The sequence below is a fragment of the Streptomyces sp. NBC_01244 genome (assembly GCF_035987325.1).
Classification (GTDB): Bacteria; Actinomycetota; Actinomycetes; order Streptomycetales; family Streptomycetaceae; genus Streptomyces.
The window spans coordinates 3,141,488-3,253,466 of the sequence record NZ_CP108488.1 but is presented as its reverse complement, the minus strand read 5'-3'; the positions used below and the strand labels follow the sequence as shown (position 1 = coordinate 3,253,466).

The window sequence follows — 111,979 nt, the reverse complement described above, 5'->3', positions numbered from 1 at the left end:
TCGCTCGGAACAGCGGGCGGGTCTTCAGCACGATCGCGCCGACCGACAGGCCGAGGATCGGGACCACCGCGAGCAGCACCCCCGAGAGCTTCACGTCCAGCGAGAGCGCCATGAAGATGCCGCCGACGCACATGATCGGCGCGGAGACCATCAGCGTGAAGGTCATCAGCACGAGCATCTGGATCTGCTGCACGTCGTTCGTCGTACGGGTGATCAGCGACGGGGCGCCGAAGTGGCCGAGCTCGCGCGCGGAGAAGCTCTGCACGCGGTCGAAGACGCCGGCCCGGACGTCGCGGCCGAACGCCGCGGCGGTGCGGGCGCCGTAGTAGACGGCCCCGACGTTGCAGACGAGCTGGACCAGTGAGACGCCGAGCATCAGCGCGCCGAAGCGCAGGATGTAGCCGGTGTCGCCGTTGACGACACCGTTGTCAATGATGTCGGCGTTCAGCGTGGGCAGGTAGAGGCTCGCGCTGGTCTGCAGCAGCTGCAGCAGGACCAGCACGGCGATCGGTTTCCGGTACGGCCCCAGATGGGTCCGCAGAAGTCGTATGAGCACGCGCAGGCTCCGGTCGGCATGATCGAGGGGGTTCACACCATCTTCTGCCAACGGGAGGCCGGAACCCACCGCTTTTCGCAAAGGCCGGTCAAAAGGAGTAGGCACCCTCCACCGCGAGTCCTGGGCTCCGGGCCCCACCGGCCGCGCCGACCGCGGGCGCCGGGAGGAGCATGGGAGACGGGGGACTCTCGGGACGGAACGGCCGTGGAGGAACCATGACGGGAACCACACGGGAGCAGACGCCCATCGCCTTCGAGGGCAATGGTGCCGAGCTGCGCCTGCAGGAGATCGGCGGGGGCTTCACCGTCGCGTTCGGACGCTTCGACAAGGGTGTGGACATGACCCCGGCGTTCAAGGGGCTGCCGGACGACCTGTGCACGTGCCCGCACTACGCCTACGTGCTCAAGGGCCGGATCCTGATGCACACGAAGGACGGCGACAAGGTCTACTCGGCCGGGGAGGCTTGCTACTGGGCGCCCGGACACGCTCCGGTGGCCCTCGAGGACACCGAGTACCTCGACTTCTCGCCGACGGAGGAGTTCCGACACGTGGTCGACCACGTGAAGGCGCAGCTGGGCTGATCCACCGAGGCACCCCGGTGGACCATCCCGGCCACGGCGCTAGAACGCGCCGGGGTGGATCTGGTCCCGGGTCGCGATGTACTGCTGGCGCGCCCCCTGCCAGGCCGGGTACTCCTCGTCCGGCTCGAACAGCTGCGCCGCGGGCGCCGGCCACACGGGCGGGGTGTTCGGGGCCGCGCTGCCCTGCGCCACGCCCAGCGCCCACGCTGCCTGCCGGGCCGCGCCCAGGGCCGCGTAGTCCGCCGGCGCCGGTACGAGGACCTGCGTGCCGAACAGCCCCGGCGCGAAGGCCTGTACGGCCGGCAGCTCGGCGGCGGCGCCGAGCAGGAACACCCGGCGGATCTCCACGCCGCGGCTGCGCAGCACGTCGAGCGCGTCCACCAGCCCGCACAGCATGCCCTCGAAGGCGGCCCGCGCGAGGTGCTCCGGCTTCATGGAGTCCCGCCGCAGCCCCGACAGGGTGCCGGCGGTGTGCGGCAGGTTCGGCGTCCGCTCACCCTCCAGGTACGGCAGGAGTACGAGTCCGTGCGCGCCCGGCGTCGACTTCAGCGCGAGCTCGCTCAGCCCCTCCAGATCGGTGCCCAGTAGTTCGGCGGTGCCGCGCAGGGCCCGTACGGCGTTCAGGGTGTTCACCACCGGCAGGTGGAGCCCGGTGGCGTCGGCGAGGGAGGTGATCAGCCCGCCCGGCTCCGACAGCGCCTCGTGGTGCACCGCCATCACCGATCCGGACGCGCCCAGCGAGACCACGGCGTCGCCGGGGCCCATGCCCAGCCCGAGCGCGGCCGCCATCGTCTCGCCGGTGCCGGCGGAGATCAGCAGCCCCTCGGGCGTGGTCCCGGCGGCTTCGGCGGGGCCGAGCACCTCGGGCAGCAGCGCCCGGTGCCCCAGCGCGAGCTCGACCAGGTCGGGGCGGTAGGAACCGGCGGCCGCCGACCAGTAGCCGGTCCCGGAGGCGCCGCCGCGGTCGGTGGTGCGCCGGGCCGGGCGGCCCAGCAGCTGCCACACCAGCCAGTCGTGCGGGGACATCAGCACGGCCACCCGACGGGCCGCCTCGGGCTCGGTACGGGCCAGCCAGGCGAGCTTCGCCACCGGCTGCGCCGAATGGGGGACCGAGCCGACGGCCTGGGCCCAGGCCTGCCGGCCGCCGAAGGACTCGATCAGCTCCGCGGCGGCGGCCTGGCCGCGCTTGTCGTTGCCGATCAGGGCGGGACGGACGAGGCCGCCCTGCGCGTCCAGCGGCAGCAGCCCGTGCTGCTGCGCGGAGACCCCGATGGCCTGCACCCCTTCGAGGAGCCCGCCGCCGGCGGCCTCGCCGAGCGAGAGCAGCCAGGCCTGTGGATCGGTTTCGTGCACCGCCGCCTCGCCGGTGGGCTGCGGATGAGGGGCGTACCCCTGGCGCAGCACGGCGCCCGTCTCGGTGTCACAGACGACGATGCGTGTGAACGCGGAAGAGCTGTCCAGCCCGGCGACTATCCCCATGCGGAGAATTCTGCCGCACGCGGGGGCGGTCTCGACCGCCCCGGCGTGCCCGGGACCGGGCCCGTCCCTTATGTGGGACCGGGCGGGACCCCGCGCACGCGACCGGACGGGGCCCCGGAGCGGGTCCCGCGCGGCGGGACCCGCGCTCCGGACCGGGCCGGTCAGGTGTTGCTGGTGCCCCAGTCGTCCTCGCCCGCGCCACCGCCACCGACCCGTGCCCGCAAGCCCCGTACGCGTCCGGCCAAGGCGTCCGGCATCGCGTCGCCCACCTTGTCGCTCACCGCGGCGTAGGCCTTGCCGGCGAACTCCCGGCCGCTCTGACCAGCGCTCTCCGCGGCGTTGCGGACCGCGGGGTTCTGCGCGAACTCGCGCGCGGACTTCTTCAACTGTTCATACCGCTCGCGTCCGGCCCGGGTCCCGAGCACGTACCCGAGGGCCAGCCCGACCGCGAACGTGACCTTGTACCGCATGCCTGCCACCCTTCGTCGTGTGGTGCCCGGCCCGCTGGCGATACCGATTGGCGGAGCACCCCCCTGCTTGCGCTAATCTATGACTCGCAACGGGCGCTCGCCCCCTGGCCAAGGCCAGAGGTGGGCTGTTCGGTGCAACGCAGCAATCCCCTGTAGCTCAATTGGCAGAGCAGCCGACTGTTAATCGGCAGGTTACTGGTTCGAGTCCAGTCGGGGGAGCGCGGTCCCCTGTAGCTCAATTGGCAGAGCAGCCGACTGTTAATCGGCAGGTTACTGGTTCGAGTCCAGTCGGGGGAGCAAGAAGGAACGAGGACCCCAGGTGGGTCCTTTTTCTTTTTTTCTGCCCGCCTCGCGCAACCGGGCACGGCCCGATGCGGTCTCTCTGGGCAGGCGAAGCCGATCATGCGAGGCATCCGAGGCAGGAGATCGTATGAGCGGCTATGCTGCGGCAGACGGCGCGCACACATGTACGCGCCACGCCGTGAAGGGGCGGTAGCTCAGCCGGTTAGAGCAGCGGACTCATAATCCGTCGGCCGTGGGTTCGAGTCCCACCCGCCCCACTCGCGCAGGTCAGAAGAAACCTTCTGACCTGCGGAAACGTAGTTTTTGCGGCGGTGGGATCCCCGTTTCGGTGCGGCGACCGTGAGGCGATGCCCGTCCCCCGCAAGCCCGTAGAGGTCTGTGACCTGGGGTTTCGTTCGATTCGTCGGTGGGATGCGTGGTGATGGGTCCCACGGCCGTCGTCCGGGCGGGGGTTACATCCCCGGCCGTTCCTGTTCCTCGTGAGCGTCCGACTCCATGGGCATCGGGCGAACCTCTTGAGGCGGGCCCGCTCCGGCCGGCGGGGTCTGCGATTCCGGCTTCTCCGCCCCCGGCGTCCTCTTCTGCTTTCGCCTCACGCACGCCGGACCGGAGTGCTGACGAAGCCGTTTCTGTGCCCGTCCACGGCGGCGAGCGCTACGGCGCCTACTTGCTGGACCACATCAGATGCCAGGCGGAAACCCGCCTCGATCCCTCCGACTTGATCGGCCGCACCCTGCACAGGACATGAGTGCGATGGCGTCGACCTGCTCTGTGGAGGTACCCCTCCAGCAGCTGCTTCCCGGCGCCCGGGTGCGGTCGTTGTCGGCCCGTGAAGTCTGCGAAGTAGGCTGCCGCGTCGAACAGAGGAGCACTACACATGACCTTCCGCTTGAGAGCGATCAGCCGTGACGAGCATCTGGCCTTCATCAAGAGCCGGCCCTCCGCGAGTCACATGCAGGTGCCCTCGTGGGGGGATGTGAAGCCGGACTGGCGGGCGGAGAGCCTCGGATGGATCGACGAGACCGACCGGATCGTCGGGGCGGCGCTCGTGCTGTTCCGGCCGCTGCCGAAGCTCAAGCGATACCTCGCCTACCTTCCCGAAGGCCCGGTCATCGACTGGTACGCCCCGGACCTTGAGCGGTGGCTCGAGCCGATGCTGGCGCACCTCAAGACCCGCGGCGCGTTCTCGGCGAAAATGGGTCCGCCCGTGATCGTCCGACGCTGGGATGCAGAAACGGTCAAGGACGCCATTGCGGACCCGCGGGCAGGCCGGCTGCGAGATGTTGAGGCCAGTTCGTGCGAGCCCCGGGCCTTCGATGTCGCCGACCGGCTGCGCCGCATGGGATGGCAGCAGGGCGAAACTGGTGGTGAGGACGGGTTCAGCGCGGGGCAGCCGCGCTACGTGTTCCAGGTCCCGCTCGCCGGACGGTCCTTGGACGAGGTCCAGCGCGGTTTCAATCAGCAGTGGCGCCGCAACGTCAAGAAGGCCGAGAAGGCCGGGGTCGAGGTAGTCCAAGGCGGCTACGAGGACCTGCCCGCCTTCTACGAGATCTACAAGGAGACCGCGGAACGCGACCGGTTCATCCCCCGCCCGCTGGCCTACTTTCAGCGCATGTGGACCGCGCTCCGGGCGGAGGACGCCGACCGGATGCGACTGTATCTCGCCCGTCACGAGGGCGAAGTGCTGGCCGCGGCCACGATGCTGACCGTTGGTGAGCACGTCTGGTATTCCTACGGTGCCTCCACCAGCCGCAAGCGTGAAGTGCAGCCGAACAACGCCATCCAGTGGCGGATGATGTGCGGCGCCCACGAACTGGGCGCGAGCGTCTACGACCTGCGCGGCATTACCGACACCCTGGAGGAGTCCAACCACCTGCTCGGCCTGCTCCGGTTCAAGGTCGGCACCGGCGGCCAAGCCGCCGAATACCTCGGCGAGTGGGACTTTCCGCTCAACAGACTGCTCCACAAGGCTCTCGACCTTTACATGTCTCGCCGCTGAACCGAGGGGCGCCCACGTTCTGATCGTGGACACGGATCCGGTCTCGATGGAACGGTGGCTGAGGGGCGGCCGGCTGGCGTGTCCGTCCTGCTCAGCCCCACTCGTGCCCTGGGGGCACAGCCGGCCTGGCATCATCCGGGGATTGCTCGTGAGGCTTGCAGAGGGCCTCGCCGACGGGGGATGCGGCGAGGCCCTGCCCAGACGGTACAGCCCGCGGTCGGTCTGCGGACCGCAGAATCGGCGAATTGCATAAGTTTGCAATTTCATAGATGCTGTGGGTGCTGTGTCCGTAGGTAGCCACGGGCACAGCACCAGCCGTCTGCCCCGGCGTGCGGGGTGATGAGAAGGGTGCGAGACCGTGCCGGTTCCGCTGTATCAGGCCAAGGCCGAGTTCTTTCGGATGCTCGGGCACCCGGTGCGGATACGGGTTCTGGAGCTGTTGCAGGACGGGCCGATGCCGGTAAGGGATCTGCTGGCCGCGATCGAGGTCGAACCGTCTGCGCTCTCGCAGCAGCTCGCGGTGCTGCGCAGGTCGGGGATCGTGACCTCCGTGCGTGACGGCTCGACCGTGGTCTACGAGCTGGCGGGCGGGGACGTCGCGCAGCTGATGCGGGCGGCTCGGCGGATCTTGACCGAGGTGCTGGCTGGGCAGCGCGAGCTGTTGGAGGAGCTGCGGGAGTCCGAGGTCCCGGCCTCGTGACCGTGAACGCCTTCCTGGCTTCCGTGCTCGGGCGGGTCCGTTCGGTGCTGCCGGAAAGGGCTGACTTCGCGGTCATGGGTCGTAGTCCCCGCCGGGATCTCCTGGCCGGGCTGACCGTGGCGATCGTCGCTTTGCCGCTCGCGCTCGGCTTTGGCGTCTCTTCCGGGCTGGGTGCCGAGGCGGGGCTCGCCACGGCCGTGGTCGCGGGCGCGCTTGCCGCCCTGTTCGGCGGCTCCAACCTCCAGGTGTCGGGGCCGACCGGTGCGATGACCGTGGTGCTGGTGCCGATCGTCGCCCAGTACGGGCCCGGTGGCGTGCTGACGGTCGGACTGATGGCCGGTGTCCTGCTGATTGGCCTCGCGCTGCTGCGGGCCGGGCAGTACATGAGGTATGTGCCGGCGCCGGTGGTGGAGGGGTTCACCCTTGGTATCGCGTGTGTGATCGGCCTTCAGCAGATACCCAATGCGCTCGGTGTGGCCAAGCCGGAGGGGGAGAAGGTCCTGCTCGTGGCCTGGCGGGCGCTCGTGGAGTTCGTGGCGTTCCCGAACTGGACCGCGATCGGTCTCTCGGCCGGTGTCGCGGCGGTGATGCTGGCAGGGGCCCGCTGGAAGCCGACGATCCCGTTCTCGATCGTCGCGGTGATCGCCGCGACCGTGCTCGCGCAGGTCTTCCCCCTGGACGCGGCGGCCCCGATCGGTGACCTGCCCTCCGGCCTGCCCGCCCCTTCCCTCGCTTTCCTGGACCTGTCCGCCCTCGGCTCGCTGCTCGCCCCCGCTGTGGCTGTCGCGGCGCTCGCCGCGTTGGAGTCCCTGCTGTCGGCGACGGTCGCGGACGGGATGACGGTGGGGCAGCAGCACGACCCGGACAAGGAACTCTTCGGTCAGGGCATTGCCAACCTGGCGGCCCCGCTGTTCGGCGGCGTCCCCGCGACGGCCGCGATCGCGCGGACCGCGGTCAACGTCCGTACCGGCGCCTCCTCCCGCCTGGCCGCACTCACCCACGCCGCAGTGCTCGCGGTGATCGTGTTCGCTGCGGCCCCGCTCGTCTCGAAGATCCCGCTGGCCGCGCTCGCCGGCGTGCTCCTGGCGACGGCGATCCGCATGGTGGAGGTCGGCTCGCTGCGGGCGATGGCGAAGGCGACGCGCTCGGACGCCGTCGTACTGGTCCTGACCGCCGCCGCGACCCTGGTCCTCGACCTCGTCTACGCGGTGATCATCGGGCTGGTCGTCGCAGGTGCCCTCGCGCTGAAGGCGGTGGCGAGCCAGGCACGGATGGAGCAGGTGGACTTCCGCCCGGATCTGCCCGGCGAGCACAGCGACGAGGAGCACGCCCTGCTGGCGGAGCACATCGTCGCCTACCGCATCGACGGCCCCCTCTTCTTCGCCGGCGCCCACCGCTTCCTCCTGGAACTCTCCGAGGTCGCCGACGTGAAGGTGGTGATCCTGCGGATGTCCCGCATCACGACGTTGGATGCCACAGGCGCCCTGGTGCTGAAGGACGCGGTGGAGAAGCTCAACCGGCGCGGCATCGCCGTCATGACCTCCGGCATCCGGCCCGGCCAGCGCCAGGCCCTGGACGCCGTCGGCGCACTCGACCTGCTGCGCTTGGAGGGACGTGAGTACGCCACCACCCCGGAAGCCATCGCCGGGGCCCGCAAACACCTGGAGCAGGCGGGACTGCTGCCCCGTACGCATCACCGACCGCACCGCATCCGGAAGGCCGCACGATGACCGTCCCCGCCGACCGCCGCATGATCGAGGTCTCCGGCACCGAGGCCCTGTGGCTCCTCGAAGGCTCCAGCCAAGGCCGACTCGTCTACGTCCAGCGGGAGCTGGCCGTGGTCCGCCCGGCCGTGCACGTGATGGAGTACGGGCGCATCGTCGTCCGCTCGCCCGTCCAGGCGGCCACCATCCCCGGGCGTGCACTGCTGACCTACCAGGTCGATGAGATCCGCACCCCGGCCGGAACCGGCTGGACGGTGACCGCTCACGGGCCGGCGGACGTCATCGCCGATGCGGACGAGGCCGCCCACTACCGGCGCACCCTGCCCGGCTGGGCCCATGGCCCGCACGACACACTGCTGCGTCTGCACCCGCAGCAGGTGTCCGGGTTCCGCCTGGCCCGCACGGTTTCGGGGGCGGGCCGGTGAGTGTCCGGGTCGAGACGATGCCCTACCGGCACGTGCTGGACGTGCCGGCCACCGGCCCGGCCGTCCGCATTGCCCGCGAGACCACCGAACGGGTCCTGGTGGAGTGCGGCGTGGGCCTTTGCCATCCCAGCGTCGGCCCGGCCCTGCTGATCCTGGCCGAGCTGGTCACCAACGCCGTCCGCCATGCCGCCCTGACCTCTCCGACGATCACGGTCACCTACGCGCACGGGCCGGGGGCGTTCGCGTTCGCCGTCCACGACCGCCACCCCTACCAGCCCGCCCTGTTCGGGGCGCTCGCCACCGCCCCGGGCAGCGGTCTGGCCATGGTGGTCGCAATGACGATGGAGCTGGGCGGCACGGCCCTTGTAAGGCCGGACGCGGACGGGCGCGGCAAGGCCATCTGGATCACCCTCCCCCTGTGAAGCCGAGGAACTGACGATGACGATCGAATGGCGGTACACGACCCGCGAGGACCTGGGCGTGCTGTCCCTGGCGGGCTACCTCGGCGCGGAAGCCGTGGACCGGTTCACGGGCGCCATCGGGTGGGCTCTCGCCCGGGGCACCGGACCGGTCATCCTCGACCTGACCGGACTCATGGGCTGGTCGGCCGGAGGGCAGATCGCCGTCGCCCAGGCCGCACGCCACCTCGCCGAGAACGGCCGCCGCCTGGAGCTCGCGGCGATACCTGCGGACGGCTCTCTCGTACCCGACGCCACGTGCCCGCCCGTCGCCGTCCACTGCGACCTCTCCGCGGCCTTGGCCGCCCACGGGGCCCAGGACGCGGTCAAGCAGTGGCGCACCGATGACTGGCCGGACCCGAATCATCCGGCCGCACCCGCCTGACCGGCGAAGGACCCGCTCTGCGAGGGGCGAACGTCACGAAAGCCGCCCACCGGGTCCCAGGAGTTGCAGGGATCTGCAATTGTGGAGGTCACAAGGTGTGAAGAGGGGCGAGCGAACGCCCCGCTGAAGGAACGGTTCCGGGTGGATGAGATGGGCAGTCACGGCAGGGGTACCCAGGTGAGCACACCGCTGTACCAGCTCAAGGCGGAGTTCTTCAAAACGCTGGGGCACCCGGTCCGCATCCGCGTCCTGGAACTCCTGGCCGTACGTGAGCACGCGGTCGCCGAGATGCTGCCGGAGGTCGGGGTGGAGGCGGCGAGCCTCTCCCAGCAGCTGGCCGTCCTGCGCAAGGCCAACCTGGTGGTCACCCGCCGCGAAGGCTCCAACGTCTACTACAAGCTCACCCACCCCCAGATCGCCGAACTGCTGCGGGTCGCCCGCGGCATCCTCTCCGGCGTCCTGGAGGGCCAGGCCGAACTCCTGGCCGACCTGCGTGCCACCAGCCACATCTAGGCGGCACACCCGGCGCAGGCCCCGTCAGGGCCGCGCCCCACATGCGGCGGCCGTCTTCCGTTAGTGCGGGTCAACGCGCTTCTGACACCGGAAGACGGCCGCTCCTCACTTCTGGGCGTGCTGGCCGAGGTAGAAGAGCAGCCACACGAACCCGGCGAACAGGTGCGTGCCGAAGATGTAGAAGAAGGCACGCAGTGCGACGCCCTTGGCCAGCCACCGTTCCTGTTTGGCCGCCTCGCTCTCCACGGGCTTGTCGTCCGTCATGACGGCTGCCCTCCTATCCGGGTGTCGGTTTCATCCTGGGCTGGGATGTGCGGGCGGACAAGGATCTTCATGCCGTGCTCGCCGGCATGCTCGATGGCGGCTGCCACCTCGCTTGCCTCGACCGTGCGGCTATCGACGACGGCGCCGGTGCCGAGGTAGGTGATCTCGTAGAGCTGGACAGCCCGGGGCTCAATACTGTTCATGGGGTTCCCTCGGTCAGGATGAAGCGGACGATGACCGCCTTGCCGCGCCCGCCAGAAGCGGGCTCGATACGGACGTCGCCACCGAAGGTGCGTGCCAGGTCTGCCACCGTGCGTAGCCCCTGCCCTGAGGCCCGGTCGGCGTCGGCCAGCGTGATGGGACGCGGGTCCAGATCTGCGACGGAGGCCACGAGCATGTGGTCCGTCACGTGGAGGGTGACCTCGGCCTCCGGGGACTGCGGGGCGTGGCGGACCGCATTGGTGACGAGCTCGCTGACCACGAGCAGTACGGCCCCGAACAGGGAGGAGGCGCCCTGCAGGCCGAACAGAACCAGGGATCGTTCCGTACGCTCGCGGGCGGCCCGTACCGAGCCCGGTACCAGCGGCACCGTCCACGTGTGCCTGCGCGTCTGCGGCAGCGTCGGCTGCCCGCTGGGGTGCCGGGCCATTACCGCGGCCTCGGACGAGACCGTGACGCCATCCGATTCACTGGCTGTCCCCGCCGGTGGCCACGCCGTGATCGTGGGCCACGCGCAGCGCGTCCTCCAGCTCATCCGCGGCCTGCGCTTCCTCGAAGGCATCGTCAGTCTCCCGCGCAGCCCGGAGACGAGCCCGCGCCACCCGGACCCGTTCCAGCGCCGCTTCCTCGAACCCGGCCACACCGCAACCCCCGTCCATGGAATCCAGAACTAGTAAATTGCATAACTCTGCAAGTCTAGCGGGTGTGGTTCCGCCGGACGCTTCACTGTGGGCGGGGGTCAGTGGATCCGGTGAACCCGCTGGCTGGTCAGTTCGTACCGGGCTCCGATCACGGCCAGCCTGCCCGCCGTGATCCTGGGCGTGAGGTCGGGCTCGGCGACCAGGCGGGAGCGCACCAGCCGCACGTTCGCCGTGATGGCGGCATCCACGCGCTCCGCGCCTGTAAGCGTGCGGTCGATGGCCGGACGGATCTGGTCGACCAGGTACTGCATATGGCCGGGCAACAGCTCCCCGCCCTGGGCTGCGTGGACGGCGGCGGTCACGGCACCGCACGACTGGTGCCCGAGAACGACGACGAGCGGGATTCCCAACTCCAGTACTCCGTAGGTGATGCTGGCGAGGACCGCCTCATCGAGGATCGAGCCTGCCGAGCGCACGGTCAGCAGGTCACCCAGGCCCTGGTCGAAGACCAGCTCCGGCGGGACTCGGGAATCGACGCAGCCCAGGACCACGGCGAAGGGATGCTGGCCGGTGACCAGCGTTTGCCGTACGGCCCGCGTCCGGTCTGGATTCCGCTCGTGGAACGTACGCCAGCGGACATTGCCCGCCGCCAGTTCCCGTAGCGCGGCCTCGGGATTCCTGGGCCGCTGGCCCTTCCGCTCGGGCCGGGTGACGGTCGAGGTCGCGGCGGTATCGGACACCAGCCCGGCGACCACCGCCACCGCCCCGGTCAGCGCCGCCCGGACAAGTTGGCGCCGCCCCGGCAGCGCATCCCGTTCAGCATCATCTGTCATGCAGGCACAAAGTATGCGCATCCCGGTCGGCGCGCGGGCTGCCGCTGCAGGCTTGGTCCGGCCTTGAGGAAGTCTTGGACAAAGGTCCTGGTCAAGTTGAGATGTGCCGGGCTGCGCGATGCGCGCGACGAGCCCGCGATCGCACAGCCAGGCCAGGCCAGGCCAGGCCAGGCGTTCGGCGGAGAAGTGCGCCTTGTCCGCGCGGAGTTTGACGGTCGGCGCCGCCGTGGTCCCCCGGCGGGACCGGACGGCGGGTACGCCGCGGATGAGCGGCTTGAGGGCGAGGCTGTCGTGTACAGCACCCACGACCGGCATCATGCCGCACGAATATCACGTCACGTGAGACAACCTCTAAGCCTTGATGGGTACGGCCGACCTGGCGGCCTGCTCGATCTTCGCGCGGTAGGCCGCACGGGCTTCCTCGTCGATCTGCTTCTCGTGTTCGGGGCGCATCCCGGTCCGGCCGTCGAGGCCCTCGCGCAGGATGTCGGCGTGCCCGGCATGCCGGTTGGACTCGCCGAGGACATGGACCATGACGGCGAACAGGTTCGTGTCGGCATAAGGCTCCGGCCACCACGGCACGTGGCCGGGGGCATCGAGGGGAAGCATGTTGATCGTCGCGTCCGAGTGTTCCCACGTGCGCCGGTAGAACCCGATGATCTGATCGCGGGTCTCGTCCTCGGTCGCCCACTGATCGCTGCCGTCGGAGTCCTGCCACCGGGACAGCGGTTCCGGGGAAGGGCGGTCGAAGACCTCGCCGAAGTACCTGGCCTCGACGGTGGCCACGTGCTTGACCAGGCCGAGGAGGTTGGTCCCGGTCGCCGTGAAAGGCCGGCGGGCGTCGTATTCGGACAAGCCGTCGAGTTTCCAGAGCAGCGCCTCGCGGTCCCGCCGCAGTCGCCCGTGCAGGTTGTCCTTCGCGAATTCATCGATCATGCGGCATGAGCCTGCCATGGGCTGCTCGTGGTCTCAAGATCCCGTACGTGGTCCGCAACGGCCGGCAGAGCCGAAGCTTGGGACTCCTTATGCAATGAGCTACCGGGAATGACTGTCTGTCAGGGAGGCGCGGGGGTGGGGGTGGGGGGCGTGACGGCTCGCGGCCGACCCGACCTGCGACGGTTACCGCGCAGGAGAACTACACGCACGCTGTTCGGTGCCGTTCTCTGATCCCGTTGCGTAGTTCGGGACGGGGACCGGGGAGGTGGGCGGGTGCCAGGTGAGAATCCAGCCGACGGTGAGCACCGCCGCGCCGCCCGCCAGGGCGATGGCGCCGCCTGCTCCGATGCCGGCGGCCACCGAGCCGAAGCAGGCCGGCCCGACGCCCTGCAGCGTCATGCCGCCGGAGCCGAGCAGACCGAAGGCCCGACCCTGGCCGTCCTGCGGCAGGGCGTCCAGGAACGGCCGTTGCAGGCCGAGACCGTATGCGAATCCGAAGCCGCAGAGCAGCAGCAGACCGGACGAGGCGCCCGCTCCGGGCTCGGCGGCGAAGCCGACCAGCGGCAGTCCCATCAGCGCAATCAACGGGACTACCAGTCGCTCCCGGGTGGGTGGCCGTAGCAGTCGCCCCACCAGCAGGTCACCGACCAGCATGCCGACCGGCAGACAGCCCATCAGCACCGCGTACCAGCCGGGCGCGAAGTGGTGTCCTCCCGCGTAGGCGACGATCAGGCCTTCCGCGCCCGCTACGAACGCGGGCGGTAGCCACTGGGCCAGCATCAGTCGTCGCACCGTGTGTCCGCGCAGCAGCAGGCCGGCACCGTGCAGGCTTGCCCGGACGGCCCCGCCCTCGCCCCGGGCGCTGCCGGGTGTGCCGCCGAAGTCTCCCGGCTGCAGCCGGGGCAGCCGGAGGCGGACAGCGAGCGCGCAGCCGAGGTAGAGGGCGGCGCTCACCGCGAGCGCCCGGTGCGGGCCGAGTACCGCGACGACCGCACCTCCCAGCGCCAGACCGAACAATTGCGCGCCGGAGGCAGCGACGTTGTTCAGTGAACGGCCCAGTACATAGGCATCGCCCTCCAGCCACTGCCCGACCAGCCGACTCGACGCGCCGCCGAACACCGGTGTGGCGAGGGCGACCAGCGCCACGACACCGAGGCTTGCCGCGATCGGCATCCGCACCAGGGCGAGCAGCAGGGCGGCGGCGCCTTCCAACGCGTAGCCGCCGGCGATGAGCGCGCGGGGCGGCAGTCGGTCGGCCAGTGAGCCCAGCAGCAGCGAGCCGAACAACTGCGGGAGAAAGCCGATGCCGAAGGCCAGTGCGCTCAACAGTGCGGAGCCGGTGGCCGCGAAGACCAGAACCGAGAACGTGGTGATCCGCAGTGAGTCCGCGGTGATCGCGACGGTGCGGGTCGAGAAGAGCAGCCGGAATCGCGGCTCGGCCAGCACCTGCCGGTAGGTGGCACGGTGGGTGACCTGCGCGGGTCCGGCGGTCGGGGTCATGGCGCCCAGCCTCGCCGTGCGCCCACGCCACTCACCAATGATTCGTCGCTGGACGAATCAGAACAGACGTCCCGGGGTAGCCTCGCAGGGTGCTGCGCTTCGAAGTCTCCGTCGAGGACCTGCTGCGCAGCCGCTTCGCACTGTCGCCCGCACTGGACCTCTGCCTGCTGCTGCGCTCGCTCGCCGGCCAAGGCCAGCCGCTGCCGCGAGCCTGGGCCGCCCGGCTCATGCCGGCCTTTGAACGGCTTCGCCGCGAGACCGAACTGAACGCCGCCCTCGCGCTGCAGACCCCGCAAGGCGGACCGAACTTCGTCGCCCCGCCCCCGCGCGGCCTGAACCAGACCTGGGCTGACGACCTGGCCGCGATCCGGGCCACACCGCTGGAAGGGGCTCGCCACGAGTTCGCCGCCACCGCGACCGGCCCGTCCGCCCGTGATCCCCGCGTACGCGCAGTGCTGGACTCGGCGGACGCCGTCTCCAGGATCGCCGAGGCGATGGACCAGGCGTGGCACGAGCTGCTCGCCGCGGACTGGCCGCAACTGCGCGCGATCTGTGAGCGCGATGTCGTGCACCAGGTGGGTGTGATCGGCGAACACGGATGGGCCGCGACCATCGAGAGCCTGCACCCCTGCGTCGCCTGGCGCGCCGGCGGTATCGAGATCGGCTTCTTCCGAGGCGGAACAGTCCGCCTCGCCGGCGACGGGCTCCTGCTGATCCCTTCGGTCTTCGTCGGGCATATCGCCGCCCACCTGGAAGACCCCTGGCCCAGGACCTTGGTCTATCCAGCCCGCGGCACCGCCGCCCTGTGGGGCGAACCGGAGACCGTCCCCCAACCGGACGCGCTGACCGCTCTGGTCGGCCGGGCTCGGGCCCGGCTGCTGTTGGCGCTGGACGCCCCGGCCAGTACCAGCCACCTCGCCCGAAGCCTCGCCATGGCACCCGGCGCGGTGGGAGACCACCTCGCCATCCTGCGAGGCGCGGGGCTGCTCGTCCGCGCCCGGTCCGGACGGTCGGTGCTCTACCGGCGCACCCCGCTCGGCGAGGCACTGGCCGCCGGTTCGGGCTGAGGGCTCGGATCAGCACTGCTTTTTGAGGCGCCGCCAGCAGGTGATCGCGCAGCCGAGGGTGACGAATGCCTGGTGGATGTCGGCGCGGATTTCCCAGCGGATACGCAGTCGGCGGAACCAGCGCAGAAGTGCGAAGGCCGCTTCGCGACCCAGCGGTTCTTGCCCAGGCCGCTTCCGTGTCCGGTGCCGCGCCGGGCCATGAGCGGGCGGATACCCAGCTCACGGACCTGGCCGCGGTAGACGTTGTGGTCGTAGCCGCGGTCGGCGTAGAGGACGTCGGGGCGCTGACGGAGTCGTCCGCGCTTGCCGCGGATGGGCGGTACGGCGTGTATCAGGGGCAGGCGTTGGGTGACGTCGTTGCGGTTGCCACCGGTCACGGTGGCGGTCAGGGGCATGCCGTGGACGTCGACAATGACGTGGTACTTGCTGCCCGTCTTGCCCCGGTCCACTGACGAGGGCCCGGTGGCGTCTCCGCCCTTCAGGACCCGCAGGTGGGAGCCGTCGACGGAGGCGCGGGACAGGTCCAAGGCGTCGCCGGCTCGGAGTTCGGCAAACCGGAGACGGAAGTACTGTCCGCTGGACGCCTCAGGACTATCAGACCGAGCACGCCGCAATCGCGACCTCTTGGCCCGAGCCATGGTCGGCGCCGGCTTCATCAACTACCCCACCCAGTGGTGGCACTGGTCCTACGGCGACCGGTACTGGGCATTGATCGCCAAGGCCGACAGCGCCATCTACGGACCAGCCCGACCACCTCGAACCAGCGGGACCTCAGTACGCAGTCGCCGACATCCCTTGAAATCGATCATCTAGTGCCGCATCAGGCAACGTTCGCCCTGTTGGTGGGGTGTCGCGACCGTTTCGTGGGGGCGATGCCATCCAGCATCGGCGGTGTGGGACGCTGATCCAATGCCCATATCTCTTCGCCGCTTGGACGCCCGGTTCTTCCCTGCCTGGCTCGAACGCTGTCGCGACGAGTACGCCAATGACCTTGTCACCATGGGACAGACGCCCGAGGATGCCTACCGGCATGCGGCCGAAAGTATGGCGCGCTCCTTTCCCTCCGGTGCACCGGACCCAGGGCACGTGGTCTTCGACGTGGTCGATGACGCCGGGGTAGCCGTCGGCTACCTCTGGATCGGACCGGACAGGAGCGAAGACGCGGGCGCCTGGTGGATCTGGGACATCCTGATCGACGCTGACAAGCGTGGTCGGGGCTTCGGGCGAAGGGCCATGGTCCTCGGCGAGGAATACGCCCGGGCGCAGGGCGCTCATACTCTCGGCCTCAGTGCCTTCGGGTTCAGCACGGGTGCCCGCGGCCTTTACGAGTCGCTCGGATACGAGACGACCTCGGTCAAAATGCGCAAGAGACTCGACTGAGGTTCAGGCAACGTTCGCTCTTCCGGCGAGGGCTTTCGCCTCCGAAGGAGTGTGACGATGGCGGAAGGCGCCAACGCAGGCTTCTGGTTCAGTTGCCCTTCTTCCGTACCGGGCGGCACCTGGTTGCCGGGCGCGGAGGTAGCCGGTGCGGGTTCCAGTCTCCGATGGTGCAGCCGACGCAGGATGTTGGTGAGGCGATCGCCTCACCAAGTCCAATTCGGCAAGGCCGAGGAGGATCGAGCAGGATCGAAACGGGCGGTAATGTCCGACTCTCTGGGAAAACCCCAGGTGAGACGGGTCACGCAAATAGGTTCGAGTCCCACCCGCCCCACTCGCGCAGGTCAGAAGAAACCTTCTGACCTGCGGAAACGTAGTTCTCGCGGCGGTGGGATCCCCGTGTCGGTGAAGCGACCGTGAGGCGATTCCTGTCCGCTGCGGCCCCCGAAGGCCTGCGACCGGGGGTTTGTTCGGTTCGCCCGTGGGATGCGTGGTGACTGGTCCCACGGCCGTTGTCCGGACGGCGTCACATCCCCGGTCTCTCCCGTTCCTCGTCGAATGCCCGAACCCGTGGGCGTCGGGCGAACCTCTTGAGGTGGGCCCGCCCCGGCGGGTGTCAGGGCAGGCTGCGGTGACGACGGCCGGCCTCAGAGCATGGCCGTGGGTGCGTGGTCGGGTGGGGCGAGGGGCTCGGCCAGGACGGCAGCCCGTGGCCGTGCCGGTCGCCGGCTCATCTGTGTGACCATCGACCACTGGATCACCGCCTCGTTGGTCGCGGGAGGTGTCTCGTAACCCCGGGCCGGACGGCGGGAGTTCATCAGCCACGCGAAGGTGCGCTCTACCACCCACCGCCTCGGCAGCACCACGAATCCCTCCATGTCGTCGGTGCGTTTGACGATCTCCAAGGTCAGGGCGAGTTTCTGACGGCACCGGTCGACGATGGGGCCGGTGTAACCGCCGCCGGACCAGACAAGGGTGATGTCGCGGTGCAGGCGACGCAGCCGCGAAAGCAGGCCCACGGCAGCGTCCCGGTCGCCGATGTCGCGGCCGTGACCGCGACGGCCAGGAGCAGACCGAGCGTGTCGGTCACGATGCGCCCTTGCGGCCCGGCACCTTCTTCCCGCCGTCGTAGCCGCGCGACCCGGACGGCACCGAGGCCGCAGCCCGCACCGACTGCGCGTCGATGATGCCTGCCGAAGGCTCCGCCTGGTGGCCCTCGCGCTCCCTCACCCGCCCGCGCAGCCGGTCGTGGAACTCGGCGATCAGCCCGTGCTCGCGCCGGCGGCGGAAGAAGGCATAGACCCGGCCCCGGGCAGGGAAGTCCGCGGGCATCGCCCGCCAGGAGATCCCTCCCGCGACCAGGTAGCGGATCGCAACAGACCCCTGCCGCCGCCCCCGCCGCACCCAGCCCGGTCGCTGACAGCAAGGCCTTCCCGCCCTCCGCCCCCGGGCGGGGCCTGGCCAAGGGCCTGAACCTGCCGCTGGAAACCTATATGCAGGACTACGCCGACACGGTCACCATCGGGAACGGCAAGCGGTTGCTCGCCCAGGACTGCATGAAGACCTACGGACTTGACGTACATCTCCCGGCGTCGGGTCTGAACCCCTCACCGACCGAGAACGACGCCAACATGGAGCGCCGTTACGGGCTCACCGACCGGGAGAACGCTGCCACGTACGGCTACGGCCTGCCCGGGGACGTAAAGCCCCGCACCAAGCAGCAGCTCCCCAAGCTCGACGCGGTCCAGACCGAAGTCCTCACCGGCCGCACGGGCCTCACCGGGCAGGGCGAGAAGGCGGCGCCGAACACGCCCATGGAAGCGCGTGAGAAGGCCCGCGAGAGCTACAACGGCAAGAAGATCCACGAACGAGGCTGCGGCGGATGGGCCGATCAGGAGATCAACGCCCCCACCGCCGACGAGCTGACCCGCGTCTCCGAGCTGAACGGCAACAGCTTCACCGAGTCGATGAAGACTCCCGCCGTCGTCGCCGCGCTCAAGGACTGGTCGGCCTGCATGACCGGCAAGGGCCATCCCGGCTTCAAGGACCCGTTCGAAGCTGCCCGCTCCGTCACCCGCCCCGAAGGCGCGTCCGCCGGCCCGCAGGAGATCGCCCTGGCCCTGGCGGAGATCGACTGCAAGGCTGAGACCGGCTTGGTCGGAACCTGGTTCTCCGAGGAGTCGAAGATCCAAACGGCGGTCATCACAGAGCAGCGGCCCGTCCTCGACTCCATCAAGAACAAGAGCGAGGCTGCCGTCAGCGAGGCCGGCAAGAGAATGGGAGGCTGATCGTGGCCCGTTACAAAGGCGTGGGAGCGGTTCTGCTCATCGGCGGCCTGATCGCCGGCGGCACGGTGTGGGGCGGGGTGACGTTCGCCAGAAGCATGGAAGCGGAACTCGGCGACCCCGCAACGGTTGCCACCGCGGCGCCCGCCGAGCGGCCCGTCGGCGACATCCTCACTGCTTTGCAACGCGCTGACCTGGGGCCTGGCGTCGCCACCGGCCGCGAAGGCGGGGAGACGGTCGCCACCGCCCACGAGGCGGTATGGGAGGACCAGGGCATGCGCCTGGCGAAGATCCCTGTCGTGCTCACCAACCCCGGCGATGCGCAGCGGCGTGTCGAGATGCGCCTGAGCGTGTACTCCTCGCGCGGCGAGGGGGCCAAGCCGCTGTGGGAGGGAACCGTGGACTCCGGCGGTGAGATAGCCCCCGGCAAGTCGGTGGTGACCTACGTGAGCGTGCAGTCCGTACGCGACCCGGTGGCGTTGAGGATCGAGCTGCGGGGGGTGCCCGGCGAAGGCTGACAGTCGACGTCAGGGGCTTCGAGCCATGGGCCGGGTCTGTCAGTGTCCTGCTCACGGCATGGGGGTGGGCTCCTTCGGGTCGCCCGACAGGCGGACCGTGCTCAGGATCCGCATGATCAGGTCGTCGCTGACGGTGCCGGGGACGCCCGTGCGGCCGTAGAAGTCCCAGGCGACGAAGCCGCCCTTGGAGTTCTGGAAGCCGAAGACGATCGCCTTGCCGTCGCCGGCGCAGCGGTGGGGCTGTTTCGCACCCTTGGAGTGGGCCTTGACGTAGGTTCCCTTGATTCCGGACTTCGTGGTGTACTCCACCGGCTTGTCCCACTGCACGATGCTCTTGTCCGGCTGGGTGTAAGCGGCGTAGACCCATACCGGTGCGTTCTTCTCGGCCACCTCGGCGGTGTCTTTGGCGCCGTCGGCTCCCTTGGTGCCGGTGGTGCCGAGCCTGGTGTCCGTGACCACGCCGTCGCCGTCGCCGTCCATGCTGCACCACTTGGACTTGTAGAACGCGGGTGCCGTGTGACCGATGAGGACCTTGTCCGGGTCCTTGTGGTCCGCATAGCCGCTGAATACCTCGGGCGCGAGGACCTCCCAGTCCGGCGGGACGTCGAACGCGGTGCCGTGCTGGGGGTTGACCACGGTCTTCCAGCCTACGGTCGAGGCGGCGGCGGCACGGTCCTCGGCCTTGTCGACGACCACCAGGGTGCCGACGACGGCAGCGGTGACCGCCACCGCTGTCAGGGCGTAGATCCCGATCACTCTTCTCCACCGCTCGGCGTCCTGCATGGTGCCCCTCACTGGTTTCGTACGTGGGTTATTTGCCGAAGGAGAGGATCGCGCGGCTCGCCTTCCGGGGCTCCGGGCTGTAGACCCTGCCGTTGAGCAGGAACAGCCGTCCGCCCGTCCAGGCGATGCGGAGAGCGGAGGTGTAGAAGACGTCCTCGGCGCCGGCGGCCGCGGCCGGGCTCTGAAGGAGCGGCTGCGAGGCGCCGTCGCCAGGGGCGAGGGACACGACCGAGCCCCCCTCGTCGATGCCGGGCGATATGTACACGACGACCCTGCCGTCCTCGACCGCGAGCGGCCACATGGTGCGCCGCTTGGGCTGCTCGGCTGTGCGCCACTTCTCCTTGCCCGTGTTCAGGTCGACGGCCACGACTTGGTTGGTGTCGTCGATGCCGAGATCCTTACCGACTTTGCCCGCCCCGATGTAGAGCGTGTCTGCGTCGGCCACGGCGGCGTGGCACTCCTGGAGGCCGTTCGCGTTGCCCCATCCGTTGCAGCGGCCGCTGACCCCGAACGCCGCCTCGCTCTGCGAACGGACCTTGCCGTCCGCGGTGAACGCCGTGATGTTCCAGGCCTTCCTGTCCTTGTGGTAGGCCGCGACCACGAGCGGGTCCACGGACAGGATCCGGCCGAGGTTCCAGCCCTTGTCGTACATGTGGCTCCACTTGGGGCTGCCCGTCGCCGGGTCCACTTCCTGGAGCATCACCTGTTCGGAACAGTTGCGTACGCCGATCAGGCGCGAGCCCCCGGCGAACTCGGTCGGGTAGCAGCCGTTCTCGTTCGACGTGCCGAAGAGCTTCCTGCCGTCCGCGACCGAGAAGCCGCTCATGTGGGCCGTCCGGGCGACGGCGACGGTGTCACCGGTGATCGCCAAGTGGAACTCCCGCGTGGTGTCGAAGCCGTTCTCCCGGGGAACCGGTGTCTTCCACCCCGCCTTGCCCGTGGTGAGGTCGATCTGCTGGAGATCCGTGCACTGGGACGTCAACGAGTCGCTCTCATGGACACCGAGGACCAGCTTGCCGTTCGCGGAGGGGGCCGGCGGAGCCCCGCACAGCGGTGTCTGCAGCGAGACCTTCCACTTCTCCTTGCCGTCGGCCACCGCGTAGGCGGTGACCTCCTTGAACATCGCCTTGACCACTACGTCGCCCACCCGCCAGGGGCCGAACTGCGAGGTTCCCCCACCCACGACCTGGGTCTGGTTGTCGCGAAGCCAGACGCGAGCCTGACCTGGCTGGATGTCGGCGTTGGGATCGTAGACGTCGCGGCCGACACCAGGCCCTTTGCCGTCGCCCTGATCGATCGAGGGTGAACCGGACGGTGCGGCCGGTTCCTTGTCGTCCTGCGCTACGGGCTTCGCGGGCGTGCCCGCCATGAGGTACACGCCGCCGCCGATCATGAGCAGGACGGCGACCATCGCCGCGACGACGACCACGGCCACCCGGCCCGTGAAGAGACCTCCGGCATCGGCGTCGGGACCCGGTGCGACCGTCCACGGCTGCGGCGGCGGCCCGAAAGTGCCGTAGCCGCCGGGTTCGGGTGGGGTCCCGAAGCCGACGGGTGTCGAGGGCCACTGCTCATCGGGGTTCGGCTGTTCGCCGGGTGTGCGACCGCTCATGCGGAGAGTGTGGCTGGTGAGGCAGTCTCTCCAGAATAGATTTTTAGGCTACTTTCCTGCCGATTCGATCACCGAGCTGAAGGCGGGGAGGGCCACGGCGCACACGATCGCCCTCCAGGGCGAGGTCTCGCCCTCACTCTCTTACGGCACCGACCAGAGCCGAAGCAGACCGTCCTCGCAAACGAGCACGGAGCGTCCGTCCGGGGACGGGGCCATGTCCGTCACCAGCGCGGTCGCGGGAAAGACATGGGTGGTCTTGCCAGTGGCCGCGTCAAGGATCACCAGTCCGCCTGTGTCCACGCGTTTGCGCAGGATGCCCCGGTAGACACCGGAGAACATCACGACCACGGAGTGGCTGCTTCCGGCGTAGCAGATCCTGGGACGGCCCGGCCCGCTCGTCACGGTGGCCCGCCACAGCGGGCTGCCATCCCGGGTGCTCAGAACCTCCACGCGGTCGGTCTCCCGCAGAACGGCAAGCGCCGTACCGTCAGGGCTGAGGGCCGATTCCCGGTACGGGGCCGGTACGGTCCAGTCGGCGAACGGCATGTTCTCCGGAACCCAGGCGCCGTCGCGTTCGGAACCGTGCCAAAACTGAACGCCCTTGCCGATGCCGAACGTTGCCAATACCGAGCCGTCGGCCGAGAAGCCGAACTCGGAGCCGGCGCGGTACTGGGGCAGGGTGGCCACCTTGTCGAAGCCGCCTGCGGCGTAGAACGACAGCCCGCCCGCGCGGCCGCTCGCGACGAGGGTCCCGTTCGGATGGAAGCCGGCAGATCGCACGTCCGACGCCAGCAGGAGCTCTGTTCCGCTTCCGCGATGGTCCGCCAGGTCCCTCACGTACAGCCGGCCCAGGCAGTCCAGGCCGAGGAGCTGGTCACGCGAACTGACCTCGCCATGGTCGAAGCTGTGGTGGATGCGGTGGAACGCGTCATGGAGCGGCCGCCCGGTCATGGCCTCGACGACCTGGATCGAGAACGAGTCCTTCGGGGTTCCGAAGTGTGTTCGCGGCCCGGCGTAGTACCGGCCGTCCGCACTGCACGTCACGGCCTTCCAGATCATGAAGTTGTCCGTCTGCGGCACCAGCACGTTGGTTCCCGGCGGTGGCGGAGCGGCCTCCTTCGCCACCGGCGACGGGACGGGTTCCGGCTCGCGTTGGGTTTCGGGCCCGGCTCTGCCCGCTTGGTCCGCCGGCGGAGCCGGCTTGATCGTCGGAGCCGCGGGGTTGGGGAAGAGCGGCACCGCCGCGAGGTCGCCGTAGGCCTGATTCGGTACGTGTACCTCGGGCCGCGGGACGCCTTCCTGGCCGAGCCCGTCCAGGGCGGCGCCGGCCAGCTCGGCGACATGGTGAAGTGTCATCGGGCCGGGTGTCAGCGGATCGCCGTTGCGCAGGGCCTCGAACAGCGCCCAGTTGAAGAGCGTGTGGGTGTCCCGGCCGGCCAGCCGCGCCGGGTCCCGGGCGCTCGCCGCGCAGAACAGCGCCACGCCGCGGTCGAGGGGCGAGACTTCCAGGATCTCGTCGGTCTTGGCCCCGACGACCTGCTCGATGGCGCCCTGCATGATGCGGGCGGCCTCGGCCGCGAAGCAGCAGTCGAGGAACAGCATCCGCGCGCTGAGAGGGGCTCGTAGCCGCAGCAACCGGTCCAGTGAGCCGACCCTCAGGCTGGTGTCGGCCTCCAGGGGGCCCCGGGTGTCCGCGAGCAGCAGGCAGTAGTCGCGCGCGGTGCCGAAGAAGGCACCGTGACCGACGTAGAAGAACAAGATGAGCAGGTTCTCCCCGTGCGGCGCCCCCAGGGCCTGCATGCGGCCGTCGAGGAACGCGATGATCTGCTCGTACTGCTGCGGGGAGTTGGATTTCCCGAAGAGATCCAGCACGTTCTCCTCGGGAACACCCAGTCCACGGGCGCCGACGTAGTCACTGATGCTCGCAGCCGCGTTGGTGAAGGCGGGTGCCGCATCGAAGGATTCCAGCAGGGGCCACTCACTCGCCCCGGTCGTGATCGCGAGGGTACGACCAGGTGCGAGCACGCCGTCCCCCGTCCCCTACTTCTTCAGGAACTCGGTCACGATCTTCTCGATCCGCTCGTCCGGGCGCCCCCGTACCGTCACGTCGACGGTGGCGCCGTGACGGTCCCGCTTTTTGAGCACCATGCTGACGGTATTGCGCCGCCTCAGCCAGGCCGCCAGCCCGCCGGCCAGAACGGTGACCGAGCTCGACCCGAGCACGATCGCAAGGACCGCTCCCAGGTCCTGGGTCAACGGGTCCGCCTTGATCCGCCGTACGTTCAGCGCCGGTGTCCTCTCCGCCAGGAGTTCCACCAGTTCGGCCGCCCAGTCGTTCTCCTCGGCGCCGTCCTCCCCTACGAGACCGATCGCCAGGTCCGCCTCGGCCAGTGCCGTGTCGAGCACCTCGCCCCAAGCCTCCACTTCCGACAACTCCCCACCCCTTCCGGCTCGTCATGCCGTCAAGGCACTGCCTACCCGGCAGCGCCCGGGCATGAAGCCTGATCCTTGTCACAGTGTCGCGACACCGGCCGGTACCTGTCCCTCCTGGCCGACCGCTCCCGTGGCACAGCGCCCAGGCGGTTTCGTTGGTACCCCATCCGTGGAACTACAGATGGGGTACTTCGGTAGAGGCGTCGAGGGGGAGTGGTTCCGATGGCTGTCGGCTATGCGTCAACCGCGGTGCTGGCCGCGCTGATCACGGTGTTCTGCCTGGTGCGCATCCGCGGGCCGAAGCCGCTCTTCTTCGTCAGCTACCGGCTCGGTCTGGTCTTCAACGAGATACCGCACGTCGTCCTCTACGCGCTGACGGCCTCGACGACGCTGGCCCTCGTGGAGGGCGACATCGCCACGGTTGCCGACTGGGCGGCCGTGGCTCTGGCCGCTGTTGCGGCCGCCGGGCTCGTGGTGGTCGCCCGCCGTGGGATACGGACGGCGGCGGTGGTCAGGCGCGCCCTGGACGAGGCGCTCGGCGCCGGAACCGCCACGCGTCGCAGGCCGCCCCTGGCGCGCATTCTGCTCAGGCCCGTGTTCCGCCGCCGCCGCGACGTCAAGCGGGTGGGCAACCTCGGTTACGGGGACGCGGGCCGCCGCAACCTCCTCGACGTCTACCATCACCGCTCGCGCCCCGAGGGCGGCCCCGTACTGATCCACTTCCATGGCGGCCACTACGACCAAGGCCGTAAGAACACCCAGTCACTGCCCCTGCTCTACCGGCTCGCGAGCCAGGGCTGGGTCTGTATCAGCGCCAACTACCGTCTGCGGCCCGCTTTTTCCCACCCGGACCATCTGATCGACTCGAAGAAGGTCATCGCCTGGGCGCGCGAGCACGCCAAGGCGTACGGCGCGGATCCCGCGGCGGGCGTGTTCGTGTCGGGAAGTTCCGCGGGCGGGCACATGGCGGCGCTCGCCGCCCTCACCCCCAACGAACCCGCCTATCAGCCCGGGTTCGAAGAGGCGGACACCTCGGTGACCGCCGCCATCGCCCTCAACGGCTATCTCGGGACGTACTTCGACGGGGATCCGGCGACCTCGCCGGTGAACCTCGCCCGGGCGGACGCGCCACCGTTCCTCATCGCGCACGGCGACCTGGACGAGCTGGTGGAGACCGAGAACCCCAAGGCCCTCGTCACGGCCCTGCGCTCCGCCTCCACCTCGCCGGTCGTGTACGTCGAACTCCCGGGCGGGCACCACGCCTTCGACCTCTTCCACTCCTTCCGTTTCGAGGCGCTCATCGACGGCATCGAGGAGTTCGCCGCGTGGGTACGGGTGGGGAAGAGAGCGGCCTAGATCGAGGCGCCGGCCCCTGTCGGCAGCCTGCACTCCCGTCTCGTTCGTGGGTCAGGCGAACGGGACGGGAGTGACGCTGCCGCCGGTGTCCTGTGCCCCGGCCCGCCTCACCGAGAAGCGGGCGACCGCCGCGGCACCGCCGCAGGGTTCACGCGATGCACGGTCCCGAGCGGGCGCCGCGCGACGGGGGCAGGACCATCGCCGCGGCGCCGGGCATCGTGGTGTCGGCGTAGGCCGGGACGTACCCGGCCGGAGCCGGCAGGTCGATGCCGTGGGCGAAGAGGGCGGCGCGGACCCGGTTGTCGACGCCGATCTTGAAGTAGATGTTGCTGACGTACGCCTTCACCGTCGAGGTGGTGAGCCCCAGGCGGCCGCTGATCTCCACGTTCGTCAGCCCGCCGCCGATCAGGGCGAGAATCTCGCGCTCACGCAGTGTCAGCAGCGAGGACGGCGTCTTGTCTTCGTGCCCCAGCTTCGGGCTCCGCATGAACGAGCACCACAGCATCGCCAGCGGGAGCACGGCCGCGCCGGCGGCCATGGTGTGCACGGCGTGTGCCAGAGCCCGGGGTTCCACGTCCTCGGGAAAGAACCCGGAGACGCCGGGCGGCAGAGGCTGGGGCCGCTGCGCCATGGTGTCCGGGTCCCCGATCAGCGCGACCGGCACCTGCCGGAGTTCCCGCCCGCCCATGGCGGTGAGGAGCCGATCCAGTCCCGGCAGCCCGTCGGCGGCGAGAACGCTGGTCCGCGGCCGATCGCGCACGGCGGCGATTCCCGCTTCTGCGGAGGAGCATACGGTGACCGCGAACTCGGTTTCGGTCAGGGCCTGTTCGAGACCCCTGCGAATCCATGGATGGTGGTGAATGACGGTGACGTGGTCCAAGGTGAATCCCCCTGAGTACTGCATAAGCCGTGGTCGGGAGGAAACCTACCCCAGACAATCAGCCACGCCCCAGAGGCATTTCAGTGCGGATTCAGGCCTGAACGGGTGCGCTCCGGCCGCTCCGGTCGCTCTGACCGCGCGGGATTGCAGTGGACGGACAGGTATTGGCCGAATTATCCCGCACACCAACCAAAGGAGGCGCGCGATCGGCAGTGTCCACGGACGGGCCGAGCGCCGAGGATCAAGGCATCCCGGCGGTGCTGCCGCCGGGCGAGTGCCCGCCCCGCTCGAATCGGGGCGGGCACCTGCTCGATCGTATCGATCCCATCGAAAGGAACGACAGGTGCTCACCGCCCTGCGCGAGACGCCGCTGCGTCTTGCCACCCAGGCCCAGATCCTCGCCACCAACGCCCCCGACGCCCTGGCCCAGCACGCCTCCATGGCGCTGGCCAAGGCCAAGGGCACCGAGGACGAGCCGCGCTTCCTCGCGCACCGCATTTGGCAGATCGTGCTGATCATCGCCATCGCCGTCGTCCTGGTCGCCGGCATCGTCTCCTACGCTCTGGTCGCCTACCAGTGCGTCAGCCGTGGCTACGACCGCGTCAAGTGGAGCGGCCCGAACGGCTGGCGCGTCTGGGAATTCAAGATCATCTGCGAGAAGTTCTGAGCCGGATGCCCGGCTCGCCCCCGCGTCCCTGACGCGGGGGCGAGCCTCCCCCCTTCCCCCTGTACCACGACCTCTTGGACCCAGCGTGAAGAAGATCGTCAAGTCCGCCCTCCTGGCGCTCCTGGGCGGGTCCGCCCTGAGCCTGGCGGCACTGGTGCTGTCCATGATGTACGCGATGTCCCGGGACGGGTCGGTCAGCGTGCCCGGCTTCATCGAGTACGTGCAGACGGACGCCCAGCTGAGCATGCAGCCCTCCGCGTCCTTCCCGCTCGTCATCGCCGCGCTGGGCGTCGCCTGTTTCCCGGTGACGTATGCCGCGCTGTCCAGGAAGCGGGGTGACGGCCATGCCGCTCAGTGACTCCGCTGTCTTCGAGAGCGTGTCCGAGAGCGACTCCAACAGCGGCTTTGTGAGCGCCTGCGCCACTGCCCGCGCCGGTGACTCCGCAGGTGAGGTCCCGCTGGCTCTGGACGGCTTGAGCAAGCGGTTCGGCGGCCGCCACGCACTGCGCGACGTGACCGTCACCATGCCCGCCGGCGCCGTGTGCGGACTGGTGGGGGCCAATGGCGCGGGCAAGTCCACCCTGCTGCGCTGCGTCATCGGGCTGACCGAACCGAGCGGCGGCAGCGGCCGGGTCTTCGGGGAGAAGCTCGGCACCGACCGGGCGAAGCGCATGGTGTCGTACGCGCCCGACGAACTGCCCATGCCCGACATGCTCACCGGACACGAGTACCTGGGCCTGATCGCCGGCCTGGAAGACCGCCCCCGGAACCTGATGCGCAATGCCGAGCGGCTGGCCGAGATCTTCGGCATCGACGGCGCGCTCGGCAAGCTCGTCGGCTCGTACAGCCACGGCATGAAGCGGCGTCTGCAATTCGCCGGAGCCTTCAGCAGCGATGCCCCGCTGCTCATCCTCGACGAGCCCTTCTCCGGCCTCGACGTCGAGGGCTCCGTGCTTCTGCGGCTCGCGCTGCGCACCTGGACGCGCTCCGGACGGTCCGCACTGGTGACCATCCACGACCTGCACACGGCCGAGCGGGAATGCGACTTCATCGTGGTGCTGTCCGACGGGCGGCTCGTCGCGCAGGGCGCTCCCCGTTCCATCAGTGACGCGGCCGGGACGGCCACGCTCGAAGCCGCGGTGCTGCGCCTGAGCGGCCTCGAGAACGTCGGCGACACCGCGGACGACATCTTCGCCGCGCTCATGGAGCCGGGCGCATGAGGGCCGCTCCCGCTCCCGCCCCCGCTCCCGCCGCCCCCGCCCCTCTACTCGCGTACGCGCGCGTACGCGAGCCCGCGTCCCGCAGACCCCCGAACCGGCGCTCGCTCCGGCCCGCCCTCGCCATCGCCGGGGCGACCGCACGGTCCCAGCGCAACACCGTGCGCCAGATGCTGGACCGCTCGCCCGTCATCACCTCGGCCGTACTCCTGGTCCTGTTCGTGTTCGGTCTGGCCATGGTCGCCTTCCAGGTCCAGGCGCTGGCCCCGCTGGTGCACGAGCAGACCCTCACCGTGCTCCAGGATCGCCAGCTGAAGGAGGTCAACCGGGCGGCGCTCGCCGGCATGGCGGCCGCGGCCTCGGGGGCCACGCTGATCCTGGACATCCTCGGTCTCCAGCCGGCGGGCGTCCGCGTCCTCGCCGTCTCCAAGGGAGTCGGCCGCTGGAACCGGGCCCTCGGCGAGCTGATCCCCCCGTACGTCACGGCGATGACCGTGTCCTCCTTCCTGGTCGGCCCCGTCACCGTGCTGTCCCTCACGCGCGTGCAGGCCTCCGGCGGAACCTCCTTCTGGCTCGCGCTCGCCGTGGCCCTGCTGTTCTCGGCGCTCACCGCGCTGGTCGCCACCGTGACCACGCTCGCCGTCCAGGCCCTGACGGCGCTGGTCATGCGGTCCTCCAACGACGCGCTCGGCGTGAAGTCCGTCAGCGCCTCGCTCTGCGGCATCCTCCTCATCACCGGAATCGGCCTGGTCCTCGCCGGACGCACCTCGGGCCTGTACGTCCTGTGTCCGCCGCTGGCCGTGACCGGAGGCGTCCCCGAGACCCTCCCGGGTGTTCTCCTGGCGGTGTTCGCGAGCTCCCTCTGGGGCCTGCTCTGCGCGTACGTCCTCTCCTTCGCGGGCACGACCGCGCGCAACAACGAGAGCGGCGCCCCGTGGCGGCTGCGCTTCGTCCGGCTGCCGGGAAGGGGCGCCCGGACGGAGGCTCGCCAACTGCTGCGCGACCCCCTCTACATCTCCGCCACCTCCGTCTCCCTCGCCGCCGCCGCGGCCATCGCGGTCCTGTACCACCTCGGCTATCTCCAGGACGCCACGGCCTCGCTGCTCCTGCTCGGCGTCTGCGGGATCTCTTCCCTGATCACCGGTCTCGCCCCGTTCCGACTCGCCGGCAACGCCTGGATCTACGCCATCCACCCCCGCGGCTTCTCCCTCTGGGGCCGGCAGAACGCCTTCGGGGCGATCGCCGTGGGGCTGCTCACCGTCATCGCCGTGCGCGTCGTCAGCCTGGTTCCCTTCGAAGCGGGCCGGGACGTGGTGATCCTCTCCATGGCGCTCGCCGGGAGTGCGCTGAGCGTGCTGTTCGGGCTCGCCACGGTGACCGCCGACTTCGCGGAGAAGCGGGTGACACTGCTGGTCAGCGGGCTGATGAGCGGAGCAGCCCTGGGTGGGCTGTTCTGGCTCGCTTCCTCCGTGGAGGCGCTCTCCACGGCAGCGGCGACCGCGGCTCACTGGCTGCTCGTCTGCGCGGCCGCCCTGTGCGCCGTCCAGCAGGTGATGCGGGTCAAGGACCGTGACTTCGCACGGACGGCGGAGCGGTGATACTGCTGCGCCTGGTTCTGGTCGCCCTCGTCCACGGCCGTAGGCCCCTGGCCTGGCTGGCCCTCGCGACCGGACTGATGCTGGTGTGCGTATGGCCGGCGGGCTGGGCGTTCCGGTTCCTGGTGCTCGCGGGGTTCGTCGCCGTCCCCCTGTGTGTCGTCGTACACGAATACGGCCACGCGCGGACGGCGCTGCTCCTCGGCGCGCGAGAACTGCGGGCCGAGTGGCAGGGCGGCTCGATGGCCGTGTCGCACGAGGACCTCGGGGCCGCGCGGAACCTGGCGGTGGCGCTGGGTGGACCCGCGGCCTCGGGTGTGGTCGGCGGAGCCGCCCTGGCCGTCGGCCTGACGTACGGATCGCAGCCCCTGGTCCTGCTCGGAGCGATCGTCGCCTTCCCCGCCGGCACCCTGATCCCGCCCGGCCACGACGGGCGGACGTGCCGGCGGCAGGCCCGGGAATGGAGGGCCGGCCGGCTGCCGGCCGGCCGGGAACCCGTGGCCTGAGGAGGGCGGGCTTACGCCTTGCACGGACGCGTCACCGAACCGGTTCGAGTCCTGCCCGCCCCGCTGTGAGCCGCAGGTGAAGAAACGATCTTGCCTGCGGCTTCGGCGTGTCCGGGGCCCGTCGTGCCATGAGCCGATCCGAGCTCAAGCCCTTTGCTGAGCACTTCCCCGCAGGTCATCCGTCTCGGGCCGATCGCGCCGACGGTGCGGCACGAGCGGGGCGTCCACCTCGGCGGCGTCGCGCCCGCCCCGCCCGGAAGGTGTGCGTACAAGTCTGCGGTGATCGGTGTGGGAGCGGTTCTGCTCATCGGCGGCCTGATCACCGGCGGCAGGGTGTGGGGTGGCGAGCAGGTCGGCTCGGATGCTCTTGACCTTGGTCGCACGCGTTCCGTCGTGGTGATCCGGGCAAGCACGCGGGGGCTGCCTTTCGCGTTCCCCTGGTCGAGATCCAGCCATGCTTGATCCGCCGTCCCCGCCCCATGATGGGCGGGGGCGGACCGGTAGACCTTCGTTGATCGAGGGGCTGCGTGTGCCCATGTGGCATCAGGGTGCGGGCGGTGCACCCGTCGCGCGGGCGGCCCTCCCCGGGGCGATGGTCGCGGTGGCGTTCCGCCTCGTGTGGCCGGTCGTGACCTTAGCCTCGCGTGGGCGCCCCGTATGCCTAATAGTGTGTGACGTTCCATGAGGGTGCCGTGTCGGTGAGCGCTCTTCGGGCGACACCTCCCTCCTTCGCCGCACGGTTCGGGGAGGGGGCGACCCCAACAGTCCGCCGGCCACAGCGAAGAGAGCCGGGGCGGGTCCCATGACTGACGATTTCGACATCATGTATGAGACGTTTGCTGCGATTTTGGACAACTTTCCCCCGGCTGAGGCAGTCAAGCGGCTGGAACAGCTCGGTGTGGACGCGGATCTCGTCCAGCGGATCCGAGAGCGGCATGAGCACCAGACGATCCAGATCAAGGAACTCGACGAGCCGCACGCCGTGGTGCTCGGCAACCGCGACACCTGGTACACGGGTCCGCGTGCGAAGGACAAGTGCTGGCCGGCCATCGTGGATCTGCTCGCCAAGGACGGCTGGCCGCGGGACCCGGCGATCAACAGCCTCGACGACTCCTCCACGCGTATCGTCTCCCTGCTGAACCATCCGAAGGAGAGGGCCTTCTCCACACGGGGGCTCGTCGTCGGCCACGTGCAGTCGGGCAAGACCACCAACTTCACCTCGGTCATGGCCAAAGCGGCCGATCGCGGTTACAAACTGTTCATCGTCCTGGCGGGCATCCACAACGGTCTGCGACGCCAGACGCAAGCGCGCCTGGTCCAGCAGCTCGTGGAGCCGAATCCGGCGATGTGGTCCCAGCTCACCGGGGTCGACAGGGACTTCACCCCTCAGGAGAACCCGGCCTCCTACTTCGGCAAGAACAACAAGACCCACGTCCTGTGCGTGGTCAAGAAGAACGCGACGGTCCTGCGCAAGCTCTCCCAGTGGCTCCAGAAGGCCTCCGAATACCTCGGGGACTGTCCGGCCCTGATCATCGACGACGAGGCCGACCAGGCCACGGTGGCGACGAAGTCGATCAATCCGCTCATTCTGGAGATCATGAGCAGCCTGCCCAAGTCGGCCTACGTCGGCTACACGGCCTCCCCTTTCGCGAACCTGCTGATCGACCCGAGCGCCGCAGACCTGTACCCCAAGGACTTCGTCGTCAACCTGCCCAAGCCCGCAGGGCACTTCGGCACCGAGGTGCTCTTCGGGCGGTACGCGCTGGACGGCGAGGACCCGAACCAGGTCGACGACGGCCACGACATGATCCGTTCGGTTCCCGACGACGACATGCCCTGTGTGCGGCCCGCGACCAAAGCGGACGTCGACGGTTTCGAACCGGTCATCACGGACACGCTCCGGAGGGCGGTGGAGTACTTCTGGTTGGTGACGGCGGCCCGTGGGATCCGGGGAACCGGCAACCCGCACAACACGATGCTGGTCCACACCAGCGTCAACACCTCGGTGCACAACAGCTTCAAGCTACCGCTGGAACGTCTCCACGAGCGGGCCGCGGAGTCCCTCGAGGATGTCGCCTACCTGTCCGGGTTGCGCCTCCTGTGGGAGCAGGAATCCGCCCGGGTGCCGGCAGAGGACTTCGGCGAGAGCCGTGTGCCCTTCGAGGAGCTGCTCGGCGAGCTGCCGGGGGTGCTCCGACGATGCCGGGTCATCATGGACAACTCCAGTAGCGAGGACCGCCTCGACTACGAGAACGGGCCGGTCGTCGCGATCGCGGTGGGTGGCAACACGCTGTCCCGAGGGCTGACGCTGGAGGGCTTGTCCGTCAGCTACTTCGTTCGGTCCGTCTCGGCGTACGACACGCTGCTCCAGATGGGGCGGTGGTTCGGCTTCCGCAACGGCTACGCCGACCTGCCCCGCATCTGGATGACCGACGAACTGGCGGAGTGGTTCCGGCACCTGGCCACCGTCGAGACCGAGATGCGTCGCGACATCGACGTCTACATGACGGAGGACGAGAGCCCTCTTACCTTCGCCGTACGCCTGCGCACCCACCCCGCTCTGCGGGTAACCGCTGCCGCCAAGATGCGCGATGCCGTCACGGCAGCCTCCTCCTACGGGGGCAAGCGGGTGCAGACGCACTACTTCCACACCGGCAGGGAGTGGCTCAACGGGAACATCGAGGCTGCGCGCGCACTGGTCGCCACCTCCGTCGACGCGGCGGTGCGAGCCGAGGTCCGTCCCGAGGACGGACGCCACGTCTTCCGGGACGTTCCTCACGAGGCCGTCACCGACTTCCTGTCGTCCTACAAGTTTCACGAGAGGTCGCCGGAGAACGACGCGGACTTGATCATCGGCTACATCCGCAAGCGAGTCTCGAAGGCAGGTTCCCTCGGACGGTGGAACGTCGCGATCATCGGCAACCCGGTGGGGGAGAAGAACTTCGAGTTCGCCCCCGGCGTGAGCGTGGGGCGCAGCGTACGAGCACGGCTGGACGTCACCATCCCCAGCCCCGATTCCGCCGACATCAAGACGCTCATGAGCCGTCGCGATGCCGCCGTGGACTTGAGCGGTGACACGGCCAAGCTGACCGAGAAGGGCATCATGGACCTGCGTCGGGTTCAGGCTCCGCACACCGGGTTGCTCGTGCTGTATCCGATCGACAAGGTCTCCGAGCCGAGCCCCACGAAGAAGAGTCGAGCAGCCCTGAACGCCGAGGAGCACGTCATCGGCGTCGGTCTGGTCTTTCCGGCGCCGTGGGGCGAGGACAGCGAGGTGGAGAAGTACGTCTCCGCCCGGCTGCCCAACGTGATGATCGAGGACGAGGACTTCAGCCTGGTCGACGGTGAGGAGGCATGAGGGAGGACGAGCTCCGCGGCCTCATAGAGGAGCGATGGACGGGACTGGAGGCGGAGCGTGCCACCGGTGAACACCGCCTGAGGGTTTCCCCGCTGCCCGTCTCCGTCGACCACGGGCCTTTGGCGGTGGCCGTCGACCACGAGGGTTACCGCCACTTCCTCGTGCCGATTCCCACGGGTCGAAAGCTCCGTACCGGCCTCGACGGGCCGACGCTCCAATTGCGCAGGCGGCCTCTGGAGGACGAGAAGACCTACCAGGTCTATGCCGATCTCGCCTGCAGGCGCGAGGACCTCGGGGACCTCTTCACAGAACTGTGTGTCGACGTGACGGAGGAGGCACGGGACCTGCCGGAGAACCCCGTGAAGGCGCTGTACCGGGTCCTGGACCGGTGGAAGGATCTCTTCCGGCCCCCGGGGGCCCCGCTGGGACCGGAGCAGTTGGCCGGTCTGTTCGGCGAGCTGGTGCTGCTCCGTCGACTGCTGGAGCAGGATTCGAGCGCGCACAGGCTGTGGCTCGGTCCCGAACGGCATCGCCACGACTTCTCGGCCGGGAACACCGCGGTAGAGGTGAAGGCGAGCACCGACGACCAGGGCAGGCGGCCACGAATCCACGGGCTCGACCAGCTCGAACCACCGGCGGACGGAATCCTCCACCTGGCCTGGTTCCGGCTGGGGCGCACGACCGTGCCAGGCAGAGGTGTCGGGCTCGTCGAGCTGATCGGGGAAGCACTCCGTCTGTGCGACGACGAAGCCGCCCTCGTCGAACTGTTGGCCCGGGCCGGATATCGCACCTCCGACGCCGAGCGGTACCGGGACGTGAGCTTCGAGATCCGCGAGGAGCGTTGGTATCGGGTGGGACCGGGCTTCCCGGGCCTGACGGCCCGGGCCCTCACGGAGGCGGGAGTTCCGATCTCGGTCCTCGACGTCGCATACACCATCGATCTGTCGGGCGAGACGCCCGCGCCTTTGGCCTCCGACGAGGTGTCGCGAACCATCGACCACATGATCCGGGGGTCCGTGTGAGGCAGCCTCGATGGTTCTCCCAGCCCTACCCACCCGAAGGAGCGAGCGCCGCCGAGGGCATTCGCAACCAGCTCGGACGTCCGGAACTGGACCTCCTCACCATCCTGGTGCGCGAGTCCGCCCAGAACAGTTGGGACGCTCGTCTTCCGGAGCCCTCGGGGCCCGTCGACTTCGGCATCGACATGTGGACGGTCGGGCCGGCCCACACCGATGCCTGGCGACGCCTTCTGGCCGAGGGCTCGCCTCTCGCAGCGGACAACTTTCCGTTGCGAGACACCCTCAAGCAGGGTTCGATCCGTGTCCTCGCGGTGTCCGACCGCGGCACCCGAGGACTGGGCGGGCCGACTCGGGCGGATGCCGCGGTGGGCCCGGACCGTGACTTCGTCTCGTTCATCCGCAATATCGGCGAGCCTCGCGACACGGCCCTGGGCGGAGGTACATACGGCTTCGGCAAGGGCATCTTCTACCTGCTTTCCCGGTCCGGGACCGTGCTGGTGCATTCCCGCTGCCGAACGTCCGAGGGGACGGCCGAGACGCGACTGATCGGGTGCACGCTCTGGAAGAGCTATGTGGGCACCGCACCGGGGGACGGCCGTCGGTACACCGGGCGGCACTGGTGGGGCGACACTTCGGGAGACGTGGTGGAGCCGCTCGTCGGGCAGGAGGCGGACGCAGTCGCGCACCGGCTCGGGCTCAAGCCCTTCGCCCCCGGGGAGACCGGGACGACGGTCGTCGTCATCGACCCGCACCTGGATGAACTCACCTCGCCCGAGGCCGCCGCCTACCTGGCCGACTCGCTCGCATGGCATCTGTGGCCCAAGGCGATCTCCACAGGAGGCGACGATCCCGCCATGAGGTTCTCGGTGACCTGCGACGGTGTGGACCACCCGGTGCCGGACCCGAGGGAGACTCGTCCCCTGAACTTGTTCGTCGCGGCCTACGAGGAGATGGCGGGCAGCCAGGGGCGGGACCTGGAGTGCAAGAGCCCCAAGCGACATCTGGGGCGCCTCGGGCTGATCAAGCGGATCATGCCGCCGCTGGAACCCACCCGTGCCTCCCGCATGCTCGACATCGAGGATCTCGTCCACCACGTCTGTTTGATGCGGCCCGCGGAGCTGGTCGTCACCTACATGCCGGGACCGAAGCCTCCGAGCGAGAACCTCGGTTACGCCGGAGTCTTCCGCGGCGCAGAGTCCATGGACGAGATCTACGCGAAGGCCGAACCGCCCACGCACGACGCATGGAATCCCCAGTCGCTCCAACGCCCCGAGAGCACGTTCGTACAGACGACCTTCCGCCGGATCAACGAGGCCCTGGAGGGGCTTCTCACCCTGGGCGGCGGAGTCCGGCCCGGGACGAGCGATGTCGCGCTCGGCGCCGCCAGCTCGTTCTTCTCCGGACTCGTGGGCGGGGCCTGGGGGATCGGTGGAGCCACCGCCTACGCGAGACCCGGCAGGATGGTCACACGGCCGTCGCGGTCCGACGACGGCGGAACGGGAACGGGCCGGGCCGGCACCGCCGCTTCCGGTGGGTCCGACTCCGACCACGAGTCCGGCCCCGGGAGCCCGGCCTCCGGCGTGCCCCGACGTCGGCCGCGCGTCGAGTACGTCGGTGATCCCTACTACGACGACCACGCGGACGATGCCGTGCTCGTTCAGGAGTTCCGGCTGCCGACCCCCGGGGCTCAGCGGGTCCGTATCGACCTGGCGGTCGTACTGCCCGGTTCGACGGGGCGCGAGACGGACCCCCCGCTCGGGGCGAGCATGCCTGGCCTCATCGGTTGGGAGGACGACGGTGGCCTCCTCTACACGTCCGCAGCCTGTGTCATCGAGGGCGGAGATGCGATCTGGCGCGCCCTGGTACGACCGGCCGCCGACACCATGACCGAGATCGCCATCAAGGTGGAGGCGGTGACGATCCCGTGACCCGACGAGTTCTTCCCTATCGGACGCCGTCCGATGGGGCGGTCGTGGCAGACGCCTGGCAGCTGGTGACGGAGGACGGCGAGGTGCCCCTTCCCGATGCGCTGCCCCACTGGGACTACCGAATGGATCTGCACGCGCGCAGAACCGTCCGGGTCGACCTGGACGCGGTGCGATCGCAATGCGGCCTGACGTCCGATGCGGCGCTCATGCTCTCGGTGGTGTGGACGGCCACCGGATCCAATCTCAGCGGGCCGGCACGGCAGGTGAGGCTGACCGAGACGGGAATCGTGCCCGTCGCCCTCGACGTCCACCTCCGTGGTGCGGACCTGGGCGGACTGCTCCTCCTCGACACCGTCCTGGTCCTGGCGGATCGGCTGAAGGACGCGCGCCCCTCGGCGCCCCGCCGGGCCGGATCCGTCCTGTGGAGCGAGCCGGCGACGGTGCGCCTCCAAGGCGACGCGCCGCAGTTCCCCATGGCCGTGATCGATTTCGCCCGGACTTCCTTCCCCGACGACGCGGCCTGGCACCTGCAGATCAGCGGAGGTCCGGAAAGCGCGACCATGGGCTCGCTGCTGCTCCTGGTCAACGAACGCAATGCGGTGACCACCGCCGCGTTCCGCAACGCGGGGAGTCCTCGCCCGGTCGACCGGATCGTGCTGTCGGCCGTCCATGCCGACGCCGCCCGCATCATGATCGAGCACGCGCTCGGCATCGACGACTTCAGCGAGGAGTCCGACTTCCCGGACGGATCGCTGGGTGCCACCCTGTCGAGCCTGTTCGACAGGCTTTTCCCCGGGCAGACGATCACCGACATACGGCTGCGCCAACGACAGTCGCCTAACCTGTTCGCCTCGGACCTCCAGGCCGCAGTCAAAATCTTCGAGGTGTCGTGATGAGCTTCCTTTTCCCGCGGTTGCTCGCCGCACAGGGCAAGCCCCTCTTCGAGGCATACGGGACCCTGCCGATCGCCGAGCTGACGGCCCGCGTGTCCCCGTCGCACGAGTCCGCCGTGTACGTGGCGACAGGAGGCGACCGCGTCTCCGCCCGGCGACTTCTGGAGCTGCGCGCGGCCGTCGTCGAACTCGCCGTGGCAGCGGGCTTTCCGGACTCGGGCGACCGCGCGCGGAACGCGGACTTCGACCTCGCCCTCGCCGCCCTGTTGCACAGGGAGACGGGCATGGTGCCGGCGGAAGCCGCCTCGCGGGACGTTTGGGCCTTTCTCGCCTTGGTGCTCCTGCCGGACGTGGCATTCTGGCGCTACCCCGCCCCTCCGAAGGACCGCGTCCTCGGAACGGACCTGACCCGACACGTCTTCGGGCGCTTGTGGTGGCGAGCGCAACTCGTCCACGCGCCCGACGCCCCGGAGCCGTACGAGGCCCTCAAGATTCTCGGGGAGGCCGCCTTCGACCAGATCTACGCACGACGTGCCGCGCTGGGCGGCAGCCCCCACCTGGTACGGGCCGTCCTGCGGGTGTGGAACGAGCTCGACCTGACGGGGCTGAACGAACGCGAAACCCTCCGCGACTTCCTCAAGCGACTCCTTCGCCTCGCCCCCTTCGTCGTCTTCGACGCCGTGGAGGAAGCGGCGTTGGACGGGGAGCTGAGAGGTGTGGCGCAGGAGTCGGTCGAGGAGCAGCGTCGGGCGGCCGAGCTTGCCGAGGAGGACGCGCAGTCGGAAGGCCCGGACCGGCCCGCCGGCCGATTCACCTCGGTGGAGATCTGCGCCGGTTCCGGTGCGCAGGCACTGGGTTTGGAGCAGGCCGGGTTCGATCCGGTCGTCCTGATCGACAGCAAGGCCGACGCTTGTTTCACGATCGACCTCAACCGGCCCCACTGGGATGTCCTCTGCATGGACCTGGCCGATTTCCGGCCGAAGGAGCGTCCGGAGTGCATCGGTGTGGATCTACTCAGCGGGGGACTTCCCCGGGTGAAGTCGTCGGCCTCCGCCGGCCGGGCCGAGGACGGCGAGGAGCTGCGTGTACTCCTGGCCGCCGTCGAGCTGGTGGGCGAGATCAGGCCGAAGGCCGTGCTGCTGGAGAACCTCATGGACCTCGTCGAGAGCCCGTACTTCGCAGCCGATCGGGAGTGGATCGAAGGCCGGCTGGCGGAACTGGGCTACGGCGCGGGCTGGAAGGTCCTGAACGCCTCGGCCTTCGGGGTACCCCAGAACCGCGGCAGCGGCTTCCTCGTGGCCCTGCGGAACGAGTATTTCCACCGGTTCTCCTGGCCCCAGCCGGACGGATCCGAGCCTCCGACGCTGGGTGACGTGCTCGGACCTTCCATGGCCGCGAACGGCTGGTCCGGAGCCGAGGCATGGATCAAGGGAGCGGGCCGGATCGCGCCGGCCCTCGTGGGAGGCTCCGATCGGCGCGGTGGTGCCGACCTGGGACCCACCGGGAGCAAGAACGCGTGGGCTGCCCTCGGCGTGAACGGCAGCAGCCTCGGGGACGATGTTCCGGACGCCGACTTTCCGGCCGACGGTGTCCCACGGTTGACCGTGGACCAGGCCGCGACGGTCCAGTCGATTCCGGAGGACTGGCGCTTCTTCGGCGGCAAGACCTCCCGTTACCGTCAGATCGGGCACGCGATGCCCCCGCCGCTGGCCCACGCCGTCGGAGGTGCCATCGCGGCTGCCTTGCGCGGCTAGGATCACTCCTATGCACGAGCCCCGTCCTCTCCTCCCCGAACCCATTACCGTGGTCGACCTCTTCTCGGGCTGCGGCGGCTTCACCCAGGGGTTCCACGAGTTCCGCCCCGCAGGGTCGGCGGAGGTCGGTGGGCCCGTCTTCCACAGCATCGCGGCGGTCGAGCACAACCCGGCCGCGGCCGCCACGTACGCCGCGAATTTCGCGAGCGAGGTTCCGGACGGCCAGTCGCCGGTGCAGGTGTACGTGGGCGACATCGAGAAATGGGAGCCGACACCCGAAGCCCTCCACGCGGACGTGGTGGTCGGAGGTCCGCCTTGTCAGGGCTTCTCGGCATTGAACCGGGAGAAGAAGGGTGTCGATCGGAATCGACTGTGGGAAGAATACGTACGAATCGTGCACAAGATTCGTCCGAAGGTCTTCGTCATCGAGAACGTCGACCGATTCCTGAAGTCGGACGAGTTCGTCAACCTGCTCGGCGAGGTCGAAGAGGGCGGGTTGCTGGAGGACTACGACCTTGTCGACCCGCCGGGGTGCAAGCCTCGGGACACGGCGGACCAGCGGAACAAGCGCTACCTGCTGAATGCCGCCAACTACGGGGCCGTGCAGGCGCGCAGACGTGCCATCGTCATCGGTGTGCTGCGTGACGAGACGAACGAGCGGCGGATGGCCTACCCCCTCGCCACGCACGCGCGATCCCCCAAGAACGCGAAGGGGAATGCAGCGCAAACCCTCGAGGGGACGGAATCCGGGGTGGCGGATTGGCTTTCCACGGACGGCGTCTTCAAGGAATCCTCCGGGATCCCACTGGAGGGAACCGAGCTGCCCGAGGAGAAGCAGAGCGTCAACACGATCGGCGGAGGAACCTTCGAGACGGTCAAGACCACGGATCTCCATTTCGGTCGTAATCCGAAGCCGTTGTCGATCGCTCGATACCACGCCATTCCGCCGGGTGGGAATCGCATGCACCTGCGGAACAAGTGGTACACGATGAGCGAGTCCGGGGAGCCGATCTTCTTCGACGTCCCCGACCCCGACGGAGTGACGACGCCGGTCCAGTACCTCTCCACCGACAGCTGGGACAAGCACGACACGGGCACCGGTGACGTGATGGGGCGCCTGCGAGAAGGCGAGCCCTCCGTCACGATCCGGACCGAGTTCTTCAAGCCCGAGAAGGGTCGGTACCTCCACCCCACGGAGCCGCGCCCGATCACCCACTACGAGGCCGCCCGCATCCAGGGCTTCCCCGTCGGTTTCCGCTGGTGCGGCACGAAGAACGAAATCGCCACCCAGATCGGCAACGCCGTGCCCATTCCCCTGGGAAAGGCCATCGCGGCGGCCATTCACGCCTATCTGCGCGGCTAGTCCGCCCGCCCCGCCTAGAGCCGCAGGTGCAGAATCGATCGCACCTGCGGGTTCGGCGTCCTGGGGCGGTACCGGCTAGCAGGCCTCCGTCTCGTCCGCCAGGTGGTGCAGGACGTCCTTCAGGTCGCCGCGGCGGGCGAAGGCGGTGCGCTGGCGGTGGGCGCCCGAGCCGTCGCGCAGGAGGCCGGCCAGGGTTCTCGCCGCGTGGTCGAGGTCGCCGGAGGCGGCCAGTTCGGGGGCCACCAGGTCGAGCAGGGCCTCCGCCAGGTCAGCCGCCGGGAGTTCGACGCCCGTGTACGGGTCCAGTCCGAAGCCCTCCAGGCCGTCGTGGGCCGCCCGCCAGCGCGCGAGGCGCAGTACGTCTTCCCGTACGGGCGGGTCGGGGCGCTGCTCGGCGATCTCGCGCAGGGCCGTCGCGACGAGGGCGCGGGCCAGTTCGGCCTGGAGGATGGCCGAGTCGATGTCCGGGGACATGTCGGGGGCCCGCAGTTCGAGCGTCGGCCAGTTCCCCGAGGGCCTCAGGTCCCAGTAGACCATCTTGGTGTCGAGGGCCGCCCCGGAGCCGAGCAGGGTCTGCACGGAGCGTCGGAAGTGGGCCGTCGAGCTGAAGTGCGGGGGCAGGCCCGCAGAGGGCCAGCCCGCCCAGGCCATCGCCCGCCAACTGGCGTGACCGGTGTCGCGGCCGCCCCAGAAGGGGGAATTGGCCGCCAGTGCGATCAGCGTGGGCAGCCAGGGCCGGACCCGGTTGGAGACGGCCACCGCCGTGTCCACGTCGAGGGTGCCGATGTGGATGTGCCGGCCGCAGCTGACGAGGGTGTCGGTGAGCGCACCGAAGCGCCGGGCCTGCTCGCGCTGGCGCGGCTCGTCGTCGGTCAGGTGGAGCGGGCCCTCCACGGCGAGCACCGGCGAGGGCGCGGCCAGCAGCCGGCAGCCGTGGGCGCGGGCCGCGCGTGCGAGGGTGCGCCGCAGGCCGGCGAGTTCGCTGCGCAGGGTCGCGGCCGAGTCGGCGACGGGGGTGGAGATCTCCACCTGGTAGCGGGTGCCTTCGGGGTGCAGTTCGTGGGGGAGCCCCGCGGCGGTGGACAGGACGAGCGGGGCGGCCGGGACCACCCGCAGGGTGCGGGCGTCGACGAGGAGGAATTCCTCCTCGACCCCCAGGGTGAGGGGGGCGGCCGGATCGGCCGCGCGCGGTGCCTCTGTCGTGGTGCGGGTGCTCGTGGTGCCGGTGCTCGTGGTGCTGGTGCCAGGTTCGATCACTGCGCCTCCCTGGACATACGAGTCTTTTCATCATGAGCTGAACTTCAGGCGAGGAGCGCACGTCTATTCGGTCAAATGTCCGGTGATAGTGGCGAGTTAGCGGCAAGGAATGTTCCGCCGCGGGGCCCGGGTTCCGGGTGGGGTGAGTGGTGCGCATGCGGGGAAGGCGGAGTCCGCTCGACCGAGTGCCGACCGGGCTCCGACCGAGTACCGACCGGGCTCCGACCCAGTACCGACCGGGCTCCGACCCAGTACCGACCGGGCCCCGACCCAGTACCGACCGGGTCCCGAGCGACTCCCGAGGCGGGGCCGCCTATCATCCGTTGTGACCCGTACCATCGCTCCGCCCCCGTCCACCCGCCCCCGGCGCCGCATATTGGCCGACCTCACCCCCCTGAGAACCTCCCCGGACTTCCGGCGGCTGTGGGTCGGCGGGATCATTTCCTGGCTGGGCCAGGCGATGACGGCTCTGGCCATCTCGCTCCAGGTCTACGAGATCACCGGCTCCAGCTTCTCCGTCGGACTGGTCGGGCTCTGCTCGCTCGTCCCGCTGGTCACCTTCGGGCTCTACGGCGGGGCCATCGCCGACACCGTCGACCGCCGCAAGCTCGGCCTCTTCAGCGCCCTCGGCCTGACCGGCCTGTCCTTCGCCCTGGCCGGCGCCGCGCTCTTGGACTACCACCGGGTCTGGCTGCTGTACACCGTCGTCGCGCTCCAGTCCCTCTGCGGGGCGCTCAACGGGCCCGCCCGGTCCGCGATGATCCCGCGGCTGCTGCCCGCCGAGCAGCTGCCCGCCGCCAACGCCCTGAACTCCGTGGTGCTGACCTTCGGGATGACGGCCGGCCCGGCGCTGGGCGGGGTCATCGTCGGCTGGTGGGGCTACCAGGCCGCGTACCTGATCGACGCCGTCACCTTCGGCGCCGCCCTCTACGCGGTGTGGCGGCTGCCGTCGATGAAGCCCGAGGGGGCGGGCGGCCGCACCCGGCGGGCCTCCGTACTCGACGGCCTGCGCTTCCTGGGGACCCGGCCGAACATCCGGATGACCTTCTTCTCCGACCTGGCCGCCATGGTGCTGGCCCAGCCGAAGGCGCTGTTCCCGGCCGTCGCCGTGCTCTGGTACGGCGGCGACGCCAAGACGGTCGGGCTGCTCGTGGCCGCCCCTGCCGTCGGGGCGCTGCTCGGGGGCCTGTTCTCCGGCTGGCAGGGCCGGATCCGCCGGCACGGGGTGGCGATCCTGCTCTCCGTCGCAGCGTGGGGGCTGGCCATCGCGGTGTTCGGGCTGACCCGCGATCTCTGGCTCGGGCTGCTCTTCCTGGCCCTGGCCGGATGCGCCGACAGCGTCTCGATGGTGTTCCGCACCACCATGCTCCAGGCGGCGACCCCGGACGAGATGCGCGGCCGCCTGCAGGGCGTCTTCGTCGTGGTCGTCGCCGGCGGGCCCCGGCTCGGGGACTTCCTCACCGGGGCCACCGCCGAGCTCACCTCTCCGACCGCCGCGATCACGGGCGGCGGGCTCGGCTGCGTCCTCGTCCTGGCGCTGCTGGCCGTGCGCTGGCGGGGGTTCGCCCGCTACGACGCGCGGTCGCCGCAGGCCTGAGGCGCAAGCGCCGTCGTAGCGGCGCCGCCACGACGGCGCCGCTACGACGGCATTACGCGTCCACCGGCTCGCGGGTGCGGTCGCCGGCCTCCCCGCCGGTGTTGACGGTGCCGACGGGCTCGAACAGCAGGATCGCCGTCTCCCCGTCGGCCTGCGGGCAGTGCTCCACCCCGCGCGGGACCACGTAGATCTCTCCGGGGTTCAGTACGACGTTCCCGGCGCGCAGCCGGATCGTCAGGGTGCCGCTGACGACGAGGAAGAGCTCGTCGGTCTCCTCGTGGGTGTGCCAGATGAACTCGCCTTGGATCTTGGCGATCTTGACCTCGTAGTCGTTGACCCGGGCGATCCGGTGCGGGGCCCACTGCTCGGTGAAACCGGCGAGCTTGTCCGCGATGTTCACCACGGCAGCCGCCGGGCGTCCGTTCTCGTGCGTGCTCTCGGATGTCGTCATACGGGCAGGCTGCCCGAGTGCGCGCCGACCGGTCTTGTACGTTCCTGACATGTCAGCCGCGATGCGTCCGCTCAGTACGGTCTCGGCCTGGCAGCCGCCGGTGCCGGGGATCGCCGAGGTGTTCCACGCCCGGTTCACCGACCACGCCTACCCCGCCCACGTCCACGACACGTGGACGCTGATGATCCTCGACGGCGGTCGTGTCGACTTCGGTCTCGACCGCGAACGGCACGGCGTCGGCGGCTCCGACACCGTGGCCCTGCTGCCGCCCGGGGTGGTCCACGACGGGCGGACCGTCACCGAGGCGGGCTTCCGCAAGCGCGTGCTGTACCTCGACGCGTCCGTGCTCCCGGAGTCGCTGACCGGCGCCGCCGTCGATGCGCCGCTGCTGCTCGACGCCGCCCTGCGCGAGCGGGTGCACGGATTGCACCGCGCTCTGGGCGCACGGGAGTTGCCCGCCGGCGCGGTCGAGCGGCTGGAGGCGCAGTCGCGGCTCGCCTTCGTCCAGGAGCGGCTGCGGACGTGGCTGGAGGGGCGCCAGGTGGTCCCGTACGGGGCTCCGGGCCCGGATACGGCCGTACGACTGCGCGAGCTCCTCGATGCGCGGGTCCTCGGCGGGATCACCTTGGAGGAGGCCTCCGCGCTTCTGGGACACGCCCATCCCACCCACCTGATCCGCAGCTTCCGGCAGGCGTTCGGGCTCCCTCCGCACGCCTACCTCACCGGGCTGCGGGTCGCGAAGGCGCGGCGGCTGCTGCTGGCGGGGATGCGGCCGGCGGAGGCCGCGGTCGCGGCGGGCTTCTACGACCAGGCGCACCTGACACGGCACTTCGTGCGGCACGTGGGGGTCGGCCCGGGGAGGTTCGCCCGATCCGGGCGGGTGTGAAGGGAAGTTGGCGGGTTCGTTGCCATTGCGTTGCCGGGTCTTCCGTTTTCTTTCGATTCGCCATATGACAGTTAGGAAGTTGACCGCCACCCCCCGCCTCGCATCTCCCCTTTGATCCAGGAGGAAGGCCTTCATGCGCCTTCGTACGCTCGTCTCCACCGCCGTGGTCACCGCCGCGCTCTGCGGAGCTCTCGTTCCGCAGGCCCTCGCGGCCCCCGGGATGCCCGGGGCGCCGAAGGAGGACCGTTCCTGCTCGCCGTACCTCTCGGTCGCGGGCTACTCGGACTCCCTCGACAAGACCCTCCTCGACGGGAAGCTGGTCGGCGGGCTCTCCGGGCTCGCGGTGGACCGGGACGGCAGCGTCGCCGCCATCTCCGACAAGTCGGTCCTGTACAAGCTGAACGTGGGCCGCGCCGACACCCCGACGGCCACGGCCGCCGCACGGCTGCCGCTGACCGACGGCGCGGGCAAGGCCGTGGACTCCGAGGGGATCGTCGTCGACCGCGACGGCACCTACCTGGTGACGGACGAGAGCGCCCCGGCGATCCGGCGGTACGCCCGCACCGGTGAGGTGCTGGGCTCGCTGCCGATCCCGGACGGGTTCAAGCTCGCGCCCGCGGGCCGGGCCACCGCCAACCAGACCTTCGAATCCCTGACCCTGCTGCCCGGCGGACACACCCTCGTCGCCGGAGTCGAGGGCGTGCTGGCCGGCGACGGCAAGGACGCGCAGGGGCGGACGCTCCAGCGGATCCAGACCTGGGAACGCCGCGGCCGGAACGGGGAGTTCGTCCTGGGGCGGCAGTACGCGTACCCGGTGGACGCCGGACACGGGCTGGTGGAGCTCGCGCCGACGCGCGACGGCCGGCTGATCGTGCTGGAGCGCGGCTTCACGCAGCAGTTCAAGATCACGGTGCGGCTGTACCTCGCCGACCCCCTGGGCGCCACGGACACCTCGAAGGTGGCGGCACTGGCGGAGGGACCGGGGCTGCGGACGGCGCGCAAGACGCCGATCGGGGACCTCGACGGCTGCCCGACGCTGGGCGCGCCGTCCAAGCTGCCGCAGAACCACCCGCTCGTCGACAACGTCGAGGGCATGGTGGTCACCGGACACGACGGGTTCGGACGGGTGCGGCTGCTGCTCGTCAGCGACGACAACGAGTTCCCGCAGGAGATCACCCGGCTGTACCGGATGGACGTGAAGCTGCCGGCACGGAGCTGGGGGCGCTAGGCCTTCCCTTCGGTCTCTTCTGCCTCTTCCGCCGTCTCCGTCTCCGCCGTCTCCGTCTCCGCCTTCTCCGTCTCCGCCTTCTCCGTCTCCGCCTTCGCGGGGGAGACGATGCCGCGGGCGACCCCCAGGGCGACCAGGTCCTGGGGGCGGACGCGCAGTTGGTCCGCCGTCGCCGGGGCCGACTCCGGGGGGCGCTTGAGGATGGCCGCCGCCAGCTCGGGGGCGATCACCGAGAAGTAGCTGTCCGGAGTGACCCAGGTGTTGCCCGGCGCCGCGAGGGCCAGGGCCCCGCCCGAGCCGCCCTCACCGATGAGGAGGGTGGTGACGGGGACCCCGGCCGCGGCGAGCGCCGCGAAGGCGTCGGCGATGGCCGCGCCGGCGCCCGCGTGCTCGGCGGCGGCATCGTTGGCCGCGCCGGGGGTGTCCACGAGGGTGAGCACCGGGATCCCGAGCCGGTCCGCCAGCCGGATGACACGGGCCGCCGTACGGTACCCGGCCGGGCGGGTGGCGGTGCCGCACTGCGCGGCGTAGGCCACGGCCCGGCCCTCGCGGAGCCCGAACCCGCACAGCATCCCGGGGTCGGTGCCGCCCGCCCGGTCTCCGGAGAGGTGGAGGCGGAGCTCGAAGTAGGAGTCCAGGTACTGCTCCGCGCGCGGCCGGCCGGGGTGACGGGCCTGCCGGACGGCGTCCCAGCCCGTGCGCGGCAGCTCCACGCCGGCCAGCGCGGCGGGGGGTTCCACGGGCTCGGCGGAGCGGGGTGCGGAGAACACCCGGAGCCAGGCCGCCAGGGTCACGGGGAGCTGCACGGCGGGGACGAGGGCGTCCACGTGCCCGGCGGCGTACTGCCCCTCGGCGGTGTAGGCGGCCGGATCCGCGTCCGGCGGCCGCACCCGGGACCCGGCGAACCCGACCTGCGCCCCGGGCAGCGCGAGGATCACGTCGGCCCCTGCCCCCAGGGTGGCCCAGCCACCGCCGGTGGTGGGGTCGCGCAGGACGGCGATCTGCGGGAGGCCGGCGGCGCGGGTGAGGGCGGACTGGCGGGCCACGCGCTGGAGTTGGGTCAGTGCGAGCATGCCCTCCTGCATGCGGGAGCCGCCCGTGGCGATGAGCGAGACCAGGGGGAGGCGGTGGGTGCGGGCGTAGGTGTAGGCCGCCTCCAGGCGGTCGCCGGTGCGGTGGCCCAGGGACCCGCCGAGGAAGCCGAACTCGAAGGAGATCACGGTGGCTTCGCGGCCGCCGATGCGGGCGGTGCCGGTGACGACGGACTCGTCCTCGCCGGTCCGAGCGGTGGCGCGGGCGCGGGAGTCGTCGTAGCCGGCCCAGCCGAGGGGGCCGTCGGGGGCGGAGTCCCCCGGCGGGGCGGGGAGTTCGGTGAAGCTGCCGGGGTCGGTGGCGGAGGCGATGGCGGCGCGGGCCGAGGGGCGGGTCGTCACCCCGCCAGCGTACGGGCCGCCGCCTGGTGTGCCGCTCGTGTGGTGCGGGTGGTTCGGCCCTGCGGGGCGAAGTCCCCTACCCGCCTCGCCCGTACCCCGCCCATCGCCCGTACCCCGCCCTTCGCCCGTTCCCCGCCCTTCGCCCGTTCCCCGGGCTGCGCCCGGACCCCCCTGGGGCTCCGCCCCGGACCCCGCGCCTCAAACGCCGGCGGGGCTGGATTGCCCTGCGGGCAATCCAGCCCCGGCCTTCGGCGTCAGAGCGGGGCTTCCCAGGTGAGGGTGGTGCCCCGGGTGCCGGAGTCCGTGCGGCCGTCGTCGGAGACGGTGAGGCGCACGCGGGCGGGGACCGCGTCGACTTCGACGTCGATGGAGGTGACCTCCGCCCGGCGGTGCGCCGCGGCCAGCGCGCCGCGCAGGGCGGCGAGGAGGTCGCCCGCGACCGGGTCCGGCAGCAGCGCGTCCACCGTGCCCGCGAAGTGCACCGACGGCTGGAAGCCGAGCAGGACCGCCGCCCCGCCGGTCTCCCGCAGGACCCGGCCGCGGAAGGTGGTCGGGGCGTCCGTCGGCGGCTGCTGGAGGGCGAAGATGGCCGTGCGGACCTCCTGGATGGTGGAGTCGAGCTCGTCCACGGCCCGGCTCAGCTCCTCGCCGACCGTGTCCCCGGTGGGTGCCTTGTCGGAGCGCCGCCGGGTGCTCTCCAGCATCATCTCCGTCGCGAACAGCCGCTGGACCACCAGATCGTGGAGGTCGCGGGCGATGCGGTCCCGGTCCTCGTAGACGGCCAGTTGCTCGCGGTCGTGCTGCGCGTCCGCCAGGACCAGGGCCAGCGCGGCCTGGGAGGCGAACTGCGAGGCCAGCAGCCGGTCGACCGCGTCGTAGGCGGGGCCGCCGCGGACGCGCGGCAGGGCGAGCGTGCCGATGAGCTGCCCGCCGCTCTGGAGGGGCAGCATCATGCTGGGGCCGAAGCGTTCCCGTACGTGCGTGGTCATCCGGGGGTCCGTCGCCGAGTCCTCTATGAAGACCGGCTCACCGCCCAGGAGCTGTTCCAGGACCGCCGAACCCGGGGCGATGGACGTGCCCACCAGGTCACCGGGGTCCCCGTGCGTGGAGGCGGCCACGATCTCCATGCCGCCCTCGGGGGTCGGCTGCAGGACGACGCCGGCCGCCGCGTCGGCCAGCAGCCGGGCCCGTTCGGCCACGCACATCAGCGCGTCGGCCGCCGGCCGGCCCGCCAGCAGGGTGGTCGTCACGGCGGCGGCGCCCTCGATCCAGCGCTCCCGGCGGCGCGCGGTCTCGTACAGCCGGGCGTTGCCGATCGCTATCCCCGCCTGCGAGGCCAGCACGCGCACCAGTGCGAGGTCCTCGTCCGTGAACGTGCCGCCGCCCCGCTTGTCGGTGAGGTAGAGGTTGCCGAAGACCTCGGTGTGGACCCGGATCGGGACGCCGAGGAAGCCCTTCATCGGGGGGTGCCCCGGCGGGAAGCCCGCCGCGCGGGGGTCCTGGTTCAGGTCCTCCAGCACGAGCGGGCGCGGATCGCTGATCAGGGCGCCGAGCAGGCCGGAACGGCCGTCCGGCAGGTGGGGGATCGCGGCCTTCTCGGCCTCGGTCATGCCGGAGGTGAAGAGCTCGGTCAGCCGGACGCGCTCGGGGTCGACGACCCCGAGCGCTCCGTACCGTGCCGCGCACAGCTCGGTCGCCGAATCCACGATGTGCTGGAGGGTGGTCCGCAGTTCGAGTTCGGAACCGACGCTGAGGACCGCCTCCAGGAGGACGGGCAGGCTGGCGGCCTGGCGGGCGGCGACGTCCTTCCCGTTTCCGTCCTTCCCGTTTCCGTCCTTCCCGTCCCGGTCCTTCCCGTCTCCGGGGGCTGCCGGGGACGACTCGGCGTGCGTCATTCGGCCAGGGGGTTCAGAACCATGGGGGAGATCTTCCCTTCGAGCATCATGCCGAGGCCCAGTACCGCGCAGACGTCCGGCCGTTCGGCGATGGCCACGGGCATCCCGGTGGCATCGCGGAGCATCTGGTCCAGGCCCGGCAGCAAGGCGCTGCCACCCACCATCATGATCCCTCGGTCCGTCAGATCGGCCACCAGGTCCGGCGGGCAGTCGCGCAGCACCTTGCCGATGCCGTCGAGCACGGCGGTCAGCGGGGTGTGGATGGCGTCGCGGACGGCCGCGGTGTCCACGTGGACGGAGCGGGCGAGACCGGTGGCCACGTCGCGGCCGTGGATGAGGGTGGAGGTGGGTCCGCCGGCGGTGATGCCGTTGCCGTGCAGGGCCAGTTGGAGCGGGCGGACGGCCTGGCTCGGCAGCATCAGCTCGTGCGCGTGGCGCAGGTGCTGGACGACCGCGTGGTCGATGGCCTCGCCGCCGACCGGGATCCGTACGGCGGTGACGATCGAGCCGAGGGAGAGGACGGCGACCTGGGTGGCGGCGGCCCCGCACACCATGATCATCGTCGCGGTCGGCTGCTCCACGGGCAGGCCGCAGCCGACGGCCGCCGCGATCAGGGTGTCGACGAGCTCGACGCGCCGGGCTCCGAGTCCGACCATCGTCTCCACCGCCGCGCGCTGGGCGAGCGGGTCGGCGTCGTGCGGGGTGCAGGCGGCGGCCCGCAGCCGGGGCTTGCGGCGCAGGGCGCGCCGCAGCTTCTCGCCGAGGAGGTGGCGCAGCATGCGCTGGGCCATCTCGATGTCCACGACGGTGCCGCCGGAGACGGGCCGGACGACCCGGATGTAGTCGGGCGTGCGGCCGGTCATCCGCTCGGCGAAGGTGCCGACGGCGATGAGTGCACCGGTCCGCGTGTTCACGGCGGCGACACTGGGCTCGTCCACGACCAGGCCGACGCCCTTGACGTAGACGCGGGTCCTGGCCGCTCCGAGGTCGACGGCCACGTGGCAGCGGCGCAACTGCTCAAGACTGACGGTCACGGCAGATCCTCCCGAGAGCGCTGACGCAAGAAGACCGGCGGGTGCCGGTCACACTTCGTATCTTCTCGGGTGAATTACCCGTATTGCCCGATTTGATGCTCCGGGTGGGGGGTGTCTTGAGGTACGGAAGGGTCACGAGGGGCGCGGGAGAGTGCTGCACGGGGGTGGAATTCTGCGACGCCAGGCGCGACCATGCCCGCACCGATCGTGCTACTCGTGCGTAACAAGGTAAAGGGGACTCGATGCTGACGGTCCGCCAGAGACTGCTCGCCCTGCCGGCGCTCTGCCTGGCGCTGCTCGCGGCGCCCGCACTCCCGGCCCAGGCCTCCGGCCCGCCGTCCGGCGCGGCTTCCGGTCGCGCGCAGCACGCGACCCAGGCCCGGGCCTCCGGCCCGGCCGCCGCGCGCAATCCGGTGGTCTTCGTGCACGGCTACAACGCCGACCCCGGCGTCTGGGGCTCCCTGCGCGAGGACCTGCGCGCCGACGGATACGCCGACTCCGAGCTCTTCTCCTTCGGCTACGACACCCACCAGTCGGTCAACGAGGTCCTCTCCGGTCGGCTCGCCGCCTACGTGGACGGGGTCCGCCGGCAGACCGGCGCAGCCAGGGTGGACCTGGTCGCCCACTCCTTCGGCTCGCTCGTCACCCGCTGGTACGTGAAGTTCGGCGGCGGCGGCCCGTACGTGGAGCGCTGGGTCTCCCTCGCCGGCCCCAACCGGGGCACCTCCACGGCCTGGGCCTGCGCCCTGTGGGACCAGGCCTGCCGGGACATGACCCCCGGCTCCTACGTGGTCAAGAACCTGAACTCAGGCGACGAGACCCCCGGCACGGTGCGGTACGCCACCTTCTGGTCCAACTGCGACGAGGTCATCAACCCCGACGACAGCGTCCCGCTCACCGGGGCCGCGAACACCCCGGTCGGCTGCCTCAAGCACAACGACCTGCTCGGGGACGACCCGACCTCGGCGGGCGTACGGGCCTTCCTGCGCTCCTAGAGGGTGTCTTTCGGATCGGGCCCCGTCAGTGCGGGTCCGCCACCGACACCTCCTGGAGCAGGCCGTACGTGAACTCCGCGACGCAGGCCCGCCCCGACGCGGTGAACGCCAGCCGCCACCGCGTCGGCGCGGTGCCCTCCATCGGGCGGACGGGCGCGAAGGCCCGCGCCACCTCGTCGACCGTCGCCGACCAGGGCAGCAGGTCCTGCGGCGACTCCAGTACGGGACCGGGCGCGCCCGGGGCCCGGACCAGCCACTCGTTCCAGACGGCCCCGTCCGGCGCGGCGAGCACCTCGAAGCGCAGGTCGGGCCAGAGCGGCACCGGCCACAGCAGGGCCTCGCACGTCAGATCGCCGATCGTGCGGGAGGAGACGGCCTCGGGCGGGCCGAGCACCGAGCGGTAGCGGGCCAGGGCGCCCCGGGACCGCGGGGAGCGGACCATGGCCTGCCAGCGCTTGTTGGCCTCCCGCTGCTCGGCGAGGGAGGCCCCGAGCCGCCGGCGGGCCTCCTCGGCGCGTCCCGGCTGGAAGTCGGCCATCCGGCGCAGCAGCACCAGTTGGAAGCCGGCGGGGCCGAAGGGGCCCGGGGTGAGGGATGGTGTCCCCGGAGTCTTCGTCATGGACCCGAACCCTTCCACACAACATCCTCACGATCCCGGTATACGGCCGTTGTGAGTGAACGCGTAGCCTGCGGGGCGCCATGGACTATTGCATCGCCTGCCGCAGGTACCTCAACGGCGCGCTGGCGTGCGCCGGATGCGGGACCCCGGCCGAACGCCTGATATCCGCCGCGCCCGCCGCACCCGCCCCCGGCCCCACCGCCGGATTCGGAAGCGACCCGGCCGCGCTCGCCGACGTGTACGCCGACTCCCTCATCGTGCTGTCCGGGGAACGGGGACAAGGCCAGGGCCGGGGGCGGGCCCAGGGCCGCGCCGCCGCCCGCCGCCGCACCGGGCACCGCCGTCGCCGCCGGACCGCGCTCACGGTGGGGCTCGGGCTGGTGCTCGCCGCCGGGGCCACGCTGGGCCTGGCCCGGCTGGCGACCGACGGGGAGCGCACCGACCGGGCGGCGACGGTGGTGCTGACCGACGACGCGGGTCCCGCGGAGCCGGCTCCGCTGCCCGGTCTGACGGGGGATCCGGTCGCGCCCACGGGGACGGCTTCGGGGAGGGGGCCGGCCGCAGGCTCCGCGAAGGCCACGACCGGGGGCGGGAAGCAGGGCGGCGCCGGGCCGAGTGCCGGGGGTTCCACGGCCGGGCCGTCGGGCTCCGCCTCCGGGGCGGGGCCGTCGCGGAGCGCCTCCCGGACTCCCCCGTCCGCCGCTCCGACCACATCGGGCGCCGGCGGCTCCGCGACTCCCGAGGAGAGCCCGAGCTCGAGGGGACCCAAGGGGAAGCCCAGTAAGAAGCCGTCCCCGACCCCGACCCCGACGCCCACCCCGACGCCCACGCCGGAGCCCACCCCGGACTGCGACGACTGGTGGAACCCGCTGTGCTGGTGAGCGGGGAGCTCAGCCGAGCATCCGCCTGAGCAGGTCCCTCAGGACCGCGCGCTCGGCCGCGGTGAGCCCGGCGAGGGGCTCCCGGGCGAAGTCCAGCGACTCGCGCAGCCGGTCGGCGGTCTGCAGGCCGTCCTCGGTGGGCGCCGCCAGCTTCACCCGGCGGTCGGCCGGGTCCGGGCGGCGCTCCACCAGGCCGCGGCTCTCCAGGCGGTCCACGATGCCGGTGATGTTCGACGGCTCGCACCGCAGCTTCTGCGCGATCTTGCGCATCGGCATCGGCTCCAGGGACAGCAGGTTCAGCACACGGGCCTGCGCGCCGGTGAGCTGGTGGCTGGAGGCCGCGTGCTCGTACTCCTGGTGGTAGCGGGTCACGACGTCGCCGATGAGCTCGACGACTTCGAGGGTCAGGGGATCTGCGCGACGGCTGGGCATGGATCCAGCGTACCCATTTACTTGACAACATGAAATATCCAGGCGCATGGTTGTTTCACGTCCTGAAGCATTTTGCACTTCTTCCCCCATCCAGGAGTGACGCATGTCCGAGATCCCCGCCGTCAGCCGTGAGTGGCACCTCGTCCGCCGCCCGCAGGGCTGGCCCGTCGCCGAGGACTTCGCCCTGCGCGAGGTACCGGTCAACGCCGAGCCCGCCGCCGGCCGGATTCTGGTGCGCAACCTCCACATGTCCGTGGACCCGTACATGCGCGGTCGGATGAACGACGTGAAGTCGTACATCCCGCCCTTCCAGCTCGACAAGCCCATGGACGGCGGCGCGGTCGGCGAGGTCGTGGCCTCGGCCGACGAGCGCTTCGCGGTCGGCGACCACGTGCTGCACGGTCTGGGCTGGCGCGAGTACGCGGACGTCGACGCGAAGCACGCCACCCCGGTGGACGCCTCGCTCGCCCCCCTCTCCGCCTACCTCGGCGTCCTCGGCATGCCGGGCCTGACCGCCTACGCCGGGCTCTTCGAGGTCGCCTCCTTCAAGGAGGGCGACTCCGTCTTCGTCTCCGGCGCCGCCGGAGCGGTCGGCAGCCTCGTCGGCCAGTTCGCGAAGATCAAGGGCGCCTCCCGGGTGATCGGCTCCGCCGGCTCCGACGAGAAGGTGACCCTCCTCACAGAGAAGTACGGCTTCGACGCCGCCTTCAACTACAAGAGCGGCCCCGTCGCCGAGCAGCTGAAGGAGGCCGCGCCCGAGGGCGTCGACGTCTACTTCGACAACGTCGGCGGGGACCACCTGGAGGCCGCCATCTCCTCCCTGAAGGTCCACGGCCGGGCCACCCTGTGCGGGGCCATCGCCCAGTACAACGCCACCGAGCCCGTGCCCGGCCCGAGCAACCTCGCCCTCGTGATCGGCAAGCGCCTGCGCCTCCAGGGCGTGCTGGTCGGAGACCACGCGGGACTGCAGCCGCAGTTCGTCCAGGACGTGGCCGGCTGGCTGCGTTCCGGGCAGCTCGTCGCCGACGAGACGGTCGTCCGGGGAGTGGAGAACGCCACCGACGCCTTCCTCGGAATGCTGCGCGGCGACAACACCGGAAAGATGATCGTTTCTTTCACCGGTTAGGCTCACTCCACACCGCCGTGACGCGTGGGCGCGAGTCCCGGCGATTTACCAGGAGGATTTCCTTACATGTCCATCCAGCAGTCCGACGTCGCGTACACCGCTGTTGCCACCGCCGAGAACGGCCGTGACGGTCGCGTCGCCACCAACGACGGTCGCCTCGAGGTCGTCGTGAACCCGCCGAAGGAGCTCGGTGGCAGCGGCGAGGGCACCAACCCCGAGCAGCTGTTCGCCGCCGGCTACAGCGCCTGCTTCCAGGGTGCGCTCGGTGTCGTCGCCCGCAACGAGAACGCCGACATCACCGGCTCCACCGTCACCGCCGAGGTCGGCATCGGCAAGAACGACGACGGCTTCGGCATCATCGTCAAGATCTCGGCCTCCATCCCGAACGTGGACGCCGCCACCGCCAAGGACCTCATCGAGAAGGCCCACCAGGTCTGCCCGTACTCCAAGGCGACCCGCGGCAACATCACGGTCGAGCTCGCGGTCTGATCCACGACCCGCTCGACTGGTTCGTCCGGTTCATCCGGTACGACCGGTACATCGAAGGCCGCACCCCGGCACCGGGGTGCGGCCTTCGACGTGCCCGGCGTCCACCTGCCCGGACGCCCGCCCTAAACTGGAACCATGCGTGATCTTGCGGGGGGATTCGGCTATCTGCTGGCCGGACAGCGATGGGTACTGCGCCACGGACGGTGGCTGGGCTTCGGGCTGCTGCCCGGGCTCGTCTCCCTGGTCCTGTACGCCGGCGCGCTCATCGGCCTCGGCTACGGCGCCGACGACCTGACCGCCTGGGCGACCCCCTTCGCCGACGACTGGTCCTCCCCGTGGCTCGGGTTCTTCCGCGGCTTCCTGACCGCCCTGGTCTTCTGCCTCGGGCTCTTCCTCGCGGTGATCACCTTCACCGCCGTGACCCTGCTCGTGGGCCAGCCGTTCTACGAGTCCCTCTCGGAGCAGGTCGACCGCACCGAGGGCGGCGAGGTCCCGGAGTCGGGCCTCACGCTCGCACAGGAGCTGTGGATCTCCGCCCGCGACAGCCTGCGGATCCTGGGCCGGGTGCTGCTCTTCGGCATCCTGCTCTTCGGACTCGGCTTCGTACCGGTGATCGGGCAGACCGTGGTTCCGGTCCTCGGCTTCTGCGTCTCCGGCTTCTTCCTCGCCCAGGAGCTGACCTCCGTCGCCCTGATGCGCCGCCGGGTCCAGCTCACCGAGCAGCTCGCGCTGCTGCGCGGGCGGCGGATGCTGGCCCTCGGCTTCGGAGTGCCCCTGGTCGTGTCCTTCCTGGTGCCGCTCGTCGCCGTGTTCCTGATGCCGGGCGCGGTGGCCGGGGCGACGCTCATGGTCCGGGACCTAGTGGGCGAGGGGCAGGGTGAGGGCGCGGAGCAGGAGCGGACGGAGGGACAGGGCCGGGAGCAGGCCCAGACGCAAGGCCAGGGTCAGGCCCAGGCCCAGGCCCAGGCGCAGGCGCAGGCGCAGGGTCAGGGTCAGGGTCAGGCCCAGGCGCAGGGCAAGCGGCTCAGCGCCTGAGCAGGGTGATCGCCCCGGCGGTGTCCTCGCCGGCGTGGGCCGCCGGGTCGGCCGTCAGCCGTTCCCGCATCAGGTCCAGGTAGGGACGGATCAGCTCGGGGCTGACCCCCTGCTCCGCGGCGGTCCTCAGATAGGTGGCGCTCGCCGTGACCTGCATGGCCAGATTCGACTCGACGCCCGTGGTGAAGTCCCCCGAGACCAGCCGCTCGGCGGCCGCGCCCGCGAAGAAGCCCATCGCCCCCAGCCACTCGGTCAGCAGCGGAGCCAGGTCCTTGGGCGAGATGTCCTCGCCCTCGATCAGTGCGTAGGCGTGCGAGATCCCGGCGAAGAGCCCGGTCATCGCGCTCAGCAGGGCCACGTCGTGCAGGGCCGCGTGCCCGGGGTCGGAGCCGACGAAGCGGGCGCCGGCCGGAACCTCCAGCGTGCTCCGGTGCTCCTCGAACAGCTCGGGGGAGCCGCTGTAGAAGACGTACCCGCCGGCCGCGGGGGCGCCGATCATCGACGGGGTGGCCATGATCCCGGCGTCGAGGAACCGGGCCCCGCGCTCCTGGGCCCACGCGGCCCGGGCGCGGCCGTCGGCGGGCGTGCCGGTGGTCAGGTCGACCAGGTCCTTGCCGGTGAGGTCCAGGCCCTCCAGGGCCGCGCCGACGCTGTCGTGGTCCAGCAGGCAGACCACGACCAGGCCGTTGGCCGCCACCGCCTCGGCGGCGCTCGCGGCGACGACGGCGCCTTCGGCCGCGAGGGCCTCGGCCTTGGCGGGGGTGCGGTTCCAGACGGTCAGGGGGTGCCCGGCGGTGAGCCAGGTGCGGGCGAGGGCGGTGCCCATCGATCCGAGTCCGAGGAGGGTGAGCGGGGTCTTCGTGCTGGTCTTCGTGCTGGTGTCGGTCATGCCGTTTAGCCTGGCGGAGGGCCGCCAGGTGCTCAAGTACGCACTTCGGAGTGGGTGGTTACCCCGAGGTGAGTGAACAGGTGGGAGGGGTGCGTGATGGCTTTGACACAGCGGCCGGGCGCGGATCACTGCGGAATCGCCGCGGCGATGTCCGTGATCGACGGCAAGTGGAAGGTGTCGGTCCTGTGGGAGCTCGGGCAGTGCCCGCGCCGCTTCGGCGAGCTGCGCCGACTGGTCCCGGGGGTCTCGGAGAAGGTGCTCGCGGCCCAGCTGCGCGAGCTGGAGACGGATGGCATCGTCCTCCGCGAGGTCTACGAGGAGGTTCCGCCGCGCGTGGAGTACTCCCTGACCCCGCTCGGCCACGAGCTGAACGGGGCCCTGGAGGCCCTCGGTGCGTGGGGTGCGAAGAACCTGCTCCCCGACGCCGCCCGGACCATGGCGAGCGGGGCCGTCTCTCGGTGAGCGGGGGCCTCCGGGTGGTCCTCCCTGTGGGGGAGGACGGCCCTCACTCCGGGCGGCGGAACAGCGCCGTCCAGAGGAAGGCCTCGCCGAAGGCGCCGGAGGAGGCGGGCTCGTCGTTCATCCGCCGCAGCTCCACCTCGGTGAGGCCCTCGAAGACGTAACGCAGCGCCCCCGGCGTGTACGCGAGCCCGCCTTCGAGGCGGGCCCTGCCGTAGAAATCCGCGTCGGGCAGTTCGGAGCCCATCGCGCCGGAGGCGAAGCAGGTCAGGGCGAAGCGGCCGCCGGGCGCCAGCAGCCGGTCCAGCAGGGCCAGGTAGCTGACCCGGCGGTGCGGCGGCAGGTGGTGGAAGCAGCCCGAGTCGTAGATCAGGTCGTACGGGCCCACGAGCCCGGCCCCGTCCGCACCGAAAGCGTCCCCGTGGTGGAAGCGGATCCCGGCCCCCGCGGCACGGGCACGTTCCTCGGCCCAGGTCAGGGCCGTCGGAGAGAGGTCGACGGCGTCCACCTCGAAGCCCCGCGCGGCCAGGTGCAGGGCGTTGCGGCCGGGACCGCAGCCCAGGTCCAGGGCGCGGCCGCCCGCGGGGATCAGCCCGCGGTCGAGGCAGGAGACCAGGTTCTCGTCGGGTTTCGCCACGAAGAACGGCACCGGTCGCTCGCGGTCCGCGTAGAACCCGTCCCACCAGGCGGAACCACCGGCCGTCCAGCGGTCCGCTTCGGGTGCGAAGAGCCCGTCCATGAGGGTGAGCACATCGTCGACACTGCGTATGTTCCGGTCCATCCGAACCCCCTTCAGCTGTCCCCGATTTTATCGGCGGAAAGGGTAAAAGCCCAGGTCAGATGATGTGTGGAGGAGGGCTGGCGGGCCTTGTGCCGCCCTGCGGCCGGGCGGCCGGTGCCCGCCCCCGCGGGTAGGGAGGCCGGGTGCCCCAAGGGCCCGTCCAGCGCCCCCGCGAGCCCTTTCCCGGCCGGTCCCGGGCCTGTTTCCGTACGGGTTCCGGAGCCGCGTACTCCTGCATGCGGCCCTGCCCGGCGGGCGGCCCCAGGGGCCGCGTCAGGCCCGTGCCCGCGCCGTCGGCGCGCCCGGCGCGCCCGGCTCGTCCGCATGGCCCGCACGCGCGCCCTCGGCCCGGCCCTCCGCCACCCCGTCCGCTTCCGCGTCCGCCTCCGCCTCCGTCGGCACCTCCGCCACGACGACCGACGGCGTGTGCGCGTCCGCCTCGGCCAGCAGGGTTCCGCCCGGGGCCCAGACGGCCGCGCCCCCGCAGCCCGTCCACTCCCCGGCGGGTCCGACGTGGTTGGCGAGGGCCACGTACATCCCGAAGCCCCGGGCGATCCCCGGGTGGACCGCCGCACGCTCGGCGACGCCGTCGCCGGTGCCGTAGAGCGAACTCGCCAGGTGGACCCGGCAGCCTGCCGCGGCGCCCGCGCCGGGCACGTCCGCGAAGTGGTTGTCGAAGCAGATCCCCAGGGAGAAGCGGATCCCGTCGAGCTCGAAGCGGCCCGGGACCGTCCCCGCGGCGAAGACCTCCTGCTCGTGGCGGAACAGGTGCTGCTTGGCGTACGTGGTCACGTGCGCGCCGTCCGCGTCGTGGACCAGGGTCGCGATGACGGGCCGGGGGCCGTCCGTGCGCAGCGCGACGTTGACGGCGGTGGCGATCCCGGTGGAGCGGACGGGGTCCAGCCGGGGATCCTCGGCGTCGGCCAGCCACAGGCCGGGGTCCGCGGCGAGCGCGGCCGGCTCGTAGCCGGTCAGGGTCAACTCGGGGAACACCACCAGCCCGGCGCCCTCCTCCCGCGCCCGCACGGCGAGTGCGGCCGCCCGGGCGGCGTTGGCGGACACGTCGGTGGGGACGCAGCTCAGCTGCGCGGCAGCGATCTTCACCCGGCCCAGCATGCCAGCCCCGCCGGGCGTCGCGAGGCGGACGGGAGTGTGACGACCGGCCCTAGGTCCGGGGTCCCTGGATCAGGTCGAGGAAGGCGCGGAAGGTGCCGGGCATGTCCACGGACTCGGGGGACAGCAGCCACTGGTACTGGAGGCCGTCCATCACGGCGGCCAGCAGCGGGGCCGCGTGCTCGGGGGTGAGGCCCGAGGGGAGCCGCTCGCCGAACTCCGCGCGCAGGACCGCCGCCATCGCGGAGCGCACCTGCGCGTACCGCTCGGCGAAGAACTCCCGTGCCGGGTGGCCGTCGGTGACGCTCTCGCCGAGCAGCGCCGAGAAGGTCTGCACGATGCCCGGGCGCATGGCGTTGTATTCCACCAGCGAGGCCAGCAGGTCGGGGCGCCAGGCGTCGGCCAGTGTGTGGGTGCCGCCGCCGGTGTCCCAGCGGTCGCGCTCTTCCAGGACCGCGACCAGCAGTGCCTCCTTGGTCGGGAAGTAGTGCAGCAGTCCCTGCTGGGTCAGGCCCACGCGCTCGGCGACCGCGGCCAGGGCCGCGCCCCGGTAGCCGCGCTCGGCGATCACCTCGACGGCAGCGCGGACGATCTCCACGCGCCGTTCCTCGCTTCTGGCCCTGACCATCGCCCCGCCACCCCTTCCGTTCCGGACCTGCCAGCAGGACCGTACGGCATCTCTAGATTACGAACAGATTACGAACCCTACCGCTCTACAGGTAGCGGGTCCACCATGGGGTCACCGCACAGCGCTGCACGGCACCGCACCGCACCGCACCGCACCGCACCGCGCACCCGCACTCAACGAGGAGGCATGGCCGTGACCGATGCCGATCAGGTCCGCAACGACGCCGTAGAGACGGCACTTGGCAAGCTGGACCTCGACACCAAGGCCCGGCTGCTGGCCGGCCAGGACATGTGGTCCCTGCCCGCCGTCCCCGAGATCGGGCTGAAGTCCCTGGTCATGTCCGACGGCCCCATCGGCGTGCGCGGCGTGCGCTGGACCGCCGACGACCCGTCGATCGCCCTGCCCTCCCCGACCGCGCTCGCCGCCGCCTGGGACCCCGAGCTCGCCCGCCGGGCCGGCCGCCTCCTCGCCCAGGAAGCCCGCCGCAAGGGCGTCCACGTGCTCCTCGCGCCCACCGTCAACCTGCACCGCTCCCCGCTCGGCGGCCGGCACTTCGAGTGCTACTCCGAGGACCCGTACCTCACCGGCGCGGTCGGCAGCGGCTACGTGAACGGCGTCCAGGACGGCGGCGTCGGCACCACCGTCAAGCACTTCGTCGGCAACGACGCCGAGACCGAGCGCTTCACCGTCAACAGCGTCATCGCCCCGCGCCCGCTGCGCGAGCTGTACCTGGCCCCCTTCGAGGCCATCGTCGCCAACGCCCACCCGTGGGGCATCATGACCGCCTACAACCAGGTCAACGGCACGACGATGACCGAGCACCGCTACCTCGTGGGCGAGGTCCTGCGCGGCGAATGGGGCTTCGACGGCTGCAACGTCTCCGACTGGATGGCCGCCCGCTCCACCACCGGCGACATCCTCGGCGGCATGGACGTGGCCATGCCCGGTCCCGTCACCGTCTACGGAGCTCCGCTCGCCGAAGCCGTCCGCGCCGGCGAGGTACCCGAGTCCGCCGTCGACGAGGCCGTCCGCAACGTCCTGCGCCTCGCCGCCCGCGTCGGCATCCTGGAGGGCGCCCCGGCCGTGGTCGGCGAGGTCCCGGCCCCGATCGACGGCCAGGCGCTGGCCCGCGAGCTGGCCGCCCGCGGCTTCGTCCTCGCACGCAACGAGGCCGTCGCCGCCGGAAAGCCCGTGCTCCCGCTCGCCCCCGGCCGCACCGTCGCCCTCAGCGGCGCCGCCGCCCGCGACGCCCGCGTCCTCGGCGGCGGCAGCGCCACCGTCTTCCCCGAGCGGATCGTCTCCCCGCTGGACGGACTGACCGCCGCCCTTCCCGAAGGCGCCGTGACCTTCACGGTCGGCGCCGACCCCAGCGACGAACTGACCCCCGCCGACAAGGGCTTCGAGCTCCGCGCGGTCTGCCGGGACGCCTCCGGCGCGGTCCTGGGCACCGGCTCGCTGCCCACCGGCCAGGTCCAGTGGATCGGCGACGACCTGCCCGAGGGCGTCACGTACGAGACGATGGCGAGCATCGAGGTCACCGGTACGTTCGTGCCGCGCGAGAGCGGCGAGCACGCCTTCGGCACCCGCGGACTCGGCGCCTTCACCCTGGCCGTCGGCGGGGAGACCCGCTTCGAGGGGGTCCAGCCGATGGGCGACGAGGCCGACCCCTTCGAGGCCTTCTTCGGCGCTCCCCAGGTGCGGACCCGCCTCACCCTCACCGAGGGCGAAGCCGTCGAGGTCTCGCTGACCTACCAGGTCCCCGACATGACGACCCTGCCGCTCAAGGCGATCATGTTCTCCTTCCTCCACCTCGGCCCGCAGCGCTCCGCCGAGGAGCTCATCGCCGAGGCCGTGGAGGCCGCGCGCGCCGCCGACACCGCCGTCGTGGTCGTCGCCACCACCGAGCGGGTGGAGTCCGAGGGCTTCGACCGCAAGGACCTCACGCTCCCGGGCCGTCAGAACGACCTGGTGCGCGCCGTCGCCGCCGTCAACCCGAACACCGTGGTCGTCGTCAACGCCGGCTCCCCGGTGGAACTCCCGTGGCGCGACGAGGTCGCCGCCGTCCTGCTGGCCTGGTTCCCCGGGCAGGAGGGCGGGGCCGCGCTGGCCGACGTACTCCTCGGAGAGGCGGAGCCGGGCGGGCGGCTGCCCACCACCTGGCCCGCCGAGTTCGCCGACGCGCCCGTCACCGAGGTCACCCCCACCGAGGGGCGACTGGAGTACACCGAGGGGCTCTTCATCGGCTACCGGGCCTACGAGAAGCACGGGATCGCCCCGGCCTACTCCTTCGGGCACGGCCTCGGCTACACGGACTGGGCCTACGAGTCCCTGGAGGTCACCCCCACACAGGCGAAGGTCCGCGTCACCAACACCGGTACCCGGCCGGGCCGCGAGACCGTACAGGTCTACCTGGCGCCCGTCGCCGACAGTGTCGAGCGTCCGGCGAGCTGGCTGGCGGGCTTCGCGAGCGTGACCGCGGAACCCGGCGAGAGCGTCGACGTGGAGATCCCGCTGCCGGAGCGTGCCTTCGAGATCTGGGACCAGCCCTCCCGCTCCTGGCAGCGGATCGGCGGCGGCTACGAGGTCCGCGCGAGCCGTTCGCACGGCGACACGCGGCTGACGGCGGCCCTCGACCTGTAATGGCCGGAAATCACCCCTGCTGATCGAAGGCCGCGGTGATGCACACAAGCTGGACCGGGGGCGGGCCCTGACACCCGCCCCCGGTCCGATCTCCCTGCGGCGTCAACGCGGAGGCTCCGCGGAGGTCACCTGTCGGTGCGCCAGTTCCGCGAGCCGCGCCTGCCCGTCCTTCCCCGGATGGAACCAGTCCCAGCGGCTCAACTGATCCGCCGAGAAGGGGTACTGGAACACCGCGCCGCCGTCGTAGCGGCACAGCTCGTCCTTCGCGCAGACCTCGCGCAGCACCTCGTTGTACTCGACCACCCGCGCCCGCACCTGCTCCCGCCGGGCCGTCGCACCGGCGGCCGCCGAGGTCGGATCGGCGAGCATCGACTGGCAGATGCCCAGCTTCCAGATCCGGCGCACCATCGGGTCGTCCTTGCCCTGCTCCCACAGCCGCTGGAGGTCCGGGACGCTGGAGACGTACACCTGCGAGGCCGGCGAGGCCGCCCGCAGGCCGGCCAGCGCCTTCTCGAATCCGGAGCGGAAGGCGGCCACCGGAGTCATCGACGAAGCCGAGGGCCGGCAGGCGTCGTTGGAGCCCACCATCACCGTGACCAGGCCGGGCTTGTGTCCGGCCGCCGAGGCGAGCTGCCCCGGGAGGTCCGCCATCCGGGAGCCGGTCACCGCGTAGTTCCAGCTGCGCGCGGGCACCTCGGCCTCGCCGAGCAGCCGGGCCGCCAGCGAACGCACCTCGGGGTCGTCACCGGTGGCCCAGGAGGCCTCGGGGCAGTCGGCCAGTACCGAACAGGCGTCGAAACCGCGCGTGATGGAGTCGCCCACGGCGGCCACCGAGGCCGGCGCGGTGTTCCACCGGGGGGCCGCCTGGGCCCCGCGCTCGCCCCCGGCCTTCACCCCGTCCGCCGAACACCCGGTCAGCGCACCGGCCGCCAGGAGCAGCAGGGCGGCCGCCGCACCCGCACCCGCGCCCGCGGAGGTCCGACGCGCGCGGCGGCGTGGGGCGGTGGTGCGCATGCGGAAGGTCCCTCCTCGTGGCCGCCGTGTCAATCGGTGGCGTCCTGCTGAGTGAATGCTCTGTGTTTACGGCCCTCGGAGCGACCGTACGTCACACCATGACCCCCGGCGCACGGTAGCTTTTTCCCGTGGCGTTTCGGCCGCAAGTCCCGCAACGCAATGTCAAATAATTTCCGTTACATTACATCACGTCACATACTGTCCGTTTTCTGGAGTTTATTCCCGACCTCGTCCCACACTGGAGGTCCCGGTGACGACACGTGGAGTCCTGTACGTGCACTCCGCACCGCGCGCGCTCTGCCCGCACGTGGAATGGGCTGTTGCGGGGGTGCTCGGGGTGCGGGTGAACCTCGACTGGATCCGTCAGCCCGCCTCCCCGGGCACCTGGAGAGCCGAGTTCTCCTGGCAGGCCGAGGCGGGCACCGCCTCGAAACTCGCCTCCGCGCTGCGCGGCTGGCACCTGCTCCGCTTCGAAGTGACCGCGGAACCCTGCCCGACCGCCGAGGGCGAGCGCTACAGCTCCACCCCGCACCTGGGCATCTTCCACGCCGTCACCGGCATGCACGGCGACATCCTGATCCCCGAGGACCGGCTGCGCGCCGCCCTCGCCCGGTCCGCGCACGGCGAGACGGACCTGGAAGCGGAGATCGCCAAACTGCTCGGCAAACCCTGGGACGACGAGCTCGAACCCTTCCGCTACGCGGGCGAGGGCGCCCCGGTGCGCTGGCTCCACCAGGTGGTCTGAGGTACGCGGAAGGCCCCGCCCGGCAGATGCCGGGCGGGGCCCTTCGTGCGTGGTGTGACTCAGACGGTCCGGAAGGCCAGCGAGACGTTGTGGCCGCCGAAACCGAAGGAGTTGTTGATCGCGGAGATCGGGCCCTCCGCCGGGAGCTTGCGGGGCTCGTCGCGCACGATGTCCGCGTCGATGTCCTCGTCGATGTCGTCGAGGTTGATCGTCGGCGGGGCGAGGCGGTGGTACAGCGCCAGCACCGTCGCGACGGTCTCGATGCCGCCGGCGCCGCCGAGGAGGTGACCGGTCATCGACTTCGTGGCCGAGATCGCGATGTGGTCGAGGTCGTCGCCCAGCACCTTGCGCAGGGCCTTCAGCTCGGCCGTGTCACCCTGCGGGGTGGACGTGGCGTGCGCGTTCACGTGGACCAGCTCGGCCGGGTCCAGACCCGTGTTGTCGAGCAGGTTCTGCAGGGCGGCCGAGACGCCGCGGCCGGTGGGCTCCGGCTGCGCGATGTGGTGGCTGTCCGCGGAGAGGCCCTGGCCCAGGACCTCGCAGTAGACCCGGGCGCCGCGCGCGGCGGCGTGCTCGGCGGACTCCAGGACCACGACGCCCGCACCCTCGCCGAGGACGAAGCCGTCGCGGGCCTTGTCGTACGGACGGGAGGCCGTGGTCGGGTTCTCGTTGTTCTTGGACATCGCCATCATGTTGGCGAACGCCGCGATCGGCAGCGGGTGGATCGCCGCCTCGGTACCGCCGGCGACGACCACGTCGGCACGGCCGGTGCGGATCATCTCGACGGCGTAGCCGATGGCCTCGGCGCCGGAGGCGCAGGCGCTGACCGGAGTGTGCACACCCGCGCGGGCGTTGACCTCCAGGCCGACGTTGGCCGACGGGCCGTTGGGCATGAGCATGGGGACGGTGTGCGGGGAGACCCGGCGCACACCCTTTTCCTTCAGTACGTCGTACTGGTCGAGCAGGGTGGTCACGCCGCCGATGCCGGAGGCGATGACGGTGCCCAGGCGCTCGGGCGCGATCGACGCGTCCTCGCCCGCCGGGGCGGTGTAACCGGCGTCGGCCCACGCCTCACGGGCCGCGATGATCGCGAACTGGGCCGAACGGTCCAGCTTGCGGGCCAGCGGCCGCGGGAGGACCTCACTCGGGTCCACGGCGGCGGTGGCGGCGATACGGACCGGGAGTTCGGCGAAGCGCTCACCCTCGAGGGGCTTTACGCCGGAACGGCCGGCAAGCAGACCTTCCCAGGTCGAAGCGCTGTCGCCACCCAGCGGAGTGGTTGCGCCGATACCGGTGACGACCACGGTGCGATTGGTCGGGCTCACAGGAATTCTTTCTCCACGTTTCAGGGGGTGAATTGTCACGGCGCCACCGCCAGGTGGCGACAAACGCTCGTCAGGCTCAGGCCTGGTGCTTGAGGATGTAGCTCGCGGCGTCGCCGACGGTCTTGAGACCCTTGACGTCCTCGTCCGGGATCTTCACCTCGAAGCGCTCTTCGGCGGCGACGACGACCTCGACCATGGACAGCGAGTCGACGTCCAGGTCGTCGGTGAAGGACTTCTCGAGCTGGACGTCCTCGGTCGGGATGCCGGCGATCTCGTTGACGATCTCCGCGAGACCTTCGACGATTTCATCCTGGGTGAAGGCCATGTTGGCGCTCCTTCTATAGCTAGCTGGGGGTCAAACGGAGTCCGGGATGTGGATCCCGGGCCCTAGGGGAGGGTAACGACCGTGGCGGCGTAGACGAGCCCCGCCCCGAAGCCGATGACGAGCGCGGTGTCGCCGCTCTTCGCCGCTCCGGTCGCCAGGAGCCGCTCCATTGCGAGCGGGATCGAGGCGGCCGAGGTGTTGCCGGTGGTTTCGATGTCACGGGCGACCGTGACGTGCTCCGGCAGCTTCAGAGTCTTCACCATCGAGTCGATGATCCGCATGTTCGCCTGGTGCGGAATGAAGACGTCCAGGTCATCAGCGGTGATCCCGGCTGCGTCGAGCGCCTGCTGGGCCACCTTCGCCATCTCGAAGACGGCCCAGCGGAAGACCGCCTGACCCTCCTGCGTGATGGCGGGAAACTTTTCGCCGCCGTCCTTGCCGAGGTACTCGTCCCACGGCACGGTCTGCTTGATGGTCTCCGACTTGTCGCCCTCCGAACCCCACACCGTGGGGCCGATGGCCGGCTCGTCCGAGGGACCGACGACCACGGCGCCCGCGCCGTCACCGAAGAGGAAGGCCGTCGCGCGGTCCTCCAGGTCGGTCAGGTCCGAGAGCCGCTCCACGCCGATGACGAGGACGTACTCCGCGGAACCCTCGACGACGAGCCCCTTGGCCAGGGTCAGGCCGTAGCCGAACCCGGCGCAGCCCGCGGAGATGTCGAAAGCGGCGGGCTTGCCCGCGCCGATGCGGTGCGCGATCTCGGTCGCCACGGCCGGGGTCTGCTTGAAGTGCGACACCGTCGAGACGATGACGGCGCCGATCTTCTCCGGAGCGATCCCGGCGTCGGCCAGGGCCTTGCCGGAGGCCTCCACCGACATCGTGGCGACGGTCTCCTGCGGGGAAGCCCAGTGCCGGGTCGCGATGCCGGAGCGGGAGCGGATCCACTCGTCGGAGGAGTCGATGGTTTCGAGGATGACCTCGTTCGGCACCACGCGGGTCGGACGGTAGCCGCCGACACCGAGGATGCGGGCGTACGGGGAGCCCTTGGCAGGCTTGATCTTCGACATGCTGAGTGGGCTCCTTCTCTCAGACCGCGTGCTCGGAAACGAGCGCCGCGGCCTTGTCGAGATCGTCCGGGGTCTTCAGCGCCACGCTCGGTACGCCCTTCAGCGCACGCTTGGCCAGACCCGTCAGGGTGCCACCGGGGGACAGTTCGACGATCCCGGTGACGCCCAGAGCGGCGAACGTCTCCATGCACAGGTCCCAGCGGACCGGGTTGGCCACCTGGCCCACCAGCCGGGCGACGACATCGGCGCCCGTGGTCACGACCTGACCATCTTTGTTCGATACGTACGTCAGCGCCGGGTCGGCCGGGGAGAGGGCCGCAGCGGCCTGCTCCAGACCGGCGACCGCCGGAGCCATGTGGTGCGTGTGGAAGGCGCCCGCGACCTTGAGGGCGACGACCTTCATGGAACCTTCGGGCTTCTCGGCCACCAGGGCCGCGATCTGCTCCACGGTTCCCGCGGCCACGATCTGGCCCGCGCCGTTGACGTTCGCCGGGGTCAGACCCAGCTTCTCCAGGTGCGCCACGACGACGTCCGGGTCACCGCCGAGGACGGCCGCCATGCCCGTCTCGGTGATCGCCGCGGCCTCCGCCATGGCGAGTCCGCGAGTGCGGACGAAGGACAGCGCGTCCGCGTCCGACAGGACCCCGGCGTACGCGGCGGCGGTGATCTCGCCGACGCTGTGGCCCGCCACGGCGCCGAAGGCACCGGGGCCGGCCTTGGAGGTCAGCTCGGCCGCGGCGAGCAGGCCGGCGGCCACGAGCAGGGGTTGTGCGACGGCCGTGTCGCGGATCTCGTCCGCGTCGGCCTTCGTGCCGTAGTGGGCAAGGTCGAGCCCGATGGCATCCGACCAGCCGGCGACGCGGTCAGCGGCGCCGGGCAGTTCGAGCCAGGGAGTCAGGAAGCCGGGCGTCTGTGCGCCTTGGCCGGGAGCGACGAGTACGAGCACCCTCACACTCTCTCTTGTGTTCGGTCCGCGCCGCCCGTGGGGACAGGGACGAAGAACCATCGGGGTAATTGTTGATGTCCGACAAAAGCTTAGGACTGAGGATCGCCGTCGGCCAGACGCCCGAGGATCAAAGCGATCCTCAGTGTGAACGCGGAGCGGACATCGGAGGGCGACCAGCCGGTGACGTCTGTCACACGTCGGAGCCGGTAGCGCACGGTGTTGGGGTGCACGAACAGCATCCGGGCCGCACCTTCGAGGCTGCTCGCCTGCTCCAGATAGACACTCAGCGTCTCCAGCAGGGCCGAGCCGGCCTCTTCGAGCGGTCTGTAGATCTCCTCCACCAACTGCTCGCGGGCCGAAGGGTCGGAGGCGATCGCGCGTTCGGGCAGGAGATCGTCCGCGAGCACCGGCCTCGGAGCGTCCTGCCACGCCGTGCAGGCCTTGAGTCCGGCCGCGGCCGCCTGCGCCGATTTCGTGGCGTTCAGCAGGTCCGGGACCACCGGCCCGGCGACCACGGCGCCTGCCGCGAACGGCCCGATCAGCGACTTCGCCACCTGCATCGGATTGTCGCTGCCACCCGCGATGACCACGAGCCGGTCGCCCAGCACACCCGTGAGCACCTGCAGCTTGTGGTGGCGGGCGGCCCGCCGGATCGCCTCGACCGTCAGCTCGCTGTCGCCCTCCGGAGCCGTGCCCAGCACCACGCACACGTGCTCGGGGGAGTTCCAGCCGAGCGCCGCCGCCCGGGACAGCGCGCCCTCGTCGGCCTCCCCGGACAGCACCGCGTTGACCACCAGGGACTCCAGCCGGGCGTCCCACGCACCGCGGGCCTCGGCGGCCTGGGCGTAGACCTGGGCGGTCGCGAAGGCGATCTCCCGGGCGTACACCAGCAGGGCCTCGCGCAGGATCGACTCGTCGCCGGGCGCGGCGACCTCGTCGATCGCGGTCTCCATGACCTCGATCGTGGTGCGCACCATCTCGACGGTCTGGCGCAGGGTGATCGCCCGGGTCAGCTCGCGCGGAGCCGTCCCGAAGACATCGGTGGAGATCGCCTGCGCGGTGTCCGGGTGCCGGAACCACTCCGTGAACGCGGCGATGCCGGCCTGCGCGACCAGGCCGATCCAGGACCGGTTCTCCGGTGGCATCGCCCGGTACCACGACAGCGTCTCGTCCATGCGCGCGATGGCGTTGGCGGCGAGCCGGCCGGAGGACTTCTCCAGCCGGCGCAGCGTCGCGGCGTGCGGATGGGGCGGAGCCGGATGCGCGGGGTGGACCGCGGGGGAATGCTCACGTTCGGGTTGGGGCACGTGACAAGACTGCCTTATCGGGGCCGCTGCGCGGAGTCCGGTCTCATCCCGGGCCGCGCCCCGGGGGCTACGGTGGCCCCCATGATTGATGTACGCCGAGGCTCCGACCGGTACGAGGGCGGGGAACCCCCCACGGGCATCACCACCCGGCACGCCTTCTCCTTCGGCCCGCACTACGACCCCGACAACCTGCGGTTCGGCCCGGTCCTGGCGTGCAACGAGGAGAGCCTCGCCCCCGGCGCGGGCTTCGACGAGCACCCCCACAGCCACACCGAGATCGTGACCTGGGTGGCCGAGGGCGAGCTCACCCACCGGGACGCCACGGGCGCCGCGACCCTGGTGCGGCCCGGCGACGTACAGCACCTCGCCGCGGCGTCCGGGACCCGGCACGTCGAACGCAACGACGGCCCCGGGCCGCTGCGCTTCGTGCAGATGTGGCTGGCCCCGGCCGATCCGGCCGGGGAGCCCTCGTACACGCTGGTCAGGGGGATCGCCGACAGCACGCCCTACGCCGTGCCCGCGGCCGGGGCCGTCCTGCACGTACGGCGTCCGGGCGCGGGCGAGCGGGTCGCCGTACCGGCCGCCGCGCGGGTGTACCTGCACGTCGTACGGGGAGACCTGCGGCTGGACGGCGGGTCGGCCGGGTCCGCCGATGGTGCCGAGGAGCTCAGCCCCGGGGACTCGGCGCGGATCACCGGCGAGGGGGAGCTGGAGCTGGTCGCCGGCTCCCCGGCCGAGGTGCTGATCTGGGAGCTTTCCTAGGAGGGTCCCGTGGCGGCGGGCCCACAGACGGCGGTCGCAGGCGGCTCAGCGGGTCCTGAGCTCCGCGAGCACCGCGTCGGTGAACGGAGGCCAGGCCTCCACGGCCCACGGACCGAAGGCGCGGTCCGTCAGCGCCACGCAGGCGGCGCGGGCGTCCGGGTCCACCCACAGGAAGGTCCCGGACTGACCGAAGTGGCCGAAAGTGCGCGGCGAGGAGCCGGCGCCCGTCCAGTGCGGGGCCTTCCCGTCACGGATCTCCAGGCCGAGCCCCCAGTCGTTGGGGGACTGGTGGCCGTAGCCGGGCAGCACGCCCTTGAGGCCCGGGTGGACCACGGAGGTGGCCGCGGCGACCGTGCGCACGTCCAGCAGCCGCGGCTGCTGGAGCTCGGCGGCGAAGCGCAGGAGGTCGGAGACGGTGGAGACGCCGTCCTTGGCGGGCGAGCCCTCCAGGCTGCTCGACGCCATGCCCAGCGGCTCGAAGACGGCCTCGGCCAGGTACGCGGCGAAGGGGATGCCGGTGGCCTTCGCGATGTGGTCGCCGAGCTCCTCGAAACCGGCGTTCGAGTACAGCCGGCGCTGCCCGGGAGGGGCCGTCACCCGGTGCTCGTCGAAGGCCAGGCCACTGGTGTGGGCGAGCAGGTGGCGCACGGTGGAACCCTCGGGCCCGGCCGGCTCGTCCAGCTCGATCGCACCCTCCTCGTAGGCGACGAGGGCGGCGTACGCGGCGAGCGGCTTGGTGACGGAGGCCAGCGGGAAGCGGTGGTCCACCGGACCGTGGGCGGCGAGCACGGTCCCGTCGGCGTGGACGACGGCCGCGGCGGCGGTCGGCACCGGCCAGCTCTCGATGTTGCGCAGACTCTGCAGGCTCTCCATGCGGCCGAGGGTACTTGCTTGGAGTGCACTCCAAGGATTTAGCGTGGAGCCATGAGCCCGACCCGGACCCCCCTGCAGACGCAGACGCGGTACACGATCAGCGAGGTCGAGGCCCGGACCGGTCTGACCCAGCACACCCTGCGCTGGTACGAGCGGATCGGCCTCATGCCGCACGTGGACCGCTCCCACTCGGGTCAGCGGCGGTTCACCGACAAGGACCTCGACTGGCTGGGCTTCGTCGGCAAGCTGCGCACCACCGGAATGTCCGTGGCGGACATGGTCCGTTACGCCGAACTCGTCCGCGAGGGCCCGCACACCGCCGCCGACCGGCGCGAACTGCTGGAGCGCACGCGTGACGAGGTGCGCACGCGGATCACGGAACTGACCGACGCGCTCGCCGTCCTGGACTACAAGATCGATACGTATGCGATGCGCACCACCGTCGCGGGAGAGGGAGACCGGACATGACCGGCAACACCGTCGGGACAGAGCAGGTCGATCAGGCCGAGCAGGTAGATCAGGCCGAGCAGGTAGATCAGGCCGAGCAGGTCGGACAGGTCGAACTGGGCAAGGGCGGCCCGCTGGTGGGCGTCCAGGGGCTCGGTTGCATGGGCATGAGCGAGTTCTACGGGGACACCGACGAGGCGGCCGCCCGGCAGACCCTGGACGCGGCGCTGGCCGCCGGGGTCACCCTCTTCGACACCGCCGACGTCTACGGGCGGGGCGCCAACGAGGAGTTCCTCGCGCCGTTCGTGGCCGCGCACCGCGACCGGATCACCCTGGCCACGAAGTTCGCCATCGAGCGGACGGACGACCCGGTGTACCGGGGCGTCCGCAACGACCGCGCGTACATCCGCGGCGCGGTGGAGGACAGCCTGCGCAGGCTGGGCACCGAGGTCATCGACCTCTACTACATGCACCGGCGCGATCCGGCCGTTCCGTTCGCCGAGTCGGTGGGCGCGATGGCGGAGCTCGTGCAGGAGGGCAAGGTGCGCCACCTCGGGCTCAGCGAGGTGACCGGGGCCGAGCTGCGCGAGGCGCACGCGGTGCACCCGATCGCGGCGCTCCAGTCGGAGTGGTCGCTGTTCAGCCGGGACGTGGAGCGCAGCGCGGTGGGCGCGGCGGCGGAGCTGGGCGTGGCCATCGCGGCGTACTCCCCGCTCGGGCGCGGCTTCCTGACCGGGGCCTTCGCCGACGCGTCGGCGGAGCTGACGGCCGGTGACTTCCGGCGGTACCAGCCCCGGTTCACCGGTGACAACGCGCGGACGAACGGGGCGCTCCTGGCGCCGGTACGGCAGATCGCGGCGGCCCACGGTGCCACCCCGGCCCAGATCGCCCTGGCGTGGGTGCACCGGCGGGCGGCGGTGCACGGCCTGACGGTCGTCCCGATCCCGGGCACCCGCAAGCCCTCCCGTCTCGCGGAGAACACCGCGGCGACCCGCATCACCCTGACGGACGCCGACCTGTCCCTCCTGGACGCGATCGCCGAGGGTGTCGCGGGCGACCGCTACCCGGACATGAGCTCGACCTCGGCGGCGCGCGAGGGGTGACCGCCTGCTGCGCCGGAGGGGCTGGATTTTCCAGCCCCTCCGGCGTTTGAGGAGCGGGTCTGGGCGGAGCCCAGGGAACGGCGGAAGGGCGGGTGGGGGACAGCCCCGCAGGGTCAGGCCCCGGCCGTGAAGCGGTCGCGCAGCGCCCGGTACTCGGCGTCCGTGAGCAGCCCCGCACTGTGCAGCTCGGCGAGATGCTGGATCCGCTCCCAGGACCGCTGCGGGGGCACCGAGGCGACCGGGCTGCGCGCCCGCAGGGCCGCGAGCAGCGCCGCCGCGAACGGCAGCGACTCGTGCACGGCCCCGTACCCCACGCCGAAGACGGCCGAGGCCAGGTCGTGGTCCGGCCGGGGGTCACCGGCGGCCTCGCGGGACCACAGCCGCAGGTGGCCCCCGGGCCGTTCCGGGGAGTGCCAGGTCAGACCGGCCAGGGCGGCCAGCGGATACCGCTGGTCGCCCGCCTTCCACTTGGCACTGGTGGCCCCGGTGCGCGACCAGTGGAAGGTGACGGCGCCGCCGTCGAAGGCGAGCCGGGCGTCGTACGCCTTCAGCGCGGCCCGCGGCTCCGGGACGCGGACCAGGAACCGGTCGGCCGGCCCGGCGGGACCCAGCCGCTCGCGCAGCGTCTCGCCGAAGGCCGTGGCCCGCGCGGTCCCGCCACCGCCTCCCGGCAGCACCAGCCGGTACGGATCGCAGGCTTCCCGCAGCTGTCCGGCCGCGGCCTCCATCAGCGGATCCGCGCCGACGCGCACGCGGGCGTGCAGCACCACGGTGTCCCGCCGTCCCACGGTCAGGCCCACCCCGGACAACGCTTCGAGGGGAATCCGGCGTTCCCCCAGGGCGTGCCAGAGCCTGGGCGTTCGCATCCCCCGTGCGAAGCGGATGATGAGCGAGTTCGTGGTGCGGTCGAACTCCCAGACGGCATGGTTTCCGGCCAGTACGTCACCCATGCGGCACATCGTAAAGGGACGCACCCCCGTGCGTCCCCCCGCTGTGAGGTCCGATTTCGGGTCGGCCGAGCGGGTCAGGAGCCTTCCGTCGCGGATGTCCCGCGTCGGCACGTGTCGTCCCCGGTGGCGCACACCGTGGAACCGAACGCCCCGGTTCCGATTTTGGCGAAGTTGTCCAGGGATTCGGTCCCTGGCTCGAAGTAGCCGGTGTGGCTCTTGGCTCCGGCCGCCGACAGCACCCGTGCGCCGAACTCCCCGGAGACCGGATCCGCGCCGTGGCCCAGGCCCCCGAACTCCAGGTGGGGTACGTCGGCGATCCAGTCACCGGCGTCCCGCATCGCCCACACCCGCGCCGAGGTGCCCAGTTCACCGGCGTTCGCGGCGCGCATTCCGGGGCTGCCCGCCACCACGATGTCCGTGACCCGGTGCGGCAGTTCGTGGGCGGCCACCCCGCACACCACCGAGCCGTAGCTGTGGCAGAACAGTGCCACGCTCGCCCGCCCGGGCAGCGCGGAGGTCAGCGAGCGCAGCCGGGCCGCGCCGTCCACGGCGAGGCGCCCGGTCGCCGCGTCCATGCCGACGCCGGTCGGGGCGGTGTAGCCGGCCCAGGCGATGACCGCGGTCCGGCCGGCCGGGGCGGCCGCGCGCTCGGCCTCGTAGAGGGACTCCGCCATGCCGACGGGGGAGGTCAGCCGACGCACCGTGCGCTCGAAGGTGAGCGCGTCGGTGTCGACCCCGGGGACGACCACCGAGACCCGGCGGGCCTCGCCGAGGTCGCCGAAGACCTCGGCCGCGAGGCCGCCGCCGGTGGGGTCGAAGACGAGGATCTGCCGGCCGGGCTCGGCGAGGGACTCGAAGCGGTGGGAGCGCCGGGCCGCGGTGGCGCGGTCGACGGGGGCCAGCGTGATGTCGTGCGCGCGGGCGGCCTCGACCCGCGCGGCCTCCTGCAGGGACATCCGGTTGGCCCGGTAGCGGACGCTGGGCGGCGCGCCGTCGAGATTGCCGACCACGAGCGGGTGGCCCTCGGCGAGCCGGGCGCGCTGGGCGCCGTCGAGCCGCGCGAAGAACCGTGCCACCACGGGCGGCGGGGCGTCGGCGGCGGGCAGGAGCCGGCCCTCGAAACGCGATCCGGTCCAGGAGGCGAGCGCGGCCTCGCGCGGGGAAGCCCCGCTCGCGGGCCGGTAGACGGCGGTCCAGCCCGTGGTCGTGAGCATCAGGAAGACCACCGCCAGCGCGAGCAGGGCGCGCAGGGCGGCCGGGCGCGCGGGGGCGTCGGCGGAGTGGGTGTGGGCGGGGCCGGGCAGGTTCACTGCGCCCAGCCTAGGAGACCTCGGCGGCTGCCTGCGCGCCGGGTGACGGGAGTCACCGCCGACCGTGGGACGCCCCGCCGGCGGATGCGCCCGTACGGGACCCGCGTGCGGGCACCCGTGCCGTACGGGAGCTTCGCCCGGCGGGGAGACAACCGCGCCGGTCAGGCTGGCCGCCGCCAGTCGGCGGCCAGTGCCGGGCCGATCTGGTCGAGGTAGACCTCGGTCATCCGCCGGATGGTGGCCACGCTGATGTCCTCGCCCTGTCCCCAGAGCCGGCCGGTGACGCGCATCACGCCCGTGAACGCGGCGACGGCCACCCGCGGGCGCGGGTCGGCGTCCACGTCGAGGCCCTCGCGCTCGGCTATCAGCCGGGCGATCTGCTCCTCCAGTTCGGTGGAGCGGCGCAGGTGCACGGCGAGCAGGGCCGGGGTGGACTCGATCAGCCGGTAGCTGCGCATGTACAGGTCGATGGGGACCAGGTCCGAAATGGCCTCGTCGACGGTGTCCCAGGCGTCGAGCACGGCGGAGCGCATGGCCTCGAAGGGGCCCTCGGCGGGCGGGCGCGCGCGCAGCGCCGCGACGAAATGGGATTCGACCAGGTCCTGGACGGCGAAGGCGACCTCTTCCTTGTTGGCGAAGTACCGGAAGAAGGTGCGCTGGGAGACGTCCACGGCGTCGGTGATCTCGTCGACGGTCGTCTCCTCGTACCCCTGCGCGATGAAGAGGAGGAGGGCAGCGCGCAGCAGTGCGTCGCGCGTGCGCTGTTTCTTGCGCTCGCGCAGTCCGGCGGCCGGTGCGGGCGCGGGCCGCTGATCGGTCATCACGGCGGTCAGGGTACCTGTGACGGACCTGACAGTGGCTGTCTGACGAACCGGCCTGTGAAGTGTCAGTCGCTGTCACTAACCTGTTCGCATGACTAGTCAGATCACCGTCGACGGCGATGACGCGCTCTCGCTCAGCAAGGAACCGGTCCCCCCGCCGGGCCGTACGGGCCTCCGGGGCCACCCGTGGCTCACCCTGTTCGCCGTCGCGATCGGCGTCATGATGGTCACCCTCGACGGCACGATCGTCGCCGTCGCCAACCCGGCCATCCAGAAGGACCTCGGCGCCTCGCTCGCCGACGTCCAGTGGATCACCAACGGCTACCTGCTCGCCCTCGCGGTCTCCCTCATCACCGCCGGCAAGCTCGGCGACCGCTTCGGCCACCGCCAGACCTTCCTCATAGGCATCGCCGGTTTCGCCGTCTCCTCGGCGGCCATCGGTCTCTCCGGCGGAGTCGAGCTCGTCATCGGCTTCCGCGTCGCGCAGGGCGTCTTCGGAGCACTGCTGATGCCCGCCGCGCTGGGCCTGCTGCGCGCGACCTTCCCGGCCGAGAAGCTCAACATGGCCATCGGCATCTGGGGCATGGTCATCGGCGCCTCGACCGCCGCCGGGCCGATCGTCGGCGGTCTGCTCGTCGAGAACGTGAGCTGGCAGTCGGTCTTCTTCATCAACGTGCCCGTCGGCATCGTCGCGCTCGCCTTCGGCCTGTTCATCCTGGTCGACCACCGGGCCGAGAACGCCCCGCGCTCCTTCGACGTCCTGGGCATCCTGCTGCTGTCGGTCGGCATGTTCTCGCTGATCTGGGCGCTGATCAAGGCCTCCGAATGGGGCTGGGGGGACGCCAAGACCCTGGCCTTCCTCGGCGGGTCCGTGCTGTGCTTCGTGGCCTTCGCCCTCTGGGAGAACTCCGTCTCCGAGCCGCTGATCCCGCTCGGGATGTTCCGCTCGCTGCCGCTGTCCGCGGGCACGGTGCTGATGGTCCTGATGGCCTTCGCCTTCATGGGCGGGCTGTTCTTCGTCACCTTCTACCTGCAGAACGTCCACGGCATGAGCCCCGTCGACAGCGGCCTGCACCTGCTGCCGCTGACCGGGATGATGATCATCGGATCGCCGCTGGCGGGCCTCGCCATCACCAAGGTCGGCCCGCGGCCGCCGCTGGTCGCGGGCATGGTCGCCACCGCCGTCGCCTGCTTCGGGATGGCCCAGCTGACGCCGGGCACCTCCACCCCCACCATGTCCCTGTGGTTCGCCCTGATGGGCCTCGGGCTCGCGCCGGTCATGGTCGGCGCCACCGAGGTAATCGTCGGCAACGCCCCGCTGGAGCTCTCGGGCGTGGCCGGCGGGCTCCAGCAGGCCGCCATGCAGGTCGGCGGCAGTCTGGGCACCGCCGTGCTCGGCGCGGTCATGGCGAGCAAGGTCGGCAGCGTCTTCGAGGGCAACTGGGCCGGGGCCGGGCTGCCGTCGCTCACCCCGGAACAGGCGGACCTCGCGGAGAAGGGCATCCAGGTCGGCATCGCCCCGATCCCGCCGGAGGCGCCCGAGCAGCTCGCGGCGACCATCACGGGGGTCGCGCACGACACGTTCGTGTCAGGGATGAGCACCGCCTTCACCGTCGCCGGAGTGGTCGCGGTCCTGGCCGCGGTCGTGGCCGGCTTCACCAAGCGCGGCGAGAACGCGGAGGCGGGGGCGGGCGCGGCCCACATCTAGCCCCGTTGGCTCCGTCCCGGCCGCCCGTCCGGACGCAGTGCCCCGCTGGCGCTGTGCCTCCGGCCGCGCGGCCGTGGCGGTCACGGTGGTCGCGGAGGCGTCAACTCCGGGGCCCGGGCAGCCCCGCCGGACGGTTCCGGCGGGGCTGTCGCCTATCAGGGTGGACCCGCTCGCGGCCCCTTCCGCCGGGACGTCCGCGCAGGTCAGCGTGGTGCCGACGGAGCTTCCGGAAACGGTCCGGGGCCCGTACGTCCACCAGGAGTTGACCCGTCATGCGTACGTGGAGCAATACTTTCTCCGGGCGCACCGCCGCCACGGCCGCCGTTCTCGCCGCCACCCTGCTGATCCCGGGCACCGCGGAATCCGCCCACGCGGCGGGCCGCGCCCCGGGCCGTACGCCGGTGCAGGCACCGGCCCTGATCCCTGCCCAGGCGCAGGCACACGCGCAGCCCCGGGCCCAGGCTCCCGGGCGGGCCCGGGCCGACGCTCCGGCTCCCGTACGGGCCTCCGGGCGGACGAAGGGGCGGGCCGCCGGGCCGCCGGCGCTCGGGGCCTGCGCCACCGGGCAGCTGTGCCTGTGGGCGAAGCCGGAGTTCAAGGGCGCCCGCACGACCCACGAGCTCAGCACCCTCGACATCAACAGCTGCACCGCCCTGCCCGCCGGGACCACCGCCCAGTCCCTCACCAACCGGACCGGCCGGCCGGTCACCACCTACCAGTCGGCCGAATGCGCCGAGACGGGCGAGTTCCAGACCTACCCGGGCGACGGGGTGTGGCTGCCCCAGTCGCCTTACCAGGTCAGGGCGTTCAAGGTGTGGGAGCGCTGACGGCGCCGCCCGCCTGGACCGCCCCGGCCGGCTCGGCCGTCCCGCCCCGGGTGCCCGGGGCGGGCACGCCGGCTCCGGCGGGGGCCGGTCCGCCGAGCCGGGCTACCTCGGCACGCAGGGCCCGTACCTCCGCCGTCAGTTCGGAGATCGCCGCCGTCTGGGCGCGCTCCACCAGGTCGTCGCGCTCGAAGCGGGAGATGAACCAGGCCGCGATGTTGGCGGTCACCACACCCAGCAGCGCGATCCCGGACAGCATCAGCCCCACCGCCAGCAGCCGGCCGAGCCCGGTGGTGGGGGAGTGGTCCCCGTAGCCGACCGTCGTCATCGTGGTCACCGACCACCACAGCGCGTCCCCGAGGTTCTTGATGTTGCCGTCGGGGGCGTCCCGCTCCACGCTCAGCACCGCCAGCGAGCCGAACATCAGCAGCCCGACCACCGAGCCCGCCACGTACGTGGTGAGCCGGATCTGCGGGGCCATCCGCGCGCGCCGCCCCACGAGCATCAGGGTGGAGACCACGCGCAGCAGCCGCAGCGGCTGGATCATCGGCAGCACCACCGCCATCAGGTCCAGCCAGTGGGTCCGTACGAAGGCCCTCTTCGAGTGCGCCAGGCCCAGCCGCACCAGGTAGTCGGCGGCGAAGGCGGCCCACACCACCCACTCGGCGTGCCTGCAGGCGCTGTGCACCGCCGGGCTCGCGTCGGGCAGGACGATGGGCACCGCGTAGGCCACGGCGAAACCCAGGGCGAGCACCAGCAGCGGGGTCTGCGTCCGGCGCTCCCACCGCGCCTGGGGAGAGGGTTGCTTCATGCGGAGCATCGTAAGGAACGGGTGAGGGGCGCCGGGACAGGTGTCCCGGCGCCCCTCACCGCAAGAGACGGCTACGCGTCGCCCCCGGCCGCGCCCGGGTCGGCCGCCCGGACGTCCAGCAGCTGGTACCGGTCGATCGCCTGCTTCAGCGCGGAGCGGTCGATCTTGCCTTCCTTGGCCAGCTCGGTCAGCACCGAGAGGACCACCGACTGAGCGTCGATGTGGAAGAAGCGCCGGGCCGCGCCCCGCGTGTCCGCGAAGCCGAAGCCGTCCGCGCCCAGCGAGGTGTACTTGCCGGGCACCCAGCGCGAGATCTGGTCCGGGACCGCCCGCATCCAGTCGGAGACCGCCACGAACGGCCCCTCCGCGCCGGACAGCTTGGTGGTCACGTACGGCACGCGCTGCTCCTCCTCCGGGTGGAGCAGGTTGTGCTCCTCCACGGCGACGGCCTCGCGGCGCAGCTCGTTCCAGGAGGTCGCCGACCAGACGTCCGCCCTGACGTTCCACTCGGCGGCCAGGATCCGCTGCGCCTCCAGCGCCCACGGCACCGCCACGCCCGAGGCCATGATCTGCGCCCCGACGGAGCCGGAGGTGCCCTGCGAGACCCGGTGGATGCCCTTGAGGATGCCGTCCACGTCCACGCCGGCCGGCTCGGCCGGGTGCTGGATGGGCTCGTTGTAGACCGTCAGGTAGTAGAAGACGTCCTCGGCGTCGGGGCCGTACATGCGCCGCAGACCGTCCTTGACGATGTGCGCGATCTCGTACCCGTACGCCGGGTCGTACGCCACACAGCCCGGGTTGGTCGAGGCCAGCAGCTGGGAGTGGCCGTCGGCGTGCTGCAGGCCCTCACCCGTCAGGGTGGTGCGGCCGGCGGTCGCGCCGAGGACGAAACCGCGCGCCAGCTGGTCCGCCATCTGCCAGAACTGGTCACCCGTGCGCTGGAAACCGAACATCGAGTAGAAGACGTAGACCGGGATCAGCGGCTCGCCGTGCGTCGCGTACGCCGAACCCGCGGCGATCAGCGAGGCCGTGCAGCCCGCCTCCGAGATGCCGTCGTGCAGCATCTGGCCGGTCGGCGACTCCTTGTACGCGAGCAGCAGGTCGCGGTCGACCGCCTCGTACTGCTGGCCCAGCGGGTTGTAGATCTTGGCGCTCGGGAAGAACGCGTCCATGCCGAAGGTGCGGTACTCGTCGGGGGCGATCAGCACGAAGCGCTTGCCGATCTCCTTGTCCCGCATCAGGTCCTTCAGGATGCGGACGAAGGCCATGGTGGTGGCGATCGACTGCTGTCCCGAGCCCTTCTTGGCCGCCGCGTACGTGGCGTCGCCCGGCAGCTGGAGCGGCTTCGCGCGCACCACGCGGGTCGGCACGTAGCCGCCGAGCGCGCTGCGGCGGTCGTGCATGTACTGGATCTCGGGGGAGTTGCGGCCCGGGTGGTAGTACGGCGGCGCGCCGTCCTCCAACTGGGCGTCCGTGATCGGGATGTGCAGACGGTCGCGGAAGCGCTTGAGGTCGTCGGCCGTCAGCTTCTTCATCTGGTGGGTCGCGTTGCGGCCCTCGAAGTTCGGGCCCAGCGTCCAGCCCTTGACCGTCTGCGCCAGGATCACCGTCGGCTGGCCCTTGTGGGCCTTGGCCGCCGCGTACGCCGCGTAGACCTTCTTGTGGTCGTGGCCGCCGCGGCCCAGGTGCTGGATCTGCTGGTCGGTCATGTTCTCGACCATCGCGCGCAGCCGGTGGTCGCCGCCGAAGAAGTGGTCGCGGATGTACGCGCCCGTCTCGGTGGCGTACGTCTGGAACTGGCCGTCCGGAGTGGTGTTCAGCTTGTTGACCAGGATGCCGTCGCGGTCCTGGGCCAGCAGCGGGTCCCAGGAGCGGTCCCAGATCAGCTTGATGACGTTCCAGCCGGCGCCGCGGAACTGCGACTCCAGCTCCTGCATGATCTTGCCGTTGCCGCGGACCGGACCGTCGAGGCGCTGCAGGTTGCAGTTGACGACGAAGGTCAGGTTGTCCAGGTGCTCGCGGGCCGCGATGGAGAGCTGGCCGAGCGACTCGGGCTCGTCCATCTCGCCGTCGCCGAGATACGCCCAAACGTGTGACTTGGAGGTGTCCGCGATGCCACGGGCCTCCATGTACCGGTTCATCCGGGCCTGGTAGATCGCACCGAGCGGGCCGAGGCCCATCGAGACGGTCGGGAACTCCCAGAAGTCCGGCATCAGCCGCGGGTGCGGGTAGCTGGAGAGGCCGTACGGGGCCTTCGACTTCTCCTGGCGGAACGCGTCGAGCTGCTGCTCGGAGAGCCGGTCCAGGAGGTAGGCGCGGGCGTAGATGCCGGGTGAGGCGTGGCCCTGGAAGAAGATCTGGTCGCCGCCGTCGCCCTCGTCCTTGCCCCGGAAGAAGTGGTTGAAGCCCACGTCGTAGAGCGACGCGGAGGAGGCGAACGTGGCGATGTGACCGCCGACGCCGATCCCCGGGCGCTGGGCGCGCGAGACCATGACGGCCGCGTTCCACCGGGTGGCGTTGAGGACCTTGCGCTCGATCTCCTCGTTGCCGGGGAAGAAGGGCTCGTCCTTGGTGGCGATCGTGTTGACGTAGTCCGTGGAGCGCATCTCGGGCACGGCCACGCGCTTCTCGCGGGCCCGCTCCATCAGCCGCAGCATCAGGTAGCGGGCGCGCTCACGGCCCCGCTCGTCGACCGCGGCGTCCAGGGAGTCGAGCCACTCCTGCGTCTCTTCCGGATCGAAGTCCGGTACCTGACTCGGCAGGCCACCAATGATGATCGGATTGCGATCGGATGCGGAAGCCACGCTGTTCCTTCGCTGTCGGGGGAGTCGTGCCTGGGGTTCGCCGCCTCCCATGGTCTTACGCTCGGCAGAAATCGTCATCTTTACCGCTGGGTAATCCCTGGAGTGTGGAGGGATTGTGCTGGCTGTGGCGACGACGGAGCCCAAACCGCAACCTTACGCCCATGTCGATCACCCCCTTCGCAAGGCCGTTCGTCCCTCAAACAGGTGCGAAAGTCCCGAGGCCGTGCCGAATGAGGTGGAATGGTGTGGGATGAATCACCAGGGGTACATCCGGAAGGGCTGAAAGTTGCGGCGAGACGGCCGCAATCGTCACCGTTTCGACGGTCTCGGCGGCCGGGTACTTGCGCGATCCGCCGCGCCCGTGTGGACTACGCCCAATGCTGCGCGTACGCGCGCCGCCGAAGAACATTCACCGAACATGAGCAGGAGGCACCCCGTGAGCGCGACCGCGGACCACGCGGAGAACCTGGCCGCCAGGCTGGGTTTCCAGTCCGAACAGGTGGTCCAGGAGATCGGCTACGACGACGACGTCGATCAGGAATTCCGTGATGCCGTAGAGGATCACGTCACCGAACTCGTCGATGAGGACTACGACGATGTCGCAGACGCGGTTCTGCTGTGGTTCCGGGAGGACGACGGCGACCTGACGGACGCCCTGGTCGATGCGACCGAGCTGGTCGAGGACGGCGCACTGATCCTGCTGGTGACTCCCAAGACCGGCAAGGACGGTTTCGTCGAGGCCAGCGACATCAGCGAGGCCGCCGAGACCGCCGGCCTCTCGCTGGCCAAGGGTCTCCCCGTCGGCAAGGAGTGGACCGCCACCAAGCTGGCGACTCCGAAGACGGCCAAGTCCAAGCGCTGAGCCGCGCCCCGCAGCCATGCGGACACACGCACCCCGTTCGCCGGAAGCTTCCCGGTGGGCGGGGTGCGTGCGTTTCGCGGCGGGCTGACCGGGGCCGGACGCGCGGCGGACCCACAAGCGGCGGACCCATAAGCTGGGATCACCCGAACAGCCCAACGCAGGGATGCGGGACGAAGGGATGCGACAGATGGCGATCGAGGTCGGCAGCAAGGCCCCGGACTTCGAGCTCAAGGACAACCACGGCAGGGTCGTGCGGCTCTCCGACTTCCGCGGGGAGAAGGCGGTCGTGCTGCTCTTCTACCCCTTCGCCTTCACCGGTGTCTGCACCGGCGAGCTCTGCGAGCTGCGCGACCAGCTCCCGCGCTTCCAGAACGACGACGTGCAGCTCCTCGCGGTCTCCAACGACTCCGTACCGACCCTGCGCGTCTTCGCCGAGCAGGAGGGGCTGGAGTACCCGCTGCTGTCGGACTTCTGGCCGCACGGGGAGGCCTCCCGCGCCTACGGGGTCTTCGACGAGGAGAAGGGCTGCGCGGTGCGCGGCACCTTCGTCATCGACCGCGACGGCATCGTGCGCTGGACCGTCGTCAACGGGCTGCCCGACGCGCGTGACCTGAACGAGTACATCAAGGCTCTCGACAGCCTCTGAGTCCGTGGCGCAGGCTCATGGGCGCGTGCCGTCGGGCACGTGGGCCCGTTCGCCTCGAATAATCCCGTACAGGCGGGAACCCGTCACTAGGATCGAAACGTTGATCCGGTAGCAAGCACGACGGGGCCCTGCCCCACACAAAACCTTATGGAGGACCCGTGGGAGTCAGCCTCAGCAAGGGCGGCAACGTCTCGCTGTCCAAGGCCGCGCCGAACCTGACCGCGGTCATCGTCGGTCTGGGCTGGGACGCTCGCACCACCACCGGCGTCGACTTCGACCTCGACGCCAGCGCGATCCTGGCCAACGACCAGGGCAAGGTCACCGGCGACGCGAACTTCGTCTTCTTCAACAACCTGAAGAGCCCCGACGGCTCGGTCGAGCACACCGGTGACAACACCACCGGTGAGGGCGAGGGCGACGACGAGGCGATCAAGGTCAACCTCGCCGGCGTGCCCGCCGACGTGGCCAAGATCGTCTTCCCGGTCTCGATCTACGAGGCCGAGAGCCGCCAGCAGAGCTTCGGCCAGGTCCGCAACGCGTACATCCGCGTCGTGAACCAGGCCGACAACACCGAGCTCGCCCGCTACGACCTGTCGGAGGACGCCTCGACGGAGACCGCCATGGTCTTCGGCGAGCTCTACCGCAACGGTGCGGAGTGGAAGTTCCGCGCCATCGGCCAGGGCTACGCCTCGGGCCTGCGCGGCATCGCGCAGGACTTCGGCGTCAACGTCTGAGCCTGCTCCACCAGAGCAGTCGTCCCATCCGTCCGGCGCCGTGCACTCGTGTGTACGGCGCCGGACCGGCTTTACGGCCACACCGCCGCACGGCCACACCGCATTACGGCCGGACCGCCGTACGGCCCACCGCCGTACCGTCACATCGCCACCGTCGTCCGGGGAGGACTACAACATGGGCGTCACACTCGCCAAGGGGGGCAATGTCTCCCTCTCCAAAGCCGCACCGAACCTCACCCGGGTTCTGGTCGGCCTCGGATGGGACGCGCGCTCGACCACGGGCGCCGACTTCGACCTCGACGCCAGCGCACTGCTGTGCAGCAACGGCCGGGTGCTCGGGGACGAGTACTTCGTCTTCTACAACAACCTGAAGAGCCCCGAGGGCTCCGTCGAACACACGGGGGACAATCTCACCGGCGAGGGTGAAGGCGACGACGAGTCGCTCATCATCGATCTCACCAAGGTTCCGGCCGGCGTGGACAAGATCGTCTTTCCCGTCTCGATCCACGAGGCCGAGGCCCGCCGGCAGAGCTTCGGCCAGGTCAGCAACGCCTTCATTCGTGTGGTGAACGAGGCGGACGGCCAGGAACTGGCCCGCTACGACCTCTCCGAGGACGCCTCCAGCGAGACCGCGATGATCTTCGGTGAGGTCTACCGGTACGGGGGCGAATGGAAGTTCCGCGCGGTGGGGCAGGGGTACGCGTCGGGGCTCCGCGGCATCGCTCTAGACTTCGGGGTCAACGTTTCGTAAAGCCGTACAACACGATGGGATGCCAGTGGTTCTGAAAACCTTCGGCTGGTCGTTCGCAGTCACTGCGCTCGGACTGGTCGCAGCGGTGCTCTACGGGGGGTGGGAGGCCTTCGGGATCGTTGCGATCCTGTCCATCCTGGAGATCTCGCTGTCCTTCGACAATGCGGTGGTCAACGCCGGAATCCTGAAGAAGATGAATGCCTTCTGGCAGAAGATCTTCCTCACCATCGGTGTTCTCATCGCCGTGTTCGGCATGCGCCTGGTCTTCCCGATCGTGATCGTCGCGATCAGCGCCAAGATCGGGCCGATCGAGGCCGTCGAACTCGCGGTGCGCGACCAGGACATGTACAAGCAGCTCGTGACGGACGCCCACCCGTCCATCGCCGCCTTCGGCGGGATGTTCCTGCTGATGATCTTCCTCGACTTCATTTTCGAGGACCGCGACATCAAGTGGCTCGCCTGGCTGGAACGCCCGCTCGCCAAGCTCGGCAAGATCGACATGCTGTCGGCGTGCATCGCGCTGATCGTCCTGGTCGTCACCTCGATGACCTTCGCCGTCAACGCCCACCAGCACGGCGGCACTCATGTGGACAAGGCGCAGACGGTCCTGATCTCCGGCGTTCTCGGTCTGATCACCTACATGATCGTCGGCGGCCTCTCCGGCTACTTCGAGAACAAGCTGGAGGAGGAAGAGGAGCACGAACACGAGGTCGAAGAAGAGGCGAAGAAGAGCGGCAAGCCCGTCTCTGCCATCGCCATGGCCGGCAAGGCCGCGTTCTTCATGTTCCTCTACCTCGAAGTCCTCGACGCCTCCTTCTCCTTCGACGGGGTCATCGGCGCCTTCGCCATCACCAGTGACATCGTGATCATGGCCCTCGGCCTCGGTATCGGTGCCATGTACGTCCGGTCGCTGACGGTCTACCTGGTCCGCCAGGGCACCCTCGACGACTACGTCTACCTGGAGCACGGCGCGCACTACGCCATCGGCGCGCTCGCCGTCATCCTGCTCGTCACCATCCAGTACGAGATCAACGAGGTCATCACCGGCCTCGTCGGCGTCGTGCTGATCGGGTGGTCCTTCTGGTCCTCGGTGCGCCGCAACAAGCGCCTGGAACTGGAGGGTTCCACCGCCGAGGCATGATCGCGTCGGTAATGCGGAACGCTCAAGTGCGGGGCGGTCCGGCGGGTCCACGGACCTGTCGGACCGCCCCGTCCGCATGTCGGGACGTCGCCGTGCCGGCGTGCCGCCGGGGGACCGAGGGCGCCGAGGGCGCCATGGGAGCAGGGGGGTTGTGGGGATGGGATTCTTCGACGGCATCAGGGGCAGCCGCGGCACGCAGTTCCAGTCGGGCAGTGCCTCGTCGAACGCGATCGAGCTGACCAAACGCCATCCGACGGTATCGCTCACCAAACAGGGGGCGGTGCACGGCAATCTGCGCGTGAACCTCTCCTGGCGGATGCGGACCTCGGACATAGGCGGCCGCAGTACCGGCCAGAGCGGTCAGCTCTTCCGGCATCCGTTCAAACTGTTCAAGCCCGACATGGTGCAGGCGCACACCCAGGGCATGGTCAATGTCGACCTCGACATCGGCTGTCTCTACGAGCTGACCGACGGCACCCGGGGCGTCGTCCAGCCACTGGGGAACCTGCACGGGGACATCAACAGTCCGCCGTACGTGAAGCTCAGCGGGGACGACCGGTTCGGGGCGCCCTCCGGCGAGACGATCTTCGTCAATCTCGACCACGCCGAGGAGATCAAGCGGCTGCTGGTCTTCGTGTACATCTACGACCAGACCCCGGCCTTCGACCGGACGCACGCCCTGGTCACGCTCTACCCGATCACCGGGCCGCGGATCGAGATCCCGCTGGAAGAGCGCCACCCGCACGCCCGCTCCTGCGCGGTCGTCTCCCTGGAGAACGTCAAGGGGGAGCTGATCGTGCGGCGCGAGGTCACCTTCGTCTACGGGTTCCAGGCCGAGCTGGACCGGCTGTACGGGTGGGGCCTCCAGTGGGGCCGCGGCTACAAGACGAAGACCTGACCGAGCCGGCCGGGCCGGTCGGCCCGGCCGCCGCTCACCGACGGATGAACTGCGGGCCCTGCGCCGGCAGCCGGAAGGCCCCGTCCGGGGCCGGAGCCGGCACCGGGGCCTGCGATACCGGCTGCGGGTAGCCGTAGGCGGGCTGGGAGACCGGCGGTGCCTGGGTGGGCGGCGCCGGAGTCGCGGGGGAGGCCGACGGGTCCTGCCCCTGTGCCTGCCCCGGCCCGTGCTCCTGGGCCTCGGGGGCGTTCTCGTCCACGGAGATCCCGTGGTCGGTGGCCAGGCCGACGAGCCCGTTGGAGTAGCCCTCGCCGAGCGCGCGGAACTTCCAGGCGTCGGCCCGCCGGTACAGCTCGCCGCAGATCAGCGCCGTCTCGGCGCCCGTCTCCGGCCGCACGTCGAAGTAGGCCAGCGGTTCGGAGCCGCCGGTCGCGGTGGCGTCGTAGAGCAGGATCCGCAGGTCGTGGACCCGCTCGAAGGGGACGTCCTCGGCGGAGGCGACGACGAGGATCCGGTCCACCGCCGGGGTGACGGCCCTCAGGTCCGCCTGGACGGCGTCGGTGATCCCGTCGCCGAGCTGCTTCTTCCCGAGCCGCCAGACGGCCCCGGAGGGGTGCCGGGGCTGGTTGTAGAAGACGAAGTCCTCGTCCGAGCGCACGCGCCCGTCCGCCCCCACGAGCAGCGCGGAGGCGTCCACGTCGGGCACGTCGGGCCCCCCGGTCCAGCGCAGCACCGCGCGGACCGCCAAAGCGGCCACGGGGATGTTGGAGCCCTTCTGCATCGCGTGCGTCATGGCGGTCATCCTGCCCTCCCGGGCGGGACCGGGACAATGCGGCCCCCCGTAGACCTTGTCCGGATGGCGAGACCTGGGCATGGTGCAAGAGGGTTACCTGGATTTCATGTGCTTGAGGAACTCTTGACTCACGTTCGTACGTACTATTACCGGCCATGCCAGATCGGCCGCCGAGCCTGTACGGGGGAAGCACATGCGTCACTTCGGGCATATTTCGCCCACCGTCCGCAAGGACCTCTTCCACCAGGAGCCGGCAGAGTTCACCGCCGCCTCCCCCTCCGCCACGCTCGCGGCCGCTCTGGGGGCCACGCTCTACAGCCCGGCCACCCGGCCCCAGCTCGCCCGTGACATCCGCAAGCAGGCCGGCCTCGGAGTCGTCTCCATGGTCCTCTGCCTGGAGGATTCCATCAGCGACGCGGACGTCGCCGGCGGCGAGGAGAACCTCGTCCGGCAGTTCGCCGCCCTCCACGAGGACCCGGCGGAGCTCCCGCTGCTCTTCATCCGCGTCCGGGAGCCCGAGCAGATCCCCGACCTCGTGCACCGGCTCGGCGGCTCGGCGGCGCGGCTGGCCGGATTCGTACTCCCCAAATTCAGCGAGAGCCGGGGCGTCGCCTTCCTCGACGCCGTGGCCCAGGCGGAGGCCGAGAGCGGACAGCCCCGGCTGTACGCGATGCCCGTCCTGGAGACCCCCGAGCTGCTCCACCTGGAGACCCGGGTCGAGGCCCTCGCCGGGATCTCCCGCACGGTCAACAAGTACCGCGAGCGGGTCCTGGCGCTGCGCCTCGGAGTGACCGACTTCTGCTCCGCCTACGGGCTGCGGCGCACCCCCGACATGACCGCCTACGACGTCCAGATCGTCGCCGGGGTGATCGCCGACGTGGTCAACGTGCTCAGCCGCGCCGACGGCACCGGCTTCACCGTCACCGGGCCCGTGTGGGAGTACTTCCGCAGCCAGCAGCGCCTCTTCAAGCCGCAGCTGCGCCGCAGCCCCTTCCTGGAAGAGGGCGTCGAGGAGCTGCGCACCGCGCTGATCGAGCACGACCTGGACGGGCTGCTGCGCGAGATCGAGCTCGACCGGGCCAACGGGCTGCTGGGCAAGACCTGTATCCACCCCGCCCACGTCACCCCGGTCCACGCGCTCTCGGTGGTGTCGCACGAGGAGTTCAGCGATGCTCAAGACATCCTGCGCCCCGAGAGCGGAGGCGGCGGAGTGATGCGTTCCGCCTACACGAACAAGATGAACGAGGTGAAGCCCCACCGGGCCTGGGCGGAGCGCACGATGCTGCGCGCCGAGGTCTTCGGTGTGGCGAAGGAGGAGGTCGGCTTCGTCGATCTCCTCACGGCCGGGCTCCAGGTGTGAGCGGGCCGTTGACTGCGAGGAAGGGCAAGAAGATCGAAGCGGTGTGGTCGGGAACGTGGGTCGCGGACCGGCTGGGCGTGAGCCTGGAGGACGGGCCGGGTACCGGGACCGGCGGTCCGGCGCTCGAAGAGCTCCTCGGGCTGGCCCTGCGGCGCAACCCCAAGCGGGCCCACCTGCTCGTGTCGCAGGTGCTGGGCAAGCACGTCCCGCAGTCCCCGGCGGCCGTCTACGCCGCCGGGTACGGGCTCGGCGAGCGGGTCCGGGAGCTGCTGGGCGAGGCGGAGGCCGCCTCGGCCGTGGTCCTGGGGTACGCGGAGACCGCGACCGGGCTGGGCCACTGCGTGGCCGACGGCCTGGGCAGCGCCCCGTACCTGCACTCCACCCGCCGTCCCGTGCCCGGCGTGGAGGCCGCGGGAGGCTTCGAGGAGGCCCATTCCCACGCCACCTCGCACCTGCTGCTGCCCGAGGACCCGAAGCTGCTGGCGGGCCCGGGCCCGCTGGTCCTCGTCGACGACGAGTTCTCCACCGGCAACACCGTGCTGAACACCATCGCCGACCTCCACGCCCGCCACCCGCGCGGCCACTACGTGGTCGTCGCCCTGGTCGACATGCGCTCCCCGGCCGACCGCGACCGCCTGACGGCCTTCGCCGCCGAGCTGGGCGCCCGCGTGGACCTCATAGCCCTGGCCTCGGGCACGGTCTCCCTCCCGGAGGGCGTGCTGGAGAAGGGGCAAGCCCTGGTGGAGCAGTACGAGGCCGAGGCGGCCTTGGCGACCGCGGCTGCCGGGACTGCACCCCCCGCCACGGGCGGTGCCCCGGCCGCTGCGGGCGCTGGACCCGCTCCCGTCGGCGCATCGCAGCCGGGGGCTGGGCAAAATCAGCCCCTGCGGCGTTTGAGCAGCGGGGTCCGGGGCGGCGCCCCGGCAGACGACCCGCACCCGATCATCCACGTGGAACTGGGCTGGCCGGCCGGGATACCCGACGGCGGACGCCACGGCTTCACCCCCGCGCACCGCGCAGCACTGGACGCGGCGCTGCCCGCCATGGCGGACCGGCTCGAGGCCGCGCTGGGCGACGGCCCCGCACGGGTCCTCGTACTCGGCAACGAGGAGCTGATGTACGCCCCGCTGCGCCTCGCGCAAGCCCTGGAGGCGTCCGGCACCGCCGCAGCGCCGGTCGAGGTGCGCTTCTCCACCACCACCCGCTCGCCGGTGCTCGCCGTGGACGACCCCGGCTACGCGATCCGCACGCGGCTCGTCTTCCCCGCCCACGACGACCCGGCCGACGGCCCCGGAGACCGGTACGCCTACAACGTCGCGAGCACGGCCGGCGCCGGCTTCGACGCCGTGGTCGCCGTCGTGGACTCGGCCGGAGACACCGCCGGGCTCCGCACCGGCCTGCTCGCGGCCCTCGCGCCCCACACCGGCCGGGTCGTGCTGGCGGTCATACCTTCGTACGTACCCGACCGGCAGGAGCCGATCATGACCGAGCCCCCGCGCGAAGCGCTGCGCGCAGCACTGGGCGAACCACTGCGCGGGCCCGCCTTCTCCTCCTACGCCGCCGAGGACGTCGGCTGGCTGCTCCAGGACCTCTCCGACGTTGAGTTGGAAGCCCCGACGGAGGAGCGCGAGGAAGCCATCCAGGCGGGCGGCGCGCACTACGCGGAATCGCTGCCGGTGGAGTTCCAGCCGTCCCCGGAGTACCAGCAGCTCTACCAGAGCGCGCTGACCGCCTCCGCCGCCCGGATGGCCCGCGCCGTCGGCACCGTCACCGAGACGGTCCTCGCCGAGCGCTCCCCCTCCCCGGTCCTCGTCTCCCTGGCCCGCGCCGGCACCCCCGTGGGCGTGCTGATGCGGCGCTGGGCGCAGGCCCGGCACGGCCTGGACCTGCCGCACTACGCCGTTTCCATCGTGCGCGGCCGCGGCATAGACGCCAACGCGCTGCGCTGGCTGGCCGCCCACCACGATCCGGCCGACGTCGTCTTCGTCGACGGCTGGACCGGCAAGGGGGCGATCACCCGCGAACTGCGCGAGGCCCTGGGCGAGTTCGAGGGCTTCAACCCGGAGATCGTGGTCCTCGCCGACCCCGGCTCCTGCGTGGAGACCTACGGCACGCGCGAGGACTTCCTGATCCCCTCCGCCTGTCTCAATTCCACTGTTTCCGGACTGGTCTCGCGTACGGTGCTCAGGTCCGACCTGGTCGGGCCCGCCAATTTCCACGGCGCGAAGTTCTACCGCGAGCTCGCCGGGGCCGATGTCTCCGTCGCGTTCGTCGACACCGTCTGCGCGCACTTCGAGGAGGTCGCCGAGGCCGTGGACGCCGAGGTCAAGGAGCTCCTCGCCGCCGACCGCACGCCGACCTGGGTGGGCTGGCGGGCGGTGGAGCGGATCAGCGAGGAGTACGGCATCCACGACGTGAACCTGGTGAAGCCCGGCGTCGGCGAGACCACGCGGGTGCTGCTGCGCCGGGTGCCGTGGAAGATCCTCGCGCAGCGCGGCGCCGGGGCCGACCTGGACCACGTACGACTCCTCGCGGAGCAGCGGGGGGTGCCGGTGGAAGAGGTCGACGGCCTGCCGTACAGCTGCGTAGGACTCATCCATCCCCGATTCACGCGCGGCGCCACGGGCGCCGACGGAAAGGCTGTGGCCACCAAGTGACCGTTCTCGTAGCCAGTGACCTCGACCGTACGCTCATCTACTCGGCGGCCGCGCTCGGCCTGACCATGCCCGACCCGGTGGCCCCGCGCCTGCTGTGCGTGGAGGTGCACGAGAGCAAGCCGCTGTCGTACATGACGGAGACGGCGGCGGGGCTGCTGGCGGAGCTGTCCGCCGACCCGGGCGCGGTGTTCGTGCCGACCACCACCCGGACCCGCAAGCAGTACCAGCGCATCCGCTTCCCCGGACGGCCGGCGAAGTACGCGATCTGCGCCAACGGCGGCCAGCTCCTGGTGGACGGGGTCCCGGACCGGGACTGGCGCCGCCAGGTCGCGGCGCGGCTCGCCGCGGAGTCCGTCCCGCTGGAGGAGATGCACGCGCACCTGATGTCCGTCACGGACCCGGTGTGGCTGCGCAAGGCGCGGGTGGCGGAGGACCTGTTCGCGTACCTGGTCGTGGAGCGGGCGCTGGTCCCCGCTGAGTGGATCAAGACGCTGACGGAATGGTCCGAGGCGCGCGGCTGGACGGTCTCGCTCCAGGGCCGGAAGATCTACGCCGTCCCCCGGCCGCTGACCAAGAGCGCGGCCATGCACGAAGTGGCCCGGCGCGTGGGGGCCACGAGCACGCTCGCCGCCGGGGACTCGCTGCTGGACGCGGACCTGCTGCTGGCGGCGGACACGGCCTGGCGGCCGGGCCACGGCGAGCTGGCCGACGCGGGCTGGACGGCGCCGCACGTGACGGCGCTGACCCAGGCGGGCGTGCTGGCCGGTGAGGAGATCGTGCGCGCGTTCACCCGCGAAGTGGCGCGACTCGGCACACCCGCCGCCTGATCATGGGCACACTGGGCCCATGACCAAGGGCAACAGCACCAAGATCACGGACGAGCTCTACCAGTACATGCTCGCGCACAACCCCCCGCTGGACGAGGTCCAGCGGGGGCTGGTGGCGACGACGTACGCGGTGTTCCCGGACTCCGCCGGAATGCAGTCGGCGGAGGAGCAGGGGCCACTGCTGGCCTTCCTCGTCCGGCTGACCGGCGCGCGGCACATCGTGGAGATCGGCACCTTCACCGGCTTCTCCTCGCTGTCGATGGCGCAGGCCATGCCGGCGGACGGACGCCTCATCGCGTGCGACGTCTCGGAGGAGTGGACGGCGTACGCGCGCGAGGCCTGGGCGAAGGCCGGCGTCGCGGACCGCATCGACCTGCGCATCGCGCCCGCGATCGAGACGCTGCGCGCGATGCCGGCGGAGCCGCACATCGACATGGCGTACATGGACGCGGACAAGCAGAGCCAGATCGCCTACTGGGAGGAGCTCGTGCCGCGGCTGCGCCCGGGCGCGCTGCTCGTCACGGACAACACGCTGTACCACGGCGAGGTGCTGAACCCGTCGGCGACCGGTGGGGCGGCGGGGGTCCAGGCCTACAACGACCACGTCACTGCGGACCCCCGCATGGAGTCGGTGCTGCTGGCGATCTCCGACGGCATCACCCTGTCCCGCAAGCGCTAACCGCACCCGCCCCCACCACAGCAGCCTCCGCCGCCGCCCATGGGTGCGGCCGCGGCGGGGGCCGCGCTGGACCCGCCGACGGCGACGGCGGAGAGCAGCCTGACGGTATCGGCGTGCCCGGCGGGGCAGTCGGCGGGCGCGGAGGACTCGGCCATGGGCCGGCTGACCTCGAAGGTGTCTTCGCAGGTCCGGCAGCGGAATTCGTAACGGGGCATGCGGACAGGCTACGCAGTTCGGACCGGCCTCCGGAATCCCCGGGCGTCTTTTCAGCCGTCCGACGTTGGAGGACCGGGGTCCGGGCGGAGGGTTGCTGCGGGGACTCCTGCCCCGCGCGGCGGCACCCCGCAGCCGGCGGAGCCGGGTCGCACCCCCGTGTCGGCCCGGCCCCGCCGGCGGATCAGAGGGTCAGCGGACCACCGTGCCGGGCGGGACCGCGAGGAGGTCGAGCTCCGCGCGGGTCGGCGCGCCCTCCCAGTCGCCCCGCGAGGCCACCGCGAAGGCGCCCGTCGTGACCGCGCGGTCCAGGCGGGCCTCCGTGGTGGACCCGTCGAGGAACGCCGAGAGGTAGCCCGCCACGAAGGCGTCGCCCGCACCGACCGTGTCGACCGCGCGGACGGGCCGCGCCGGGGCGTGCACCGCCCGGCCGTCGTCCGTGTAGGCCGTCGCGCCGGCCGCGCCGAGTTTGACGACGACCTCCCCGACCCCGAGCGCCTGCAGTTCCTTCGCCTGGAGGGCCGGGTCGGCCGGGGTCCGGGCCGGGAGGCACAGGGGGAGTTCGTCGTCGGAGGCGATGAGGACGTCCACCGAAGGCGCCCACGCGCGCAGCACCGCCGCCGCTTCCTCGGAGGACCACAGCCGGGACCGGAAGTTCACGTCCAGGCAGACCAGCGCGGAGTGCTCGGCCGCGAGGCGCAGCGCGAGGGTGCAGGCCGAGCGGGCCGATCGGGAGAGCGCCGGGGTGATCCCGGTCAGGTGCAGGATCTTCGGCGGGGCAGCCGTGAAGGCCCGCTCCACCGAGCACGCCTTGAGCCGCGAACCCGCCGAGCCCGCGCGGTAGTAGTGCACCCGCGTCACCTCCGGCAGCCTCGGCTCCGCGAGCATCAGCCCGGTCGGAGCCCCGCCGTCGTCGAGACAGGCTCCGCGGACGTCGACGCCCTCGGCACGCAGGGTCCGTAGGACCAGCTCACCGGGCTCGTCCTCGCCGACCGCGCCCGCCCAGCGCACCGCGTGCCCGAGCCGGGCCAGGCCGATCGCGACGTTCGATTCGGCGCCCGCGACCGAAACCTGCATGCTCCCGCCCAGGCGCAGCGGTCCGCTCCCGCGCAGGGCGACCATCGTCTCTCCGAAGGTGAGGACCTCGGGGGCGGCTTCGGGCCCGGTCACGCGCAGACCGCCTTGAACTCCGCCGCCCGGCGCCGCAGCGCGAACAGGTCGCCGCCGTCGGCCGCGTCCCCGATCAGCGGGGAGCCGACGCCGACCGCCACCGCGCCGGAGGACAGGTACTCGCCCGCGGCGGCCGCGTCCACCCCGCCGACCGGCACGAACGGCAGGTCGGGGAAGGGGGCGCGCAGGGCCCGCAGGTAGGCCGGACCGCCGATCGAGCCGGGGAACAGCTTGAGCGCGGCGGCCCCCGCCGCGTCGGCCGCGATGACCTCGGTCGGGGTGATGACCCCGGCCAGTACCGGCAGCCCCTGCCGGACGGATTCGTGCACGCCCGCGCCGAGCCCCGGGGTGACCATGAGATTGGCTCCGGCGTCGGCGGCCCGCTGGGCGTCCTCGGCGGTCAGGACCGTGCCGGCCCCGAGCCAGGCCTCGTCGCCGAGCTCCTTGCGGGCCCGGCCGATGACGTCCAGCGCGTCGGTCCCGCTGAGGGAGATCTCGATGAGCGGGACGCCCTCCTCGACGAGGGTCATGACGGTACGGAAGGACGCCTCCGCGTCCCGTCCGCGGACGATGGCGACGAGCCGCTCCTGTCGCAGCGCTGCGCCGAACTCCATGGGAATGCCTGCCTTCTGATGTGTGTGGGGGAGGGGAGATCGCGAGGGGTGGTGGGGGCTCACCACTCGGCGAAGGAACCGTCTTCGTGGCGCCACACCGGGTTGCGCCAGGTGCGGCCCTTCTTGTCGGCGGCCCGGACGGCCGCCCCGTCGACGTCGACGCCGAGGCCCGGCCGCTCCGTGCGGACCAGGGAGCCCGCGTGGAAGCGGAAGGGCTCGGGGTCGGTGACGTAGTCGAGGAGCTCGGCGCCCTGGTTGTAGTGGATGCCGATCGACTGTTCCTGGATGAGGAAGTTCGGGGTGGTGAAGGCGACTTGGAGGCCGGCCGCCAGGGCGACCGGCCCCAGCGGGCAGTGCGGCGCGATCTGGGCTCCGTAGACCTCGGCGAGGGAGGCGATGCGGCGCAGTTCCGAGATGCCGCCGGCGTACGAGATGTCGGGCTGCAAGATCGCCACGCCTGCCTGCAACGGAGCGAGTAACTCCCGCCGGGAAAAGAGCCGTTCGCCGAGCGCGAGGGGGATGTTGGAGGCGTTCACCAGATCGGGGACGGCCTGCATGTACTCGGAGAGGACCGGCTCCTCGACGAACATCGGGTCGTACGGGGCCAGCAGGGGCAGGATCCGGCGGGCGTTGGCGGGGGAGACCCGCCCGTGGAAGTCGAGTCCGAAGTCGCGGTCGTCGCCGAGCACTTCGCGGGCCGTCTCGGCGCGTCGGAGGCAGTCGCGGACCTCGGAGCGGGTCGCGAGGGGGCTCATGCGGCCGCAGCCGTTCATCTTGACGGCCGTGAAGCCCGCCTCGATCTGCCGGACCAGCGCGTCCTTGATCTCGTGCGGCTCGTCGCCGCCGACCCAGGCGTAGGCGCGGATCCGGTCGCGGACCGGCCCGCCGAGGAGCTGGTGCACGGGCATCCCGTACGCCTTGCCCTTGATGTCCCACAGCGCCTGGTCGAGCCCGGCGACGGCGGAGGACAACACGGGGCCGCCGCGGTAGAAGCCGCCCTTGGTCATGACCTGCCAGTGGTCCTCGATCCGCATCGGGTCCCGGCCGATCAGGTACTCGGACAGCACCTCCACGGCCGCGCGCACCGGCTCGGCACGCCCTTCGACCACGGGTTCGCCCCAGCCGACGATGCCCTCGTCGGTTTCTGCGCGCACGAACATCCAGCGCGGTGGGGCCATGAACGTCTCGATGCGGGTGATCTTCACGGGTGACGGTGTCCTCTCCTGGTGGGGGTGGCAGGACGGTGTCTTTGTGGGGTTGGTCTGCGGGGGCTGGGGGCTGGGGGCTGGGGGCTGGGGGCTGGGGGGGGGTCTACGGGTTCTACGGGTGGTCGCGCTGCGCCATGTCGAGGAGGTCGAGCACGGCCCGGTGCGCCCCGTCCGGGTCCCCGGCCCGGACCCGGTCGACCACGGCCCGGTGGATCGCGTGCGGGTGCTCGAAGTCCCCCTTGTGCACCGTGCGGTCGCGTTCCACGAGGGCCGGGATGATCACCCGGTACATCTGCGCGAAGAACAGGTTGTGCGAGGCGGTCAGCAGCGCCAGGTGGAACGAGGCGTCCGCCCGGACGTGCAGCACCGGGTCCGAGTCGCTCGCCGCCATCGCGGTCAGCGCCGCGTCCAGCGCGGCCAGGTCCTGCTCGGTGGCCCGTACGGCGGCCAGCGCGGCGGCGGCCGGCTCGATCGAGCGGCGCAGTTCGAGCAGGTCGGTGAAGAAGCAGTCGGGCGCGCCGGCCGCGAGCTTCCAGCGCAGCACGTCGGCGTCGAAGAGGTTCCAGTCGGTGCGCGGTCGCACGAAGGTGCCGCGCTTCTGGCGGGCGTCGAGCAGCCCCTTGGCCATGAGCACCTTGATGGATTCGCGGAGCACCGTCTGGCTGACGTCGAGCTCCTCCATCAGGAGGGGGAGGTCGAGCGTGGCTCCCTCGTCGTACGTGCCGTCGAAGATCCGGCGGGCCAGCTCTTCCACCGCTGCCTTGTGGACCCCGCGTCCGGCGTACGCGGCCTCACTGCTGCTGTTCATTCCGGTTTCCCCTCTCCCTGCCGGGGCTTTGGTCCGTACTTGCTCCCCTTGGTGCCCCCTGACAAGGCAAAGACTTGCACAAGTAATCGTTAATTAGCAATTATTGCGGGGCGTCGCCGGAGCGGCTGGTTCCGCCTGCTCGGCGCTGCTCCTCCGCGCTGCTCAGCGCTCCTCACACGTCCCCCGGGAGACGCGGCCGCCTCGTCGACAGGTTCGGCCCGCGCATCGTCTACGCCTGGGCGCTGGTCGGCTGGTCGGTCATGACCGCCCTCGGCTCGCTCGCGAAGGGCTTCGGCTTCCTCTTCGCCAGCCGCATGGGCCTCGGCCTCTTCGAGGCCCCCGCCTTCCCCTGCAACGGGCGCGTCGCCGCCTCCTGGTTCCCGCGCGCCGAACGCGGCCGCGCGGTCGCCGGCTACACCTCGGGGCCGCTTGAAGGAGGAGGGGTATCGGCCTCGGCGTGGCCTTCCCGCTGATCGCCTGGATGGCCGCGGCCCTCGGCTGGCGCCACGTGTTCTGGATCCCCGGCGGCATGGGCATCGCCTGGGCACTGGTGTGGGTGAAGGTCATCCACAACCGCCCGGAACAGCACCCCCGGGTCGGCGCGTACGAGCTCGTCCACATCACCGAGGACGGGGCTTGCGCCGACAGCTCCGCCCGGGCCCGGGAGAAGGGCGCCTTCCGCCGGGACATGGGCTTCCTGCTCCGGCAACGCCGCATCTGGGGCGTCTTCCTCGGCCAGTTCGCCATCGCCTCGACGCTGTACTTCTTCCTGACCTGGTTCCCGACCTACCTCGCCAACGAGCGCGGCCTGAGCCTCGACAAGGGCGGTCTGACCGGAGCCCTGCCCTTCGTCGCCGCCCTCGTGGGCGTGCTGTGCGGCGGCAGTTGGTCCGACTGGATGGTCAAGCGCGGCATGACGGCCTCCTTCGCCCGCAAGACCCCGATCGTCACCGGCCCGGCCCTGGCGGGCGTCATCGTCGCCGCCAACTACGTCACCTCGAACGCCGCGATGATCGCCGTCATGTGCGTGGCCTTCTTCGCCAACGGCCTCGCGTCCTTCTCCTGGGTCCTGGTCACCGAGATCGCCCCGGAGCGGATGCTCGGCGTGGCCGGCGGGGTCTTCAACGTCTTCGGCAGCCTCGCCGGCATCGTCGTACCCATCGTCATCGGCTACATGATCGGAGGCGGCGACGGCTCCTTCGCCCTCCCGCTGATGCTGATCGGAGGCATCACGATCGGCGGCGCCCTGTCCTTCCTCTTCCTCGTGGACAAGGTCGAACGCATCGAGGCGTAACGCGGACCCGGCCGCCGGGCCGGGTCCGCGCGCCCGCTCTCCCCTTCTCCTACGCCGGCCGGCCGACGGGCCTAGTGCTCGCACGTGCCCGCTGCTCTGCCCGCTGCTCCCGAGCCGCCTGCTCGGGGTGGCGGGCACGCCAGTACGGATTGTCGTGCGGCAGGGCGCTGCCCACCCGCCCGTACATCCCGAACCACATCAGCATCACGCCCACGACGAAGCTGAACAGCACGTTGGGGATGTGGAAGGCCAGGAAGTTCATCCCCGTGTCGAGCAGCGCGAGGTTCACGAACCCGCTCGCGATGAACAGCACACCCAGCACGATGTTGAGCGTCGAGGCGAAGCTGCCGCCGATGACCATCCCGACGAAGAGCAGCAGCCCGATGCAGATCGACAGGACGCTGAGCGCGCCGTTGGTGTTCAGCGCGAGCACCGTGTCCCCGCCGGTGTCGAAGAACCCGATCCGGTCGATGAGCCCCATGATTCCGAAGGCCACGAGCAGCAGTCCGGTCAGGCCGGCGCCCACCCGGTAGACCTGGCTGAGCCGGTGATCGCTGGGCAGGTGCTCGTCGAGGCTCGCGTTCACGGGACGCATCATGCGGTGCAGGATCCCGGGGGAGTTCCGGGGCGGTGGCGCCGTCGCGTACGGCTCGTGGGCCACGTAGGGCGCGTAGTTCTCGTGCGGCTCGTGGCACCCGTAGAGCGCGTGGGGTGCGTACGAGTCCTGCGGCGCGGGGGACTCGTCGGTCCCACGGCGTGCGGGGGAAGCGTGGGCGGCCATGGCGCCCTCCTCTGCTCCGTTCCTGGCCCCTCCAGCATCCGCCGATGGCCCCACCAGGACAAGTCCAGTCCTCGGCGCCCCCCTCAGGCGTGGCCGCGCTCGGTCCGGATGTCCGTCACCACCCGCTGCACGGAGGACCGTACGGCCTCCATCTCCTGGAGGAAGGCCCAGTAGTCCGGGTGGCGGTCCTCCAGCGCGGCCAGCGCCCGGGCCACCCGGGCCACCGCCTCGTCCAGCGGGCGGGCGTGCCGGTCCTCGGGGACCGTACGGCCCTCCATCGCCAGGCGCTGCGCGTCCCGGATCGCGAACCGGGTCCGCTGCACCTCCGCCTGCGGATCCCGCGCCACCGCCTCCAGCCGGGTCAGCCGGTCCTGCGCCGCCGACACCGCCTCGTCGGTGGCATCCAGCGAAGCCCGAACCGCGTCGACCAGGGCCGCCACGACCGCCCACTGCTGCTGGTCGCGCGCCCGGCCGGCCTCCGCGAGCCGCTCCTCGGCCTGCGCCACGTCCCGTACCGCCTGCTCAGGCACCTGCTGGAGGTCCTGCCAGCAGGCCGCGCTGAAACGCCGGCGCAGCTCGCTGAGCACCGGATCCACCCGGTCCGCCCGGTTGCGCAGCGCCTGCGCCCGGGTCCGCAGGCTCACCAGACGCCGGTCGATCTCCGCGGCCCGCTCCGGGAGCCGCGCCGCCTCGGCCCGTATCGCCTCGGCGTCGCGCAGGATCCGGTCGGCCCGCTGCACGGTCTCCTGCACCCCGTGCTGCGCGGCGCCCTGGTTCAGCTTGGTCAGCTCCGGCCCCAGCGCGGCCAGCCGGGCGGCCAGATCGTCGGCCCGGATCCCCTTGCCGCGCACCTCGTCCAGCGCCGTGCTCGCCGCGAGCAGCGCGGCCCTGGCCCGCTCCCGGGCCGGCGCCACCCGCGCCAGCTGCGTCTCGGCCCGGTCCAGCAACGGCTGCAAGCCGAGGGCGAACCGGTCGAGCTCGCCCTTGACCCGTACCAGCTCCTCCTTGGCCCGCGTCAGCTCGTCCCGGGCCCGCGTCGCGGCTGACGCCTCCAGCTCCACCCGATCGAGATCGTGCGCGTCGACGGCGTTGATGTAGACATGACTCACCTGGTCGATGCGCTGCCCGAGCGCGGCGAACCCCTCGCCCACCCGACGCGCCTCCGGCGAGCCGTCCGCGGCCGCGATCGTCTCGATCGAGATCCGCAGATCCCGCTGCGCGCTGTCGAGCTCGTAGAACGCCGCCGCGGCAGCGTCCTTCGCCGCCTGCGCGTCCGCCCGCCGACTCTCGTCCCGCCCGCCGCCGAACCACCGCCGGGGTGCCGTCGTCACAGTCGCCTCTCCCGTACCCGGTCCGTCCGCAATTCCCCTGCCCCGGTCCATTCTCCCCCACGCGAACGGGTTTGCGTGGGGGGTGCGCCCTGCATGTAGGCTGTCCACTCATCCACGGGTGCGTAGCTCAGGGGTAGAGCGCTGCTCTTACAAAGCAGATGTCGGCGGTTCGAAACCGTCCGCGCCCACCAGCACGAAGGCCCCCAACCGATTCATGGTTGGGGGCTTTCGCACGTCCATGGCCGACGTCGATGTGGGTGGTGGACGCCGATGGATCCGGGCGGCCACGTAGAAGTGTCCGGCGTCGGTTGGCGTCTTTCGCATGGGTCGGGCCGGGGGTTTGGCCGGGGCTTGCGGGGTGGTGACGGGGGGTTCGTGGGGCGGGATAGTGGGGGTATGTGCCGATCGATTAAGACGTTGCGTCCGCCCGCGATTCCGGAGAAGGCGACCGAGGAGGAGATCCGGGCCGCCGCCTTGCAGTACGTGCGGAAGGTGTCCGGTTTCAGGGCGCCGGCCGCGCACAACCAGGAGGTCTTCGCCGCCGCCGTCGACGCGGTCGCGGAGGCTACGAGGGAGCTGCTGGAGGGGATCCACGTCAGGGGGGCGGGGGCGGCCGTGGCCGGGTGAGGGTTGGGCGAACGGTCAGGCGGCTGCCGGGACGGCGTCTTCTTCCAGGGGGACCACCGCGACGGGGCAGCCGGTGTGGAGCAGTACCGCGTTGGTGACGGAGCCCAGGCGCGGGGAGAGCGGGCGCTTGCGGTGGCGGCCGATGACGTTCAGGTCAGCGGCCTGGGAGGCGGCGACCAGGTGGCCGGCCGCGTCGCCGGGCGCCGACACCTGCTCGATCTCCACCTCCGGGAACCGTTCGGCGTACGGGCGCAGGTGCGCGGAGGTCAGGGCCGTGACCTCGTGGGCGTTGGCGGTCTTCTCGTGCGCGGCCGTGGCGATGGCGTCGGCGGTGGTGAAGGTCCGGCCGGGCCAGGCGTACGCGACGACGGCCTGGAGCCGGGCCCCGCGCCGGGCCGCCTCGCGGAAGGCGAAGTAGGTCGTGCTCGGGTCGGGGGCCGCGCTGTTGAGGCCGAGTACGACTTGCCCGTACGGGTCGTGCACGGGGGGCTCGGCGCACGGGACGACCACCACCGGGCAGGCTGCCTGGCCGGCGCAGGCGATGCCGTTCGAGCCGAGCAGGAGGCCGGCGAAGCCGCCGCGGCCGCGGCGGCAGCCGAGGACCATCAGCTGGGCGCCCTCGCGCAGGCCCGGCCGGACGTGGTCGGGGGCGCCGGGGTGCGAGGCGTACTCGATCGGGGGGAGTCCGGCGCGGCCGTCGAGGGCCTCACGGACGGACCCGGATCAGTACGGGGTCGTCGTCGAGGACCGGCTCGCCGAAGGCTCCGGGCAGGGCCGCGCCGATGCTGTTCATGGAGAGGCGGGCGTGCACGATGCGCAGCGGGGCCCCAGCCATCAGGGACTGGGAGATGGCCCATTCCAGGGCCCGGTTGCCGTGTGCGGAACCGTCGACGGCGGCGATCACGGGGCGAGGGGTCTGGTCCATGACGGGCTCCTTGGTGGCAGCGGTGCGTGGACTCAACCTTGCGGGGGTGGGCTCCGGGCGGGAGTGGGGAAAGTCCCGAGTGGGGCGGGACCATCGGCCACTCCCGTGGTGGGGAGCGGAGCGGTGGCTGAGTGGGTGGGTGGGTGATGGCGTGGGGTGAGTGGGTGTCGAGGCGTTGGGGCGGGGCTGCGGTCAGGAGGCGTGGCCCGTGCGGCGGCGCAGGATCCAGGCGCCTGCGCCCAGCGCACAGGCTACGAGGGCGCCGCCGACGGCGATCTGGCCCGGGCTCATGGAGCCGACGCTGCCGCCGAGTCCACCGCGGGCGGCGCCCGGGGTGATGTTCAGCGCCACGGTGACGCGCTCGCCGCCGGGGCCGCCGCACTCGAAGGTGACGGGATGTGAGCCGGCGCTGATGTTCCGGGAGGTGGTGGCGGAGCCGAAGAGGTTGGTGGCCTCGGCGTTGCCCGGGGTCAGCCAGACGTCGCCGAAGGCGCGGGAGGTGGCCTTGCCGGTGCGCGTGCCGCAGCCGGTGACGTTGAGGCTGACCCGGTCCCCGGGGGCGACGTTGGTCGGGGAGACGCTGCCGGAGGGCTGGGCCTGGGCGAGGGTCGGTGGAGCCGCCGCGGCGAAGGCGACGGTCGCGGCGGCGACGGCCAGCAGGCGGGGGAGGGGGCGGTAGCGGCGGGGGGTGTGGGAGGTGTGGGAGGTGGCGGGCATGGAGAGGACTCCTCGGGCTCCGGGAACGGCGCGGTGCGGCGCGGATTCGAGTGCGCACCGTTCTCTGGACGCTAGGAGCACGGGGCGGCTGCGGCGATCGCTGTCGGGTGAACGGGTGAGCCACTGCTCCGCTCGGGGGAGGTGGGGCGGGGTGGGTGGCCAGGGCCCCGTGGGCGCAGCGCGGAACCGGCCTTGGGCTCGGGCCCCGGGCCTCCGGGCCAGGGCCCCGGCTGGGGTGGAGGGCTTCGGCTCTGGCTTTTGGCTTCGGCTCTTGGCCGCGGGCTCCGGCTCCGGCTTTGGTCCCGGGTCCCGGGTCCCGGGTCCCGGGTCCCGGCCTCGGGCCTTCGGGTTGAGTCGTGGGCTTCGGCCTCAGGGCTTCCCTCCGGCCTGGTGCTGGCCCCGGGTCTGGCGCGCTTGAGGGGGCGGTGGGCCCTGCGGGGCGAAGTCCCCTACCCGCCCTTCCACCGTTCCCCGGGCTCCGCCCGGACCCGTGCCTCGAATGTTGGTGGGGCTGGACGTGCTGCCGGGGGCTGCCTGGACCCGTGCCTCGAATGTTGGTGGGGCTGGACGTGCTGCCGGGGGCTGCCCGGACCCGCGCCTCAAATGCTGGCGGGGCTGAGGAAGCGGGTGTCGGGCTGTGCCCGGGCCCGGTGGGGCTCTGTCCCGGACTCCGGTCCTCAGGTGTCGGATGGGTTGGCGGGGTGCCGGGCTGCGCGCGGGCCCCGTGGGGGTCCGCCCCTGACCCTGGTCCTCAAACGGCGGACGGCTGACAGGGACCGGGTTCGTGCTTCGGAGGCTGGGCAGCGGCTGGGGCGGGAGGCGGGGCTGGACGGGGAGCCGCGGGTTCGGCTCTGGAGCCTTGTGGTGGCTTGTCGGGGCCGGAATGGAGAGGGCGAGCGGGGGTCGGCCGGGAGTGTGGGAGGGAGGGGGCGTGCCGGCCGGAGGGGAGTGGGGGACGCGTCCGGGGGTGGGGGCGGGGCGCTGTGGGGGGCGGGTGTGGGTTAGGCGGTGGGTGTGGGGGTGGGGCGGCGGACTACGTAGGCTGCCAGGGCGCCTGCGGCGAAGAGGGCGATCAGGGAGACCGCGGTGCCGAGCCAGGTGGTGCCCAGCCACTGGGTGCCGAAGTAGCCGAGGGCGATGCTGTAGCCGGCCCAGGCGATGGCGGCCAGGACCGACCAGGGCAGGAACTCCCTGACCTTGCGTTGGGTCTTGCCCGCGCCGAGGGAGACCACCGAGCGGCCGGCCGGGGCGAAGCGGGCGATCACCACCAGGGCGCCGCCGCCGCGCGCGAGGGCGGTGCCGAGGCGCTCGTGGGCCCGGGTCAGCCGGCGGGAGCGGGCGATGGCCCGGTCGAGGCGGGCCCCGCCGCGTCGGGCCAGCCGGTACGCGGCCATGTCGCCCAGTACCGAGGCGGTGACGGCCGTCACCAGCAGCGCCAGGATGTCCGGCACCCGGGACTGCACGGGCACGGGTCCCGCGGCCCCGGCCGCCGCCGCGGCGGCAGCCGCAGCCGTGATCACCAGTACCCCGCTCGGCAGCACCGGCAGGAACACGTCGAGCAGGATGGACAGCGCCACGAGGGCGTAGATCCATGGGCTCGAAGTCAGCGAGCCCAGAGTCTCAAGCAAAACGGGACTCCCCAGTCCGGTTGACGTGCCTCGGCGTGAGGCGCCGCGACGTCGCGGGGAGCGGCAGGGGCGGCTGACAGCGGAACAGCGTACGCCGGGTGTCCACGGACCGGACGCCCGGGTCGGTGCTCCGGCGTGACGGGTCGCCCCCGCCACCCGTCAGTGGGGAGGCGTGAGGTCGCGGTCCAGGACCTTCACCAGGCGGGGGCCCTTGCGTGCCTGGTCCAGGCTCAGCCGCGCGGAGCGCCCGGACAGTGCGAGGGTCATGAGCTGGTTGCCGAACCACGGGCCGCCCGTACGCCGCCAGCTCAGCGGGGGCCGTCCCGTCCGGCCGTGCCGGGAGAAGCCCCGGCCCAGCCACCGGCCCAGCCGTGACCAGCCCAGCCGGAAGCCCCATTTCACCGCTGTGTGGATGGAGTTGTGGACCGGGGAACAGGTGAGCTGGAACACCTGAGCCGTGCTCGGTATTCGCGGTTCGGCCACGTACGCGTGGTGCACGTCCCCTGAGAGCACGCACACCGTCGCGGGCGCGCGCGGGCCCGTGCCCACCTCCTCGATCAGGTCGCTGAGCATCGCGAACGAGGCCGGGAACGCCGCCCAGTGCTCGAGGTCGCTCCGCCGGCGCAGGTTCTCCCCGATCCGGGCCCACCTCGGGCCCCGCTCCCCGCGGCACAGCGCGGCGTTCCACACCTCCGCGTCGTGTACGAGCGGCGGCATCAGCCAGGGCAGTGACGAGCCGATGAGGAGGTGGTCGTACCCCCCGTGTCCTGCCAGGGCGTTCTCGCGGAGCCACTGCCGCTCCGCCGGGTCGAGCATGGCCCGCCCGTCCTCGGCGAGCACCCGGGCCGCCCGGGTGTCCACCATCAGCAGCCGGGACCGGCCGAAGTCGCGACGGTAGCTCCAGCGGACCGTGACCGGGTCGGCGTCCGCCGAGGCGGCGAAGGCCCGTAGCGCGTCGGTGCCGTCGGGGGTCGCCCGGACCGCCTCGAACAAGGGGTCGGCCGCCAGCTCGGCGGGGGAGAGGTTGCCGAGGTGCTGATACACCCAATACGACATCAGGCCGCTGACCACCCTCTCCTGCCACCACGGCGTGGCGCGCATCTCCGCCTGCCATGCGGCGCTGGTGTTCCAGTCGTCGATGACGTCGTGGTCGTCGAACATGTGCAGGCTCGGGACGGTGGACAGGAGCCAGCGGATCTCCGGGTCGAGCCAGGACTCGTAGTAGAGCCGCGTGTACTCCTCGAAGTCCGCGACCTGGGCTCCGGGGGCCTCGCGGAGGTCCCGCCGGGCCGCCAGCCACTGGCGGGTGGAGCGGGAGAGCTGGTCCGCGTACACCTGGTCGCCGAGGAGGAGCAGGACGTCGGGCCGCACCGCCTCCGGGTCGGCGGCCAGATCGGCGGCGAGGGTGTCGAGCGCGTCGGGGCCGTGCGGTCCGCGCCGGTCGGCCGGCGGGGCGGCCTGGCGGCAGGAGCCGAAGGTCAGGCGGAGGTCGGGAGCGGTCGTGGAGCCCGGCCTGCCCGCGGGAGGGGTGGTGATGGTGCTCGCGGGGAACGGGCTGTCGGGCAGCGGCCAGACCCGGAGACCGTCGAGGAGGACCTCGTAGGCCGTGGTGGAGTCAGGGGTGAGGCCGGTGACGGTGATCAGGGCGTAGTGGTGGCCGGCTATCTGGAAGGTGTGGACGCTGCCGCCGGAGCCGTCGGCGCAGCGCACCTCGGCGGTGCACGGGCGATCCGCCTCGATCCACAGCGTGGCGGAGTCGCCCGCGTCCCAGTCGACGTGGCGCAGCAGCGGTCCCAGGCGCAATGTCCCCATGCAACTCCCCCTCCTTCTTCCGGCATTGCCGTTTGATCACCGTACGACGGGAAGGGGGTGGTCCACCTCCCCCTGGCGGGGGAAAGATCCTTGGCCAGGGGTGGGGTGGGATGGGGCGGGATGGGATGGGTGAGGGGCGGGTGGGGAGTGGGGTGCGTGTGGGGGGTCAGCAGGCGTTGAGGATGTTGACCAGCGCCGTCTTCTCCGTCGAGTCCATGCTCAGGGCCCAGTGCTGCTTGACCTCGACCCACATGCGCGCGTAGGTGCAGCGGTAGGCGGTGCGCGGCGGCAGCCACTTGCCGGGGTCGAGGTCGCCCTTCGCCTGGTTCACGTTGTCCGTGACCGCGATGAGCTGGGGGCGGGTGAGGTCGTTGGCGAACTGCTGGCGCTTGGTGGTGGTCCAGGAGTTGGCGCCGGAACGCCAGGCCTCGGCGAGGGGGACCATGTGGTCGATGTCGATGTCGGAGGCGGCCGTCCAGGTGGCGCCGTCGTACTCGGAGTACCAACTGCCGCTGACGGCGGCGCAGGCGGAGTCCTGGACCACGCCCGAACCGTCGCGCTTGAGGACGGTCTCGCGGGTGTTGCAGGTGCCGGAGACGGTGCTCCAGTGCGGGAAGAGGTCGCGGCTGTAACCGGCGGTGGTGCCCTCGGTCTTCGGGGTGACGGTCGCGAGGTAGGAGCGGGCGGCCGCGGCGCTGATGGGGGTGGGAGGGGAGGCGGCGGCGGTGGGGGCGGTGAGGAGGGTGGTCAGAGAGGCCACCGCGAGTATGGAGGCGAGCGTGCCGAGTCGACGCGCGTAGACGGAGGGCGTGGAGGAGGGCTTGGAGGGCATGAGGGGCTCCAGGGCTCTTGAGTGGGGGCAGGGGTGGGGTGAGCGGGTGAGCGGGTGAGTGGGTGCGCTGTGGGGCGTGGCCATGCTGGCCGTGCCGGGTTTCGAGGGGGTGGGCACGAAGTGACAGTCTGGAGGCATGAGCATGTCATGGCGAGGTGAGTGACTGGCCTTGGGGTGGGGGGAGTTGGGATTCTGGGTGGGGTTGGGTGGTGATGGGGTTAATGTCCCTGCCCTGGTCCCGATGTGGCGGCGGCAGTGGCGGTGGCGGTGGTGGGCATGGCAACGGCGCCGCGCCCGGTCGTTCCGGGGGCGGCGCCGTGATCCGGAATCAGAGTCCGGTGGTGAAGGGGTTGTTGTGGACCGAGTTGGAGCTGTAGGTGATCCGGTCCTTGCGCAGCTGTTCGGTGCGCTCCAGCTCGGCCAGGAGGCCGTCCGTCGTCTCCGAGAGGTTGCGCCTTTCCCGGCGCATCACCTTGACGACGGCGTACAGTCCCACGATCCCCATCAGGGAGAACAGGACGATCAGTTCGGTCATGGCATTTCCCCCGTGGTCGTGCTCGCGGCCGCGCGTTCCGGTCGTCCGGTGCGTCATCGCCGACCGTACCCTCCGTTGTCAGACCTCCCTGCGAGGCTGAAGTCATGGAGACCACGTTGCAACTGACCATCGACTGCGCCGATCCGCGGGCGATGGTGACGTTCTGGACCGAAGCATTGGGTTATGTGCCGGAGCCGGCGCCGGACGGGCATGCGTCCTGGCGCGCGTACTGGGAGGGCATGGGGGTGCCAGCGGAGGAGCTGCCCGAAGGGGTGGGGGAGGTGCCGGAGTCGATCGTGGATCCGTCCGGGCGGGGGCCCCGGGTGTGGTTCCAGCAGGTTCCGGAGCCCAAGGCCGGCAAGAACCGGGTGCACTTGGATCTGAAGGTCAGCGGTGGGCGCGGGGTTCCGATGGAGCTGCGGACTCGGCGGGTCGACGAAACGGTGGAGCGGCTCACCGGGGCGGGGGCGACTGTGCTCCGCGTGCTGGACGAGTTGGAGACGCACTACGGGGTGGTGCTGCAGGACCCTGAGGGGAACGAGTTTTGCGTCGCTTGAGCCGGCCGGCTCGCATGGATCGGTGTGCGTCCGGCTGTTGGGGTGCGGCGCGCCTGGGTCGGGCGGAGGGGGCCGGCCGCTTGGGGCTGAGTGCCCGGGCCTGACCGCACGGGGTGGGGTTGCCTCTGGGGCCGGCTCCCTGGTCCCTGGGTTTCGCCGTCGGGGAGCAGGTCGTCTCTTTTGGGTCTTGCCTGGCCCGTGTCGCCCGGGACTGTGCCTCGCCGCACTGTCTGGGCTCCCGCGTGCGTTCAGTACGCGGAGCTCGGCAACGTGATGCGGCACGGCACCGGACGGTGCGGACCCGACCGGCAAGATCCGGAAGAGACGGCCTGGCCCATGAGGCAGGCTCGCTGGGGTGAGCCATCTGGAGCGGGTCGTGTTGGGTCGGTCCCCCTGGACTTGGTCCGCTGGGCCTGGTCGTCGCGGTCGGGTTGCTCAGGCGTGGCCAGGCGTGCGCCGACCTCGGCGTTTTGGTCCTCGGCGACCAGAAACTCCGGCAGGGCGCAGGCGACCGGCCTCCTGGGTCTGGTGGCCCGGGTCGGGTTTGGTGGGGAGGGCTGACCGGTTCACGTCGACCGGGCTTGGCCGCTCGGGGGCAGGCTGACCGGTTCACGTCGACCGACTTTGGCTGCTCGGGGCAGGGTGAGTCGTTCACGGTGACCGGGTTTGCTGCTCGGGTCAGGCCGACCGGTTCACCGTGACTGGGTTTGACCGCCCGGGTTTGGTCGCCCGGGTTGCGGCGGCCGGTCTGTCTGGGTGACTGGGTTTGGCCGCCCGGTCGGGACCCGGGATGGCGTCTGGGTCAGGCCGTCTCGAGGGTGACGGTGATGGAGCCGTCGGGGGAGGTGGTGACGGCGACGGCGGTGAGGTCGAGGACGTGGGCGGTGGGGCCGTGGGCGGCGGCGCGGGGGCCGACGCCGATGACCCTCATGCCCGCGGCCCGGCCCGCGGCGATGCCGGCGGCCGAGTCCTCGAAGACGATGCAGTCGGCCGGGTCCACGCCGAGGGCGGCGGCGCCCATCAGGAAGCCCTCCGGGTCGGGCTTGCTGGCCTGCACGGACTCGGCGGTGATCCGGACCTCGGGCATCGGCAGGTCGGCGGCCGTCATCCGGGCCGTGGCCAGGGCCATGTCGGCGGAGGTGACCAGGGCGTGCGGGAGGGCGCTGAGGGCGGCCATGAAGGCGGGAGCGCCACCGATCGGGACCACGCCGTCGGTGTCGGCGGTCTCGCGGGCGAGCATCACCGCGTTCTCGGCGAGGTTCTCCTCCATCGGGCGGTCCGGGAGGAGGATCGCCATCGTGGCGTAGCCCTGGCGGCCGTGGACCACCTTGAGGGCTTCCTCGGGATCCAGGCCGTGGGCGACGGCCCAGTCGTACCAGCAGCGCTCGACCACCGCGTCCGAGTTGACGATGGTGCCGTCCATGTCCAGGAGCAGGGCCTTGGCGGTCAGGACGGCGGGGGCGGCGGTGGTGCTGGCCGGCATCGGAGGGGCTCCAGACGGGACGGGAAAGAGAACAAGTGGTTCCGTCCACCGGTCAGGGAGTGAGGACGGAACCACTTTGTTCCTGAACAATACAAAACGAAGAGGGGTGCTCGCCACCGGATCCGGTGTGTTCTATCCCTCCAAAGCGCGGCGGGTCGCCGGACCGTAGACGCCCCAGGGGTCCTCGTCGATGCCGTTGTACGCCTGGAACGTCGAGACCGCCGATTCCGTACGGGCGCCGTACCGGCCGTCGTACTTGCCGCGGTAGATGCCCTGCGCTGCCAGCAGGCGCTGGAGCTTCTCCACCTCGGGGCCCGAGTCCCCGTACCGGAGCGTCGGCGCCGCGGGGGGCCGGGGGGTCGGCTTGGAGGAGCGGCTCGGGGTGGGCGACGGGGTGGGGGACGGGCTCGACGAGCGGCTCGGGGTGGGGGACGGCGAGGGGGACGGGGAGGCCGACGCGGACGCGGATGTGGATGTGGACGCGGAAGGGGAGGGGCTGGGGGTGGGCGACGGGGGAGGGTCGGTGCTCTCGGTGGGCTGCGACGGGGCGACCTGGGTGAGGCTGCTCAAGGGGGAGGACGGCTTCGCGTCGAGGAGGGTGGTCTCCGGCGCGCCGGAGCCCGAGAAGGCTCGCAGGACGAGGATCGCCGCGCCGGTCACCGCGGCGGCGGCCGCGGTGATGGGGAGCGCGCGTATGCGGCGCCGCGGGGGGCCGGAGGAGTGCCGCCGCCCGTCCGCCCCGTCCATGCCGTGTGCCCCGTACCCGTAAGCCGGGCCGGCCTGGTCCCACGCGGGGGCCTCGGGCGACTCGTACGAGCCGTGGGCCCCGGGCGTCGTGTACGGCTCGTACGCCGGGATCGGGCGCAGCTGCATCGTTTCTTCGGGCGGGGAGGCTACGGGTGTCCCGTACGCGGGGGTCTCAGCCCCGGGCGGCAGCGGCGCGGTGCGGGTGGGGCCCGCGGGGGCCGTGGGAGCCAGCGGGACGTCGGCCGGGCCGGGGTAGGGCGACGTGGCATCCACCTGGCCGGGGTGGAAGGGGAAGGCGGTCGCCTGGCCGGGGTGGTGTGGCGGGGTCCTCGGCGGGCTGGTGTGCGTGGTGGGGTCCGTGGGGCCGGGGTGGGGCGGCAGGTTGGCCGCGTGGCCGGGGTACGGAGCAGTGCCCGCGGCGTTGGTGAGGGGCGATGGGGCGTCGGCCGGGCCGGGGTAGGGCGGCGGGCCGGGTGTCCGGCCCGGGTGCGGGGCGGGAGTGGGGGAGCCGGGTCGCGCAGTGGTGCCCGCCGGACCGGGGTGCGGCGACGGGGTGAACGCCGGGCCGGGGTAGGGCGGCAGGACGGCCGTTGGGGCGGTGTCGGTCGCGGGAATCGGGGAGACGGGGCGCGTGGTGGTGCCCCCCGGGTCGGCGTGGGGCTTTGCGGTGTCGGCAGGGCGAGGGCCTGCCGTGGTGCCCGCCGGACCGGGGTGCGAAGGCGTGGTGCCCGACCGGTCGGGCACCGGGGTGTTCGCCGGGCCGGGGTACGGCGGCAGGCCCGGCGCCCGGCCCGGGTGTGCCGCGGGATCCGGGGAGGCGGGGCGTGTGGTGGTGCCCGCCGGGTCGGCGTGTGGTGGCAGGCCGGGCGTCCGGGCCGGGTGTGCCGTAGCGCCCACCTGGTCGGGCCGCGGCGGAGTGGTGTCCGACCAGCCTGTGTGCGGGGGCATCGCACCTGCATGGTCGGGGTGGGGCCGAGCGGCCGGCCGGCCGGGGCTTGGTGGGGTGGCCGCCTGGTCGGGGTGGGGCGGAGCGGTGTCCCGCTGGCCCGTGTGCGGGGGTGTCGTGCCCGCCTGGCCGGGGTGTGTCGGCGTGCCCGCCTGGCCCGGGTGTGCCGTGGGGTTCGGCGGGGCGGGGGTGGGTGGGGTGGGGTTCGGGAGGGATACGTAGGGGCGGACGCGCAGGGGTTGGAAGCCTGGTGCGCAGTCGCAGGCCCCTCCTGTTCTGCTGCATTCCGGACATTGCTCTGTGCTCACTCGAATCCCTCCCCTGGCCGCTGCCTGCGATTATGCAGACCCCCGGTAACCCGCCCAACCCGCCCGACAGGCCATAACCGGACACACCGCTCAGGATGGAGGAGTCGATCAGGCCTGAGGAGGAGCCGATGGTGCAGGACGTGACCACGGAGCCCGACCCGCGGAAGCGGACATCCGGCCCCAGTGCCGAACACGCCTCACGCGAGGTGCTCGTCTCCATCGGTGCGCTGCTGCTGGGGCTGCTCATCTCTTCGCTCGACCAGACGATCGTGTCGACGGCCCTGCCGACGATCGTCAGCGACCTCGGCGGGATGTCGCACCTGTCGTGGGTGGTCACGGCCTACATGCTCGCCTCGACCGCCGCCACGCCGCTGTGGGGCAAGCTCGGGGACCAGTACGGACGCAAGAAGCTCTTCCAGTCCGCCATCGTGCTCTTCCTGATCGGGTCCGCCCTGTGCGGCCTGGCGCAGAACATGCCGCAGCTCATC

The 111,979-nt window shown here is 71.3% G+C and carries 113 protein-coding genes, 4 tRNA genes and 1 pseudogene (2 of these 118 cut by a window edge); 61 read left to right on the top strand and 57 right to left on the bottom strand.

Going from position 1 to position 111,979, the window contains the following annotated elements:
- A protein-coding gene (locus tag OG247_RS14480; protein ID WP_327252640.1) for an ABC transporter ATP-binding protein crosses the window boundary here: on the bottom strand, nt 1-556 show its beginning. It extends 1,178 nt beyond the left edge of the window; 556 of the gene's 1,734 nt are visible here — the first part of the coding sequence; the start codon lies at nt 554-556; its stop codon lies off the left edge, out of view.
- A 215-nt stretch (nt 557-771) separates the two neighbouring features.
- Here OG247_RS14480 and OG247_RS14475 point away from each other — a divergent pair, with 215 nt between their 5' ends.
- On the top strand, nt 772-1,137 hold the full coding sequence (locus OG247_RS14475; protein ID WP_327252639.1) for a hypothetical protein: 366 nt from the start codon (nt 772-774) through the stop codon (nt 1,135-1,137).
- 39 nt (nt 1,138-1,176) lie between these two features.
- Here the strand turns inward: OG247_RS14475 and OG247_RS14470 are convergent, their stop codons facing one another.
- Both OG247_RS14470 and OG247_RS14465 read right to left on the bottom strand, forming a co-directional pair.
- Nucleotides 1,177-2,616, bottom strand: a complete 1,440-nt coding sequence (locus OG247_RS14470; RefSeq protein ID WP_327252638.1) for an FGGY family carbohydrate kinase — start codon at nt 2,614-2,616, stop codon at nt 1,177-1,179.
- 161 nt (nt 2,617-2,777) lie between these two features.
- Nucleotides 2,778-3,086 carry a YtxH domain-containing protein gene (locus OG247_RS14465; RefSeq protein WP_327252637.1) on the bottom strand — a complete coding sequence of 103 codons (309 nt, stop codon included), beginning with the start codon at nt 3,084-3,086 and terminating at the stop codon, nt 2,778-2,780.
- A 146-nt stretch (nt 3,087-3,232) separates the two neighbouring features.
- Between OG247_RS14465 and OG247_RS14460 the strand changes: the two genes are divergently transcribed.
- The 10 genes from OG247_RS14460 (at nt 3,233) to OG247_RS14415 (ending at nt 9,593) form a co-directional block, all read left to right on the top strand.
- A tRNA-Asn gene (locus OG247_RS14460) sits at nt 3,233-3,305 on the top strand.
- Nucleotides 3,306-3,310: 5 nt separating this feature from the next.
- A tRNA-Asn gene (locus OG247_RS14455) sits at nt 3,311-3,383 on the top strand.
- A 189-nt stretch (nt 3,384-3,572) separates the two neighbouring features.
- Nucleotides 3,573-3,646, top strand: a tRNA-Ile gene (locus OG247_RS14450).
- A 620-nt stretch (nt 3,647-4,266) separates the two neighbouring features.
- Nucleotides 4,267-5,388, top strand: coding sequence for a lipid II:glycine glycyltransferase FemX (locus OG247_RS14445; RefSeq protein ID WP_327252636.1), 1,122 nt, complete (start codon nt 4,267-4,269; stop codon nt 5,386-5,388).
- Nucleotides 5,389-5,746: 358 nt separating this feature from the next.
- The gene (locus OG247_RS14440) at nt 5,747-6,088 is read left to right on the top strand and encodes an ArsR/SmtB family transcription factor (RefSeq protein ID WP_327252635.1); all 342 of its coding nucleotides are present in this window, start codon (nt 5,747-5,749) and stop codon (nt 6,086-6,088) included.
- A 74-nt stretch (nt 6,089-6,162) separates the two neighbouring features.
- Complete coding sequence (locus OG247_RS14435; protein ID WP_327257475.1) at nt 6,163-7,818, top strand: SulP family inorganic anion transporter; 1,656 nt, start codon at nt 6,163-6,165, stop codon at nt 7,816-7,818.
- Nucleotides 7,815-8,237, top strand: a complete 423-nt coding sequence (locus tag OG247_RS14430; protein WP_327252634.1) for a pyridoxamine 5'-phosphate oxidase family protein — start codon at nt 7,815-7,817, stop codon at nt 8,235-8,237. The genes OG247_RS14435 and OG247_RS14430 overlap by 4 nt, the downstream gene beginning before the upstream one ends.
- Nucleotides 8,238-8,254: 17 nt before the next feature.
- A complete protein-coding gene (locus OG247_RS14425) occupies nt 8,255-8,659 on the top strand; it encodes an ATP-binding protein (protein WP_327257474.1) in 405 nt (134 codons plus the stop codon).
- Between the two features lie 16 nt (nt 8,660-8,675).
- Nucleotides 8,676-9,080 (top strand): STAS domain-containing protein, encoded by a 405-nt coding sequence (locus tag OG247_RS14420; protein WP_327252633.1) that lies wholly within the window; start codon nt 8,676-8,678, stop codon nt 9,078-9,080.
- 177 nt (nt 9,081-9,257) lie between these two features.
- Nucleotides 9,258-9,593 (top strand): ArsR/SmtB family transcription factor, encoded by a 336-nt coding sequence (locus OG247_RS14415; protein ID WP_327252632.1) that lies wholly within the window; start codon nt 9,258-9,260, stop codon nt 9,591-9,593.
- Nucleotides 9,594-9,698: 105 nt separating this feature from the next.
- Here OG247_RS14415 and OG247_RS14410 read toward each other — a convergent pair whose 3' ends face one another.
- From OG247_RS14410 to OG247_RS14400, 3 genes are read right to left on the bottom strand one after another with little or no spacing between them, the layout of a single operon-like run.
- Nucleotides 9,699-9,857: a DUF6126 family protein gene (locus OG247_RS14410; protein ID WP_327252631.1), complete on the bottom strand. Its 159-nt coding sequence runs from the start codon at nt 9,855-9,857 to the stop codon at nt 9,699-9,701.
- Entirely contained in the window at nt 9,854-10,060 is a 207-nt protein-coding gene (locus tag OG247_RS14405) for a hypothetical protein (RefSeq protein WP_327252630.1), read from the bottom strand. Before OG247_RS14405 ends, OG247_RS14410 begins: the two co-directional genes overlap by 4 nt.
- Complete coding sequence (locus tag OG247_RS14400; RefSeq protein WP_327252629.1) at nt 10,057-10,446, bottom strand: ATP-binding protein; 390 nt, start codon at nt 10,444-10,446, stop codon at nt 10,057-10,059. Before OG247_RS14400 ends, OG247_RS14405 begins: the two co-directional genes overlap by 4 nt.
- A gap of 82 nt (nt 10,447-10,528) precedes the next feature.
- Between OG247_RS14400 and OG247_RS14395 the strand changes: the two genes are divergently transcribed.
- Complete coding sequence (locus tag OG247_RS14395; protein WP_327252628.1) at nt 10,529-10,750, top strand: hypothetical protein; 222 nt, start codon at nt 10,529-10,531, stop codon at nt 10,748-10,750.
- 65 nt (nt 10,751-10,815) lie between these two features.
- Here OG247_RS14395 and OG247_RS14390 read toward each other — a convergent pair whose 3' ends face one another.
- The 3 genes from OG247_RS14390 to OG247_RS14380 all read right to left on the bottom strand — a co-directional run bounded on the left by OG247_RS14390 (nt 10,816) and on the right by OG247_RS14380 (nt 13,986).
- Entirely contained in the window at nt 10,816-11,550 is a 735-nt protein-coding gene (locus OG247_RS14390) for a carbonic anhydrase (protein ID WP_327252627.1), read from the bottom strand.
- Between the two features lie 351 nt (nt 11,551-11,901).
- Nucleotides 11,902-12,486 carry a DinB family protein gene (locus OG247_RS14385; RefSeq protein WP_327252626.1) on the bottom strand — a complete coding sequence of 195 codons (585 nt, stop codon included), beginning with the start codon at nt 12,484-12,486 and terminating at the stop codon, nt 11,902-11,904.
- A 183-nt stretch (nt 12,487-12,669) separates the two neighbouring features.
- Entirely contained in the window at nt 12,670-13,986 is a 1,317-nt protein-coding gene (locus OG247_RS14380) for an MFS transporter (protein WP_327252625.1), read from the bottom strand.
- Nucleotides 13,987-14,075: 89 nt separating this feature from the next.
- Between OG247_RS14380 and OG247_RS14375 the strand changes: the two genes are divergently transcribed.
- Nucleotides 14,076-15,053, top strand: a complete 978-nt coding sequence (locus OG247_RS14375; RefSeq protein WP_327252624.1) for a winged helix-turn-helix domain-containing protein — start codon at nt 14,076-14,078, stop codon at nt 15,051-15,053.
- A gap of 9 nt (nt 15,054-15,062) precedes the next feature.
- Here the strand turns inward: OG247_RS14375 and OG247_RS14370 are convergent.
- Nucleotides 15,063-15,613, bottom strand: a pseudogene (locus OG247_RS14370) (IS5 family transposase); the annotation flags it as partial.
- Here OG247_RS14370 and OG247_RS44805 point away from each other — a divergent pair.
- On the top strand, nt 15,516-15,866 hold the full coding sequence (locus OG247_RS44805) for a M15 family metallopeptidase (protein WP_442813612.1): 351 nt from the start codon (nt 15,516-15,518) through the stop codon (nt 15,864-15,866). The pseudogene OG247_RS14370 and the gene OG247_RS44805 sit on opposite strands and share 98 nt — an antisense overlap.
- A 96-nt stretch (nt 15,867-15,962) precedes the next feature.
- A complete protein-coding gene (locus OG247_RS14365; protein ID WP_327252623.1) occupies nt 15,963-16,433 on the top strand; it encodes a GNAT family N-acetyltransferase in 471 nt (156 codons plus the stop codon).
- Nucleotides 16,434-17,077: 644 nt separating this feature from the next.
- Here the strand turns inward: OG247_RS14365 and OG247_RS14360 are convergent.
- Nucleotides 17,078-17,449, bottom strand: a complete 372-nt coding sequence (locus tag OG247_RS14360) for a transposase (RefSeq protein ID WP_327252622.1) — start codon at nt 17,447-17,449, stop codon at nt 17,078-17,080.
- A 67-nt stretch (nt 17,450-17,516) separates the two neighbouring features.
- Nucleotides 17,517-17,762, bottom strand: a complete 246-nt coding sequence (locus OG247_RS14355; RefSeq protein WP_327252621.1) for a hypothetical protein — start codon at nt 17,760-17,762, stop codon at nt 17,517-17,519.
- Between the two features lie 161 nt (nt 17,763-17,923).
- Between OG247_RS14355 and OG247_RS14350 the strand changes: the two genes are divergently transcribed.
- Together OG247_RS14350 and OG247_RS14345 are read left to right on the top strand one after the other, a co-directional pair.
- Nucleotides 17,924-18,718 (top strand): hypothetical protein, encoded by a 795-nt coding sequence (locus tag OG247_RS14350; protein ID WP_327252620.1) that lies wholly within the window; start codon nt 17,924-17,926, stop codon nt 18,716-18,718.
- Between the two features lie 2 nt (nt 18,719-18,720).
- The gene (locus OG247_RS14345) at nt 18,721-19,233 is read left to right on the top strand and encodes a hypothetical protein (protein WP_327252619.1); all 513 of its coding nucleotides are present in this window, start codon (nt 18,721-18,723) and stop codon (nt 19,231-19,233) included.
- A gap of 51 nt (nt 19,234-19,284) precedes the next feature.
- Here OG247_RS14345 and OG247_RS14340 read toward each other — a convergent pair whose 3' ends face one another.
- From OG247_RS14340 to OG247_RS14325, 4 genes are all read right to left on the bottom strand, one after another.
- A complete protein-coding gene (locus OG247_RS14340; protein WP_327252618.1) occupies nt 19,285-20,016 on the bottom strand; it encodes a hypothetical protein in 732 nt (243 codons plus the stop codon).
- Between the two features lie 28 nt (nt 20,017-20,044).
- Nucleotides 20,045-21,628, bottom strand: a complete 1,584-nt coding sequence (locus OG247_RS14335) for an outer membrane protein assembly factor BamB family protein (RefSeq protein ID WP_327252617.1) — start codon at nt 21,626-21,628, stop codon at nt 20,045-20,047.
- Nucleotides 21,629-21,769: 141 nt separating this feature from the next.
- The gene (locus OG247_RS14330) at nt 21,770-23,653 is read right to left on the bottom strand and encodes a hypothetical protein (protein WP_327252616.1); all 1,884 of its coding nucleotides are present in this window, start codon (nt 23,651-23,653) and stop codon (nt 21,770-21,772) included.
- 15 nt (nt 23,654-23,668) lie between these two features.
- Nucleotides 23,669-24,052 carry an effector-associated constant component EACC1 gene (locus OG247_RS14325; protein ID WP_327257473.1) on the bottom strand — a complete coding sequence of 128 codons (384 nt, stop codon included), beginning with the start codon at nt 24,050-24,052 and terminating at the stop codon, nt 23,669-23,671.
- 231 nt (nt 24,053-24,283) lie between these two features.
- Here OG247_RS14325 and OG247_RS14320 point away from each other — a divergent pair, with 231 nt between their 5' ends.
- A complete protein-coding gene (locus OG247_RS14320; protein WP_327252615.1) occupies nt 24,284-25,417 on the top strand; it encodes an alpha/beta hydrolase in 1,134 nt (377 codons plus the stop codon).
- 148 nt (nt 25,418-25,565) lie between these two features.
- On the opposite strand, the gene OG247_RS14315 is transcribed toward OG247_RS14320, so the two are convergent.
- On the bottom strand, nt 25,566-26,177 hold the full coding sequence (locus OG247_RS14315) for a helix-turn-helix transcriptional regulator (RefSeq protein WP_327252614.1): 612 nt from the start codon (nt 26,175-26,177) through the stop codon (nt 25,566-25,568).
- A 463-nt stretch (nt 26,178-26,640) separates the two neighbouring features.
- Between OG247_RS14315 and OG247_RS14310 the strand changes: the two genes are divergently transcribed.
- The 11 genes from OG247_RS14310 (at nt 26,641) to OG247_RS14260 (ending at nt 40,597) form a co-directional block, all read left to right on the top strand.
- Nucleotides 26,641-26,964, top strand: coding sequence for a hypothetical protein (locus tag OG247_RS14310; protein WP_327252613.1), 324 nt, complete (start codon nt 26,641-26,643; stop codon nt 26,962-26,964).
- A gap of 85 nt (nt 26,965-27,049) precedes the next feature.
- Complete coding sequence (locus OG247_RS14305; RefSeq protein WP_327252612.1) at nt 27,050-27,322, top strand: hypothetical protein; 273 nt, start codon at nt 27,050-27,052, stop codon at nt 27,320-27,322.
- Complete coding sequence (locus OG247_RS14300; RefSeq protein ID WP_327252611.1) at nt 27,309-28,184, top strand: ABC transporter ATP-binding protein; 876 nt, start codon at nt 27,309-27,311, stop codon at nt 28,182-28,184. Before OG247_RS14305 ends, OG247_RS14300 begins: the two co-directional genes overlap by 14 nt.
- The gene (locus tag OG247_RS14295) at nt 28,181-29,779 is read left to right on the top strand and encodes a hypothetical protein (RefSeq protein ID WP_327252610.1); all 1,599 of its coding nucleotides are present in this window, start codon (nt 28,181-28,183) and stop codon (nt 29,777-29,779) included. The genes OG247_RS14300 and OG247_RS14295 overlap by 4 nt, the downstream gene beginning before the upstream one ends.
- Complete coding sequence (locus OG247_RS14290) at nt 29,776-30,282, top strand: hypothetical protein (RefSeq protein ID WP_327252609.1); 507 nt, start codon at nt 29,776-29,778, stop codon at nt 30,280-30,282. The genes OG247_RS14295 and OG247_RS14290 overlap by 4 nt, the downstream gene beginning before the upstream one ends.
- Nucleotides 30,283-31,129: 847 nt before the next feature.
- Complete coding sequence (locus tag OG247_RS14285) at nt 31,130-33,640, top strand: Z1 domain-containing protein (protein ID WP_327252608.1); 2,511 nt, start codon at nt 31,130-31,132, stop codon at nt 33,638-33,640.
- The gene (locus tag OG247_RS14280; protein WP_327252607.1) at nt 33,637-34,662 is read left to right on the top strand and encodes a PD-(D/E)XK motif protein; all 1,026 of its coding nucleotides are present in this window, start codon (nt 33,637-33,639) and stop codon (nt 34,660-34,662) included. Before OG247_RS14285 ends, OG247_RS14280 begins: the two co-directional genes overlap by 4 nt.
- Complete coding sequence (locus OG247_RS14275) at nt 34,659-36,587, top strand: hypothetical protein (RefSeq protein WP_327252606.1); 1,929 nt, start codon at nt 34,659-34,661, stop codon at nt 36,585-36,587. The genes OG247_RS14280 and OG247_RS14275 overlap by 4 nt, the downstream gene beginning before the upstream one ends.
- Nucleotides 36,588-36,652: 65 nt before the next feature.
- A complete protein-coding gene (locus OG247_RS14270; RefSeq protein ID WP_327252605.1) occupies nt 36,653-37,480 on the top strand; it encodes a hypothetical protein in 828 nt (275 codons plus the stop codon).
- Nucleotides 37,480-39,234 carry a DNA cytosine methyltransferase gene (locus OG247_RS14265; RefSeq protein ID WP_327252604.1) on the top strand — a complete coding sequence of 585 codons (1,755 nt, stop codon included), beginning with the start codon at nt 37,480-37,482 and terminating at the stop codon, nt 39,232-39,234. Before OG247_RS14270 ends, OG247_RS14265 begins: the two co-directional genes overlap by 1 nt.
- Nucleotides 39,235-39,244: 10 nt before the next feature.
- Nucleotides 39,245-40,597, top strand: a complete 1,353-nt coding sequence (locus OG247_RS14260) for a DNA cytosine methyltransferase (protein ID WP_327252603.1) — start codon at nt 39,245-39,247, stop codon at nt 40,595-40,597.
- A gap of 75 nt (nt 40,598-40,672) precedes the next feature.
- Here the strand turns inward: OG247_RS14260 and OG247_RS14255 are convergent, their stop codons facing one another.
- Nucleotides 40,673-41,854, bottom strand: a complete 1,182-nt coding sequence (locus OG247_RS14255; protein ID WP_327252602.1) for a carboxylate-amine ligase — start codon at nt 41,852-41,854, stop codon at nt 40,673-40,675.
- Between the two features lie 325 nt (nt 41,855-42,179).
- Here OG247_RS14255 and OG247_RS14250 point away from each other — a divergent pair, with 325 nt between their 5' ends.
- Entirely contained in the window at nt 42,180-43,451 is a 1,272-nt protein-coding gene (locus OG247_RS14250) for an MFS transporter (RefSeq protein WP_327252601.1), read from the top strand.
- A gap of 52 nt (nt 43,452-43,503) precedes the next feature.
- Here the strand turns inward: OG247_RS14250 and OG247_RS14245 are convergent, their stop codons facing one another.
- Nucleotides 43,504-43,902 carry a cupin domain-containing protein gene (locus OG247_RS14245; protein ID WP_327252600.1) on the bottom strand — a complete coding sequence of 133 codons (399 nt, stop codon included), beginning with the start codon at nt 43,900-43,902 and terminating at the stop codon, nt 43,504-43,506.
- Nucleotides 43,903-43,951: 49 nt separating this feature from the next.
- Here OG247_RS14245 and OG247_RS14240 point away from each other — a divergent pair, with 49 nt between their 5' ends.
- Entirely contained in the window at nt 43,952-44,788 is an 837-nt protein-coding gene (locus OG247_RS14240) for a helix-turn-helix domain-containing protein (protein ID WP_327252599.1), read from the top strand.
- Between the two features lie 133 nt (nt 44,789-44,921).
- Nucleotides 44,922-46,016 carry an esterase-like activity of phytase family protein gene (locus OG247_RS14235; protein ID WP_327252598.1) on the top strand — a complete coding sequence of 365 codons (1,095 nt, stop codon included), beginning with the start codon at nt 44,922-44,924 and terminating at the stop codon, nt 46,014-46,016.
- Here OG247_RS14235 and OG247_RS14230 read toward each other — a convergent pair.
- From OG247_RS14230 to OG247_RS14220, 3 genes are all read right to left on the bottom strand, one after another.
- Complete coding sequence (locus OG247_RS14230) at nt 46,013-47,449, bottom strand: carboxyl transferase domain-containing protein (protein ID WP_327252597.1); 1,437 nt, start codon at nt 47,447-47,449, stop codon at nt 46,013-46,015. The two genes, OG247_RS14235 and OG247_RS14230, sit on opposite strands and share 4 nt — an antisense overlap.
- A 254-nt stretch (nt 47,450-47,703) precedes the next feature.
- Complete coding sequence (locus OG247_RS14225; RefSeq protein WP_327252596.1) at nt 47,704-49,344, bottom strand: GAF domain-containing protein; 1,641 nt, start codon at nt 49,342-49,344, stop codon at nt 47,704-47,706.
- Entirely contained in the window at nt 49,341-50,378 is a 1,038-nt protein-coding gene (locus OG247_RS14220; protein WP_327252595.1) for a rod shape-determining protein, read from the bottom strand. The genes OG247_RS14225 and OG247_RS14220 overlap by 4 nt, the downstream gene beginning before the upstream one ends.
- Nucleotides 50,379-50,620: 242 nt before the next feature.
- On the opposite strand from OG247_RS14220, the gene OG247_RS14215 reads away from it, so the two are divergent.
- Nucleotides 50,621-51,373: an esterase/lipase family protein gene (locus OG247_RS14215; protein ID WP_327252594.1), complete on the top strand. Its 753-nt coding sequence runs from the start codon at nt 50,621-50,623 to the stop codon at nt 51,371-51,373.
- Between the two features lie 25 nt (nt 51,374-51,398).
- Here OG247_RS14215 and OG247_RS14210 read toward each other — a convergent pair whose 3' ends face one another.
- On the bottom strand, nt 51,399-51,992 hold the full coding sequence (locus tag OG247_RS14210) for a hypothetical protein (protein ID WP_327252593.1): 594 nt from the start codon (nt 51,990-51,992) through the stop codon (nt 51,399-51,401).
- 80 nt (nt 51,993-52,072) lie between these two features.
- Here OG247_RS14210 and OG247_RS14205 point away from each other — a divergent pair, with 80 nt between their 5' ends.
- Complete coding sequence (locus OG247_RS14205; RefSeq protein ID WP_327252592.1) at nt 52,073-52,873, top strand: SCO2400 family protein; 801 nt, start codon at nt 52,073-52,075, stop codon at nt 52,871-52,873.
- Nucleotides 52,874-52,882: 9 nt separating this feature from the next.
- Here the strand turns inward: OG247_RS14205 and OG247_RS14200 are convergent, their stop codons facing one another.
- Entirely contained in the window at nt 52,883-53,305 is a 423-nt protein-coding gene (locus OG247_RS14200) for a MarR family winged helix-turn-helix transcriptional regulator (RefSeq protein ID WP_327252591.1), read from the bottom strand.
- 103 nt (nt 53,306-53,408) lie between these two features.
- Between OG247_RS14200 and OG247_RS14195 the strand changes: the two genes are divergently transcribed.
- The 3 genes from OG247_RS14195 (at nt 53,409) to OG247_RS14185 (ending at nt 55,955) form a co-directional block, all read left to right on the top strand.
- A complete protein-coding gene (locus OG247_RS14195) occupies nt 53,409-54,431 on the top strand; it encodes an NADP-dependent oxidoreductase (RefSeq protein WP_327252590.1) in 1,023 nt (340 codons plus the stop codon).
- Nucleotides 54,432-54,497: 66 nt separating this feature from the next.
- Entirely contained in the window at nt 54,498-54,920 is a 423-nt protein-coding gene (locus OG247_RS14190) for an organic hydroperoxide resistance protein (RefSeq protein WP_266909067.1), read from the top strand.
- A gap of 135 nt (nt 54,921-55,055) precedes the next feature.
- On the top strand, nt 55,056-55,955 hold the full coding sequence (locus tag OG247_RS14185; protein WP_327252589.1) for an EI24 domain-containing protein: 900 nt from the start codon (nt 55,056-55,058) through the stop codon (nt 55,953-55,955).
- Here OG247_RS14185 and OG247_RS14180 read toward each other — a convergent pair.
- Entirely contained in the window at nt 55,945-56,844 is a 900-nt protein-coding gene (locus OG247_RS14180) for an NAD(P)-dependent oxidoreductase (protein WP_327252588.1), read from the bottom strand. The two genes, OG247_RS14185 and OG247_RS14180, sit on opposite strands and share 11 nt — an antisense overlap.
- 96 nt (nt 56,845-56,940) lie before the next feature.
- Between OG247_RS14180 and OG247_RS14175 the strand changes: the two genes are divergently transcribed.
- Nucleotides 56,941-57,306 (top strand): winged helix-turn-helix transcriptional regulator, encoded by a 366-nt coding sequence (locus OG247_RS14175; protein ID WP_327252587.1) that lies wholly within the window; start codon nt 56,941-56,943, stop codon nt 57,304-57,306.
- A 43-nt stretch (nt 57,307-57,349) separates the two neighbouring features.
- Here the strand turns inward: OG247_RS14175 and OG247_RS14170 are convergent, their stop codons facing one another.
- The 3 genes from OG247_RS14170 to OG247_RS14160 all read right to left on the bottom strand — a co-directional run bounded on the left by OG247_RS14170 (nt 57,350) and on the right by OG247_RS14160 (nt 59,825).
- Complete coding sequence (locus OG247_RS14170; protein ID WP_327252586.1) at nt 57,350-58,084, bottom strand: class I SAM-dependent methyltransferase; 735 nt, start codon at nt 58,082-58,084, stop codon at nt 57,350-57,352.
- 273 nt (nt 58,085-58,357) lie between these two features.
- Nucleotides 58,358-59,188 carry a carbon-nitrogen hydrolase family protein gene (locus OG247_RS14165; protein WP_327252585.1) on the bottom strand — a complete coding sequence of 277 codons (831 nt, stop codon included), beginning with the start codon at nt 59,186-59,188 and terminating at the stop codon, nt 58,358-58,360.
- A 61-nt stretch (nt 59,189-59,249) separates the two neighbouring features.
- Nucleotides 59,250-59,825: a TetR/AcrR family transcriptional regulator gene (locus OG247_RS14160; protein ID WP_327252584.1), complete on the bottom strand. Its 576-nt coding sequence runs from the start codon at nt 59,823-59,825 to the stop codon at nt 59,250-59,252.
- A 186-nt stretch (nt 59,826-60,011) separates the two neighbouring features.
- Here OG247_RS14160 and OG247_RS14155 point away from each other — a divergent pair, with 186 nt between their 5' ends.
- Nucleotides 60,012-62,465: a beta-glucosidase family protein gene (locus OG247_RS14155; protein ID WP_327252583.1), complete on the top strand. Its 2,454-nt coding sequence runs from the start codon at nt 60,012-60,014 to the stop codon at nt 62,463-62,465.
- Nucleotides 62,466-62,567: 102 nt separating this feature from the next.
- Here the strand turns inward: OG247_RS14155 and OG247_RS14150 are convergent, their stop codons facing one another.
- Complete coding sequence (locus tag OG247_RS14150; RefSeq protein ID WP_327252582.1) at nt 62,568-63,479, bottom strand: SGNH/GDSL hydrolase family protein; 912 nt, start codon at nt 63,477-63,479, stop codon at nt 62,568-62,570.
- A 250-nt stretch (nt 63,480-63,729) separates the two neighbouring features.
- Here OG247_RS14150 and OG247_RS14145 point away from each other — a divergent pair, with 250 nt between their 5' ends.
- Nucleotides 63,730-64,224 carry a DUF3145 domain-containing protein gene (locus tag OG247_RS14145; protein ID WP_243329390.1) on the top strand — a complete coding sequence of 165 codons (495 nt, stop codon included), beginning with the start codon at nt 63,730-63,732 and terminating at the stop codon, nt 64,222-64,224.
- Between the two features lie 59 nt (nt 64,225-64,283).
- Here the strand turns inward: OG247_RS14145 and fabF are convergent, their stop codons facing one another.
- From fabF to OG247_RS14120, 5 genes are all read right to left on the bottom strand, one after another.
- The gene (fabF, locus tag OG247_RS14140; RefSeq protein ID WP_327252581.1) at nt 64,284-65,549 is read right to left on the bottom strand and encodes a beta-ketoacyl-ACP synthase II; all 1,266 of its coding nucleotides are present in this window, start codon (nt 65,547-65,549) and stop codon (nt 64,284-64,286) included.
- 76 nt (nt 65,550-65,625) lie between these two features.
- Nucleotides 65,626-65,874: an acyl carrier protein gene (locus OG247_RS14135; RefSeq protein ID WP_327252580.1), complete on the bottom strand. Its 249-nt coding sequence runs from the start codon at nt 65,872-65,874 to the stop codon at nt 65,626-65,628.
- Between the two features lie 62 nt (nt 65,875-65,936).
- On the bottom strand, nt 65,937-66,941 hold the full coding sequence (locus tag OG247_RS14130) for a ketoacyl-ACP synthase III (protein WP_327252579.1): 1,005 nt from the start codon (nt 66,939-66,941) through the stop codon (nt 65,937-65,939).
- A gap of 19 nt (nt 66,942-66,960) precedes the next feature.
- Nucleotides 66,961-67,887, bottom strand: coding sequence for an ACP S-malonyltransferase (locus OG247_RS14125; protein ID WP_327252578.1), 927 nt, complete (start codon nt 67,885-67,887; stop codon nt 66,961-66,963).
- An 89-nt stretch (nt 67,888-67,976) separates the two neighbouring features.
- On the bottom strand, nt 67,977-69,194 hold the full coding sequence (locus OG247_RS14120) for a PucR family transcriptional regulator (protein ID WP_243329400.1): 1,218 nt from the start codon (nt 69,192-69,194) through the stop codon (nt 67,977-67,979).
- A gap of 81 nt (nt 69,195-69,275) precedes the next feature.
- On the opposite strand from OG247_RS14120, the gene OG247_RS14115 reads away from it, so the two are divergent.
- On the top strand, nt 69,276-69,956 hold the full coding sequence (locus tag OG247_RS14115; protein ID WP_327252577.1) for a pirin family protein: 681 nt from the start codon (nt 69,276-69,278) through the stop codon (nt 69,954-69,956).
- A gap of 45 nt (nt 69,957-70,001) precedes the next feature.
- Here OG247_RS14115 and OG247_RS14110 read toward each other — a convergent pair whose 3' ends face one another.
- Nucleotides 70,002-70,829 (bottom strand): serine hydrolase domain-containing protein, encoded by an 828-nt coding sequence (locus OG247_RS14110; RefSeq protein WP_327252576.1) that lies wholly within the window; start codon nt 70,827-70,829, stop codon nt 70,002-70,004.
- A 51-nt stretch (nt 70,830-70,880) separates the two neighbouring features.
- Here OG247_RS14110 and OG247_RS14105 point away from each other — a divergent pair, with 51 nt between their 5' ends.
- Together OG247_RS14105 and OG247_RS14100 are read left to right on the top strand one after the other, a co-directional pair.
- Nucleotides 70,881-71,297, top strand: coding sequence for a MerR family transcriptional regulator (locus OG247_RS14105; protein WP_327252575.1), 417 nt, complete (start codon nt 70,881-70,883; stop codon nt 71,295-71,297).
- Entirely contained in the window at nt 71,294-72,379 is a 1,086-nt protein-coding gene (locus tag OG247_RS14100) for an aldo/keto reductase (protein ID WP_327252574.1), read from the top strand. The genes OG247_RS14105 and OG247_RS14100 overlap by 4 nt, the downstream gene beginning before the upstream one ends.
- Before the next feature lie 113 nt (nt 72,380-72,492).
- Here OG247_RS14100 and OG247_RS14095 read toward each other — a convergent pair whose 3' ends face one another.
- From OG247_RS14095 to OG247_RS14085, 3 genes are all read right to left on the bottom strand, one after another.
- A complete protein-coding gene (locus OG247_RS14095; protein WP_327252573.1) occupies nt 72,493-73,329 on the bottom strand; it encodes a DUF4429 domain-containing protein in 837 nt (278 codons plus the stop codon).
- 74 nt (nt 73,330-73,403) lie between these two features.
- Nucleotides 73,404-74,543, bottom strand: coding sequence for an alpha/beta hydrolase (locus OG247_RS14090; protein WP_327257472.1), 1,140 nt, complete (start codon nt 74,541-74,543; stop codon nt 73,404-73,406).
- Between the two features lie 257 nt (nt 74,544-74,800).
- A complete protein-coding gene (locus tag OG247_RS14085) occupies nt 74,801-75,460 on the bottom strand; it encodes a TetR family transcriptional regulator (protein ID WP_327257471.1) in 660 nt (219 codons plus the stop codon).
- A 91-nt stretch (nt 75,461-75,551) separates the two neighbouring features.
- On the opposite strand from OG247_RS14085, the gene OG247_RS14080 reads away from it, so the two are divergent.
- Both OG247_RS14080 and OG247_RS14075 read left to right on the top strand, forming a co-directional pair.
- A complete protein-coding gene (locus tag OG247_RS14080; protein WP_327252572.1) occupies nt 75,552-77,168 on the top strand; it encodes an MFS transporter in 1,617 nt (538 codons plus the stop codon).
- Between the two features lie 401 nt (nt 77,169-77,569).
- Nucleotides 77,570-77,995 (top strand): peptidase inhibitor family I36 protein, encoded by a 426-nt coding sequence (locus tag OG247_RS14075; protein ID WP_327257470.1) that lies wholly within the window; start codon nt 77,570-77,572, stop codon nt 77,993-77,995.
- Here the strand turns inward: OG247_RS14075 and OG247_RS14070 are convergent.
- Nucleotides 77,976-78,803: a potassium channel family protein gene (locus OG247_RS14070; protein WP_327252571.1), complete on the bottom strand. Its 828-nt coding sequence runs from the start codon at nt 78,801-78,803 to the stop codon at nt 77,976-77,978. The genes OG247_RS14075 and OG247_RS14070 overlap by 20 nt on opposite strands.
- A gap of 71 nt (nt 78,804-78,874) precedes the next feature.
- Nucleotides 78,875-81,607 (bottom strand): pyruvate dehydrogenase (acetyl-transferring), homodimeric type, encoded by a 2,733-nt coding sequence (gene aceE / locus OG247_RS14065; RefSeq protein ID WP_327252570.1) that lies wholly within the window; start codon nt 81,605-81,607, stop codon nt 78,875-78,877.
- 436 nt (nt 81,608-82,043) lie between these two features.
- Here aceE and OG247_RS14060 point away from each other — a divergent pair, with 436 nt between their 5' ends.
- The 6 genes from OG247_RS14060 (at nt 82,044) to OG247_RS14035 (ending at nt 86,639) form a co-directional block, all read left to right on the top strand.
- Nucleotides 82,044-82,469: a DUF3052 domain-containing protein gene (locus tag OG247_RS14060; RefSeq protein ID WP_243329420.1), complete on the top strand. Its 426-nt coding sequence runs from the start codon at nt 82,044-82,046 to the stop codon at nt 82,467-82,469.
- A gap of 187 nt (nt 82,470-82,656) precedes the next feature.
- Nucleotides 82,657-83,115, top strand: coding sequence for a peroxiredoxin (locus OG247_RS14055; RefSeq protein WP_243329422.1), 459 nt, complete (start codon nt 82,657-82,659; stop codon nt 83,113-83,115).
- A 158-nt stretch (nt 83,116-83,273) separates the two neighbouring features.
- On the top strand, nt 83,274-83,849 hold the full coding sequence (locus OG247_RS14050; protein ID WP_327252569.1) for a TerD family protein: 576 nt from the start codon (nt 83,274-83,276) through the stop codon (nt 83,847-83,849).
- 175 nt (nt 83,850-84,024) lie between these two features.
- Nucleotides 84,025-84,600 (top strand): TerD family protein, encoded by a 576-nt coding sequence (locus OG247_RS14045; RefSeq protein WP_327252568.1) that lies wholly within the window; start codon nt 84,025-84,027, stop codon nt 84,598-84,600.
- Nucleotides 84,601-84,625: 25 nt separating this feature from the next.
- Nucleotides 84,626-85,741 carry a DUF475 domain-containing protein gene (locus tag OG247_RS14040; protein WP_327257469.1) on the top strand — a complete coding sequence of 372 codons (1,116 nt, stop codon included), beginning with the start codon at nt 84,626-84,628 and terminating at the stop codon, nt 85,739-85,741.
- Nucleotides 85,742-85,898: 157 nt separating this feature from the next.
- On the top strand, nt 85,899-86,639 hold the full coding sequence (locus OG247_RS14035) for a TerD family protein (protein WP_267039314.1): 741 nt from the start codon (nt 85,899-85,901) through the stop codon (nt 86,637-86,639).
- A gap of 34 nt (nt 86,640-86,673) precedes the next feature.
- On the opposite strand, the gene OG247_RS14030 is transcribed toward OG247_RS14035, so the two are convergent.
- Nucleotides 86,674-87,432, bottom strand: coding sequence for a TerD family protein (locus OG247_RS14030; protein WP_327257468.1), 759 nt, complete (start codon nt 87,430-87,432; stop codon nt 86,674-86,676).
- 193 nt (nt 87,433-87,625) lie between these two features.
- Here OG247_RS14030 and OG247_RS14025 point away from each other — a divergent pair, with 193 nt between their 5' ends.
- The 4 genes from OG247_RS14025 to OG247_RS14010 are packed head-to-tail and all read left to right on the top strand — an operon-like array spanning nt 87,626 to nt 92,955.
- On the top strand, nt 87,626-88,792 hold the full coding sequence (locus OG247_RS14025) for an HpcH/HpaI aldolase/citrate lyase family protein (RefSeq protein WP_327252567.1): 1,167 nt from the start codon (nt 87,626-87,628) through the stop codon (nt 88,790-88,792).
- A gap of 8 nt (nt 88,793-88,800) precedes the next feature.
- The gene (locus tag OG247_RS14020; RefSeq protein WP_327252566.1) at nt 88,801-91,449 is read left to right on the top strand and encodes a phosphoribosyltransferase; all 2,649 of its coding nucleotides are present in this window, start codon (nt 88,801-88,803) and stop codon (nt 91,447-91,449) included.
- Entirely contained in the window at nt 91,446-92,276 is an 831-nt protein-coding gene (locus OG247_RS14015; RefSeq protein ID WP_327252565.1) for an HAD family hydrolase, read from the top strand. Before OG247_RS14020 ends, OG247_RS14015 begins: the two co-directional genes overlap by 4 nt.
- A 19-nt stretch (nt 92,277-92,295) precedes the next feature.
- On the top strand, nt 92,296-92,955 hold the full coding sequence (locus tag OG247_RS14010; RefSeq protein WP_327252564.1) for an O-methyltransferase: 660 nt from the start codon (nt 92,296-92,298) through the stop codon (nt 92,953-92,955).
- Here the strand turns inward: OG247_RS14010 and OG247_RS14005 are convergent.
- The 5 genes from OG247_RS14005 to OG247_RS13985 form a co-directional block, all read right to left on the bottom strand.
- Nucleotides 92,952-93,170, bottom strand: coding sequence for an FmdB family zinc ribbon protein (locus OG247_RS14005; protein WP_327252563.1), 219 nt, complete (start codon nt 93,168-93,170; stop codon nt 92,952-92,954). The genes OG247_RS14010 and OG247_RS14005 overlap by 4 nt on opposite strands.
- A gap of 190 nt (nt 93,171-93,360) precedes the next feature.
- Entirely contained in the window at nt 93,361-94,338 is a 978-nt protein-coding gene (locus OG247_RS14000; RefSeq protein ID WP_327252562.1) for a sugar kinase, read from the bottom strand.
- Entirely contained in the window at nt 94,335-94,952 is a 618-nt protein-coding gene (locus OG247_RS13995; protein WP_327252561.1) for a bifunctional 4-hydroxy-2-oxoglutarate aldolase/2-dehydro-3-deoxy-phosphogluconate aldolase, read from the bottom strand. Before OG247_RS13995 ends, OG247_RS14000 begins: the two co-directional genes overlap by 4 nt.
- A 59-nt stretch (nt 94,953-95,011) precedes the next feature.
- Complete coding sequence (gene dgoD, locus OG247_RS13990; protein ID WP_327252560.1) at nt 95,012-96,157, bottom strand: galactonate dehydratase; 1,146 nt, start codon at nt 96,155-96,157, stop codon at nt 95,012-95,014.
- A gap of 115 nt (nt 96,158-96,272) precedes the next feature.
- Nucleotides 96,273-96,968, bottom strand: a complete 696-nt coding sequence (locus OG247_RS13985) for a FadR/GntR family transcriptional regulator (RefSeq protein WP_327252559.1) — start codon at nt 96,966-96,968, stop codon at nt 96,273-96,275.
- A gap of 92 nt (nt 96,969-97,060) precedes the next feature.
- Here OG247_RS13985 and OG247_RS13980 point away from each other — a divergent pair, with 92 nt between their 5' ends.
- Together OG247_RS13980 and OG247_RS13975 are read left to right on the top strand one after the other, a co-directional pair.
- A complete protein-coding gene (locus OG247_RS13980; RefSeq protein WP_327257467.1) occupies nt 97,061-97,441 on the top strand; it encodes an MFS transporter in 381 nt (126 codons plus the stop codon).
- Nucleotides 97,426-98,262: an MFS transporter gene (locus tag OG247_RS13975; RefSeq protein WP_327252558.1), complete on the top strand. Its 837-nt coding sequence runs from the start codon at nt 97,426-97,428 to the stop codon at nt 98,260-98,262. The genes OG247_RS13980 and OG247_RS13975 overlap by 16 nt, the downstream gene beginning before the upstream one ends.
- Nucleotides 98,263-98,311: 49 nt before the next feature.
- Here the strand turns inward: OG247_RS13975 and OG247_RS13970 are convergent, their stop codons facing one another.
- Together OG247_RS13970 and OG247_RS13965 are read right to left on the bottom strand one after the other, a co-directional pair.
- Complete coding sequence (locus tag OG247_RS13970) at nt 98,312-98,860, bottom strand: DUF4383 domain-containing protein (RefSeq protein ID WP_327257466.1); 549 nt, start codon at nt 98,858-98,860, stop codon at nt 98,312-98,314.
- A 266-nt stretch (nt 98,861-99,126) separates the two neighbouring features.
- The gene (locus OG247_RS13965; protein ID WP_327252557.1) at nt 99,127-100,374 is read right to left on the bottom strand and encodes a hypothetical protein; all 1,248 of its coding nucleotides are present in this window, start codon (nt 100,372-100,374) and stop codon (nt 99,127-99,129) included.
- A gap of 116 nt (nt 100,375-100,490) precedes the next feature.
- On the opposite strand from OG247_RS13965, the gene OG247_RS13960 reads away from it, so the two are divergent.
- Both OG247_RS13960 and OG247_RS13955 read left to right on the top strand, forming a co-directional pair.
- Nucleotides 100,491-100,565 (top strand) — tRNA-Val (locus OG247_RS13960).
- Between the two features lie 205 nt (nt 100,566-100,770).
- Entirely contained in the window at nt 100,771-101,001 is a 231-nt protein-coding gene (locus OG247_RS13955; RefSeq protein WP_327252556.1) for a DUF2277 family protein, read from the top strand.
- 15 nt (nt 101,002-101,016) lie between these two features.
- Here the strand turns inward: OG247_RS13955 and OG247_RS13950 are convergent, their stop codons facing one another.
- From OG247_RS13950 to OG247_RS13920, 7 genes are all read right to left on the bottom strand, one after another.
- Entirely contained in the window at nt 101,017-101,607 is a 591-nt protein-coding gene (locus tag OG247_RS13950; RefSeq protein ID WP_327252555.1) for a universal stress protein, read from the bottom strand.
- A gap of 100 nt (nt 101,608-101,707) precedes the next feature.
- Nucleotides 101,708-101,926 carry a universal stress protein gene (locus OG247_RS13945; RefSeq protein ID WP_327252554.1) on the bottom strand — a complete coding sequence of 73 codons (219 nt, stop codon included), beginning with the start codon at nt 101,924-101,926 and terminating at the stop codon, nt 101,708-101,710.
- Nucleotides 101,927-102,118: 192 nt separating this feature from the next.
- The gene (locus OG247_RS13940) at nt 102,119-102,643 is read right to left on the bottom strand and encodes a hypothetical protein (protein WP_327252553.1); all 525 of its coding nucleotides are present in this window, start codon (nt 102,641-102,643) and stop codon (nt 102,119-102,121) included.
- Nucleotides 102,644-103,644: 1,001 nt separating this feature from the next.
- Complete coding sequence (locus OG247_RS13935; RefSeq protein ID WP_327252552.1) at nt 103,645-104,271, bottom strand: DedA family protein; 627 nt, start codon at nt 104,269-104,271, stop codon at nt 103,645-103,647.
- Between the two features lie 159 nt (nt 104,272-104,430).
- Nucleotides 104,431-106,083 carry an alkaline phosphatase D family protein gene (locus OG247_RS13930; protein ID WP_327252551.1) on the bottom strand — a complete coding sequence of 551 codons (1,653 nt, stop codon included), beginning with the start codon at nt 106,081-106,083 and terminating at the stop codon, nt 104,431-104,433.
- 166 nt (nt 106,084-106,249) lie between these two features.
- Complete coding sequence (locus tag OG247_RS13925) at nt 106,250-106,915, bottom strand: HNH endonuclease family protein (protein WP_327252550.1); 666 nt, start codon at nt 106,913-106,915, stop codon at nt 106,250-106,252.
- 328 nt (nt 106,916-107,243) lie between these two features.
- A complete protein-coding gene (locus tag OG247_RS13920) occupies nt 107,244-107,450 on the bottom strand; it encodes a hypothetical protein (protein WP_327252549.1) in 207 nt (68 codons plus the stop codon).
- A gap of 104 nt (nt 107,451-107,554) precedes the next feature.
- On the opposite strand from OG247_RS13920, the gene OG247_RS13915 reads away from it, so the two are divergent.
- The gene (locus tag OG247_RS13915; protein WP_327252548.1) at nt 107,555-108,007 is read left to right on the top strand and encodes a VOC family protein; all 453 of its coding nucleotides are present in this window, start codon (nt 107,555-107,557) and stop codon (nt 108,005-108,007) included.
- Between the two features lie 802 nt (nt 108,008-108,809).
- Here the strand turns inward: OG247_RS13915 and OG247_RS13910 are convergent.
- Nucleotides 108,810-109,490: an HAD-IA family hydrolase gene (locus OG247_RS13910; protein ID WP_327252547.1), complete on the bottom strand. Its 681-nt coding sequence runs from the start codon at nt 109,488-109,490 to the stop codon at nt 108,810-108,812.
- Nucleotides 109,491-109,622: 132 nt separating this feature from the next.
- Complete coding sequence (locus OG247_RS13905) at nt 109,623-111,185, bottom strand: peptidoglycan-binding domain-containing protein (RefSeq protein WP_327252546.1); 1,563 nt, start codon at nt 111,183-111,185, stop codon at nt 109,623-109,625.
- A 434-nt stretch (nt 111,186-111,619) separates the two neighbouring features.
- Between OG247_RS13905 and OG247_RS13900 the strand changes: the two genes are divergently transcribed.
- Nucleotides 111,620-111,979 carry the beginning of an MFS transporter gene (locus tag OG247_RS13900; protein WP_327252545.1) on the top strand. Its footprint extends 1,701 nt past the window's final position, so the window shows 360 of its 2,061 coding nt (coding positions 1-360); the start codon lies at nt 111,620-111,622; its stop codon lies beyond the right edge, outside the window.

Coding starts and splice junctions, on each gene's coding strand:
- OG247_RS13920 (WP_327252549.1), bottom strand. CDS start 107,450: ATGACCGAACTGATCGTCCTGTTCTCCCTGATGGGGATCGTGGGACTG.
- OG247_RS14195 (WP_327252590.1), top strand. CDS start 53,409: ATGTCCGAGATCCCCGCCGTCAGCCGTGAGTGGCACCTCGTCCGCCGC.
- OG247_RS14405 (WP_327252630.1), bottom strand. CDS start 10,060: ATGAACAGTATTGAGCCCCGGGCTGTCCAGCTCTACGAGATCACCTAC.
- OG247_RS14180 (WP_327252588.1), bottom strand. CDS start 56,844: ATGACCGACACCAGCACGAAGACCAGCACGAAGACCCCGCTCACCCTC.
- OG247_RS14160 (WP_327252584.1), bottom strand. CDS start 59,825: ATGGTCAGGGCCAGAAGCGAGGAACGGCGCGTGGAGATCGTCCGCGCT.
- OG247_RS14425 (WP_327257474.1), top strand. CDS start 8,255: ATGCCCTACCGGCACGTGCTGGACGTGCCGGCCACCGGCCCGGCCGTC.
- OG247_RS14300 (WP_327252611.1), top strand. CDS start 27,309: ATGCCGCTCAGTGACTCCGCTGTCTTCGAGAGCGTGTCCGAGAGCGAC.
- OG247_RS14175 (WP_327252587.1), top strand. CDS start 56,941: ATGGCTTTGACACAGCGGCCGGGCGCGGATCACTGCGGAATCGCCGCG.
- OG247_RS14085 (WP_327257471.1), bottom strand. CDS start 75,460: ATGACCGATCAGCGGCCCGCGCCCGCACCGGCCGCCGGACTGCGCGAG.
- OG247_RS14235 (WP_327252598.1), top strand. CDS start 44,922: ATGCGCCTTCGTACGCTCGTCTCCACCGCCGTGGTCACCGCCGCGCTC.
- OG247_RS14445 (WP_327252636.1), top strand. CDS start 4,267: ATGACCTTCCGCTTGAGAGCGATCAGCCGTGACGAGCATCTGGCCTTC.
- OG247_RS14350 (WP_327252620.1), top strand. CDS start 17,924: ATGCAGGACTACGCCGACACGGTCACCATCGGGAACGGCAAGCGGTTG.
- OG247_RS14115 (WP_327252577.1), top strand. CDS start 69,276: ATGATTGATGTACGCCGAGGCTCCGACCGGTACGAGGGCGGGGAACCC.
- OG247_RS14030 (WP_327257468.1), bottom strand. CDS start 87,432: ATGACGCACGCGATGCAGAAGGGCTCCAACATCCCCGTGGCCGCTTTG.
- OG247_RS14465 (WP_327252637.1), bottom strand. CDS start 3,086: ATGCGGTACAAGGTCACGTTCGCGGTCGGGCTGGCCCTCGGGTACGTG.
- OG247_RS13945 (WP_327252554.1), bottom strand. CDS start 101,926: ATGGACCAGACCCCTCGCCCCGTGATCGCCGCCGTCGACGGTTCCGCA.
- OG247_RS14475 (WP_327252639.1), top strand. CDS start 772: ATGACGGGAACCACACGGGAGCAGACGCCCATCGCCTTCGAGGGCAAT.
- OG247_RS13915 (WP_327252548.1), top strand. CDS start 107,555: ATGGAGACCACGTTGCAACTGACCATCGACTGCGCCGATCCGCGGGCG.
- OG247_RS14355 (WP_327252621.1), bottom strand. CDS start 17,762: ATGCCCGCGGACTTCCCTGCCCGGGGCCGGGTCTATGCCTTCTTCCGC.
- OG247_RS14110 (WP_327252576.1), bottom strand. CDS start 70,829: ATGGAGAGCCTGCAGAGTCTGCGCAACATCGAGAGCTGGCCGGTGCCG.
- OG247_RS13970 (WP_327257466.1), bottom strand. CDS start 98,860: ATGATGCGTCCCGTGAACGCGAGCCTCGACGAGCACCTGCCCAGCGAT.
- OG247_RS14320 (WP_327252615.1), top strand. CDS start 24,284: ATGGCTGTCGGCTATGCGTCAACCGCGGTGCTGGCCGCGCTGATCACG.
- OG247_RS14390 (WP_327252627.1), bottom strand. CDS start 11,550: ATGACAGATGATGCTGAACGGGATGCGCTGCCGGGGCGGCGCCAACTT.
- OG247_RS14335 (WP_327252617.1), bottom strand. CDS start 21,628: ATGAGCGGTCGCACACCCGGCGAACAGCCGAACCCCGATGAGCAGTGG.
- OG247_RS13930 (WP_327252551.1), bottom strand. CDS start 106,083: ATGGGGACATTGCGCCTGGGACCGCTGCTGCGCCACGTCGACTGGGAC.
- OG247_RS14225 (WP_327252596.1), bottom strand. CDS start 49,344: ATGACGCACGCCGAGTCGTCCCCGGCAGCCCCCGGAGACGGGAAGGAC.
- OG247_RS14135 (WP_327252580.1), bottom strand. CDS start 65,874: ATGGCCTTCACCCAGGATGAAATCGTCGAAGGTCTCGCGGAGATCGTC.
- OG247_RS14080 (WP_327252572.1), top strand. CDS start 75,552: ATGACTAGTCAGATCACCGTCGACGGCGATGACGCGCTCTCGCTCAGC.
- OG247_RS14200 (WP_327252591.1), bottom strand. CDS start 53,305: ATGCCCAGCCGTCGCGCAGATCCCCTGACCCTCGAAGTCGTCGAGCTC.
- OG247_RS14210 (WP_327252593.1), bottom strand. CDS start 51,992: ATGACGAAGACTCCGGGGACACCATCCCTCACCCCGGGCCCCTTCGGC.
- OG247_RS14095 (WP_327252573.1), bottom strand. CDS start 73,329: ATGGGTGACGTACTGGCCGGAAACCATGCCGTCTGGGAGTTCGACCGC.
- OG247_RS14385 (WP_327252626.1), bottom strand. CDS start 12,486: ATGATCGATGAATTCGCGAAGGACAACCTGCACGGGCGACTGCGGCGG.
- OG247_RS14435 (WP_327257475.1), top strand. CDS start 6,163: ATGGGTCGTAGTCCCCGCCGGGATCTCCTGGCCGGGCTGACCGTGGCG.
- OG247_RS14340 (WP_327252618.1), bottom strand. CDS start 20,016: ATGCAGGACGCCGAGCGGTGGAGAAGAGTGATCGGGATCTACGCCCTG.
- OG247_RS14045 (WP_327252568.1), top strand. CDS start 84,025: ATGGGCGTCACACTCGCCAAGGGGGGCAATGTCTCCCTCTCCAAAGCC.
- OG247_RS14090 (WP_327257472.1), bottom strand. CDS start 74,543: ATGCTCACGACCACGGGCTGGACCGCCGTCTACCGGCCCGCGAGCGGG.
- OG247_RS13955 (WP_327252556.1), top strand. CDS start 100,771: ATGTGCCGATCGATTAAGACGTTGCGTCCGCCCGCGATTCCGGAGAAG.
- OG247_RS14070 (WP_327252571.1), bottom strand. CDS start 78,803: ATGAAGCAACCCTCTCCCCAGGCGCGGTGGGAGCGCCGGACGCAGACC.
- OG247_RS14470 (WP_327252638.1), bottom strand. CDS start 2,616: ATGGGGATAGTCGCCGGGCTGGACAGCTCTTCCGCGTTCACACGCATC.
- OG247_RS14245 (WP_327252600.1), bottom strand. CDS start 43,902: ATGACGACATCCGAGAGCACGCACGAGAACGGACGCCCGGCGGCTGCC.
- OG247_RS13905 (WP_327252546.1), bottom strand. CDS start 111,185: ATGCCCCCGCACACAGGCTGGTCGGACACCACTCCGCCGCGGCCCGAC.
- OG247_RS14105 (WP_327252575.1), top strand. CDS start 70,881: ATGAGCCCGACCCGGACCCCCCTGCAGACGCAGACGCGGTACACGATC.
- OG247_RS14010 (WP_327252564.1), top strand. CDS start 92,296: ATGACCAAGGGCAACAGCACCAAGATCACGGACGAGCTCTACCAGTAC.
- OG247_RS14265 (WP_327252604.1), top strand. CDS start 37,480: ATGAGCTTCCTTTTCCCGCGGTTGCTCGCCGCACAGGGCAAGCCCCTC.
- OG247_RS14155 (WP_327252583.1), top strand. CDS start 60,012: ATGGCCGTGACCGATGCCGATCAGGTCCGCAACGACGCCGTAGAGACG.
- OG247_RS14055 (WP_243329422.1), top strand. CDS start 82,657: ATGGCGATCGAGGTCGGCAGCAAGGCCCCGGACTTCGAGCTCAAGGAC.
- OG247_RS13950 (WP_327252555.1), bottom strand. CDS start 101,607: ATGGTCCTCGGCTGCCGCCGCGGCCGCGGCGGCTTCGCCGGCCTCCTG.
- OG247_RS14240 (WP_327252599.1), top strand. CDS start 43,952: ATGTCAGCCGCGATGCGTCCGCTCAGTACGGTCTCGGCCTGGCAGCCG.
- OG247_RS14420 (WP_327252633.1), top strand. CDS start 8,676: ATGACGATCGAATGGCGGTACACGACCCGCGAGGACCTGGGCGTGCTG.
- OG247_RS14280 (WP_327252607.1), top strand. CDS start 33,637: ATGAGGGAGGACGAGCTCCGCGGCCTCATAGAGGAGCGATGGACGGGA.
- OG247_RS14190 (WP_266909067.1), top strand. CDS start 54,498: ATGTCCATCCAGCAGTCCGACGTCGCGTACACCGCTGTTGCCACCGCC.
- OG247_RS14185 (WP_327252589.1), top strand. CDS start 55,056: ATGCGTGATCTTGCGGGGGGATTCGGCTATCTGCTGGCCGGACAGCGA.
- OG247_RS14025 (WP_327252567.1), top strand. CDS start 87,626: ATGCGTCACTTCGGGCATATTTCGCCCACCGTCCGCAAGGACCTCTTC.
- OG247_RS14430 (WP_327252634.1), top strand. CDS start 7,815: ATGACCGTCCCCGCCGACCGCCGCATGATCGAGGTCTCCGGCACCGAG.
- OG247_RS14035 (WP_267039314.1), top strand. CDS start 85,899: ATGGGATTCTTCGACGGCATCAGGGGCAGCCGCGGCACGCAGTTCCAG.
- OG247_RS14295 (WP_327252610.1), top strand. CDS start 28,181: ATGAGGGCCGCTCCCGCTCCCGCCCCCGCTCCCGCCGCCCCCGCCCCT.
- OG247_RS14260 (WP_327252603.1), top strand. CDS start 39,245: ATGCACGAGCCCCGTCCTCTCCTCCCCGAACCCATTACCGTGGTCGAC.
- OG247_RS14170 (WP_327252586.1), bottom strand. CDS start 58,084: ATGGACCGGAACATACGCAGTGTCGACGATGTGCTCACCCTCATGGAC.
- OG247_RS14005 (WP_327252563.1), bottom strand. CDS start 93,170: ATGCCCCGTTACGAATTCCGCTGCCGGACCTGCGAAGACACCTTCGAG.
- OG247_RS13925 (WP_327252550.1), bottom strand. CDS start 106,915: ATGCCCTCCAAGCCCTCCTCCACGCCCTCCGTCTACGCGCGTCGACTC.
- OG247_RS13995 (WP_327252561.1), bottom strand. CDS start 94,952: ATGGAGTTCGGCGCAGCGCTGCGACAGGAGCGGCTCGTCGCCATCGTC.
- OG247_RS14130 (WP_327252579.1), bottom strand. CDS start 66,941: ATGTCGAAGATCAAGCCTGCCAAGGGCTCCCCGTACGCCCGCATCCTC.
- OG247_RS14205 (WP_327252592.1), top strand. CDS start 52,073: ATGGACTATTGCATCGCCTGCCGCAGGTACCTCAACGGCGCGCTGGCG.
- OG247_RS14215 (WP_327252594.1), top strand. CDS start 50,621: ATGCTGACGGTCCGCCAGAGACTGCTCGCCCTGCCGGCGCTCTGCCTG.
- OG247_RS14365 (WP_327252623.1), top strand. CDS start 15,963: ATGCCCATATCTCTTCGCCGCTTGGACGCCCGGTTCTTCCCTGCCTGG.
- OG247_RS14150 (WP_327252582.1), bottom strand. CDS start 63,479: ATGCGCACCACCGCCCCACGCCGCCGCGCGCGTCGGACCTCCGCGGGC.
- OG247_RS14410 (WP_327252631.1), bottom strand. CDS start 9,857: ATGACGGACGACAAGCCCGTGGAGAGCGAGGCGGCCAAACAGGAACGG.
- OG247_RS13985 (WP_327252559.1), bottom strand. CDS start 96,968: ATGAACAGCAGCAGTGAGGCCGCGTACGCCGGACGCGGGGTCCACAAG.
- OG247_RS14100 (WP_327252574.1), top strand. CDS start 71,294: ATGACCGGCAACACCGTCGGGACAGAGCAGGTCGATCAGGCCGAGCAG.
- OG247_RS14380 (WP_327252625.1), bottom strand. CDS start 13,986: ATGACCCCGACCGCCGGACCCGCGCAGGTCACCCACCGTGCCACCTAC.
- OG247_RS13940 (WP_327252553.1), bottom strand. CDS start 102,643: ATGCCCGCCACCTCCCACACCTCCCACACCCCCCGCCGCTACCGCCCC.
- OG247_RS13910 (WP_327252547.1), bottom strand. CDS start 109,490: ATGCCGGCCAGCACCACCGCCGCCCCCGCCGTCCTGACCGCCAAGGCC.